Below are 115343 nucleotides of genomic sequence, written 5' to 3' on the forward strand. Positions count from 1 at the left end.
TCGCCAAGGGCATTACCCCCTCGGCCCGTGGCGAGCTGGAGATCACCGACGTCAACAACGCTTACCTGAAACGGGGTGACTTGCGCGTAGAACGCTTCGGGCGTGGCTTTGCCTGGCTCGATACCGGTACCCACGACAGCCTGCTGGAAGCCTCGCAATACGTGCAGACCATTGAGCACCGCCAGGGTCTGAAAGTGGCCTGCCTGGAAGAGATCGCCTTCCAACAGGGCTGGATCGACGAGGCGCACCTGCTTGAACGTGCCAACGCTTTTGGCAAGACCGGCTACGGCCAGTACCTCTACAGCCTGACCCGAGAGAACCGATGGAAGTAATCACCACTGACCTGCCCGAGGTACTGATCCTGGAGCCGAAGGTGTTCGGCGATGCCCGCGGTTTTTTCTACGAAAGCTTCAATGCCCGGGCCTTCGAAGCGCAGACAGGGGTCACGACAACCTTCGTTCAGGACAACCATTCCCGTTCACAGCGCGGCGTACTGCGCGGCCTGCATTACCAACTGGAAAACCCCCAGGGCAAACTGGTGCGGGTCGTACAGGGCGAGGTGCTCGATGTGTGCGTGGATATCCGCCGCAGTTCGCCAGCCTTTGGCCGTTGGGTCGCGGTGCATTTGTCTGCCGAAAACAAACGTCAGATGTGGATACCGGAAGGCTTCGCCCACGGTTTCGTGGTGTTGAGCGACAGTGCGGAGTTCCTCTACAAGACCACCGATTATTACAACCCGGCCGCCGAACGCTGCATCCGCTGGGACGACCCGGACCTGGCAATCGACTGGCAACTGCAACAGGAACCACTGTTGTCGGCCAAGGACCAGGCCGGTAAATCGCTGAAAGAGGCAGAACTGTTTCCATGACCGCAGCGCCATTGAACACGCTGATCATCGGCCAACACGGTCAGGTGGCGCGCGAACTGCAACTGCAGCTGGCCCCGCTCGGCACCCTGCACGTGCTGGGTCGCGATGCGCTCGACCTGGCGCATCCGGAGCAGATCCGTCAGCAGGTGCGCACCTTGGCACCGGACCTGATCATCAACGCCGCCGCCCACACCGCAGTCGATCAGGCGGAAGTCGAGCAGGCCCTGGCCTTTGCGGTCAACGCCCACGCCCCCGGGGTACTCGCTGAAGAGGCCGCGCGGCTGGGCATCCCGTTGATTCACTACTCCACCGACTACGTCTTCGATGGCCGCAAGGCCACGCCCTACAACGAAGACGATACGCCCAACCCGCTGAGCGTCTACGGCCGCAGCAAGCTGGCTGGCGAGCAGGCAATCCGCGACGTCGCTGGCCAGCACCTGATCCTGCGCACCAGTTGGGTGTACTCGCTGCACGGGCGCAATTTCCTGCTGACCATGCAGCGGTTGCTGCAGGAAAAACCCGAGCTGCGCGTGGTTGCCGATCAGATCGGTGCACCGACCTGGGCGGCTACCATCGCCCGCAGCACCCGCGCCCTGATCGAGCATTGGCAGGCGGGCCAGGCGGGTGCCTGGGGCACCTATCACCTGACCGCGCAAGGCGAGACATCCTGGTTCGGTTTTGCCCAGGCCATCGCCGCGCACCTCCAGGCCCAAGGCAAGCACTGTGCCCGGCTAGTGCCCATCCCAACCTGCGAGTACCCGACACCGGCCCAGCGCCCACTCAACTCGCGCCTGGACTGCAGTCGCCTGCAAAAGCAATGGCAGGTCAGCCAGCCAGACTGGCAGCAAGCACTGATCGACTGCCTGAAGTAGCGCATAATGCGCCAGACTCCACCGGCGCATTTGCAATGACCATGACCCCGACCGTTCCCCGTCGTCCACGCTGGCGCAGCCTGGCCATCGTCGCCTTGTTCCTCGCCCCACTGCTCTTGCCGCTGCAACACCTGGCCGAGCGTTACTATCAGGACGAGCTGGCCGGGCAAAATCGCCAGACCCTCGACCTGTACGTGGCAAACCTGCTGGGTACCCTGCACCGTTATGAAACCCTGCCGCAGATCCTCGGTGACCTACCAGCCCTGCGTGCGGTGCTCAAGGACCCGATGCGCCTGGAAACCCTGACCAACGCCAACCGTCTGCTCAAGGACATCAGCACCCAGACCGGTGCCGAAGTGATGTACCTGATGGACACCAACGGCAACACCCTGGCAGCGTCCAACTGGGACAAGCGCGACACCTTCGTTGGCCGTAACTTTGCTTTCCGCCCGTATTTCAGCGATGCCCTTACCGGGCGCCTGGGGCGCTTTTTCGGCCAAGGCACCACCTCGGCCAAACGCGGTTACTTCTTTGCAGGTGCCGTGCGCGATGGCGAGCACGTGATCGGCGCACTGGTGGTCAAGGTCGACCTGGACCACACCGAAACGCTCTGGGGCAAAACCCCGGAACAACTGCTGCTGACCGACCAGAACGGCGTGGTTATTCTGACCTCCCGTCCGGACTGGCGCTTCCGTGCCACCCGGCCACTGACCGATACCGAGCGCGCCGCCATTGCCGCGATCCAGCCCTACCCGACGCTGACGCCCCAACCGCTGAACCTCGACCCCAAAGCCTGGCTGATCCAGACCCGAACCATCGAGGAAACCGGCTGGCAGGTGAGCATCCTTGCCCCACGCACCCTGATCGACCGTTCGGTACGCACGGTGCTGGCCATCGGCGGCGCCACGCTGCTGGTGTTGATGCTGCTGCTTGGGCTGATCATGCAGCGGCGGCGGCACTACATGGACCGAATCGCCTTCGAGGCCCGCGCCCGCCAGGAACTGGAACAACGGGTCATTGAGCGAACCGCCGACCTTGAAGGCCTGAACAGCCGCCTGAAAAACGAAGTGCTGGAGCGCGAGCAGGCGCAACAGGAACTGGTCCGTGCGCAGGATGAACTGGTTCAGGCCGGCAAGTTGTCGGTGCTCGGCACGATGTCGGCGAGCATCAGCCATGAGCTCAATCAACCGCTGGCGGCCATCCGCAGTTATGCCGAAAACGCCGAGATCCTGCTCGACCATCAGCGCACCGAAGAAGCCCGCAGCAACCTCAAGCTGATCGCTGAACTGACCGGGCGCATGGCCTCGATCATCGCCCACCTGCGCGCCTTTGCCCGGCGCGACCGGCACGCCCCCGAGAGCGTGGCCCTGCAACCGGCGCTGGACGATGCCCTGGCCCTGCTGGCCAAACGGCGCCGGGCAATGGCCGTGGAGCTGGTGCGTGACCTGCCAGAGGCCACCCTGTGGGTACAGGCCGGTGAAACCCGCTTGCGCCAGGTGCTCGGCAACCTGCTGGCCAACGCCCTCGACGCGCTGACCGAGAAGGCCAACCCGCGCAAGCTGTGGCTAAGTGCCGAACGCAAGGACGACAACGTCTACCTGTACATTCGCGACAACGGCCCGGGGTTCAGCAGCGAAGCCATGGCCCGTGCCCGTGAACCGTTCTTCACCACCAAGACCCGTACCCAGGGCCTTGGCCTGGGGCTGGCGATCTGCGATACCTTGATGCGTGCGCTGGGTGGCGAACTGCTGCTGGCCAACCACCCGGAGGGTGGCGCATTGCTGACCCTGAAACTGCGCGTAGCCAAACCCGGCGCCAACCTGCAAACCTCGGAGGATCCATCGGCATGACGACCGAGCCGCTCATCGATAGCCGCACACAGGTGATTCTGGTCGATGACGACCCGCACTTGCGTCAGGCGCTGAGCCAGACCCTCGACCTCGCCGGCCTCAAGGTCATGTCCCTGAGCGATGCCCAAGGCTTGGCCCAACGTATCGAAGCCGATTGGCCGGGGGTAGTCGTAAGCGATATTCGCATGCCAGGCATCGACGGCCTGCAACTGCTCGAACAGTTGCATGGGCAGGACCCGGAGTTACCCGTGCTGCTGATTACCGGCCACGGCGACGTACCGTTGGCCGTCCAGGCCATGCGTGCCGGCGCCTACGATTTTCTTGAAAAACCCTTCGCCAGCGATGCCCTGCTCGACAGCGTGCGCCGGGCCTTGGCCCTGCGCCGCCTGATACTGGACAACCGCAGCCTGCGCCTGGCCCTCAGCGATCGCCAGGCATTGAGCGCCCGGCTGGTCGGGCAATCGGCACCGATGCTGCGCCTGCGTGAGCAGATTGGCGCACTGGCCCCGACCCGCGCCGACGTATTGATCCTCGGCGAAACCGGCGCAGGCAAGGAAGTCGTCGCCCGTGCCCTGCACGACCTGTCGAGCCGCCGCGACGGCCCGTTCGTGGCGATCAATGCCGGCGCGCTGGCGGAGTCGGTGGTCGAGAGCGAGCTGTTTGGCCATGAATCCGGCGCCTTCACCGGGGCGCAGAAACGCCGGATTGGCAAATTCGAGTTCGCCAACGGCGGCACACTGTTCCTCGACGAAATCGAGAGCATGAGCCTGGATGTTCAGGTCAAGCTGCTGCGCCTGCTGCAAGAACGTGTGGTCGAGCGCCTCGGCGGCAACCAGCAGATCCCGCTGGATATCCGGGTCATCGCTGCCACCAAGGAAGACCTGCGCCAGGCCGCCGATCAGGGCCGCTTCCGGGCCGACCTGTACTACCGCCTGAACGTCGCGCCGCTGCGTATTCCACCGCTGCGCGAACGCGGCGAAGACATTTTGCTGCTGTTCCAGCATTTTGCCGATGCGGCCAGCCAGCGCCACGGCCTGCCCGGCCATGCCCTGCAACCGGCGCAGCGCGCCCTGCTCATGCGCCATGCCTGGCCAGGCAACGTGCGCGAACTGCAGAACGCGGCGGAACGTTTCGCCCTCGGCCTTGAGCTGGCCCTGGACGGCGACACCCCCAGCGAGCCGCTGGCTGCCAACCCGGTGCTGGGCAGCGGCAACTTGAGCGAGCAGGTCGAACACTTCGAACGCTCGCTGATCGCCGCCGAGCTGGCCCGTTCGCACAGCTCACTGCGCAGCCTGGCCGAGGCCCTGGGTATCCCACGCAAAACCCTGCACGACAAGTTGCGCAAGCATGGCCTGAATTTCGCCGACAGCCACAGCAGCGGCACTGATGATCTTGAGGAGAACCGCCCGTGACCACCGACAGCCAGTACCTGGAAACCCTCCTGCATAACGACATTCCCCTTACCCGGGAAATGGGCTTGCAGGTAGTTGATTGGCAACAACAGCGCCTGCGCCTGCAGTTGCCGCTGGCTGCCAACGTCAATCACAAGAGCACCATGTTTGGCGGCAGCCTTTACTGCGCCGCCGTACTGGTTGGTTGGGGCTGGTTGCACATGCGCTTGCGCGAGGCCGGCATCGACGACGGCCATATTGTCATTCAGGAAGGGCAGATCAACTATCCAGTGCCCGTCACCGGTGCAGCCATCGCTCAATGCGAGGCGCCTGATGAGAAGGTCTGGAATAAGTTCATCGCCACTTACCAGCGCTATGGCCGGGCCCGCCTGAACCTGAACACCCAGGTTCGCAACGCCGGCAGCGAAGAGGATGCCGTGCGTTTCAGCGGGCAGTATGTGTTACATCGCTGAGGCGAGCTTGAGCAGGTCGTTGCGCCACGCCGCAGCGGCCGGCAACGCCAGGAAGAACGCATTGAGTAACGATTCACGCGGCGGGTAGCTGAAGACCTGGCCATCAAGGCCCAATACTTCACCACCAGCGCCCTCCAGCACACCTTGAGCTGCTGCCGTATCCCACTGCGAGGTCGGCGCCAGGCGCGGGTAACAATCCGCGCTGCCTTCAGCCAGCAGGCAGAACTTCAACGAACTGCCGATATTGGCCAGTTGCAACTCGCCGAGCGTGCCGCTGAGCCCTGCCAACAAGTGTTCCTGCTGTGGGCTGGTATGACGGCGACTGGCGACCACGGTAAAGCTTTCACCCGCTGGTGGCGCCAGACGAACCTGAATCGGCTGCGCCTCGCCCCCGCGGTCGGAGCGCCAGGCGCCGAGCGCTTTACCACCGAAATAGCAGCGGCCACTGGTCGGCATGGCGACAACACCGAACAGCACTTGCCCCTGTTCAATCAGTGCGATGTTGACGGTGAATTCTTCGCTGCCTGCGATGAACTCCTTGGTGCCGTCCAGCGGGTCGACCAACCACCAGCGCTGCCAGGTCTGCCGCTCGCTCAAGGGAATCTCGCAATCCTCTTCGGACAACACCGGAATCGCCGGAGCCAGGGCTTGCAAGCCGCTGGCAATCACTTGATGCGCGGCCATATCCGCCGCCGTCACCGGCGAAGCATCGGCCTTGGCGGTGACCGCCACATCAGCCCGCCAGAACGGCAGAATGGCATCCCCTGCCAGACGGGCCAGATCGACGACCTCAGCCATCATCGCGTTCAGGTTCAATTCGCTCATGGGACAAATACCCCACGCTGGGTCAGCAGGTCGCGCGCCAGGTACAACGCCGCCAGCGCTCGCCCTTCGGAAAACTGCGGATGCTGTGCCAGCGAGGCCAGATCACGCAGGTTGACCTTATCAACCCGCATCGGCTCCGGCTCATCGCCCTCAAGGCGCTCTTCATAGAGGTCGCTGGCCAGCACCACCTGGATTTTCTGGCTCATGTAGCCCGGCGACAACGACAGTTCGGTCAGGTGCTCCAGTTGCCGGGCACCGAAGCCGGCCTCTTCCTTGAGCTCACGGTCGGCCGCAGCCAACACGTCTTCGCCCGGTTCGATCAGGCCCTTGGGCAACGACAGTTCGTACTCGTCGGTGCCGCCGCAGTACTCCTCAACCAACACCGCGTGTTCGGCATCGAGCATCGCCACGATCATCACCGCACCATACCCGTTGCCGCGCCCGACTAATCGCTCATAGGTGCGCTCGGCACCGTTGGCAAAGCGCAGTTGCACCGCTTCGACACGAAATAGACGGCTGCTGGCGACAATCTCGCGAGCAAGGACTGTGGGTTTCTGGCGCATGGGTGGCGGCTCCTTGGCGTGAACGCGGTACTATACCGTGGCTTGCCCGGCCACTGCGCCCGACTGACCGAGAATCTTTCATGCCTGCCCTGAACTGGCGCGACATCGATACTGTTCTACTCGATATGGACGGCACCCTGCTCGACCTGCATTACGACAACCACTTCTGGCTCGAACACCTGCCGCAGCGCTATGCCGAACTGCATGGGGTGAGCCGGGCCATGGCCGAACTGGAACTGCAGCCGTTGTTTGAAAAGAACGCCGGCTCGCTGAACTGGTACTGCCTGGATTTCTGGAGTGCAGAGCTGAACCTGCCGATTCGCGAACTGAAGCTGGAAACCGCGAACCTGATCGCCCTGCGCCCGGATGCCGACGTGTTCCTCGCGGCCATCCGCGATGCCGGCAAGCGGGTGGTACTGATCACCAACGCCCACCGCGATTCGCTCTCGGTGAAACTGGAACGGGTGGCACTGGCGCCGTATTTCGAGCGCCTGATCAGCTCCCATGACTACGGTTTTCCCAAGGAAGACCCACAGTTCTGGAGTGCCCTGCAGGCCGACATCAACTTCGACCCGGCGCGCAGCCTGTTCATCGACGACACTCTGGCGATCCTGCGCAGCGCCCAGTCTTTTGGTGTTGCACACCTGCTTGCGGTGCGTCAGCCCGACAGCCGCAAAGGCCCACGGGACACCCAGGAGTTCGCGGCACTGGACGACTATCGGACGTTGCTCGAAGGGCTCGGTTAGAATGCCTCGCCTGCCCTGTGCCGTGGAGCGCCGATGGACATCAAACAACTGAAATTCCTGATCGCCCTGGATGAAACCCGCCACTTCGGCCAAGCGGCCGCGTTGTGCCATGTAACCCAGCCAACCCTGTCGATGCGCCTGCGCAACCTGGAGCAGGAACTGGGTTTGGCCCTGGTCAATCGTGGTCAGCGCTTCGAGGGGTTCACCGCCCAGGGTGAACGGGTGCTGGCCTGGGCCCGTTCGGTACTGGCCGCCTACGATGGCTTGTACGCCGAAGCGGCTGCCTGCCGTGGGCATCTGGTCGGCACCCTGCGCCTGGGCATGGTGCCGCTGTCGAGCTTCGACCCGCTGCCACTGCTGCAGCGCCTGCACAGCCAGCATCCTCAACTGTGCTTTGAACTGAGCGCACTCAGCTCCGAGCAGATTCTGGAGCAGTTGGCGAGTAACCGGCTTGACCTCGGCGTGTCGTACCTCGAACGGCTGGATAACGAACGTTTCGAGTCCCTGGCGCTGGGCGACACACGCATGGGCCTGCTGTATGACCCGGCGTACTTCAATTTCGACGATAAGCCCCTCAGTTGGCAGGCATTGACCGAACTGCCTTTGGGCCTGCTCACCGCCGGCATGCACTTTCGTCAGTCAATCGACCACAACTTCCACAGCCGTGGCCTGAACCCGCAACCGCTGCTGCAGACCGATGCCGTGCATCAACTGGTACAAGCGGTGAACGGTGGCCTGTGTTGCGCAATCATGCCGCTGGCCACCGGCCTGGAAGCCTTGACCGAGCGTCTGCGCCTGCAGCCCATCGAGCAAGCCAGCACCCTGGCACCGCTGGGCCTGATCATGCGCCGCAGCGCACCGCGTTCGGCCTTGGCCGAGGCTTGCTTCAACGAGTACCGCCACATGCAGGACGAGGTTTGATCGACCCGCTCTATCACGGCATCAGTATTAGCGATTAGACGATACCTGAGCGCAGGCCTAGGCTTAAGACTGATCAGCCGCCGGTACCTGTGCCATGACCCTAAAACGCCCCACTTGCGCGGCGACCACTGAGCTGGTGACGCCAGCGGCCAGCAACGACTACGCGTTCCACTACCTCGAAGACAGCACGCCGACCTACACCGCACTGGCCGAGGAAGTGGCCCTGGCGATTGCCTATAACGGCATCAGCCAGGCGGTCATGCTGGTCAGCCCCACCGACCTTGAAGACTTCATCGTTGGCTTCAGCATCGGTAGCGGCATCGCCGAGGCCAGTGAGATTTATGACATCACGCTCAGCGGCAGCGGCTCAGCCCTGCACGCGGAGGTTGAGATCGCCAGCCGGGCGTTCTGGAACCTCAAGAACCAACGTCGGCAACTGGCCGGTACCAGCGGTTGCGGCCTGTGCGGGGTCGAGGCATTGGAGCAGGCGCTGCCCGAGCTCAAGGTATTGCCCGGCGCACCCTTGCCACCGGCCGCCTGGCTGGTCGACCTGCGCCAGCGCATCAGTGCCTTCCAGCCGCTGGGCCAACACTGTGGCGCGGTGCATGCCGCGCTGTTCATGGACGCCAACGGCGAACTGCTGTTGGGCCGCGAAGATATCGGTCGGCACAACGCCCTCGACAAACTGATCGGGGCCCTTGTACGCCAACGCATCGCCACCAAGGGTGGCCTGGCCATTGTCACCAGCCGCTGCAGCCTGGAGCTGATCCAGAAGGTGCTGCGCGCCGGCATCCAGACGCTGGTCAGCCTGTCTGCTCCGACCGGCTTGGCCCTGCAATGGGCCCGCCAACACAACCTCAACCTTATTCACCTGCCACAACGTAGTGCGCCGCGGGTCTACAGCCCTGCGCGGGAGAACCGAACGTGAACCTGCCCCATCAAGTCGACCAGAAACCTGTTCCACGCTACAAGCCTTACCGCGGCGCCGCGGGTGGCTGGGGCGCACTGCGCAGCGTGGCACAAGCCTGGATTGGCAGTGACAACGCGCTGAAAAACATCCGTGCGTTGCTCAAGACCAACCAGAATGGCGGCCTCGACTGCCCAGGCTGCGCCTGGGGTGACTCGCCGGAAAGCGGCATGGTCAAGTTCTGCGAGAACGGCGCCAAGGCAGTGAACTGGGAAGCGACCAAACGCCGGGTCGATGCTGCATTCTTCGCCCGCCACAGCGTCACCTCACTGCTGCAGCAAAGCGATTACTGGCTTGAGTACCAGGGCCGGCTCACCGAACCGATGAGCTACAACCCCACAACCGACCGCTACCAGCCCATCAGCTGGGAGGCCGCCTTCGCCCTGATCGCCCGACACCTGCAGAACCTGGCAAGCCCGGATCAGGCCGAGTTCTACACCTCGGGCCGCGCCAGCAACGAAGCGGCATTTCTCTACCAGCTGTTCGTTCGTGCCTACGGCACCAACAACTTTCCAGACTGCTCGAACATGTGCCACGAAGCCAGCGGTGTGGCGTTGGGGCAAAGTGTCGGCGTCGGCAAAGGCACGGTGACCTTCGACGATTTCGAGCATGCCGAGGCGATCTTCGTCTGGGGCCAGAACCCAGGCACTAACCACCCCCGGATGCTTGAGCCGCTGCGCGAAGCGGTCAAGCGGGGCGCTCAGGTCGTCTGCATCAACCCGCTCAAGGAACGCGGCCTGGAGCGCTTCCAGCACCCGCAGCACCCCTTGGAGATGCTCACCAACGGTGACCGTCCAACCAACACGGCGTACTTCCGTCCGGCCCTGGGCGGCGACATGGCAGTACTGCGCGGCATGGCCAAGTACCTGTTGCAGTGGGAACGCGAAGCCCAGGCCAGCGGTGCACCAGCGGTGTTCGACCACGCCTTCATCGCGCAACACAGCGCCGGTGTCGACGACTACCTGGCAACGGTCGAGGCCACGCCCTGGGAACAGATCGAGGCACAGTCGGGCCTGAGCCTTGCCGAGATCGAACAGGCGGCGCAGATGTACCGCAAGGCTGGCAGGGTCATCATGTGCTGGGCCATGGGCATCACACAGCACCGACATTCAGTGGCAACCATTCAGGAAATCGCCAACCTGATGCTGCTGCGCGGCAACCTTGGCGTACCGGGCGCTGGCCTGTGCCCGGTCCGTGGCCACAGCAACGTGCAGGGCGACCGCACCATGGGCATCAACGAGCGCCCACCGGTGGCGTTGCTCGACGCACTGGAAAAGCGCTTCGGTTTCAAGGTGCCTCGGCACAACGGCCACAACACTGTCGAAGCCATTGGCGCAATGCTCGCCGGTCAGGCCAAGGTGTTCATCGGTTTGGGCGGCAACTTCGCCCAAGCCACGCCAGACACCGAGCGCACCGCCCAGGCCCTGCGCAACTGCGCACTGACCGTGCAGATCAGCACCAAGCTCAACCGCAGCCATCTGATCCACGGCAAGGACGCGCTGATCCTGCCATGCCTGGGACGCACTGACATCGACCTGCAGGCCGAAGGCGCCCAAGCGGTCACGGTAGAAGATTCGTTCAGCATGGTGCATGCCTCCAATGGTCAACTGCAGCCGTTGTCGCGGCAGATGCGCTCGGAGCCTGCAGTCATCGCCGGCATCGCTGCGGCCACCCTCGGCGCGCAGCCGGTGGACTGGCACTGGCTGGTGGCCGATTACGCACGCATCCGCGAGCTGATCAGCCAGACCATCCCGGGGTTCGAGGATTTCAACCAGCGCCTGGCGCGCCCCGGCGGTTTCTACCTGGGCAACAGCGCCAGCCAACGCCAATGGAACACCGCCAGTGGCAAGGCCAATTTCAAGGCCAACGCCCTGCCCGATGACTTGTTGCATGAATGTGTTCGCGCCAGTGGCCAGGTACCGGACCTGATCATGCAGTCGATGCGCTCGCACGATCAGTACAACACCACGATCTATGGCCTGGACGACCGCTACCGTGGCGTGAAAGGCCAACGCGATGTGTTGTTCGCCAACGAGGCCGACATCATTCGCCTGGGCTTCCGTCCGGGGCAGAAGGTGGATATCGTGTCGCTCTGGAGCGATGAGCGTGAGCGTCGGGTCAAAGGCTTCACCCTGCTCGCCTTCGACATCCCCGCCGGGCAGGCGGCAGCCTATTACCCCGAGGTGAACCCACTGGTGCCGCTGGAAAGCGTCGGCGATGACAGCCACACGCCCACCTCGAAATTCATCGCGATCAAGCTGCTCGCAGCCAGCGAGACGGCACGCATCATCTGACTGGTTTACGCCCACGAAAAAGGCCCTGACAACACTGCCAGGGCCTTTCCCGAAGTAGCTCAGACACGCGAAATTCGAGAAAGTTTCAGCTAAAAAACAGTAACTTATCGATTTGTGCACAAGTCGTGTTACTCGTCGGATTTCCGTTGCCAGCCCCATCCCAGAGCCTCAGGATCGCCTCGTCATCCCTCTGAGGCTCTCTTGATGAAGAAGTACTCCTCGATTCTCTTGTTGTCCCTCGGCCTGCTCAGTGGCGTTGCCTCGGCAGGCGGCACCACCGAAGCCGGTATTGGCGGCGCATTGGGTGGGGTATTGGGTTCGGTCGTCGGCCAGTCGATTGGCGGCAGCACCGGCTCTGCGATCGGTGCGGGCCTCGGTGGTGCAGCCGGTGGTGCTGTTGGCGCGAACAAACACAGCCGCGGCGAAGCCGCCATCGGGGGCGCACTGGGCGCTGCCGGCGGTAACGTGGTGGGTCGCAGCATGGGCGGCACCACAGGCAGCCTGATCGGTGCAGCCGCCGGTGGCGGTGCCGGTGGCGCGCTGGGTAACTACATGGGCAGAGAAGCCGACGAAGAAGACCGTGACTACCGCAGACGTGGTTACCGCGGGCGCGACTACGACGACCGTCGTTACTACCATGACCGTGGCCATCACTACGGCCAGCGCAAGCACCGTCACTGGCGCCACGACGACTGATAGCCGCCGCGACAACGGCCTAAAGGCACACCGCTATCACGTCACTGGCTTAAGCCAAATACCTAACGGTTCGCTTCCCTGGCGATCCGTCGGCATCGACCCGGAGCTCACGCTCCGGGTGCGTTGCAGAACACCCGCCAAGCGGCCGGAACGCCCCAACCCACCGCATACCCCTCTAGCCCGACCTTGCCCGATACCAACGGCTTAAGGGGAGTCCTGATATGGGCAAACAGGGCTGGGCGCTATCATCCAACGTCCTCAGATCAGGCAGGACGCAAGGAATGCGGATAGGTAATGACGCTGAAAGCCGAACGCTTGTCGCCACTAAAGGGTTGGCAAACTTCAAACCGGCGTTACCCGACCCTACCGAGTTCCAGCAGTTGCAGACACTCGTGCATCAAAGCTGCGGCGTCGTCATCACCGACGACAAGCGCGCACTGATCGCCGCCCGCCTGAATCAGCGCCTGCGCCACCACCGCCTGGACACCTACCGCGACTACCTTCAGTTACTCGAACAGCCTCATTATCAGGCTGAGCGCAGCCTGGCCATCGACCTGCTGGTTGCCAAGGAAACCTACTTCTTTCGCGAGCACCGTCACTTCGAGTACCTCGGCCAATGGTTAGCGAAACACCAAGGCCCAGTGCGCCTCTGGAGCGCCGCCTGCTCGTCCGGAGAAGAGGCCTACAGCCTGGCCATGGTCGCCAGCGAACATGCCGCCACCGATCACTGGGAAGTACTGGCCAGCGATGTCAGTACACGCATGCTGTCGCTTGCCCAAGCAGGTATCTACGATATTGCCCAGGCCCGCTATTTTCCTGAAGGCTGGCTAGAGCGTCATAGCCTGTGTGGCATTGGTCAGATGGTCGGGCGCCTGCGCATGAGTGCATGCTTGCGCCAACGGCTAACCCTCAAGACCATCAACCTGATCCACCCGTTGCCCGACGACCTGGGCCATTTCCACGCCATCTTTCTGCGCAACCTGTTGATATACGTCGACAGCGAGCACAAGCCGAGCCTGCTCAAGGACATAGTGGCTCGCCTGCACCCTGGTGGCCTGCTGTTTATCGGACACGCTGAAAGCATCCACGAACTGGCGCTTCCCCTTCGCCCGATACTACCTTCCGTATTCGAACGCTTATGACTGCACACTCACGGCAGGCCACCCAGGCGCGACACCGACACTGATGGCGCAGCACCGCGACAGCGCTCACACGGACCGAGCAAACCTGTCGCTCCTCATCCCTTGCGAAACAGGCTCGAACCCATGCTTTGCCGAATACTCCTTGTCGATGACTCGCCCCTCTTCAGAGCAGGTCTGAGGGCATTGCTCGAACAAAAAAAAGACTATGTCATCGTTGGGGAGGCTGGCGACGGCCTGAAGGCCATCACGTTGGCTGAACAACTGAAGCCGAACATCATCGTGCTGGACATGCTCCAGCACGCACTCGACAGCGAGGAGGTTCTGGGTGAATTGCAACTGCGCGTACCGTCGAGCCGTGTACTGATCCTGTCGTCCCGCTCAGAGCTGGAGTTCGTGATGAAATGCCTGCAACACGGCGCCCACGGCTTCCTGCTCAAGAGCGCAACCGTGCCGGAACTTGAGTCGGCACTGCATGCCCTAAGAAGCGGCAGTCAGTACCTGTCCGCCACCGTACTGCCGCTGGTGATCGAACAGGCGGTAAAACACAGCCGCAAGCGCCCGACGATAGGCACCACGACACAACTGACCACCCGCCAGCTGGAAATCCTTCGGCTGATTGCCCGTGGTGAGTCGACCCGCTCGATTGCCGAAGGCCTGGGCCTGAGCATAAAGACCATCGAGGCCCATCGCTCGCAGATCATGCACCGCCTGCAGATCCACGACGTGCCGGGCCTGGTACTGTTCGCTGTGCGCGAAGGCATCATTCGCCTGAACGACTGAGCCTACTGGAGCGCCTGCAAGGCCGCCTGCAAGCGCTCCGGCAGGCTTGCCGGGCGACCTGTAGCACGCTCAACGAACACCTGTACCACGCGCCCTACCGCGCAGGATTGCGAGTCATTGGCCTTGAACAATGCCACCGTGTATTCGACGCTACTACCGGCCAGGCGGCTAACCCGCACGCCAACCGCCAACGCCTCGGGGAACGCTGCCGAAGCGAAGAAATCGCAGGACGAACTCACGACAAAACCCACCACTTCGCCGTCTTGTGGGTCCAGTTCGGCACGTTCGATCAAGTACGCCTGTAGCGCACTGTCGAAGAACGCATAAACCATTGCACCGGCGATATGACCCTGTGCATCAGTGTCCTGCCAGCGCGTCTGAACAGGGTGAAAATGAGGGTAATGATCACGCTGAACCGTCTCGGACATACGATCCCTCCTGATGATGGCATCGACAAAGTGTCAGAGAGTGCGCGGTGCCCGCATCGTTGGCAAGCCAACTCCCACAGGGGTCCGCGCAGAACGCCGCATTTCCTGTAGGAACAAGCTTGCCTGCAATGGCATCAACTCGGTGCCAGCAAGTACGCGGCGCCTGCATCGTTGGCAAGCCAACTCCCACAGGGGGCCGCGCAGTAGACTGCTTTTCTGTGGGATGCAGGCTTGCCTGCGATGGTATCGGCGCAGTGTCCGTGGGTACGCAGCGCCTGCATCGTTGACAAGCCAACTCCCACAGGGGGCCGCGCAGTACACTGCTTTTCTGTGGGAGCTGGCTTGCCTGCGATGGTATCGGCGCGGTGTCAGTGGGTACGCAGTGCCTGCATCATTGGCAAGCCAACACACACAGAGATCAACGCCAGAATGTTTTAGGCTTAAAAAACAAACCCCCGCTAAAAAGCGGGGGTTCGTCAGTACGCTGGCGACAACTTACAGTTGTGGGCCGGCGTTCTTGATGGCATCGGAAACGTCGAACTTCTTGAAGTTCTCGATGAACAGCTTGGCCAGGCCTTTGGCTGCTTCATCGTACGCTGCCTTGTCAGCCCAGGTGTTACGTGGGTTGAGCAGAACGGTTTCAACGCCTTCAACGGCCTTCGGCACGTCCAGGTTGATGATGTCCAGGTGTTCGGTTTCAGCACCGATCAGCGCACCGCTCTGGATCGCTGCGATCACCGCACGGGTGGTCGGGATGTTGAAACGCTTGCCAACGCCGTAGCCACCACCGGTCCAGCCAGTGTTGACCAGGTAGACCTTGGAGTTGAAGCCACGGATACGCTTGATCAGCAGCTCAGCGTATTCACCGGCAGGACGCGGGAAGAACGGAGCGCCGAAGCAGGTGGAGAAGGTCGACTTGATGCCGGAACCCGAACCCATTTCGGTGGAGCCAACCAGTGCGGTGTAACCCGACAGGAAGTGGTAGGCCGCCTGCTCTTCGCTGAGGATCGACACTGGCGGCAGTACGCCGGTCAGGTCGCAGGTCAGGAAGATGACCGCGTTTGGCTCGCCGCCGAGGTTTTTCGGTGCACGCTTCTCGATCAGTTCGCGCGGGTAGGCCGCACGGCTGTTCTGGGTCAGGCTGTCGTCCGCGTAGTCGGCTTTCTTGGTGACCGGGTCAATGACCACGTTCTCCAGAACAGCACCGTGCTGGATCGCTTTCCAGATGACCGGCTCGTTCTTCTCGGACAGGTCGATGCACTTGGCATAGCAACCGCCTTCGATGTTGAACACCACGCCTTCGCCCCAGCCGTGCTCGTCGTCACCGATCAGGTAACGGCTTTCGTCAGCCGACAGGGTGGTTTTACCAGTGCCGGACAGGCCGAAGAACAGGGTCACGTCGCCCTCTTCGCCCATGTTGGCAGCGCAGTGCATTGGCAGCACGTCGGCCGCTGGCAGCAGGAAGTTCTGTACCGAGAACATCGCTTTCTTCATCTCGCCGGCGTAACGCATGCCTGCGATCAGCACCTTTTTGGCGGCGAAGTTGATGATCACGGTGCCGTCGGAGTTGGTGCCATCACGCTCAGGTTCGCAGACAAAGTTCGGCGCGTTGATGATCTGCCATTCCTGCTTGGCGCCCGGATTGTAGGTTTCCGGGTTGATGAACAGGCAACGGCCAAACAGGTTGTGCCAAGCCGTCTCGGTGGTCATCTTGACCGCCAGGTAGTGGGCTTCGTCGGAACCGACATGCACGTGGGAAACGAAATGCTCGCGCTCGTTGACGTAGGCCTCGACGCGGTTCCACAGGGCATCGAACTTGTCGGCCGGGAACTTGCGGTTGATCGGGCCCCAGGCAATGGCGTCCTGAGTGGTTGGTTCTTCTACGATGAAACGGTCAACCGGCGAACGACCGGTGCGATGACCGGTTTTCACGACGAGGGCGCCAGTATCGGCCAGCTCACCTTCACCGCGGTTCAGGGCTTCTTGTACCAGCTCGTCGACACTCAGATCGGTGTACACGGCGTTGTTGGCTTGCGTCATGAGATTCCCCATCCGGCCTGAGGCCGAGTGCTCCAAACGTTTTGTAGTAGAACTTTTTAAACTACTACAGCGAAAAAAGTGGCCGGATTATGCCAGAAACGCCCAAAAAAAGTAGAGCCCTCCTGTCAGAACGGCGCTTTTCCGCCATTCGACAGGAGATTTACCTGAGCTTAAACGTTTCAGTGACGAGTATCTGACGGCGCCTCAACACCCGCACCTACGAACAATTGCGCCACATCAGAAGCATCGAACCGGTAGCGTTCGTTGCAGAACTGGCAATCGATCTCGATATGACCGCCATGCTCGGCCAGCAGTTGCTGCGCATCTTCCTGACCCAGGCTGACCAGTGCATTGCCCGAACGTTCGCGCGAGCAACTGCAACGGAAGCGCAGCGGCTGGATGTCGAACAGGCGCACAGCCTCTTCGTGGTACAGGCGGTGAAGGATGGTTTCGTTGTTCAGGCCAAGCAGTTCTTCATCACTCAGGGTGCTGGCCAGGGCAGTGACGTGCTGCCAGCTGGCGGCGCGATCGTCTTCATCTTTCTGGCGATCGGCAGGCAGTTGTTGAAGCAACATGCCACGGGCGTTTTTGCCATCGGCCTTGAGCCAGAAGCGCGTGCCAACCTGCTGGGACATGACGAAGTAGTTGGTGAAGCACTGCGACAGGTCCTCCCCGTCCAGGTCTACCAGGCCCTGGTAACGCTGGCCGTTGGTAGGGTCGACGGTCAGTGCGAGTACGCCGTCCGGCATCAATTCGCTCAGGGTCGCCGTATCGCCTATCTGGTCTGCATCGTAACGCGCCAGCCCGCGGATTTCGCGCTCGCTGGAGCACTCAACCATCAACAATGGAACCGGGCCTTCAGAGCGTGCCTGAAGAATCAGCAGGCCATCAAATTTCAGCGTGCCAACCAGCAGCGCCGCTGCCGCCATCAGCTCCCCGAGCAGTTGCGCGACGGGCTCCGGATAGGTGTGCTTGGCCAGCACTTCGGCGTAACTACGCTCGAGCGCAACCAGCTCACCGCGAACATCGCTTTCGTCGAAGATGAAGCGTTGGGTGTAGTCGGTATCGGGCAAATCGTGCATGAGTTCTGGCTTTCTAAGAGGTGACAAAATAAATGGGCTGGCCATCAAGGGCCGCGTCAGGGCACCTGCGGGTACCACGGTGTGCTGCTTGAACCGGGTATTTTATGGGCAATCGGCCACTGATCCAAGCGAAGCAAGGCGGGTTCACACAGACACACTGCAACCCCACCTACTCTGTTTCCGGTCATGGCCTTTTGACCAGTGCCTCTGCCGGCGTTTCGACGAATGGCAATGCCGGCCACACAAATGCTTAATGGCCGGTGTCGTGGAACTGGTGAAGCTGACGCCGTTGCTTCTTGGTCGGCCGCCCATCGGTGGTCACACCCAGAGCGCCCGCTTTGCGCAGGGCCGCCGCCTGTTCGCGGCGGGCAATACTCTGAGCTGTTTCCTCGTACAAGGCCTGGGCTTCGGGGGCACCACGGCGCACCACCGACAATGCCTTGACCACGACAGTGCGTTCGTCGAAACCGGTGCGCAAGACGAACTCATCGCCTATCCGTGGCTCCTTGCCCGGCTTGCAGCGCTCACCTCGGCAATGCACCTTGCCACTCTCGATGGCCGCCTTGGCCAACGCTCGGGTCTTGTAGAAACGTGCCGCCCACAACCATTTGTCCAGGCGAACCTTGTCGTCTTCTTCGGGCTTTTGTGCCATCTCATGTCCTCGATCGCAATCTGCAATCGAACTGTACTACCGTAACTGGCGGATGCAAAAAGTACGCGGCGTGCTTACAGTTCACCGATCATTTGAGCAGGTTTAGCAATTTGAAGACTTTTGACCATTTAACCGTGATCGGTCTACGCGAGTGGGTGGCGCTACCCGACCTCGGGGTAGCCGGCCTGCGTGCGAAAATCGACACCGGTGCCAGCACTTCAAGCCTGCATGCTACCGAGATCGAACCGTTCGAACGCGACGGCCAGCGCTGGGTTCGTTTCAACGCCCACCTGGGTTCGGTGGTGCAGTTGCGCCATCGACGCTGTGAAGCGCCATTGGTGGCGATGAAAACCATTAAAAGCTCCAACGGTCAGGCCCAGATCCGCTATGTGATCCGCACAACCCTGGCACTCGGCGACCGAGTCTGGGCGGTGGAGTTCACCCTGGCGTGCCGCAAGGCGATGCGCTATCGCCTGCTGCTGGGTTCCAAGGCCCTGGTTGACGGCCAATTGGTGGTCAATCCCGGGCTCAAGTATGTTCAGGACAAGCCGGCCTTTCCGGCCTCCCCCACCCCTTCCACAGGTGTTGCATGAAGATCGCTGTGCTGTCGCGAAACCCGCGTCTGTATTCCACTCGTCGTCTGGTCGAAGCCGGTACCCAACGCGGCCATGAGATGGTCGTGATCGACACGCTGCGCGCCTACATGAATATCGCCAGCCACAAACCGCAGATCCACTACCGTGGCAAACCACTTGAAGGCTTCGATGCGGTCATTCCACGCATCGGGGCCTCGGTGACCTTCTACGGCTGCGCGGTGCTGCGTCAGTTTGAAATGATGGGCGTGTTTCCGCTCAATGAGTCGGTGGCCATCGCCCGCTCGCGGGACAAGCTGCGCTCGCTACAGTTGCTGTCGCGGCGTGGTGTCGGCCTGCCCATCACCGGTTTCGCCCACTCGCCGGATGACATTCCCGACCTGATCCAGATGGTCAATGGCGCGCCACTGGTGATCAAGGTCCTCGAGGGCACCCAAGGCATTGGCGTGGTGTTGTGCGAAACCACCAAGGCCGCCGAATCGGTGATCGAGGCCTTCATGGGCCTGAAGCAGAACATCATGGTCCAGGAGTACATCAAGGAGGCCGGCGGTGCCGACATCCGTTGCTTCGTGGTCGGCGACAAGGTCATCGCCTCGATGAAACGCCAGGCCAAGCCGGGGGAGTTCCGCTCGAACCTGCATCGCGGAGGTACCGCCAGCCTGATCAAGATCACCCCGGAAGAACGCATGACCGCCATCCGTGCCGCCAAGGTGATGGGCCTGTCGGTAGCCGGTGTGGATATCCTGCGTTCCAACCATGGCCCGCTGGTGATGGAGGTGAACTCCTCGCCCGGCCTGGAAGGCATTGAGGTCACCACCGGCAAGGACGTTGCCGGGATGATCATCGAACACCTGGAGAAGAATGGCGGGCCGCACCTGACCCGCACCAAGGGTAAGGGCTAAACCGCGTCCCTGGGCAGCAACAAGCCCAGGGGCAGACGCACCCGTGCTTCCAGGCCGCCACCGGAACGGTTGCGCAGCTCGACATTGCCACCGTGCTGGGCCGCGATGCGCTTGACGATCGCCAGGCCCAGCCCGGTGCCTTTGCCACTGCGGGCACGGTCGCCGCGAATGAACGGGTTGAAGATGCCCTCCAGCTCGCTTGGATCAATACCCGTACCACGGTCCAGCACGCTCAGCACCACATAGGGCGCACTGCTGTCACCCGAGACATAGGCAGCCACTTCGACGCCCTTGCCGGCGTGATACAGCGCGTTGCCAATCAGGTTGTTCAACATGCGCTTGAGCGAAACCCGACGCAGCGGGAACGGCGGAATCGGCTCCAGGCACAAGCGCACCCGCTCTTCCGGCTGATTGAAGGGTGCCACCACCTCACGCACCAGATCGCTGAGGTCGACCTCCTCCACGGGCTCGTCACGGCCATCACGGATAAAGGCCAGGAACTGGTCGAGAATGGCGTCCATGTCCTCGATGTCGCGCACCATGCCGTCAGTCAGCTCACTGTCATTGCTCATCAACGACAGTGACAGGCGCAGCCGGGTCAAGGGCGTACGCAAGTCATGGGAAACACCGGCCAGCATCAACTCACGCTCGCGCCCGGCCTGCTCGACATCCTCGGCCATCTGGTTGAACGCCCGATACACTTCGGTCATCTCGCTGGGCGTATCGCTGATCGGCAAACGCACGCTACGCCCCTGCCCCAACTGCCGGGCCGCGAACACCAGACGTTTGAGCGGCTGATTGAGCTGGCGCACGAAGATCCAGGCCGAGGCCGTGGACAGCAAGCCAATGGCCAGGAACCACCCCAGCACGCTCCAGATTTTCTGGCCGCGCAGCGGGTGCGGGTACAGCGGCACTTTCAGCCAGCCATCGCCCAGGCTCGGTGCGCGCACCCACAGGGCCGGAGGGGCATGGATACGCAAGCGAACCTCGGTGTCGGCGCCCAGTTCGGCCTGCATCTGCCGCTGATAAATCTCACTGTAGGGCCAATGCTGCTCACCCTCAGGCACACCGGTACCGACCACCCGGATCAGGCCAGCGGCTTCGGCGATTTTTTCACGGTCCGCCTCGTCGGCGGCCCAATAGGCGCGCAAGGTCAAGGCCACGCCATGGCTGTACTGGCGATCGACAAGCACATCTTCGTTCATCAGCAGGTAAACCAAGGTCAGCGCCTTGGAAAACAGCACAACGATCAGCACCAGCCAAAGGGTGCGGGCGAAGAAGCTTTGCGGGAACCACAGCGGCGTTTTCATGGACAACAGCTACACACCTTGCAGGAGCGAGCATGGCTCGCAGGCTTTGCGGACCTCGACACAAGCAAAAAGCAGGGCACCGTTAAGGTAGCCCCGCTTCCTGTGACGCACGTCTACAACCGAAACGTTACTTGCCGGCGTTGCCGTCCGGTACGAACACATAACCAACACCCCAAACGGTCTGGATGTAGCGCGGTTTGGACGGGTCGGGCTCGATCATGCGCCGCAGACGCGAAATCTGTACGTCGATGGAGCGCTCCAGCGCATCCCATTCACGCCCTCGGGCCAGGTTCATCAGCTTGTCACGGGTGAGCGGCTCACGGGCGTGCATGACCAGTGCCTTGAGTACGGCGAATTCACCGGTGGTGAGCATGTGTACTTCGTCGCCACGCTTGAGCTCGCGGGTGGCCAGCGACAGTTCGTAGTCGCCAAAAGTGACGGTCTCGTCTTCAGTGCCCGGCGCACCTGGCACCGAAGGCGCCTGGCGGCGCAGCACGGCCTTGACCCGTGCCACCAGTTCGTCGGGGTTGAACGGCTTGGCCAGGTAATCGTCGGCGCCCAGTTCCAGGCCCTTGATCCGGCTCAGCTCGTCACCCTTGGCGGTCAGCATGATGATCGGGACCTGGTTGTTCGCCGCCCGCAGACGGCGACAGGCCGAGAGGCCATCCTCGCCCGGCAGCATCAGATCAAGCACGACCAGATTGAAGACTTCACGGGCCAGCAGGCGGTCCATCTGTTCGACATTCGGTACAGCGCGGGCACGGAAGCCCTTGCTGGTGAAAAAACGCTCCAGCAGGCTGCTCAGCCCCGGATCGTCATCGACGATGAGGATTTTCTCGCCTTCAGCGGTTTGTGCAGTGCTGCTCATAGGTCGCTCCTTTAATCTCGGCAAGCATTATGGCCTAGCCGCCACGGGCCGTGACGTGTGCATTGTTAGCAGATTTTTCCCCCGATGCCAGTCGGACCCGGCGCCAGGCTGGCCTGCTGCTATCACCGCAAGCCGGATGTGGCGGGTATAATGCGCGCCTTTGATCCACTGCCGCCCGCGCCCCGCGTTGGCCTGCGGCCCCCGCATTCACAATTTGTCAGGTGGTTTTATGGACAGCATCAACAGCCGCATTGCCGAAGAACTCGGCGTCCGCCCGCAGCAGGTCGAGGCGGCCGTGACCCTGCTTGATGAAGGCTCCACGGTGCCTTTTATCGCCCGTTACCGCAAGGAAGTCACCGGTAGCCTGGACGACACCCAACTGCGTCACCTGGAAGAGCGCCTGCGCTACCTGCGCGAACTCGACGAACGGCGCGTGAGCATCCTGGCGAGCATCGAGGAACAAGGCAAGCTGACACCCGAACTGGCCCGCGAGATCAAGCTGGCCGACACCAAGACCCGCCTTGAAGACCTTTACCTGCCTTATAAGCAGAAGCGCCGTACCAAGGGCCAGATCGCCCTGGAAGCCGGCTTGGGCGAGCTGGCCGACGGCCTGCTGAACGACCCGCAACTGAACCCGGAAACCGAAGCCGCGCGCTTCGTCGACGCCGAGAAAGGTGTTGCCGACGTCAAGGCGGCACTGGAAGGCGCCAAGTACATCCTGATGGAACGCTTCGCCGAAGACGCCAGCCTGCTCGCCAAGCTGCGCAGTTTCCTCAAGCAGGAAGCCGTGCTCAGCGCCCGCCTGGTGGCGGGCAAGGAAGAAGAAGGGGCCAAGTTCCGCGACTATTTCGAACACGATGAACTGCTCAAGAGCGTGCCATCGCACCGCGCATTGGCCATTTTCCGCGGCCGCAACGAAGGCGTGCTGGCCGCCTCGCTGAAAATTGGCGAAGAACTGCCGGGCACCCTGCACCCATGCGAGCTGATGATCGGTGAGCACTTCGGCCTGCGTAACCAGAACCGTCCTGCCGACAAGTGGCTGGGCGAGGTGGTGCGCTGGACCTGGAAGGTCAAGCTCTACACCCACCTGGAAACCGACCTGTTCGGTGAGCTGCGCGACAATGCCGAAAGCGAGGCCATCAACGTCTTCGCCCACAACCTGCATGACCTGCTGCTGGCCGCGCCGGCCGGCCCGCGCGCGACCCTGGGCCTCGACCCGGGCCTGCGCACCGGCTGCAAGGTAGCGGTGGTCGATGCCACCGGCAAGCTGCTCGACACCGCCACGGTGTACCCGCATGTACCCAAAAACCAGTGGGACCAGACCATCGCCGTGCTGGCCGCGCTGTGCGCCAAGCACTCGGTTGAACTGATCGCCATCGGCAACGGTACTGCCAGCCGCGAAACCGACAAACTGGCCGCCGAACTGATCAAGAAATATCCCGCCCTGAAAATGACCAAGATCATGGTCTCCGAAGCCGGCGCGTCGGTGTACTCGGCTTCGGAACTGGCTGCCCGCGAGTTCCCCGAGCTGGACGTATCCCTGCGCGGTGCGGTGTCCATTGCCCGTCGCCTGCAGGACCCGCTGGCCGAACTGGTGAAGATCGATCCGAAGTCCATCGGGGTCGGCCAGTACCAGCATGACGTGTCGCAGCTCAAGCTGGCACGTGGCCTGGATGCCGTGGTCGAGGACTGCGTGAACGCCGTCGGCGTTGACGTCAACACCGCGTCGGTAGCACTGCTGTCGCGCATTTCCGGCCTGAACAGCACCCTGGCACAGAACATTGTCGCGCACCGCGATGCCAACGGTGCCTTCAAGACCCGCGCCGCGCTGAAGAAAGTCAGCCGCCTGGGCGAGAAGACCTTCGAGCAAGCGGCAGGCTTCCTGCGCGTCATGAACGGCGACAACCCGCTGGACGCCTCGGCTGTTCACCCGGAAGCCTACCCGCTGGTACAGCGTATCGCCGCCGAGACCGATCGCGACATTCGCTCACTGATTGGTGACAGTGGCTTCCTCAAGCGCCTGGACCCGAAAAAGTTCACCGACGAAACCTTTGGCCTGCCAACCGTCACCGACATCCTCCAGGAACTGGACAAACCAGGCCGTGACCCGCGTCCGGAATTCAAGACTGCCGAGTTCCAGGAAGGCGTCGAAGACCTCAAGGACCTGCAACCCGGCATGATTCTCGAAGGCGTCGTGACCAACGTCACCAACTTCGGTGCCTTCGTCGACATCGGCGTGCATCAGGACGGCCTGGTGCATATTTCCGCGCTGTCGGAGAAGTTCATCAAAGACCCGCGTGAAGCCGTCAAGGCCGGTGACGTGGTCAAGGTCAAGGTCATGGAAGTGGACATCCCGCGCAAACGCGTTGGCCTGTCCATGCGCATGGGTGACACACCCGGCGAGAAAGTCGACGGCGCCCGTGGCAGCCGCCCAGGCTCGGCACCTCGCCAACAGAGCGCGCCGGCACGGGCCAAGGAAACCGCCGCCCCGGCGAACAACGCCATGGCCTCGCTGTTCGCCAACGCCAAACAGCTGAAGAAACGTTGATGGAAGCACCTGAAGGTATCGTCCAGAGCGCATTCAGCCAATTGCTTGGCTGCCGCCTGCAACGCCTGGACAACGGCGTTGCAGAGGTTGCCCTGTCGCTGCAGGAGCACCTGCGCAACCGTGGCGGCAAACTGCATGGCGGCGCGCTGTTCAGCCTGGTCGACATCGCCATGGGCCTGGCCTGTTCCAGTGCCCACGGTTTCGACCAGCAAAGCGTTACCCTGGAATGCAAGATCAACTACCTGCGTGCTGTCAGCGAAGGCGACGTGCTGTGTATCGCTCGTGTACTGCATGCCGGGCGACGCACGCTGGTGGTCGACGCCGACGTGCTTCAGGGCGACAAATTGGTCGCCAAGGCCCAGGGGACCTTTTCGGTCCTCTAGCCGACGCTTGCTGTTTCAGGCTATTTTCGCCAGTGCGCAGGTACTGCCGAAACCGTCTTTTGTGCCCCGAGAATCGGGGCATGAACCTGCAGGCCCGGCCTGCGATAACCAGGCGACAACGCCAGTTCCTCTCTTCACCCTTGTAGACCGTCATCTCTACCCCCATATTGGGGCGACTGACCGTGAAGGAATCCATCTTGAGCGAACTTCTCAACCGCCGCCTGAGCCTGCTCGGCCAGCGTGACAACCTCTCCCTGCTCGAGCAGTGCCTGCATGGTATTGAGCGCGAATGCCTGCGCGTGACCGAGGACGGTCGCCTGGCACAGACCCCGCACCCCGAGGCGCTGGGCTCGGCCCTGACCCATGAACAGATCACAACGGACTATTCGGAGTCGCTGCTGGAGTTCATTACCCCAGCCCTGACCGACCCGGCAAAAACCCTGGAGAGCCTGGAGAATATCCACCGTTTCACCTACGCCAAACTGGGCGACGAATACCTGTGGAGCCCGTCGATGCCCTGCCCGCTGCCCGCCGAGGAGGACATCCCGATTGCCTGGTATGGCACCTCCAACATCGGTCAGCTCAAGTACGTCTACCGCAAGGGCCTGGCCCTGCGCTATGGCCGCACCATGCAGTGCATCGCCGGTATTCATTACAATTTCTCGCTGCCGGAAAAACTCTGGCCACTGCTGATGCAGGCCGAAGGTGCCGAAGGCAGCGAGCGCGATTATCAGTCCGCCGCCTATATCGCCCTGATCCGTAACTTCAGGCGCTACAGCTGGCTGCTGATGTACCTGTTCGGTGCCTCGCCAGCGCTGGATGCGGGCTTCCTGCGTGGCCGCCCCCATCAGCTGGAAAGCTTTGACGCCAGCACCTTGTACCTGCCCTACGCCACCAGCCTGCGCATGAGTGACCTGGGCTACCAGAGCAATGCACAAGCCGGCCTGACGCCCTGCTACAACGACCTGAACAGCTATACCGACAGCTTGCGCAAAGCGGTGGGTACGCCTTACCCGCCATATGTCGAAATCGGTACGCACAAGGATGGTGAGTGGGTTCAGCTCAACACCAACATCCTGCAGATCGAAAACGAGTACTACTCCAACATTCGACCCAAGCGGGTGACCTACACCGGCGAGCGGCCGATCCAGGCATTGATGGCGCGTGGCGTGCAGTACGTCGAAGCGCGTTGCCTGGATATCAACCCCTTCCTGCCAACGGGCATCGACCTGGCTGAAGCGCGTTTCCTCGACGCCTTCCTGCTGTACTGCGCGCTGGAAGAAAGCCCGTTGCTGGAAAATGGCGAATGCGGCCAATGCACCAGCAACTTCCTTACCGTCGTCAAGGAAGGGCGCCGCCCAGGCCTGGCGCTGCAACGCCAAGGGCAACCGGTGACGCTCACGCAGTGGGCCGAGGAACTGCTGGAGCGCATTGCGCCGCTGGCGCAATTGCTTGACCAGAGCCAGGGTGGGCATGAGCACGTCAGCGCGCTGGCCCAGCAAAAGGCCAAGGTCGACGACCCTGAATTGACGCCTTCGGCCCAGGTGCTGGCGAGCATGACCGAGAACCGCGAAAGCTTCAGTGAGTTCTCCTTGCGCCAGAGCAAGGTTCACGCCGAATACTTGCGCAGCCAGGCATTGCCTGCCGAGGAACTGCAGCGTTTCGAGGCTATGGCCCGCACGTCACTCGCCGCTCAGGCTGAACTTGAGCGCCAGGAAGTGGGGGATTTCGACCTGTTCGTCAGCGCCTACCAGGCCAGCATCCTGGCGATCAGCAACTGACATGACCCGTACCACCACTCCACGTAAACCTCGCGCCCGTAGCCAGGCCCGCATCGACTCCATTCTCGATGCGGCCCGTACGCTACTGGCCAGCGAGGGTGTGGCCAGCCTGTCGATCTACAGCGTGGCCGAGCGGGCGCAGATTCCGCCGTCGTCGGTGTATCACTTCTTCGCCAGTGTTCCGGCACTGCTTGAGGCCCTCACTGCCGATGTTCACCGTGCGTTCCGGGCCTGCCTGCAGGCCCCCATCGAGCCGACGCGGCTGAACACCTGGCATGACCTGTCACGGCTGGTGGAACAGCGCATGCTGAGCATCTACAACGACGATGCAGCTGCCCGCCAGTTGATCCTCGCCCAGCATGGCCTGAGCGAAGTGACCCAGGCTGATCGCCAGCACGACATCGAACTGGGCGACTTGATGCACAAGCTGTTCGAGCAGCACTTCCAGTTGCCGGTACTGCCGAATGACGTGGATGTGTTTGCACTGGCCATGGAGCTGGGCGACCGGGTCTACGCCCGCTCGATACAGCTTTACGGGCAGATTACCCCGCGCATGGCGGAAGAAGGCATGCGCGTATTCGACGCCTACCTGGGCCTCTACCTGCCACCGTTCCTGCCTCGTCGGTAGTACGCCAACCCCCAGCAATATCTCCAGCAATATGTAGTGCCTCCACCACACGCGATGCGTGTGAACTGAAAGGAGCGGCAAACACGGCGCCGCTCAACTTAGTCACGGAGGGCACCCATGCCAGATTTTTTTGAAATCACATTCCCTGAGCCTACCGACCTGGAGGAGACCGTTAGCGGTACCCGCTCCGGTACAGGTAACTCGCTCCACCAGGCCAGCATGGCCCTCAACCAGATCATCCCGGCGTTGCAAGCGCTGATGGCGCAATCCCCTGGCCTGCAGCAATCCATTGCCAGCATGCTCTCCCAGCAGTGGAACATTGATCCACGCCTGTGCGGTGTGCAACACGACACGACCCAGGTGAGCCTGTTGGACATGTCGGCCTACCTGCTCGCCAACCCGGCGTTTTCCAATCTGTTTACAGAAGACTGGACCACCTATGGGGTGGATAACAACGCCAGTGCAGCCCAAATGAGCGGTGCCGACTGGGTCCGTCGAATCAACGCCCTGACACCAGGCCGGTTGGTAGCACAGGTCTACAGCACATACTGGGCGCAACGCATGCCCGGGCATGCACACGCTCGCCTGGCGCACGGGGAAAGCCTGCTGCAACAGCATTTCACCCACAGCATCGACCTGGCTTACGGCCTCGGGAACATTGACGAACACGCCTGGTACCAAGGGCATGCGGCCAGCACCTGGGCGGCGGTTTACTGGGAACACTCGGACAAAATGCGTGAGCTGGCGCAGGCCACGCTAGTGGTTCAGCCACTGGCCGAGCAGGCCCCATGGCTGCTGTATCGCCCCGGCGATACGACAACCCTTCGCGCATACGCTGATCGTGCAGCCCTGGAGAGTGGCTTGAACGAACTGCGCGCCACCTTATGGCCAGACCTGCCAGCCACCGAGGATGACGACAATACGTCCGGGGCACCGGTCATCAGCCCGCTTGAAGAAAGCGCTTTCGGCTTTGTACTGAAGCAACTGCTGCTCGACCATGAAGAGCGCGCACTGCCGTTACTCGAGCAGGCCTGCCTGAACCAGACGAAGGACCAGAACCAGGAGCCCGGCAACCTCGACTGGCAGTCGATCACCGACTGGGAGCAACGCAGCAGCCTGCGCCTCGTGGCACCTCTGGCCGATGAAACCTCGACCCTGATCCGCAACACCCTGCAACACGAACAGCAGCTGGCTGAAGAACAACTGCATTTCGATGCACTCAGCCCTGTGCTGCCGCTGCTCTGGCGAACCTCGCGCATCGCGGCCTATCAAGCAGCCCTTGAGCGCTACGTGGGCGACGATACGGCAGTCACTGCGCCAGCCATGGTTACCTTGCGCGCCCTTGAAGAAGCGCTGGAGCAACACCAGGAAAAAACCTCCAGGCACCTGGAACAGTTGCCCGACCCCCTCTCCCCTGCCGACTGGCAAGAACACGTCGAGGGCACCTCTCGCTTCGACTTCATCAGCCACCGCCTGGCTCAAGCACTGCTCGCCGAAGCGCGTCTGCAGCAGACGCTGGGTGAATTGAACGACGCGCAATTCGCGCTCATCGACGCCGTCGTGGCACAACCGGAATACACCCCAGAGCACACGGTCGAGGTTGCCAGGCTGACACTGGTCATAGGCAATCAACAGTGGCCACTGCACGGCTTTCTGACCTTTCGGCCCGCCGCAGAAACAACGACGCAGGAAAATGACGTACTGCTCTATCGGTCTGGACGCGATGGCGGGCTGAAGGCGTTTGCTGACGAAACGCTACTGACACAAGCGCTGCTCGAAAGCCTGTCCGGGCTGTGGGCCAATACCCTGATCGACAGTGTCGGGCCGACAGCGTCCCAAGCGCTGTTGACCGCGCTGGCCAGCAGCCAGGAACCGGCGCGCCTGGAAAGCACCCCGCTGATTACCCACTGCTTTGATCACTGCGTGCAGACGATCATTGACGCCATACAACCAGAAGACGCCGAACAGGTCGAGCCCAGCACTGAAGCTCACGCCTGGTTGAGCACGCTGTTGTCGATTCCCAGAAACGAAGCCCGAACGCAAGCCTTCAACGCGATTGCCGAACAGAACAGAACCGAAAACATCGTCAAGCAGTTTGACACCCGGCTAAAACGCCTGTCGGCTGAAGAGAGAAACGCCCTGACTGCCGGCTTCCAGCAGTACAGTCAGGCGATGGTAGCCTCCATCGTCTGCCTGGAACAGAGCCTGCCCGAACGCACCCAGTTCGCACGGGACAAGCTGGCGCAACAATTGCGCAAAGATCTCGGGCTTACGACCGTCCCAACGATCACGGTAAACCTGCCGGACCAGGTCGACATGTACCAAGAGCCGATTGCCGGCTCGGGCCAAGCGCATGCGACCAGGACGGTCTTCGTACCGAGTGAAGCGCGCAGCGATATTCCCCTGGAGAACCTGCTCCTGGGGGCTATGGATGAGAACGTTCTGCAACGCATGAACTACATGCGTTTTGCCTTCGATCCTCCCGAAAGCAGCACACGCCTGAGCAATGCCTTGACCAGCGCCTACCTGGCTCGCCTCGACAAGACGCTCGATCTGGCGGGGGCTTATGAAAGTGCCATCCTCGAAGCCTTCAATGGCTCGGAAGGCGACACGGAAATGGCAAAAGAGTGGCGTGACGAAGTACTCCGTCGGCCGTTTGCACTCAGCCTGGAACTCTTTGCCCTGAGCAAACCTGCAGATCTGGACGACCAAGGGCAGGCCCTGCTGCGCGATGCGGCAGCCGGTACGATTGAATGGACACCCTTGAACCTCAACCCCGGTGTTGCCGCTGACGGTTCCAGCCATGAGGTCGCGCTGTCCGGCGTGTTCCTGCTGCAAAACGCCAGCCACGACACCGTCATCCTTTATCTACCAGAAGCACCCAACGGTCGTATTGTCAGCCAGCACCCAGACGCAACAGCGGCCTGCCAGGCGTTGGAGCAAATGGCGTTGAACAGCACCATGCTCGACTGGCTGGCAACGCGTCCCGTAGCAGGCGACCCGGAACGGCATCGCAGCTACATCAATCAGGCGCTGCTGAAGAGCTTCACAGGCTTTATTGCCCCCGGCACACGCCAAACCCTTTCGCTGGCCACGCACCTGAGCCGGCTGCAAATGGGCCGGTTGATCACTCAGCATCGAAAAACAGCCCGCAGCCAACGCGAGCTGTATCTGGAAGAAGCGGCGATCCGCCACAACCGGGTATACGACTATATCCATCTATGCCTGTCATTCGTGCCGGGTGTCGGTGTCGCGGTGGGGCTCTACGATGGCTGGAACGCCTCCACCGCTGCAGTCGAAGCCTTTATGCGCGGGCAACACAGCCAAGGCGTCGACCACTTGAATTCGGTCGTACTGTCGATCATTGATGCATTACTCGACATTGCCCCAGGTCTGGGTGCCGCGCCAAGCGCACGCGTGGCCAGCGCACGCGCGTACACTCGGTTGCGACAAACCCAAGCGCAGCGGACAACCCTGGGCAAGACCGTGCGCACGGTCTCACCCGACCCATTCAAAGGCTACGAAACAGAGATGCCGACACACACGGTGCGGTTGGACAGCGCAGGCTATACACGCAATACGCTCGCGCTGGACGGCAAGCGCTACATCAGCCGCCACGGCCGTTACTACGAAGTGCAATGGGACGCGACCTACAACACCTGGCGCTTGAAAGGCAACGCACTCAAGCACTACAAGCAACCCATAAGGCTCAGCGAAGATGGCGTCTGGGAAACCCATGGGCACCTGAGCGGCCTGCTGGTCGAGAGTGGCCTGCAGGGTGGAGGGCAGGCCTTCGGTCGGCTGTACAACAATGGCTGGGAAACCCTGCACGGCTACCTTCGCCGCCTGCGCGGCAACGCCATCGAGCAACCGATGGATGAGCTGGCACGAATGAATCGTGAAACCGATCAGCACAAGATTGCGCTCGCGGCTGCGATCCGACGCTTCAACGAGGTCCGAGCGGTGGGGCCCAACGGCCCGGTCGGAGAGCGTGGATCCCCCGCCCAAATCCGCAGTGCACAGCAAGAGGCGATCAAGGCGATCAAACGCTTTGTCGAATACCATGAAGGCTGCCTTCAGACCCTAAGCCGCCTGAAACCCAGTATTGGCCGCCGGCAATACACCAGCTTTCTGACAGAGTACCTGCACAATACTGCCGAACAGAACCTGAAGCTGATCCAGTTACGCAGCCTGGAACTGAGCGAATTGCTAATCGCTGTAGAACGTCTCAACCAAGAACTATTAACGCTCATCGACAACCTGCCCAATGACCTGAGTCAGGCCAGTGCGCTGATACGCCATAAACGGGCAACAATCGATAGCAACAACAAACAGTTGGTGGCGCAACTGCAAGGGCTTGAACGAGACACCCAACGTAATCTGGACCTGCGCAACAAATTGCGCGGCGACATGCTGACCCAACACGACATCAAAGCCTCGCGCCTCATCTCGCTCTCAATCGAGCCCCAGGCCTACCGATTTGCGCGCCTGCATGTGACGTATTCAATGCTTGCCAATTTTGACCACATACATGACGTCGATTTCTACCTGTTCTTCAATCAAGTCAATACACAGAGCAGAGCGCTTATCCGCACGCTACACAGCCACTTCCAGTCACAACAGGCCAGTCTGAGCCGAACCCAGTATGGGGAAGCCCTACGAGCGTTCAAGAATCAGTACATCACCTTCATCGCTCACATTGACTCGTGGTCAGTTAATTTCCAGAACTTCGTCGACGCGACAGCTGCCACCAGCTTACGTGCCGACCTAACGCAACTGGTCGCAGAAATAGACCGAACCCTGGTCAATTATCAACCGCCGAGACGAGGCACTGGCCGACCAAGCACAGCCCGCATCTTCCAAACCGATGAGCAGCAACTGCTGATAGGCCGTCAGGAACACATTGAGGGTGAACAGCGCATGGTGGTAGTCGACGCCATGAACGACGGCCGAACCGAAAGCTTTCGTCGAGTCGACGGGGATCGCTGGCAGAGCACGGCACCGGTCATACGCCGAACGATTAACCCACGCCGTATTAACGAACTGCAAACCCGGGCCCGCGAGCAACTGGCCGGCATCGCGGAGCAAAAAAACCGCTGGCAAGGCTATATGGCTACTGACATGGCGCCAGCCAGCCTGCAAAACATCGCCGAGCACTACGCGACCAACCTGCGCGAACGGGCACGCTATCTCGAGGATGCCCTGGGGGATCAGGCCACCGACGACCAGCGTCAGTTGATGCAACGCCTGAAGGATGCAGCCAGGAATCTGGACCGGCATGGCAAGGAGCTGCGCATCTCTAAAATCAAGACCACCCAACAACCGAACATCGGTCAGTTGCAGTTTCTTCACGAGCAGAATGCCGTCGAGGCGCGGTGGGGACGCATCCTGGAACCGAAAAAAGACAGCAAAGGTCGGCCGATCGAGTACCTGGAAGAGTATGAAGTGATAGATCTGGCGGCCAACACCGTGCTTTGGTACGCCCACTTCCACTTTCCACAGCGCCCCGGCAGCGGTTTCCGCAAATTAAGTGCGGGCCATTTGAAGGTGCGCAGTGAGCGCAATGTATCAAACGCCTGGCACGGACCTATCAACGAGGAAGAGGCGATGAAACTGTTTGGCGGGCTACGCCCGGCAGCCGAGTAAACCGGCGCAACCACGCCCCGGCGGGTCAAGGCTGGCCCGTCGGGGTGTTGTGTCGCACCCTGCTCACAGCTTGGCGATCGACACCTCGGTGGATTTAACGAAGGCAATCACTTCACTACCAATGGTCAGCTCCAGCTCCTTGACCGAACGGGTGGTGATCACCGAGGTGACGATACCCGAGGCGGTCTGTACATCGATTTCCGACAGTACCGGGCCTTCGAGGATTTCCTTCACGGTGCCTTTGAACTGGTTACGTACGTTGATCGCTTTAATAGTCATCTGCTTGATTCCTTATGGGACGAGAGGTCAATGCGCCCAACGCAGTTGCGTGGGCAAAGGGGCTACAGGTTCCGGCTCGGGCGCAATGCCCGGCACCGACAGAACACGGTTCAGTACTTCACTTTCCAGGGTTGCCAGGCGATGTGAACCACGCGCCCTTGGCCGTGGCAGGTCAACCAGCAGGTCGAGGCCAATCTCGCCGTCCTCGATCAGAATCACCCGATCCGCGACCGCAACGGCTTCGCTGACATCGTGGGTGACCAACAACACGGTGAAACCGTGCTGGCGCCAAAGCGTTTCAATCAGTTGCTGCATCTCGATACGGGTCAGGGCATCCAATGCACCCAGCGGCTCGTCAAGCAACAGCAAGCGCGGTTGATGGATCAGTGCTCGCGCCAACGCCACCCGTTGCTTCTGCCCACCCGACAGCGCTGCCGGCCATTCATTGGCCCTCTCAGCCAGGCCAACTGCCGCCAGGGCCTCCAGCGCGCGAGGGCGCCAGTCACCGGAAAGCCCCAGGCCTACGTTGTCGATCACCGTTTTCCAGGGCAGCAAACGTGCTTCCTGGAACATCAGCCGGGTGTCTTCACGGGCTTCGCTCAACGCTGCCGGGCCGGCCAGCAACTCACCCGCGCTGGGCTGGTCGAGGCCCGCCAGCAAGCGCAACAGCGTGCTCTTGCCACAGCCACTGCGACCGACGATGGCGACGAACTGCCCCGCCGGGATATGCAGGTCGATGTTGCGCAACACCTGGCGCTCGCCGAAGGTTTTCTGCAGGTTGCGCGCAGCCAGCGGAATACCGCGCAACAGCCGTGCGGGTGACGCGTTCAACAGGCTCATGGGCGATCTCCCTTGGCAACTTGATACGCCGGGTGCCAACGCAACCAGACCCGTTCAAGTGCACGCGCAGCAAGGTCTGCGAGCTTGCCCAGCACGGCGTACAAGACAATGGCCAGAACCACCACGTCGGTCTGCAGGAACTCCCGGGCGTTCATCGCCAGGTAGCCGATACCGGCGTTGGCCGAGATGGTTTCAGCCACGATCAGCGTCAACCACATAAAGCCCAGGGCAAAGCGCACACCGACCAGAATCGAAGGCAAAGCACCCGGCAAGATCACCTGACGGAACAGCGCAAAACCGGACAGGCCGTAGCTGCGCGCCATTTCCACCAAGGCCGGGTCGACATTGCGAATACCGTGGTACGTGTTCAGGTAGATCGGGAACAAGGTGCCCAGGGCCACGAGGAAAATCTTTGCCGACTCATCAATACCAAACCAGAGAATCACCAGCGGAATCAGCGCCAGGTGCGGCACGTTGCGGATCATCTGCACCGAACTGTCGAGCAGACGCTCACCCCAACGTGACAACCCGGTGATGAAGCCCAGTGCCAGGCCAAGGCTGCCGCCGATGACAAAACCGACACCGGCGCGCCAGCCACTGATCGCCAGGTGCTTCCAGATATCACCGCTGCGCACCAGTTCGACACCGGCGCTGATGACCGCACTCGGTGCCGGCAGGATTCGCGTCGACAGCCAACCGGCACTTACCGCCAGTTGCCAGACAGCCAGCAACAGCAGCGGCAAGGCCCAAGGGGCAAGCCTGTGTGACAAGGGCGCGTTAGCACGACTCATGGCCCGGTCCTCAGCGCTGCGCTGCAGATTTTGGCAAGATGTCGTTAGCGACCATTTCGCCGAACGGGCTGACATAGCCCGCGCTTTTTGGCGGTTCAGGACGCTGCACATCCAGGTGCGGGAACAGCAGTTCGGCTACCCGATACGACTCTTCCAGGTGCGGGTAACCGGAGAAGATAAAGGTGTCGATGCCCAGTGCCGCATACTCCTTGACCCGCTCGGCCACGGTTGGCCCATCACCAACCAGCGCCGTGCCGGCACCGCCGCGCACCAGGCCAGCCCCGGCCCAGAGGTTCGGGCTGACTTCGAGGTTGTCGCGCTTGCCGCCATGCAGTGCAGCCATGCGCTGCTGACCGACCGAATCGAAGCGCGCCAGGGATGCCTGGGCACGGGCAATCGTGTCGTCGTCCAGGTGCGAGATCAGTCGCTCGGCGGCCTGCCAGGATTCGGCGTTGGTTTCACGCACGATCACATGCAGGCGAATGCCGAAGCGCACCGTGCGCCCCTGTTTCGCCGCCTTGGCCCGCACCTGCTCGATTTTCTCGGCAACGGCAGCCGGCGGCTCGCCCCAGGTCAGGTACAGTTCAACCTGCTCGGCGGCCAGGTCCTGGGCTGCCTCGGACGAGCCACCAAAGTACAGCGGCGGACGTGGCTGCTGGATCGGCGGGTAAAGCAACTTGGCGCCTTTGACCTGAATATGCTGGCCGTCGTAATCGACCGTCTCGCCTTCGAGCACGCGACGCCAGATGCGAGTGAACTCCACCGAGGCCCGATAACGTTCTTCATGACTGAGGAACAGGCCGTCCCCGGACAACTCTTCCGGGTCGCCACCGGTGACCAGGTTGAACAGCGCGCGGCCACCCGAGAGCCGATCAAGGGTTGCGGCCTGACGTGCAGCGACCGTTGGCGAGATGATTCCGGGGCGCAGAGCCACCAGGAACTTCAGGCGCTGGGTTACCGGGATCAGTGAAGCGGCGACCAGCCAGGAGTCCTCGCAGGAGCGCCCGGTGGGGATCAGCACGCCGCCAAAACCGAGGCGATCCGCCGCTTGGGCGATCTGTTGCAGGTAACCGTGATCGACTGCTCGCGCGCCATCGGCGGTGCCAAGGTAATGACCGTCGCCATGGGTAGGCAGAAACCAGAAAACATTAAGGCTCATTGGAGTTGTCTCCTAAGGGTGGCTCAGACCGGGGCGACGCCCCGGCGCAGGCAATACTTCAAGGCGCGCTGGCGACCTTGGCCGGGGGTGTCCAGATCACATCCTTGATGCTCAAGGGCTTGGGAATCAGCTTCAGCGCCTGGAAGGTGTCGGCGATCTTTTGCTGCGCGGCGACCACCTCTGGCGTCAGGAATGTCGCACCGTAGCCTTGGCGTTTAACCGAAGTCAGGGTGATGTCGGCGGGCAGGCCGAGCAGCGGTGCCACCTGATCGGTCACCTCCTGCGGATTGGCCTTGGACCACTCACCTACCGCGCGTACCTCGTCCACCAAGGCGCTGATCACCTCAGGGTGTTTCTGTGCGTAAGGCTTGGTCGCCAGGTAGAACTGATGGTTGTCGACGATGCCTTTGCCATCGCGCAGGGTGCGCGCTTGCAGTTGTTTCTCGGCCGCCGCCTGGTAAGGGTCCCAGATCACCCAGGCATCGACACTGCCACGCTCGAAGGCGGCACGGGCATCGGCGGGCGGCAGGAACACCGGCTGAATGTCGCTGTATTTCAGGCCGGCATCTTCCAGGGCCCGAACCAGCAGGTAGTGAACGTTGGAGCCCTTGTTCAGGGCAACCTTCTTGCCCTTGAGCGCCTTCACCGAGTCGATTGGCGAATCCTTGGGTACCAGGATCGCTTCGCTGTGCGGTGCCGGTGGCTCATAGGCGACGTACAACAGATCCGCGCCAGCAGCCTGGGCAAATACCGGCGGGGTCTCGCCGGTGACACCGAAGTCGATTGAGCCGACGTTCAGCCCTTCAAGCAGTTGCGGGCCACCTGGGAACTCCGTCCACTGGACCTGCACGCCCTGCGCCGCCAGGCGCTTCTCCAGCGTACCCTTGGCCTTGAGCAGCACCAGGGTGCCGTACTTTTGATAACCGATACGCAGGCTTTCTGCCTGGGCTTGAGTAATGGCGCCGAAGGACACAGCCGCAGCAAACAGAGCGACCAGACCACGACGCAAAATGACAGTGCGCATAGCGCTCTCCTTTTGCGATTAGGGTTCAGGCTGCACCTGCTTGCCCGTTGGCGGGCGAGTAAGGTGGGACGTGCGAGTAATGCGTTACGTGTTGCGTGTTGCGGCTCAGATGCTCCAGCGAGCACTGAGCAAACGTTCGTTCAACAGCCCCGGTGCAACGGGTTTTGGCCGACGGGCCAGGGCAGTGTGAAACTGTTCCAGCGATTCGTTCAGGCGCTGCTCCAACGCAGGAAGCAACTGCGCGGCAGCACTGCCTTCGCCATAAGCGATCTGGCTGTCGTCAGCGAAGATCCCTTGCAGGGTCTCTTGCGCCTTGAGTGCCGACAGCACCGGCTTGAGCGCGTAATCAACCGCCAGCATGTGGGCGATACTGCCGCCGGTAGCGATAGGCAATACCACCTTGTGGCTCAGCGCTCGCTCAGGCAGCAGATCCAGCAGGGTCTTCAGCGCACCGGAGAACGACGCCTTGTACACCGGTGTCGCGACGATCAGGCCATCGGCCTGTTCGACCAGTTGCAGGAAGTGCTGAACCTTAGGGCTGTCGAAGCGCGCATGCAGCAGATCGTCTGCCGGGAAATCGCGCACCTGGAATGTCACCACTTCCACGCCCTGGCCTTGCAACCAGTGCCGGGCGCGTTCGAGCAACACACCAGAGCGTGAACGCACGCTGGGACTGCCACCGAGAGAGACAACCAACATTGAAGCGTATCCTTTAGCGGTTTCGAGACGGGTGCGAGCAGCAGATCTCGCGTTGATGGAGTGACCTTAACAGCTGTTTTATATATCTATAAATCATATTTTTTCATTTGGTTATTCAATAAACGAATATCGAATAACCCGTACGCCTCGCAAAAAAAAGGGCCGTCGAAACGGCCCGAAAATCCCTGCTGTGGCTAAAGCAATGCATCACACACTCAACGGTTTGGCTGCGGGGTCAGGCGCAGGTAGGGCTTGACCGCCCGGTAACCTTTGGGAAAGCGTCGTTTGATTTCGTCCTCATCCTTGAGTGACGGCACGATCACTACCTCGTCACCGTCCTGCCAGTTGGCCGGGGTGGCGACCTTGTGGTTGTCGGTCAGTTGCAGTGAGTCGATCACCCGCAGAATCTCGTGGAAATTGCGCCCGGTGCTGGCGGGGTAAGTGATGGTCAGGCGGATTTTCTTGTTCGGGTCGATCACGAACAAGGAACGCACGGTCAGGGTGTCGCTGGCATTGGGGTGGATCAGGTCATAGAGGTCAGACACCTTGCGATCGGCGTCGGCCAGGATCGGAAAGTTGACGACGGTGTTCTGGGTTTCGTTGATGTCTTCGATCCAGCGCAGATGAGACTCCACCGGGTCGACCGAAAGGGCAATGGCCTTGACGCCGCGTTCGGCGAACTGCTCCTTGAGCTTGGCAGTGAACCCCAGTTCGGTGGTGCAGACTGGCGTAAAATCCGCCGGGTGCGAAAACAGCACACCCCAGCTGTCGCCCAGCCACTCATGGAAACGAATCGTGCCGGCGCTGGAATCCTGTTCGAAATCGGGGGCGATATCGCCGAGTCTGAGGCTCATGGTGGGGCTCCTTGAAGTACGTTCTGGTGGAGCCACTGTGCATTGACCTGAAGCAAATTAAAAAGAATAAATAATGATTTATTTATAACTTTACGAGCTATTAATTTCAGGTCGAAAAAAAGCCCCGCACCAAGGCGAGGCTTTCTCTAATGACACTTACATGAAGGTGTAGGTGTAGTTGAAGATCAGGCGGGTTTGATCCTGATCGGCAGCGCTTTCGCCGCTGCCACGGTACACACCGTGACGCAGGGTAGCGCCGAGTCCTTTGAGGGTACCTTCCTGGATCACGTAGTCGATACGTGCATCACGCTCCCACTCGTTGAAGGTGCCGTGGCCGCTTTTGTTGATGGCATCTTCACCGCGCAGGTAGGAAACCGATGCCTTCAAACCAGGCACACCCAAACGAACGAAGTCATAGGAGTACTGACCAAACGTGGTGTTTTCACCCGCGCGAACAAACGAGTTGACCATACTATCGGTGAACAGATAGAAGCTGGAGCCACCAGCGCCTTCAGGCCTGCCGTTTCCGTCTGTGACGCTGCCTTGGTTCAGCCAGACGAAACCACCGTCATCGCTGACCTGTTGGTGACCGAGCATGAGCGAGTGTCCGCCCAGGGTGTAGGTGAACATGGCGCTCCAGGTCTTGTTGTCGACCTCGCCCGCGTTCTTGGCATAGCCCTTGTTGTTGTCAAAGGCATAACCGGTTTGGCCGTTCTTGCCATCCGAGCTGCTGTCGAAGTAGCGCAGGTCAGTCTTGAACGACTGGTCGTTCGCAATCGGGTAGACATGGACCAAGCCCAGGAAGTGCTGCTTGTAGAAGTCTTCCAGATTCGAGTAGTAGTACTGCAGGGTCAGGTCTTTGGTGACCTTCCAGTCGGCGCCGCCAAACTGGAACTTGTTGCTGTCCTGCGTCGCACCAGAAACCGACAGGCCGGTTTTGTTGCTTGAAGCACGGCCCATGGCGTGCTCAATCTGACCTGCGGTCAGGGTGACGTTGTCGATTTCCTTGGAGGTGACAATGCCACCTTCAAAGGTTTGCGGCAGCAGACGGCTGTCGTTGGCTACGAGGATTGGAAGGTTTGGTGCCAGTGCACCACCGAGGTGGGCTTCGGTCTTGGAGAAGCGCGCCTTGGCGTTGCCGCCGATGCGCGCCCACTGATCTACAGCAGAACCATCGGAGTCGCTTGGGAAAAAGCTGCTGTTATCCGGGTGGTGACCTTTGCCGCCATCCAGGTGAATACCCCAAACGGCTTGAGCGTCAAAACCGAAACCTACCGTACCCTCGGTAAAACCCGACTGATAGTCGAGCTTGAAGCCCTGGCCTGATTCGCGCTGGTCTTTATTGTGCTCTTCACGGTTGTCGTTATCGAAATACATGGTGCGCGAGCTGACAGACAGTTTGCTGTCTTCAACGAATCCGGCAGCACCTGCTTGCTGAGCCAGAACCCCAAGGGCCACGGCAAGTGCCAAGGTGGACTTGTACATATTTTTGCTCCTTTCATTTCTAATTCTTGTGATTCTCCGTCGGCGGGGTCTTTTGCCTCGCTCGACGTCGATAGCCGATTAGCACCAAAGGGTGTGGTTCGAGTCAATCGTAACCATTCATTTCAAGACTTTGGTCTAATGCGTCCGGTTTGCGCCGAAGAATAATGACTATCCTATAAATCTAAAAAGAATTATTTATGACGTTTTAAGATTTTTCTGACATAAAAATAGAATTTTTCTCTCCCTGCCTTTCCGTGCAGCCATTTCAATCCTCTCCCACCCGTGCATGGCGAGGTTGACCGTGGTCACCCCATCGCCAAAGCAACGCCCCCTCCCCCAGCCACGCAAACGCCTTACAGCAATTGGCTCCTAAGCTAATTCCTAAAAGTTATTTATTTTAATTTTCTTAGATCATTTAGCCTTCTTCTCAATCGCCCATCACCCTCCGCCTGAGAAGGAGTTGTCCATGACCCTGCATACGCCGCTGCGCCTGTTCGCCGCACTGACCCTGGCCGGTGCCAGCTGGTTCACCCAGGCGGCCGACCTGACCGTGGCCTACCAGACCACCGTTGACCCGGCGAAAGTCGCCCAGGTTGACGGCGATTATGAAAAAGCCAGCAAGGCCAGCATTGACTGGCGCAAGTTCGACAGCGGGGCCGACGTGATCACCGCCGTAGCCTCGGGTGATGTGCAGATCGGCTACCTGGGCTCAAGCCCTCTGGCGGCGGCCGCGACCCGTAAGCTGCCGGTGGAAACCTTCCTGATCGCCACCCAGATTGGCGCCGCCGAAGCACTGGTCGCTCGCGACGGTGCGGGGATCCATTCGCCGCAAGACCTGGTCGGCAAGAAAATCGCCGTGCCGTTCGTCTCCACCGGGCACTACAGCCTGTTGGCCGCGCTGAAGCAGTGGAACATCGACCCGGCCAAGGTACAGATCCTCAACCTGGCGCCGCCCGCCATCATTGCTGCCTGGAAACGTGGTGACATCGACGCCACCTACGTCTGGGACCCGGCACTGGGTGTGGCCAAGGAAAACGGCAAGGTGCTGATCACCTCCGGCGAACTGGCCAAGACCGGTGCACCCACCTTCGACGCCTGGATCGTGCGCAAGGACTTTGCCGCCAAACACCCAGAAATCGTCAAAGCCTTCGCCAAGGTCACCCTGGACGCCTACGCCGAGTACCGCAAAGACCCACAAGCCTGGCTTGCCGACCAAAGCAACGTCGACAAGCTGGTGAAACTGTCCGGGGCCAAGGCTACCGATATCCCGGCGCTGCTTCAGGGCAACGTTTTCCCGCTGGCCAATGACCAGATCGCAGCCCTCGGCGCACCGACCACCCAGGCCATCACCGACACCGCCACCTTCCTCAAGGCGCAAGGCAAGGTCGAGGCGGTACTGCCGGACTACTCGCCCTACGTCAGCGCCAAATTCATCGCCAACTGATCGGAGCCTGTCATGGCATTGCTTGAGCTGGAGCGCATCAGCGCACAGTACCCCGGTGCGGCCGAGCCGGTACTGGCCGACATCTCCCTGAGCCTGGGCCCACAGCAGTTGCTGGTGGCCCTGGGCCCTTCCGGCAGCGGCAAGACCTCGCTGCTGAACCTGATCGCCGGCTTTGTTGCGCCCAGTGCCGGGCGCATCACTCTCGACGGCAAGCCGGTGCAAGGCCCCGGCGCCGAGCGTGGTGTGGTGTTCCAGGACGACGCGCTACTGCCTTGGCAGGACGTGCTGAGCAACGTTGCCTTCGGCCTGGAGCTGGCCGGTGTGCCACGTGCGCAACGGGAACAGAAGGCCCGCGAAATGCTCGCCCTGGTTGACCTTGCCGGGTTTGGCAGCCGGCGTATCTGGCAGCTGTCCGGTGGGCAGAAGCAGCGTGTGGGCCTGGCCCGTGCGCTGGCCGCAGACCCGCGGGTGCTGCTGATGGATGAACCCTTCGGCGCACTGGATGCCTTCACCCGCGAGCAGATGCAGGAGTTGCTGCTGCAGGTGTGGCAGCGTACCGCCAAGCCGGTGTTCCTGATTACCCACGACATTGAGGAAGCGGTGTTCCTGGCCACCGAGCTCGTGCTGCTGGCCCCCCATCCGGGGCGGATTGTCGAGCGCCTGCCGCTGGACTTCGGACGACGTTACGCCGCCGGTGAATCGGCCCGGGCGATCAAATCCGACCCACGCTTTATCGAAACCCGCGAGCATGTGCTGGCGCGGGTGTTCTCACAACGCAGCGCCGCCACGCGGCAGGAGTCCGCATGAGCAGCCTGGACGTTCCGTTGGCAGCAAAAGCCGCCAAACCCTTGGCCCGCACAACGGCAGCACGCCGCAGCCTGAGCACCCGCTGGATCAGCGGCCTGACCCTGATCAGCCTGCTGGCCGTCTGGTGGGCCGTCACGGCAGCCGAGTGGATCGAACCGCTGTTCCTGCCCTCGCCTGCCGCGGTGTTGTCCAAAGCCTGGTTACTGCTGACCCAGGGCTACATGGAGTCGACCCTCTGGCAACATTTGGGCGCCAGCCTCGGACGTATCGGCCTGGCCCTGGGTGCCGCGATTGTCAGCGCCATTCCGATCGGCATCGCCATCGGCCACAACCGGATTGCACGGGGCATTCTCGACCCACTGATCGAGTTCTACCGGCCCATTCCTCCGCTGGCCTATTTGCCCCTGATTGTGATCTGGTGCGGTATCGGCGAGCTGTCGAAAGTGCTGCTGATCTACCTGGCGATCTTCGCCCCGATTGCCATCGCTACCGCCACTGGCGTGCGCACGGTCGACCCGGCCAAGTTGCGCGCTGCGCAGTCGCTGGGTGCCACACGGGCACAGCTGATTCGCCATGTGATTCTGCCCAGCGCACTGCCGGACATTCTTACCGGTGTGCGTATTGGCCTGGGTGTCGGCTGGTCGACCCTGGTTGCCGCCGAACTGATCGCCGCCACCAGCGGCCTGGGCTTCATGGTGCAATCGGCAGCACAGTTTCTGGTCACCGATGTGGTGGTACTGGGCATTCTGGTTATCGCCCTGATCGCCTTCGCCCTGGAGATGAGCCTGCGTGCACTGCAACGCAAACTGGTGCCTTGGCACGGCCAGAGCCATTGATCGCGCACCGACACTGACCACGCCGACAGCTCGGCGCCGAACCGAACGAGACCCCTATGAGCCTGACCATTACCCCATTGAGCCCGGCACTGGGCGCACAGATCAGCGGCATTGACCTGAGTGTTGAGATCAATGCCGAGCAACGCGATGCCATCGAGCAGGCGTTGCTCAAGCACCAGGTACTGTTCTTCCGTGATCAACCGCTGACGCCTGCCCAGCAAGCACGCTTCGCTGCGCACTTTGGCGACCTGCACATTCACCCGATCTACCCTAACGTCCCTGAGACACCAGAGGTGCTGGTGCTCGACACGGCGGTCACCGACGTGCGCGACAACGCCGTCTGGCACACCGACGTAACCTTCCTGGCAACCCCGGCGATGGGCGCAGTGCTCAGTGCCAAGCAGTTGCCGGCTTATGGGGGAGACACCCTGTGGGCCAGCGGCATCGCCGCCTTTGAGGCCCTTTCGGCACCCCTGCGGCAGATGCTCGACGGCCTCACTGCGACCCATGACTTCACCCAGTCGTTTCCGTTGGAACGTTTTGGCACGACCGCCGAAGACCGCGAACGCTGGGAGGCGACCCGCCGCGCTAACCCGCCGCTTTCACATCCGGTGGTCAGAACCCATCCGGTTAGCGGGCGCAAGGCACTGTTTGTCAGCGAAGGTTTCACGACCCGCATCAACGAGCTCAGCGAGGCAGAGAGCAAGGCGCTGCTCGCCCTGTTGTTTGCCCACGCCACCCGCCCCGAATTCACCATTCGCTGGCGTTGGCAGGAAAACGACGTGGCATTCTGGGACAACCGCGTCACCCAGCATTACGCGGTAGACGATTACCGTCCGCAGCGACGCGTGATGCACCGGGCGACGATTCTGGGCGACGCACCGTTCTGAACCTCGCGGCAGCCACCTCCCGGTAAAAGGGCAAGATGGCTGCCACCTGTCCAGCAGGTTGCAGGCAGTGGGCTCAGCGCACCAAGTGCAGGTACTGCAGGTGCCGTTCGTACTGGTCGAGGATGTCGTTGATGATCTGCTCCTTGTTGTAACCCGTCAGGTCATAATCCTGGCTGCCTTCACTCAGGTGCACTTCCGCACGGTAGTAGCGACGGTTCTTCAACTCTTGCGTACCCAGCCCTGCCAACGCGAAGGACGGTGTGAAATAGCCGCGCATCTGCACCTGGTAGATAAACGGCTGCTCTTCACCATGGCCGATCTTCAGGCTGACATTGTCGTGGCTCGGATCTTCCTGGGAAATCACCGCCAGGCCTTTCTCGGCAAACACTTCGGTGACCTCGGCAATCGCCGGGCGCACCACGTCATCCATGAACCGGTAGACCTCATCCCGCGACGGGAAGTGAATGGCCTGGCTCAAACGTTGACGCCAGCCACCGCGACCACGGCGTGAAGTGGCGAATGGGGCCAGGGAGTGCAGTTGGGCAATCTGCCGCTGCGACTCCAGGTAAAACGCCTTGTGCAGCCCCCACATCATTGCCAGCAGAATCACCGAGAAGGGCAACGAGGTCAGTACCACTGCTGACTTGAGCGAGTCGATACTGCCCGCGAACAGCAGGCCAATGGTGATCAGCCCGGTCATGGCGCCCCAGAACACCCGCAGCCAGTTCGGCCCATCTTCATCGGCGTTTCCATCACGGGCGGACAAGGTCGACAGCACCACGGTGCCGGAGTCGGCCGAAGTGACGAAGAAGACAAAGCTGATGAACACCGTGATAGCGATCACCGCCTTGCTCCACGGGTAGGTTTCCAGCAGCAGGTAAAGGGTCATCGACGGGTTGTCGAGGGCCGACTGGGCCAGGCTGGTCATGCCATGATCAAGCACCTGGGTCAGGGCGCTATTGCCGAAGATCGACATCCAGGCCAGGGTGAAGCCCAGTGGAATCAGCAGCACACCAAAGACGAATTCACGGATCGTCCTGCCCCGGGAGATCCGTGCGATGAACAGGCCGACAAAGGGCGCCCAGGCAATCCACCAGGCCCAGTAGAACACCGTCCAGTTACCCAGCCAGTCGTTGGCCTGAGTGTAGGCATAGACATCGAAACTCTTGCGCGGCAAGGCACCGAGGTAATCACCCAGGTTCTGGATCAGCGTGTTGAACAGGTGCTGTGTCGGGCCGGCGAACAGCACGAACAGCAGCAACCCACAGGCCAGGAGCATGTTGATGTCGGACATCACCCGCACGCCCTTGTCCACACCGGCCACGGCAACAGCCACTGCGGCGCCCATCATCAGCGTGATCAGCGCAACTTGCACCCAATGGCTATGGGAAATACCGAACAGGTAATCCAGGCCGGCGTTCAGGTGCAGGACACCAAAGCCCATGTCGGCCCCCAGGCCGAACACCGTGGCGATGATGCCGAAGCCATCCACTGCATAGCCTATCGGCCCGTTGATACGCTTGCCGATCAGCGGGTACAGCGCCGAACGCAGGGCCAATGGCAGGTTGTGCCGGTAGGCGAAATACGCCAGGGCCATACCGACAAAGGCAAAAACACCCCAGCCATGCAGGCCCCAATGCAGGAACAGCAACTGCATGGCCTGGCGCCCGGCCTCGACCGTACCGGCCTCGCCTTGAGGCGGCTGAAGCAAGTGGGTGAGCGGTTCGGAGACGCAGAAGAAGAACAGGGTAATGCTGATACCGGCGGCGAACAGCATGCCGGCCCATGACAGGTAACTGAACTCGGGCTCGTCGTGGTCGGCACCGAGCTTGATCTTGCCGTAGCCAGACAAGGCGGTGACCACCACGAAGACCAGGTACAGCGTCATCGCCAACATGTAGTACCAGCCGACCGTATTGGCAGCCCAGTTTTGCGCGGCCAACAGCCACTCACCGGCGGCCGTGGGGTTGGTGATCACCACCAGGCCAAACAACAGAATGAAGCTTGCCGCGAAGTAGAACACCGGCGGGTTCATGCGGATCTTGCTGGTCGGGACAGGCGTGGATGCACTCATAGGCAGTGCACCTCACGACGCGTGGAAAGGGTTGGATTGAACGGGTTCAGCAAAGGGTTTCCTCCTGTTGAACACCGGCAGCGGACCACCGTTTAACTTGAACGAGCGTTCAAGTTAAACATGGATGGCGCTCAGATGCGACCCAACCGGTCTAAGCCCGCCTACTTCTGCGTCCCGTCATCATGCTGCAGATTGGCCTGGGTCAAGTTGCTGCCCGGTGCCACGCTGCGGGTCAACCAGACGTTGCCGCCAATGGTCGAGCCCTTGCCGATGGTGATTCGGCCAAGGATGGTGGCGCCGGCATAGATCACCACATCGTCCTCGACGATCGGATGGCGCGGGTGGCCCTTTTGCAATTGGCCAGACTCGTCGGCCGGGAAGCGTTTGGCACCAAGGGTCACGGCCTGATAGATCCGTACCCGCTCACCGATGATTGCGGTTTCACCGATGACCACACCGGTACCGTGATCGATGAAGAAGCTCGGGCCGATCTGCGCGCCGGGGTGGATGTCGATACCCGTGGCCGAGTGGGCGATTTCCGAGCTGATCCGCGCCAGCAGCGGCAAGCCTGCACGGTACAGGTGGTGCGCCAGACGGTGATGAATCACTGCAAGGATACCGGGGTAGCACAGCAGGACTTCATCGACACTGCGGGCCGCCGGGTCGCCGTGGTACGCCGCCAACACGTCGGTGTCGAGCAGGCTGCGCAGGCCGGGCAAGGCCGCGGCGAAATCCTGGATCAGACGCAAGGCGGTGGCATCGACCTGTGCCGGGGCCGCCTTGCCCTGACGCGCAACATAGCGCAGCTCCAGACGGGCCTGCGCGAGCAACGCGGTCAGGGCTGTGTCGAGGGTATGCCCCACGTAAAAGTCTTCGCTCTCTTCACGCAGGTCGACCGGGCCCAGGCGCATCGGGAACAACGCGCCACACAACTGCTCAAGGATCTGCCGCATGGCTTCACGCGAGGGTAATTCGCGCCCGCCCTGCTCCCCACTGCTGCGGCCATTGCGGCTGCGCCACTGATCACGGGCAGCACGTAGCTGGCCGACGATACCCTGCAATTGCCATTGCCCTGTTTGCGCGTTCTCGCTCACGGTTGCTCTCCTGCCACGCGGCAGCTGCTGGATTGGAATGCTCGCCTGATAGCTGACCACTTTACGGCAATTGGCGTCGCTGGAAAAAATAACCCTTTATTCCAATCCGCTATACCGGGGGCATAAGCCGAGCTATTCGCCGAACGCCACCGGCTGCCTATACTCGATTTTTTGTCAGGCACAACTTCCCATGACCGAACTCGAACGCCAGCTCACTCGCTTCAACCGCCTTGAACTGCTGAGCGGGCCCACGCCACTGGAAAAACTCGAGCGACTGTCTACGTGGGCAGGCCGCGCCATCTACGTCAAACGCGACGACCTGACGCCGCTGGCATTCGGTGGCAACAAACTGCGCAAGCTTGAATACCTGGCCGCAGATGCCCTGGCGGCACGCCTGGGGCCGGCAAGAAAGTCGGCGTAGGCCTGGGTACCAACTACGAGCAATGGCTCAAGGACAACGTACCGAAAGCCATCATCAAGACCTACGACGACGACCCCACCAAATACCAGGACCTGCGGGTCGGCCGTATCGACGCCATTCTGGTAGACCGCCTGGCCGCATTCGAGCTGGTCGCCAAGGCCAAGGACACCGCCGTCACCGGTGAAGCCTTCTCCCGCCAGGAATCCGGTGTTGCATTGCGCAAAGGTGAGCCGGAGCTGCTTGAGGCGATCAACAAGGCCATCGACACGCTTCGGGCCAATGGCACCCTGGCCAAGCTGTCGCAGAAATGGTTCAACGCTGACGTCACAAAATGATTGCCGACAGCCTCCAGCTGGCGCTGGATTCCGCGCCCTTTCTGCTCAAGGGCGCGTACTTCACCGTAGGCCTGAGCCTGGGCGGCATGTTCTTCGGCTTGCTGCTGGGGTTCGGCCTGGCGCTGATGCGGCTGTCATCGCTGAAAGTGCTTAGCTGGACTGCCCGAGTCTACGTGTCGTTCTTTCACGGCACACCGCTGCTGGTCCAACTGTTCGTGATCTATTACGGCCTGCCGCAACTGGGCCTGGAACTCGACCCACTGCCAGCGGCACTGATCGGCTTGTCGCTGAACATGGCCGCCTATGCCTGCGAAATCCTGCGGGCGGCCATCAGTTCCATCGACCGCGGCCAATGGGAAGCCGCCGCCAGCATCGGCATGACCCGCAGCCAGGCCATGCGTCGGGCGATCCTGCCACAGGCTGCACGCACCGCCTTGCCACCACTGGGCAATAGCTTCATCTCCCTGGTCAAGGACACGGCGCTGGCCGCGACCATCCAGGTGCCGGAGCTGTTTCGTCAGGCGCAGTTGATTACCGCACGCACCTTCGAGGTGTTCACCCTATACCTGGCGGCAGCACTGATCTACTGGGTACTGTCCAGCCTCCTCGCCCACCTGCAGCACCGCCTTGAAGCGCGGGTCAACCGGCACGACCTGGAGTCCTGAGCGCATGATCGTCGTAGAGCACCTGACCAAGCAGTTCAACGGCCAGACCGTACTGGCCGGTATCAACCTTACCGTCAACGCCGGTGAAGTGATTGCCATCATCGGCCCCAGCGGCTCGGGCAAGACCACCTTCCTGCGCTGTCTGAACCTGCTGGAAACCCCCAGCAGCGGTCGCATTCGCGTCGGCAACATCGAGATTGACGGCAACCGTCCGCTGAAACAGCAACAGGGCCTGATCCGCCAACTGCGCCAGCACGTCGGTTTCGTGTTCCAGAACTTCAACCTGTTTCCCCACCGCACGGCGCTGGAAAACGTTATCGAAGGCCCCATCGTGGTCAAGAAAACCCCACGCGATGCGGCCATCACCCTGGGCCGTGCCTTGTTGCAGAAAGTCGGTCTGGGCGACAAGGAAAATGCCTATCCGAGACGCTTGTCCGGCGGCCAGCAACAGCGGGTAGCCATTGCTCGGGCACTGGCCATGGAGCCCGAAGTGATTCTGTTCGACGAGCCGACCTCGGCCCTCGACCCGGAACTGGTTGGTGAAGTGCTGGCCACCATCCGCAGCCTGGCCGAAGAAAAGCGCACGATGATCATCGTCACCCACGAAATGGGCTTTGCCCGCGACGTCGCCAATCGGGTGATTTTTTTCGACAAGGGGGTCATCGTCGAGCAGGGTGAAGCCAAGGCGCTCTTTGCCAATCCCAGGGAAGAACGCACCCGGCAATTCCTTGGCAAGTTCCTCGGTATGCACGCCTCGCAGCCCTGAGCCAGGACGACGACTTTTGCACCCGACGAACACCCTGGTTTCCCCCTCGAAGTAGGACGTCTCCGAAGATCCTGCACCCAGCCCAAGGCGGCGCCCGCATGCCTTGACTCGCTTCCCGTACTCGCCAATAAACCTGAGCAACGTCGTCCTCGACCACTCATTTACTTCGTACGGGAACATCACCATGCACTGTGCAGCCAAAGGATCTGAACTGCCCCCTCCTGCCCTCCCCGACGTTGCCCATGAGGGCATTGGCCTGGCCGCTGCCAGCAACCTGCGTGCCTGCATCCACACCAATGCGGCCATGCAAACGGGTGACGTGCTGGAACTGTTCTGGGGCAGTTGCTTCGTTGCCGCACACCAGCTTTCGGCCAACGACCTCGACCAGCACATCAGTTTCCAGGTACCCCGCACGCTGCTGCGCCCAGGCGCGAACCGCGTGCACTATCGCCTGCTCAAGCCCGGGTGCCGGCCTGTAAAGTCACAGTCACTGCAGGTGCTCATCAAGCTGGCCTGCCCTGGCGGTGAGACCCTGTGCGAGACCACCGAAAACCCGGCACTTGCCCCGCTGAGCCTGGCCCCTGCGGTTGTTCGCCATGGTCTCGACCTGCAGCGCCTGGGGCCGACGCTGCCCTTTCGCATCGCCCCTTACCTGAACATGGCCGAAGGCGATGAAATCACCCTTCGCTGGGGTGACGTGCGCCTCGACCTGCCTGCACTCGGCGCTGACGCTATCGGCCTCGCCGTGCATGGCGAAATCCCCAGGGCGCTGGTCATCGAAGCCGGAGCGGACGACTTTCTCGACATCAGTTACTGCGTCCTTGACCGCGTGGGTAACAGCTCGCAATGGGCGGCTCCCCTGCAGGTGAAGGTTTACAACAGCCGCCCCTGACCTCCCTTCTATGTATATTCCCAAAAGTTCGTTCATTTAATTTTTACAAACAATTAAGGTATATAAACCGGACCACCGGACCCACGCTTGTTCCGTCGCCGCACCCGCGGCGACTTTCCCATCAGTGAGGTAGGTATGGTCAGGAACACAATCACCCCAGTGCGTAACGCCAGGGCATTGAGTGCAGCCAAGGAGCGGTACTGAAATGTCCAGTCTGGCAATCACCACAGTCCACAGCGATCTGGACAGCGCCCCATTACTCTTGCCGGCCAAGGTTCTGCGCAATGACGCCGAAGCCTTGCAGGCAGCTCACGAACTGGCCGCAGTCGCCCGCACCCAGGCAGCCAAACGCGATCAGCAACGCAAGCTGCCCTGGAGTGAAATCGAACTTTTCACCCACAGCGGCCTGGGCAGTATCACGATCCCCCGGGCCTATGGTGGCCCGCAGGTCTCGTTTCAGTCCCTGGCCGAGGTGTTTCGCATTATCAGCGCCGCCGACCCTGCGCTCGGGCAGATCCCGCAAAATCAGGTCGGCATCCTGCAACTGCTGCAAGGCGCAGCAACCGAGCCGCAGAAAGCCCTGCTGTTCACCAGCGTGCTGAACGGCTGGCGCATCGGCAATGCCGGCCCGGAGCGCGGCACCAAGAACACCTTGGAGCTCAAGGCGCGCATTACCCGCCAAGGCGACGGTTACGTTATCAGCGGGCAGAAGTTCTACTCGACCGGCGCCCTGTACGCCCATTGGGTCGCGGTCAAAGCGCTGAATGATGAAGGCCGTCAGGTCATGGCGTTTGTACGCCGGGGCAGCCCGGGGCTGCGCATTGTCGATGACTGGTCTGGCTTCGGCCAACGTACCACCGCCAGCGGCACCGTCCTGCTGGACAAGGTTCCGGTCGACGCGGAACTGGTCGTCGATAACTGGCGGATCGGTGAAAGCCCGAATATTCAGGGCGCCGTCTCGCAATTGATCCAGGCCGCCATCGATGCCGGGATCGCCGAAGCGGCACTCGCCGACACCATCGCCTTTGTGCGCGAACGTGCTCGCCCATGGATCGATGCCAAGGTCGAACGCGCCAGCGACGACCCGTACGTGATCGCCGACATCGGTCGCCTGCAGCTTGAACTGCACGCGGCCCAGGCGCTGCTGAGCAAAGCTGCGCGCGTGCTGGATGCAGTCAATGCCGCACCAATTGACGCCGAGGCGGCCGCTCGGGCCTCCATCGCCGTGGCCGAGGCCAAGGTGTTGACCACGGAAATTTCCCTGCAGGCCAGCGAGAAACTCTTCGAACTCTCCGGCAGCCGGGCCAGCCTGGCCGAGTTCAACCTCGACCGGCATTGGCGCAATGCCCGTGTGCACACCCTGCATGACCCGGTGCGCTGGAAATACCACGCCGTCGGCGCCTATTACCTCAACGGTACCCTGCCTGCCCGGCATTCCTGGATCTGACCAGACCACTGGAGCCTCTATGAGCCTTTTGTCACTACCGCACGCCAGCGTTGCGGTTATCCACACTGATGCCCAGGCCTTGCAGATCGCCGAGGATATCGCCCAACAATTGCGTCAGGACAGCATCCTGCGCGACCGCGAGCGGCAGTTGCCGCATGCCGAACTGGCGTTGTTCTCGCGCTCTGGCCTATGGGGTATCACGGTCCCGAAAGCCTACGGTGGTGCCGGGGTGTCCAACGTCACCCTGGCCAAGGTTATCAGCCGTATTGCCCAGGCCGACTCATCGCTCGGCCAGATCCCGCAGAACCACTTCTATGCACTGGAAGTGCTGCGCGTCAACGGCAGCCCAGAGCAACAGCAGCGCCTGTATGCCGAAGTACTCGCAGGCCAGCGCTTCGGCAATGCCCTGGCTGAGTTGGGCACCAAAACCGCCCATGACCGCACCACCGCACTGAGCCGTGAAGGCGAGCACTGGCGCATCAATGGCCGCAAGTTCTACGCCACCGGTGCGCTGTATGCTCAACGGATTCCGACCTCGGTGGTCGACGAGCACGGTGAACAGCACCTGGCCTTCGTTCCAGCCAACAGCCCGGGCCTGAATGTCATCGACGACTGGAGTGGTTTCGGCCAACGCACCACCGGCAGTGGTTCGGTGGTGTTCGACAACGTGCAGGTAGCGGCCGACGATATCGTGCCCTTTCAAAGCGCCTTCGAGCGGCCAACACCCGTCGGGCCACTGGCGCAGATTCTCCATGCTGCGATCGACACGGGCATCGCCCGCGCCGCTTATGAAGATGCCCTGCAGTTCGTGCGTACACGCACGCGGCCCTGGATCGACTCGGGTATCGAAAAAGCCACCGACGACCCGTTGAGCCTGAAGGCCTTCGGGCACCTGGCAATTCGTCTGCACGCCGCCGAGGCACTGCTCGAACGCGCAGGTGAATACCTCGACAGGGCGCAAGCCGAGACCAACGCCGACACCGTTGCCGCCGCTTCCATTGCGGTTGCCGAAGCACGGGCCATCAGCACCGAAATCTCGCTGGCCGCCGGCAGCACCTTGTTTGAGCTGGCAGGCAGCCAGGCCACACTGGCCGAACATGGCCTTGACCGGCACTGGCGCAACGCCCGCACCCATACCCTGCACGATCCGGTGCGCTGGAAGTACCACGCCATCGGCAACTACTACCTCAACGATGAAAACCCACCACTGCGGGGGACCATCTGATGGCGAAGAAAAAGATCCTGCTCAATGCCTTCAACATGAACTGCATCGGGCACATCAACCATGGGCTGTGGACACACCCACGGGATACCTCCACCCAGTTCAACACACTGGAGTACTGGACCGACCTGGCCAAACTGCTTGAGCGCGGACTGTTCGACGGGCTATTCATCGCTGACATCGTTGGCGTCTATGACGTGTACCAGCAATCGCTGGACGTCACGCTCAAGGAGGCCATCCAGTTGCCGGTCAATGACCCGCTGCTGCTGGTGTCCGCCATGGCCGCAGTCACCCGTAACCTGGGCTTTGGCCTGACGGCCAACCTGACCTACGAGCCCCCCTATCTGTTTGCTCGACGGCTCTCCACGCTCGACCACCTGAGCCGCGGTCGGGTTGGCTGGAACATTGTCACCGGCTACCTCGACAGCGCGGCAAAAGCCATGGGCCTGGACGCCCAACCGGAGCATGACCGCCGCTACGACCAGGCCGATGAGTACCTGCAGGTGCTCTACAAACTCTGGGAGGGCAGTTGGGAAGACGATGCGGTGGTCAACGATCCACAGCAACGGGTCTATGCCCAGTCAGACAAAGTGCACAAGGTGCAGCACCACGGCGAGTTCTATCGCGTCGAGGGCTATCACCTCTGCGAGCCCTCTCCGCAACGGACCCCGGTGCTGTTCCAGGCCGGTAGTTCCGAACGCGGCCTGAGTTTTGCCGGGCAGCACGCCGAGTGCGTGTTCATCAGCGGCCAGAACAAAGCCGCGACGCGGGCCCAGGTCGACAAGGTGCGGGCCGCAGCAGTGGCCGCCGGGCGCGACCCGCAGTCGATCAAGGTGTTCATGGGCCTGACGGTCATCGTTGCCGAGAGCGAGCAGAAAGCACGGGCCAAACAGGCTGAGTACCTGCGCTACGCCAGCGCCGAAGCCGGGGTTGCGCACTTTGCCAGCTCAACCGGAATCGACTTTGCCAAGTACGACTTGGACGAACCGATCCAGTACGAAAAAAACAACGCCATCCAGTCGGCCACGAAAAACCTGCAGAACAACGACTGGACCCGCCGCAAGCTGCTCGAGCAACACGCCCTCGGCGGGCGCTACATCACCCTGGTCGGCTCACCAACCCAGGTTGCCGATGAGCTGGAAGCCTGGATCGACGAAACCGGCCTGGACGGTTTCAACCTGGCGCGCACGGTCACCCCGGAAAGCTATGTCGACTTCATCGACCTGGTCATACCCGAGCTGCAACGCCGTGGCTCGTACAAAACCGCCTACGAAGACGGCAGCCTGCGGGAAAAACTCTTTGGCGGCAGCGCCCGACTGCCTGACCAGCACACCGGGGCCAGCTACCGCACCCCGTCTGAATCAACCGTCCAACCGATTGGAGCGCTACAGCATGCTTAAGACCGTTCTGGCCCGCCCTGTTGCGGCCATCGCCCTGACCCTTGGCCTGTTTGGTGCGGCACAGGCAAACGAGGCCCCGCTGAAAGTCGGCACTACTGCGGCCTTCGCCCCGCCGTTGGAAGCCGCCGTCAGCGAAGCCAGGAAACAGGGGCTCAAGGTGGAACTGATCGAGTTCAGCGACTGGATCGCACCGAACGTCAGCCTCGCCAACGGTGACATCGACGTGAACTATTACCAACATGTCCCGTTCCTGGAAAACGCCAAGCACGCGGCGGGTTTCGACCTGGTGCCGTATGCACCCGGGATCATCAATAACGTGGGGCTGTACTCGAAGCGCTACAAAAGCCTCGACGAACTGCCTGAAGGTGCCAGCGTCGCGATTGCCAACGACCCGATCAACAGCGGACGCGGCCTGCAGTTGCTGGCCAAGGCAGGCTTGATCACCCTCAAGCCAGGTGTCGGCTACAAGGCGACTGAAGATGACATCGTCGCCAACCCGAAGAAGCTGAAGATTCTTCAGGTCGAAGCGGTGCAACTGGTACGGGCTTACGATGATGCCGACCTGGTGCAGGGTTATCCGCACTACATTCGCCTGGCAAACACCTTCGATGCCAACTCCGCGTTGCTGTTCGACGGCCTGGATCACAAGGAATACGTGATTCAATTCGTGATCAAACCACAGAGCAAAGATGACCCGCGCCTGGCCAGGTTCATTGATATCTACCAGCACTCGCCGGTCGTTCATAGCGCATTGGACAAGGCCTACGGCAAGCTCTATCAGCCTGGCTGGGAGCGTTGAGATGAGTGCCGCCAACGCCCGCCTGGCGCTGGACGCGCAACCGTTCGCGCCACCTCAAAACGCTCAGCAAAGGGCCCTGCACCCGGAGCTGAGCACAGCCCATATCCGTTTCATAGGCCTGAACAAGACCTACCCGGGGCAAGCTGCCCCGGCGCTGTCGAGCATCGACCTGAACATCCAGCGTGGCGAGATCTTCGGCATCATCGGCCGCAGCGGCGCGGGCAAGTCGTCGCTGATCCGCACCATCAATCGCCTGGAACAACCGAGCAGCGGGCGGGTACTGATCGACCAGGTCGACATCGGTGAGTTCGACGAAGACCGTCTGGTGAACCTGCGTCGTCGCATCGGCATGATCTTCCAGCACTTCAACCTGATGTCGGCCAAAACCGTCTGGCAGAATGTCGAGCTGCCGCTGAAGGTAGCCGGTGTGCCAAAGGAGCAACGCCAGCGCAAGGTCGCTGCGTTGCTGGAGCTGGTCGGTTTGCAGGAAAAACACCATGTCTATCCGGCACAGTTGTCCGGTGGGCAAAAGCAGCGCGTCGGCATTGCCCGGGCGCTGGTCCATGACCCCGAAATCCTGCTCTGCGACGAAGCAACCTCGGCACTGGACCCGGAGACCACCGAGTCGATCCTGGGCCTGCTGCGCGATATCAACCAGCGCCTGGGCCTGACCATCGTGCTGATTACCCATGAGATGGCCGTGATCCGCGAGATCTGCCACCGCGTGGTGGTGCTGGAAAAGGGCCATGTCGTCGAGCAGGGCGCGGTTTGGCAAGTGTTTGGCGAGCCACAGCACGACGTCAGCAAGACCTTGCTGGCGCCACTGCAACCGGCCCTCCCCGAACACCTGCAAGCGCGCCTCCAGGCACAAGCGCCCGGCCCTGAGGCGGCGCTGGTACTGCGCTTGCGGGTCAGTGGCCGGGACAAGCATGCACCGCAGTTGTCGACACTGTTCAGTACGCTAGGTGGCCGGGTCAGCCTCTTGCAGGGTGGCATTGAGTCAATTCAGGGAAGGCCCCTGGGCCAGTTGGTGATTTCGGTGGAGCAATCACCGCATAGCCACGACAACGTGATCGAACGCGCCCAAGGCTGGGCAGCACAGGTGGAGGTACTCGGATATGTGGTTTGATCGTCTGCTACAGGGTGTACTCGATACCTTGCTGATGGTGGGCGTGTCTTCGCTGATCGCCCTGCTTGCCGGCATCCCGTTGGCGGTGATTCTGGTCACCAGCGGCAAGGGTGGGATCTTCGAGGCACCGACCGTCAACCGGGTGCTCGGCGCCTTCGTCAACCTGTTCCGCTCGATACCGTTTCTGATTCTGATGGTGGCGTTGATCCCCTTCACCCGCCTGATCGTCGGCACCACCTACGGCGTCTGGGCGGCAGTGGTACCGCTGACCATTGCCGCAACCCCCTTCTTCGCACGGATCGCCGAAGTGAGCCTGCGCGAGGTCGATCATGGTCTGATCGAGGCGGCGCAGGCGATGGGTTGCCGACGCTGGCACATCGTCTGGCATGTACTGTTGCCTGAAGCCCTGCCAGGCATCGTCGGCGGTTTTACCATCACCCTGGTCACCATGATCAACTCCTCGGCGATGGCCGGGGCCATCGGCGCGGGCGGCCTTGGCGACATCGCCTACCGTTACGGCTACCAGCGTTTCGACAGCCAGATCATGCTGACCGTCATCGTCATGCTGGTGGTGCTGGTGGCACTGATCCAGTTGGGCGGCGACCGCCTGGCCAAGGGCCTGAACAAACGCTGACCCCCCCTGTGGGAGCGGGCTTGCCCGCGATACAGACGCCGCGTACTACTGTACCTGCCACACGCGCCGCACCTCCGTACAGTCAAGCGTGTTTCGGCTCCTTGATCTTGAACCAGGCCACATAAAGCGCCGGCAGAAACAGCAACGTCAGCAAGGTTGCGATGATGATCCCGCCGATCATCGCGTAGGCCATCGGCCCCCAGAACACTTCTCGCGCAATCGGGATCATGCCCAGACTCGCCGCGGCGGCCGTCAGCAGGATCGGCCGACGTCGGTGATCGGTCGCCTGCATGACGGCCTCCCACGGGCCATAGCCCTGGGCTTCATACTCATCAATCTGCGTCACCAAAATCACCGAGTTACGGATGATGATACCGATCAACGCCAAGATCCCCAGGATCGCCACGAAGCCCATCGGCGTACCGGTCGGCACCAACGCCAGTACCACGCCAATCAACCCCAACGGTGCGACGCTGACGACCAGGAACAGCTTCTGCACGCTGTGCAGCTGGATCATCAGAAAGGTCGCCATCAGGAACAGCATCAGTGGCACAACCTTGGCAATTGGCGCCTGGGCCTTGGCGCTGGACTCCACCGTACCGCCGGTGGCCACCTGGTAGCCGGCTGGCAACTTGCTGGCGAATTCATCGATCTGCGGTTTGAGCTGCCTGACCAGATCCGTGGGCTGAATCTCACTGCTGACCGCTGCCTTAACGGTAATGGTCGGTTTGCGGTCGCGACGCCAGACCAGTGGCTGCTCCAACTCATAGCGCACAGTCGCGAACGCCAGCAATGGGATCGAAGTGCCATTGGGCCTTTGGATTTGCAGGTTCTGCAGGGTCTGTGGCGAGGCGCGCTCATTGTCATCGGCACGGGAGATCACGTCGATCAGGTAGATGTTGTCACGCACCTGTGTCACCGCCGCACCGCTGACAATACCGTTCATGATGTTGGCCACATCTTCGGAAGACAGCCCCAACTGCCGGGCCTTGTCCTGAGCAATGTCGATACGCATGACCTTGCCCGGTTCGTTCCAGTCGTAAATGATCTCGCCGATGTTCGGGTTGTTATCCAGCAAGGTCGCCAGCCCGATGGCATGCCGCCGCACCTGATCGGTGTCCGAACCACTGACCCGGTACTGGATCGGCCAGCCCACGGGCGGCCCCATTTCCAATGACTGGGTATAGGTATTGATACCGACAAAGTCGGTTTTCAGCCGCTCCCGCAAGCGGGCCATCAACGCTCCGCGCTCCTCGAAGCCCTTGCTGACGATGACAAATTGGGCAAAGTAGGGGTTGACCAGTTGTTGGTCCAGCGGCAAGTAGAAACGGATCGCGCCCTGGCCAATGTAACTGCTCCAACGAACGATATCCGGATCGCCCTTGAGCGTTGCTTCAAAGCGGTCAACCGCCTTTCGGGTTTCTTCGATCGAGGCGTTCTGCGGCAGGTTGAAGTCGATAAGAAACTCCGGGCGGTCCGAGGCCGGAAAGAACTGGTTCTGCACGAACCGCATAGCGAACAACGACAGCGCAAACAGCAGCACCGTGGCAATGATCGTTAGCCAATGATGACGCATGCACCAGAGCAAACCGTTCTGGAACGCCTTGTCAAAGCGCCCTGCTTTCTTGTCGTGGGCCTTCACCTTGGCATTGAGGATATGCACGCCCAGCACCGGGGCAAACAGCACGGCAACCACCCAAGACACCAGCAGGGATATGGCAATGACTGCAAACAACGTGTAGGTGTACTCGCCCGCCGAGCTGGCGTTAAGACCAATGGGCACGAAACCGGCGACGGTCACCAGCGTGCCGGTCAACATCGGGAACGCTGTCGAGGTATAGGCAAAGGTTGCCGCTTGCTCTTTGGTCTCGCCCATTTCCAGGCGGGTGACCATCACCTCGACGGTGATCATGGCATCGTCCACCAACAACCCCAATGCAATGATCAACGCACCGAGAGAGATCCGCTGCATGGTGATACCGCTGTACTCCATGAACACGAAGACCATGGCCAATACCAGCGGGATCGAACATGCCACCACCAGGCCGGCACGGATGCCAAGGCTGATAAAACTCACCACCAGCACGATCACCACAGCCTCGAACAGCGCGCTGGTAAAACCACCAACGGCTTCTTCGACCACCACCGCCTGATCTGAAACGGTATGCACCCCGACGCCCACCGGCAAGTCGGCGACCACTTCCTCCATTTTCTTGTGCAGGGCCTCACCGAATACCTGCATGTTACCGCCGGATTTCATGCCGACGCCCAGGCCAATCGCCGTCTGACCATTGAAGCGGAACATCGGCGTCGGCGGGTCGACGTAACCGCGGCTGATATCGGCAATGTCGGCCAACCGGTAAAAGCGATCGTTGAGACGCAGGCTCACCTGTTCCAGGTCTTTCTCGGAGGCAAACTGGCCTGTGGTACGTACCGAAATCCGCTCTGGTCCGGCCTCGATGATGCCCGCAGGCGTTACTGCGTTCTGCGCTTGCAAGGCTCGTATTGCCTGGTTCCGATCAATGCCCATTGCGGCCATCTTGCGGGTGGAAAAATTCAGGTAAAGCACTTCGTCCTGCGCGCCGATCATCAATACCTTGCCCAGATTCGGTACCGCACGAAGCTCGGCGCGCACTTGCTCGACATAGTCGCGCAACTGCCGCATGGTCAGCCCGTCAGCAGTAAAGGCGTAGATGGAGCCATACACGTCGCCAAACTCGTCGTTGAAACCCGGCCCCTGAACCCCCTTGGGAAAATCAGCCTTGATGTCCTGGATCTTCTTGCGAACCTGGTACCAGATTTCCGGAATGTCCTTGGCGTTGGTGGTTTCAAGCAGGTTGACGTATACCGTCGACTCACCCGGGCGGGTGTAACTTTTCACATAATCGAGAGAGTCCAGTTCTTCGAGCTTCTTTTCGATCCGGTCGGTAATCTGATTGAGGGTCTCATCCTGGGTCGCACCCGGCCAACTGGTCTGGATGACCATGGTCTTGATGGTAAAGGAAGGGTCTTCTTCCCGACCCAGGTTCAGGTAGGAGAACACGCCCATCAACAGGGATACGAACATCAGGTACCAGACGAACGACTGGTGTTTGAGCGCCCATTCGGACAGGTTGAAGCTCCTTTTCATGGGCCCACCTCATCAAGTTTGACCTTTTGCCCCGGCTTCAGGCTGTGTACCCCGGCACTGACCACTCGCTCTCCAACCTCCACCCCCGAGGCCAACGCGACCCGCTCTTCGTTACGTTCAAGTACCTTGACCTCACGGGGCGAGACGGTCTGCTGCTGCTCGTCGACCACCCATACCCGGCTCTGGCCGTCCGCCTCTTGCACAGCGCTGACGGGTAGTTCCACACGTGGCGCCACGGCCGAACTCAGGGAGACACTGATTGCCGTCCCCAGGCGGAAGCCGATCGGCGACTCGGCCAGAGTCAAACGGGCACGACGGGTACGGGTCGCCGCGTCGGCCTGCGGCTCAAGCTCACGCAGCGAGGCGGATGTATTAGTGCTGGGGTCAAGCTGCGCCTCAACATAAAAACGCAAGCCCTTGGGCAACTGCTCCGCCAGTGTTGTCGGCAGGTCGATAACCGCCTCCTTGACTTCAGGACGGGCCAACGTGACCACGGGTTGGCCGGCGGTAACGGTCTGTCCGGCTTCGGCTTGCCAAGCCGTCACAACGCCCCCATGGTCGGTGTGCAGCTCGGTGTAGCCGAGCTGGTCACGCGCCTCCCTGAACGCCGCACTGGCCTGGTCCAGGGCAGCCTTGGTGGTCTTCAGGTTGGTCTGGGCAATATCCAATTGGGCCTGCGCGCCAGCCCCCCGCTCGTATAACTGCTGCTGGCGTCGAGCATTGGCCTGGGCGTTGATCAATTGGGCCTGGATTTTGGCGAGGTCACCCTCGGCGACGCGCAGCTGGTTACGCTGATCGGTCGGGTCAAGCGTGGCCAGCAAGGCATCCTTGGCCACCTCGGTGCCAACATCCACATGACGCTGGGCGATTCGCCCACCCACCCGAAAACCCAGGTTGGTTTCATAGCGTGCCTGGATGCTCCCGGCATAACGCCCCAATTGTTGAGCGTCCTGTGTCGTGACCCGCAACGTCAGTACCGGGCGTACGGGTTCCTCGCTGTGTTCCTCGGTGCAGGCAACCAGGCACAGGCAGGAGCTGAGAAGGATCGCAACAGATTTCATGGCGTCACCCCTTCAGCACTGGCCGGAGCCACCTCAACCACTGCACCTGGGTGCAAGGTCTGGCCACCGGCCACGACCACCGTCTCACCGCCCTTCAACCCCTCCGAGATCACCACCTTGCCGGTCAGGTAGCGGCTAACCGTCACCAACTGCAGGTTGACCTTGCCGTCCTTGTCGACCACCCAGACAGCAGGATCATGCAGCGCCTTGGTCAAGGCCGCCCAAGGCAGCTCGACACTTGTTTTACCCGCAGCATTCACGCTGGCACTGACGACGGAGCCCAGCTCCATGCCCTTGGGAGTCGAGTCCAGCCCGACTTTTACCTGCACAGTACCGCTCTGCGCCGAGACGGTCGGGTTCACTTCACGCACCCGCCCCGAGGCCTGCACTTGCGGGTTATCGACCATACGAACAGTCACGCGCCGGTCATTACGTGGGTCAACCGACAGCGACTCATACACGTTGAACACCGCATCGCGCGGGCCATCGACAGCCAGGCTGAAAATGGGCATTGTCGCTTGAACCACCTGCCCGACTTCGGCCTGACGCGCGGTGATGATGCCTGCAGCATCGGCTACAAGGGCGGCATAACTCAACTGCTCACGGGCATTGGCCAATTGCGCCTCGGCAGCCTTCAGCGCGCTACGGCTACTGAGAAGGGCGGCTTCGGCGGTGTCGTATTCGCTCTGGCTGGTGTAGCCCTTGGGCAGCAACTTTTGCTGCCGGGCAAACGCCGTGCTGGCCTGGGTGACACGTGCCTGCTCGGCAAACACTTGTGCAGCGGCTGAATCGACGTCGGTCTGCAGGTCCTTGGGGTCAAGCCTTGCCAGCACCTGCTTGGCCGTCACCCGGTCGCCAACATCGACACTGCGGGAAATGATCTTGCCGCCCACCCGGAACGACAACTCAGTCTGCACGCGTGCCTGGATATCGCCTGTCAGCGTCGCTGCGGCAGCGTAATCATTGGTCTCGGCAACCTGAACCACAACACGCGGGCGTTGCGACTCGATGGTTGTTTTCTCGCCACAGGCCCCTAGTAGCAACGTGAGCCCCAGGCAGACAATCAGGTTTGGACGCGACACCGGCATGCGAGCTCCTTGCGATACCCAGTCGAAGAGAGGATGCGAGTGTTAGCGTAGATCAGGGTTACGAGCGCCGCTTGCGAAGCCAGCGAAGGAATGCAGGAATCGACACTACATTGCGTAGGTCAAAAAGAAATGTTGATTCAGATCAGAGAGACAGAAAAGGCCGCCCGGGTGAGGGGCGACCTTTTCGGCGATACCACCATTGCGTAAGCGCATACGCCAGCTGACGTATGCGCTTGCTTGCACTTACACCGAAACGGCAGCAGGTGCCGGCGCGCGACGCACGTCCGGTTGCTTCCACGAGTCGGCTGCACTTTCCTCGATGGCTTGCTGGATAGCCCGACGACGGCGCTCTTCGGCACGACGGCTGAAGTACCAGACCAGGAAGGTCACCAACGACACCGACAGCAGAATCAAGCTGGCCACCGCGTTGATTTCCGGCTTCACGCCCAGACGCACAGCCGAGAAAACTTCCATCGGCAGGGTGGTCGAGCCCGGGCCGGAGACGAAGCTGGCCAATACCAGGTCGTCCAGCGACAGGGCAAAGGACATCATGCCGCCCGCAGCCAGCGAAGGCGCGATCATCGGGATGGTGATCAGGAAGAACACCTTCCATGGCCGCGCACCCAGGTCCATTGCAGCCTCTTCGATAGACAGGTCCAGCTCGCGCAGGCGTGCCGACACCACCACCGCTACATAGGCAGAGCAAAAGGTGGTGTGCGCAATCCAGATGGTGAGGATGCCACGTTCCTGCGGCCAGCCGATCATCTGTGCCATTGCCACGAACAGCAGCAGCAACGACAGACCGGTAATCACCTCAGGCATGACCAACGGCGCAGTGACCAGGCCACCAAACAGGGTACGGCCCTTGAAGCGGGTTACCCGGGTCAGCACGAAGGCCGCCAGGGTACCGAGGACAACGGCGGCAATCGCGGTGTAGCAGGCGATTTCCAGCGAGCGCGCCACCGAGCCCATCAACTGGCTGTTGTCGAGCAGGCCAACGTACCACTTCACCGACCAGCCGCCCCAGACCGTCACCAGCTTGGAGGCGTTGAACGAGTAGATCACCAGGATCAGCATCGGCAGGTAGATGAACAGCAAGCCCACTACCAGCATCAGCTTGGAGAAACTGAAACGCTTCATGCCCGACCCTCCATCTCTTTGGCCTGACTACGGTTGAAGAGCAGGATCGGTACGATCAGGATCGCCAGCATCACTACCGCCAGTGCCGAAGCCACTGGCCAGTCACGGTTGTTGAAGAACTCTTGCCACAGCACTTTACCGATCATCAGGGTTTCCGGGCCGCCGAGCAGCTCTGGGATAACGAACTCACCTACAACCGGAATGAACACCAGCATGCAACCGGCGATGATCCCGTTCTTGGAGAGCGGCACGGTGATTTTCCAGAAGCTGTTGAAGGTGCTGGAACCCAGGTCGGAAGCGGCTTCAAGCAAGCTTGGGTCGTGCTTCACCAGGTTGGCATACAGCGGCAGGATCATGAACGGCAGGTACGAGTACACCACACCGATGTAAACCGCCAGGTTGGTATTGAGGATCTGCAACGGCTGGTCGATAAAGCCCATGGTCATCAAGAAGCCATTAAGCAGGCCGTTGTTGCTGAGGATGCCCATCCAGGCATAGACCCGAATCAGGATCGCGGTCCAGGTCGGCATCATGATCAACAGCAGCAGGACCGTCTGGGTTTCCTTGCGCGCATTGGCGATGGCGTAAGCCATCGGAAAGCCAATCAACAAGCACAGCAGCGTGCTGATGAAGGCCATCTTCAACGAGCCCAGGTACGCCGACAGGTACAGCTCGTCGTCGGTCAACATGGCGTAGTTGCCGAGGTTCAGCACCAGTTCGAGTTTCTGCTCGACGAAGGTATAGATCTCGGTGTACGGCGGAATAGCGACGTCCGCTTCGGCAAAGCTGATCTTCAGAACGATGAAGAACGGCAGCATGAAGAACAGGAACAGCCACAGGAATGGCGCACCAATGACCAGGTGACGCCCCTCGGGAACCAGGCGCTGGAAAGCGCGCTTCAGTTTTCGAATTTTCATGAGCGCAGTACCACACCGGAGTCATCTTCCCAGCACACATAGACCTGGTCACCCCAGGTTGGCCGGGTTCCCTGGCGTTCGGCGTTGGCAACGAACGACTGCACCACCTTGCCGCTCGGCAACTCGACGTAGAACACCGAATGGCCACCCAGGTAGGCAATATCGTGAACCTTGCCGCGCGACCAGTTGTGCTCGCATGACGGTTGCTCGGTGGTTACCAGCAGCTTCTCTGGGCGCAGCGCATAGGTGATGTGCTTGTCTTCCACCGAGGTAGTGACGCCGTGGCCAACATAGATGCCGCGCTCAAGCTCGGGGCTGGAGATCAGCGCATAGCTTTCGGCGTCGTCCACCACTTCGCCTTCGAACAGGTTGACGTTGCCGATGAACTCACAGACCAGGCGGCTGGTCGGGGTCTCGTAGACGTCGATCGGGCTACCGATCTGGGCGATCCAGCCCAGGTGCATGATCGCAATGCGCTCGGCCATGGTCATGGCCTCTTCCTGGTCGTGGGTCACCATCACGCAGGTCACCCCCACGCGCTCGATGATCTGCACCAGTTCCAGTTGCATCTGCGAACGCAACTTCTTGTCCAGTGCGCCCATTGGCTCGTCGAGCAACAGCAGTTTTGGCCGTTTGGCCAAGGAGCGGGCCAGGGCCACACGCTGACGCTGACCGCCGGAAAGCTGGTGCGGCTTGCGCTTGGCATACTGGGTCATGTGCACCAGCTTGAGCATCTCGGCCACACGGGCGTCGATCTCGGCAGCCGGCATGCGGTCCTGCTTCAGGCCGAACGCGATGTTCTGCGCAACGGTCATGTGCGGGAACAACGCATAGGACTGGAACATCATGTTGATCGGCCGTTCATAAGGCGGCATATCGGTGATGTCGACACCATCAAGGAAGATGCGGCCTTCGGTCGGACGCTCGAAACCGGCCAACATCCGCAGCAATGTGGATTTACCCGAGCCGGAGCCACCCAGCAGAGCGAAGATCTCGCCCTTGCGGATTTCCAGGGACACATCGTCCACGGCGACCGTTTCGTCGAACTTTTTTGTAACCCGATCGATCTTCACCAGCACCTGTTTAGGTTGCTGGCCGCCATCGAGGGCTTTTTTATAGGCACCGGAGGCAACAGCCATGTGTGAAACTCCCAACAAGAATTTTTGCAGCCCGCCCCTGCCGTGACGGGCCCTGGATACTCATTTGCCCGACTTGACCTTGGTCCAGCTACGGGTCATCAAACGTTGCACCTTGGGTGGCAACTCAGCATTGACGTACAACTTGTCCAGCACCTCTTGCGGTGGATAAACCGCTGCGTCGGTTCTAACGCTCTGGTCCATCAGATCGCCAGCCTTTGGATTCGGGTTGGCATAACCGACGTAATCGCTGACCTGGGCAATAACCTCAGGCTTGAGCAAATAGTTGATGAAAGCGTGCGCCTCTTTGAGATTGCCGGCGTCCTTGGGAATCGCCAGCATGTCGAACCAGAGGTTGCCGCCCTCCTTGGGAATTGCATACGCCACCTGCACGCCCTTGCCCGCCTCTTCAGCGCGGGACTTGGCCTGGAATACATCGCCGGAGAAGCCAGCGGCCACACAAATGTCGCCGTTGGCCAGGTCCGAGATGTACTTGGACGAGTGGAAATAGGTCACGTAAGGGCGTACCGCCATCAGCTTGGCCTCGGCCTTTTTATAGTCGGCCGGGTTGGTACTGTTGGGGTCCAGGCCCATGTAATTGAGCACTGCCGGGAGCATCTCGTCCGGGGAGTCGAGGAACGCGACACCGCACGCGGACAGCTTCTTGATGTTTTCCGGCTCGAACAGCATGGCCCACGAGTCGATCTTGTCGGTACCCAGCACGGCCTTGACCTTGTCGACGTTGTAACCAATGCCGTTGGTGCCCCACAGGTAAGGCACCGCGTACTGGTTGCCCGGGTCGTTCTTGTTCAGGCGCTTGAGCAGCGCAGGATCGAGGTTCTGCCAGTTCGGCAGCAGCGATTTGTCGAGCTTCTGGAACGCACCCGCCTTGATCTGCTTGCCGAGGAAATGGTTGGACGGCACGACCACGTCATAGCCGGAACGACCGGCCAGTAGTTTGCCTTCCAGGGTTTCATTGGAATCAAACACGTCATACAACGGCTTGATGCCGGTTTCTTTCTCAAAATCTGCCAGTGTGGTCTGACCGATATAGTCCGACCAGTTGTAAATGTGCACCGTGGGCGCCGCTTGGACGCTGATCGCCAGCGCCAGACCCGCTCCAGCCATCAAGGCCTTGCGAAATACAGAAATAGACAAGTGGAAGGTCCTCTCAATAGTGCCCGAGCTAAACGACAGAATGCTCTGCCGGATAACCAAACCGGCGCGCAACTTACCTTCGATACACCCAACCGGCAAAAAATATTTGCCCTCACCTCCCGCAAAAGCGCTGCCCTAGAGCTTCCGGGCAGCGCTCAGCGGGTCAACCCAGGCTTATTTGCCCGACTTGATCTTGGTCCAGCTGCGCGTCAGGATCCGCTGGGTAGCCGGCGGCAAGTCGCTGATTGCATACAGCTTGGCCTTCACTTCATCCGACGGGTAAATGCTCGGATCGCCAGAGATGTCCTTGTCCACCAGCGGCGTTGCCGCTTTGTTGCCGTTCGGGAAGCGGACGGCGTTGGTGATCTCGGCCATGATTTCCGGCTGCATCAGGAAGTTCATGAACTGATAGGCTGCGTCGAGGTTCTCGGCATCCTTTGGAATCGCGACCATGTCATAGAAGCTGCCCGCGCCTTCTTTCGGAATGGCGTAGCTGAGCTTGACCTTGTCGCCAGCCTCATGAGCACGCGCCTTGGACTGCTCCAGGTCGCCCGAGTAACCCACGGCGACGCAGATGTTGCCGTTGGCCAAGTCCGAGATGTACTTGGAGGAGTGGAAGTAAGCGATCGAAGGACGGATTTTCAGGAACAGCGCTTCGGCCTCAGCCAACTGCTTCTTGTCCTGGGAATCGGTCGGGTAGCCGAGGTAGTGCAGCGCCACCGGAATCATCTCGGTCGGCGAATCGAGGAAGCTCACGCCGCAGCTCTTGAGCTTGGCGATGTTCTCCGGCTTGAGCACCACGTCCCAGGAATCGATCTTGTCGACGCCCAGCGCAGCCTTGACCTTCTCCGGGTTGTAGCCGATGCCGATCGTGCCCCACATGTAAGGGAAGGCGTGCACGTTGCCCTTGTCGCTGGCATTGCCAACGGCGTTGAGCAGGTCGGTATCGAGGTTTTTCCAGTTCGGCAGCTTGGACTTGTCCAGCTCCTGGTAAACCCCGGCCTTGATCTGCTTGGCCAGGAAGTTGTTCGAAGGTACGACCACGTCGTAACCGGATTTACCGGCCAGCAACTTGGCTTCCAGCGTTTCGTTACTGTCGAAAACGTCGTAGACCACCTTGATGCCCGACTGCTTTTCGAACTTGGCGATGGTGTCTGCTGCAATGTAGTCAGACCAGTTGTACACGTGCAGCGTCTTGTCTTCTGCCTGAACAGCACTGGCCATTGCCCCCATCAGGGACATTGCCAACAGCGTCTTGCCCAATTTCTTCATGCGTAATGCTCCAGAATTTTTATTGACCATCTGTTCAGCAACCGGGACCTTCGGCGCAGGCACTAGGCGACTGAAACAGCCGCTAGTCTGGCAAGGTACAAGGCGCTCTTTCAAGGAAAGAGCAACCCTGAGCCCCCTTAATGTCACAACGCTAGCCTAGCAGCAGGCTTACTGGATCGCCTCATAGGTCAGGTCCAGACATTTACGTGCCTTTTCCACCAGCTCATCGATCTCTTCACGCGTGATCACCAACGGCGGCGCAATGATCATGGTGTCGCCTACAGCGCGCATGATCAGCCCGTTGTCGAAGCAGAACTGCCGGCAGATCATGCCCACGCCTTTGCCTTCATAGCGCGCACGGGTCGTTTTGTCCTTGACCAGTTCGATCGCACCCAGCATCCCCAAGCCACGAACTTCGCCCACCAGCGGGTGATCGTTTAGCTCGCGTAGACGCTTCTGCAAATACGGTGCCGTTTCCTCATGAACATGCGTGATGACCTTCTCGTCACGCAGGATGCGCAGGTTTTCCAGGCCTACTGCAGCCGCCACCGGGTGGCCTGAGTAGGTGAAGCCGTGGTTGAAGTCACCGCCTTCAGTGACCACGCGGGCAACTTCGTCACGCACGATAACGCCGCCCATGGGGATGTAACCGGAGGTCAGGCCCTTGGCGATGGTCATCAGATCGGGTTTGAGGTCGTAATAATCGGAACCGAACCACTCACCGGTGCGACCAAAGCCACAGATCACTTCGTCGGCAACGAAAAGAATCTCGTACTTGGCGAGGATTTCCTTGACCTTGGGCCAGTAGGTTTCTGGCGGAATGATCACACCACCGGCCCCTTGAATCGGCTCGGCAATGAAGGCCGCAACGTTGTCCTCACCCACTTCGAGAATCTTTTTCTCCAACTGCTCGGCCGCCCAGACGCCAAACTCGTCCGGGGTCATGTCGCCGCCCTCACCGAACCAGTAAGGTTGCGGAATGTGCACGATGCCCGGAATCGGCAGGTCGCCCTGTTCGTGCATGAAGGCCATGCCACCCAGGCTGGCGCCCGCGACAGTCGAACCGTGGTAGCCGTTTACGCGGCCGATGATCACCTTCTTCTGCGGCTTGCCTTTGAGCGCCCAGTAATGGCGCACCATACGCAGTACGGTGTCGTTACCCTCGGAGCCGGAACCGGTGAAGAACACATGGCTCATACCCTTCGGAGCAACCGCGGAAATGGCTTTGGCCAACTCCAGTGCCGGTGGGTGAGCAGTCTGGAAGAACAGGTTGTAGTAAGGCAGCTCACGCATCTGGTCGCTGGCCGCTTTCACCAGCTCTTCACGACCGTAGCCAACCGCCACACACCAAAGCCCGGCCATGCCATCGAGGATCTTGTTGCCCTCGCTGTCCCACAAGTACACACCCTTGGCCTTGGTAATAATGCGCGGGCCTTTCTCCTTCAGCTGTTTATAGTCGCTGAAAGGGGCCAAGTGGTGCTCGCCGCTCAAGGCTTGCCATTCACGGGTTTGCGGGTTCTTGACGCTCATGTGCTTCTCCAATTGCTGGCGGCCGCGCTCCTGCGGCCCCGGGTTGATCAGACCGCGAACAGCAGGAACTCTCGTTCCCAAGAGCTGATTACGCGTTTGAAGTTTTCATGCTCGGCGCGCTTGGTCGCCACGTAGCCTGTGATGAATTTCTTGCCCAGGTACTTCTCCAGGGCCTTACAGTTTTCCATCCGCTCCAACGCATCCTCGATGGTCAAAGGCAGGCGCAGGTTGCGTCGCTCATAGCCGCGCCCCTGCACCGGCGCACTGGCGTTGATGCGTTCCACCATGCCGATGTAGCCACACAGCAGGCTGGCAGCGATTGCCAGGTACGGGTTGGCGTCGGCGCCCGGCAGACGGTTCTCGACGCGGCGATGCTGCGGGCTGGCATCTGGAACCCGCAAACCGACAGTACGGTTTTCCTCGCCCCATTCGACGTTCACCGGTGCCGAGGTATCAGGCAGGAAACGCCGGAACGAGTTGACGTTGGGCGCGAACAGCGGCAACAGCTCGGGAATGAACTTCTGCAGACCGCCGATGTGGTAGAGGAACAGGTCGCTCATGCTGCCGTCGTCATTGGAGAAGATGTTCTTCCCGGTCTGCACGTCCACCACACTCTGGTGCAGGTGCATCGCGCTGCCTGGCTCGCCCGTCATCGGCTTGGCCATGAACGTTGCGGCGACGTTATGCTTGAGCGCAGCTTCACGCATGGTGCGTTTGAACACCAGGATCTGGTCGGCCAGGGACAGCGCGTCACCATGACGGAAGTTGATCTCCATCTGTGCCGTGCCGTCCTCGTGGATCAGCGTATCGAGGTCCAGGTTCTGCAGTTCGCACCAGTCGTAGACGTCCTCGAACAGCGGGTCGAATTCGTTGGCTGCTTCGATGGAAAACGACTGGCGACCGGTTTCCGGGCGACCGGAGCGACCGACCGGTGGCTGCAACGGGAAGTCCGGGTCTTCGCAACGCTTGGTCAGGTAGAACTCCATCTCTGGCGCGACGATCGGCTGCCAACCTTTGTCGGCATACAGCTTGAGCACTTTCTTCAGGACGTTACGCGGTGACAGTTCGACCGGGCTGCCAAACTTGTCATAGGTGTCGTGAATCACCTGTGCAGTAGGCTCGATGGCCCACGGGACAAGAAACACCGCGTTCTCGTCGGGGCGGCAGATCATGTCGATGTCGGCAGGGTCGAGCAGTTCGTAATAGATGTCGTCATCGACGTAATCGCCAGTGACCGTCTGCAGCAGGACACTCTCGGGCAAGCGCATGCCTTTCTCGGCAATGAACTTGTTGGTAGGCGAGATCTTGCCGCGGGTAATCCCGGTGAGATCGCTGATCAAACACTCGACTTCAGTGATCTTGTGCTCTTTCAACCAATCGGTGAGCTGATCGAGATTGGTACTCATAAACACCTCTGAAGGTAACCTGCTTCTATTAAGGTGGCGTCAGGCGCGATGCGATGAATTGGCATCACGCTGACTGGCCCGCTTTCGGCAGGCATCGCCAAACGCCTGGAAAATGGCCAGATAGTCCGGATTGGACATCACGTGCCATTCGGGGTGCCATTGCACCCCCAAAGCAAAAGCCGTGCTACCTTCAATTGATACAGCTTCAATCAAACCGTCTGGGGCCACTGCCTCGATACGCAGGCCCGGTGCCAAACGCGCGATGCCCTGACCATGGATAGAGTTGACCTGAATTTCGGATGCCAGGCCCAGACCGGCCAGCACGCCGCCAGGTTGAACCCACAGGGTATGGCTTGGGGCATACTGGACTTCGACCGGTTCGTTTGAAGGCTCACGGTGATCCATGAAGGTTCCGGTTTCATGAACCTTCTGGTGCAGGCTGCCACCGAACGCCACATTCAGTTCCTGGAAGCCACGGCAGATGCCCAGTACGGGTACGCCAGCAGCAACCGCAGCACGCAACAACGGCAGCGTGGTGTGATCACGCTGAGGATCGTGAGGGGTGCCCGGGCCATCGGCCGGCCCTTGGTAGTGATGAGGTTCTATATTTGAGGGGGAGCCGGTAAAAAGCAGCCCGTCCAGGCCGTCAATTATTTCAGCCGGGTCGAGCAGTTCCGCCAGCGACGGCAGAATCAATGGCAAGCCTTTGGCTGCCAGCGCAACTGCGCGCACGTACTTGTCGCCACTGATGTGGAAAGCATGCAGACCGATCTGCTTGGTGCAGGCGGTCACGCCGATTATCGGCATGCGAGACATGTAACCCCCGGTATTATTGCTGTTATGGGTTACGTTCGAGCTTAGCCTTGTTCATTTTTTTACACAACACCCCCGTAAAAAATAGAACACGGCCTGCTCAGCATCACCCATGTTTACCCGATGGACGGGCTATCGGCGCCCTCAATTGCAGCAAAAGTGCCGCTGAGGCGCCGTTTTAGGGCATCATTGGGTCAGCTTGACTTAAGGGTGGCTTTCGGATTGACTGGAGCTGCAAGCCCCCATTGATTGATATATTTAACAACAAAGGTGTTGCATCATGTCGGTACCCCCGCGTGCCGTTCAGCTTAACGAAGCGAACGCGTTCCTTAAGGAACATCCTGAGGTTCTGTACGTTGACCTTCTGATTGCGGATATGAATGGTGTGGTGCGTGGCAAACGCATCGAACGCACCAGCCTCCACAAGGTTTACGAGAAAGGCATCAACCTGCCGGCCTCACTCTTTGCCCTGGACATCAACGGCTCGACGGTGGAAAGCACCGGCCTGGGCCTGGATATCGGCGACGCCGACCGGATTTGCTATCCGATCCCGGGCTCTCTCTCCAACGAACCCTGGCAAAAGCGCCCTACCGCGCAGCTGCTGATGACCATGCACGAGCTGGAAGGTGAGCCGTTCTTCGCCGACCCTCGGGAAGTCCTGCGTCAGGTCGTGACCAAATTCGATGAACTGGGCCTGACCATCTGCGCCGCCTTCGAGCTTGAGTTCTACCTGATCGACCAGGAGAACGTGAACGGCCGTCCACAACCGCCGCGCTCGCCAATCTCCGGCAAGCGTCCGATTTCGACTCAGGTTTACCTGATCGACGACCTCGACGAGTATGTCGACTGCCTTCAGGACATCCTCGAAGGGGCCAAGGAACAGGGCATCCCTGCCGACGCCATCGTCAAGGAAAGCGCCCCGGCACAGTTCGAAGTGAACCTGCACCACGTCCCAGACCCGCTCAAGGCCTGTGACTATGCGGTACTGCTCAAGCGACTGATCAAGAACATCGCCTACGACCATGAGATGGACACCACCTTCATGGCCAAGCCTTACCCAGGCCAGGCGGGTAACGGTCTGCACGTCCATATTTCCGTACTGGATAAAGATGGTAAAAACATCTTCGCCAGTGAGGATCCCGAGCAGAACGCCGCACTGCGTCACGCGATCGGCGGTGTGCTCGAGACCCTACCCGCGTCGATGGCGTTCCTCTGCCCGAACGTCAACTCGTACCGCCGTTTCGGTGCACAGTTCTACGTACCGAACTCGCCGAGCTGGGGCCTGGACAACCGTACCGTGGCGCTGCGCGTACCAACCGGCAGCTCCGACGCGGTGCGCCTCGAACACCGCGTTGCCGGTGCCGATGCCAACCCGTACCTGCTGATGGCGGCCGTCCTGGCGGGTGTACACCATGGCCTGACCAACAAGGTCGAGCCCGGTGCGCCGGTGGAAGGCAACTCCTACGAGCAGAACGAGCAGAGCCTGCCGAACAACCTGCGCGATGCCCTGCGCGAGCTGGACGACAGCGAGATCATGGCCAAGTACATCGATCCGAAGTACATCGACATCTTTGTCGCGTGCAAGGAAAGTGAGCTGGAAGAGTTCGAGCACTCGATCTCCGACCTTGAGTACAACTGGTACCTGCACACCGTGTAAACGGTGTGCGCTGCACTGAAAAACGCCGTCGGCCCGCTGGGTCGACGGCGTTTTTTTATGCGCCCGCTGTCTCGTTATCGCCGGCTCTACCGGCGATAGCCTCAGAGGGCTTTCTCGAAGATCTTCGAATTACGCTGGAAGTTGTACAGTGACGCCCGCGCCGCTGGCAGGCGTTCGACGCCACTTGGGGAGAACCCACGCTCACGGAACCAGTGCGCAGTACGGGTCGTCAATACGAACAGGGTCTTCAGGCCCATTGCCCGCGCGCGCGTCTCGATGCGCTCGAGCAGTTCATCACCGCGCCCCCCATGGCGGTACTCGGGGTTGACCGCCAGGCACGCCAGTTCACCCGCATCGGAATCGGCAATTGGGTAAAGCGCAGCACAGGCGATGATCATGCCCTCGCGTTCAACCACACTGAATTGCTCGATCTCACGCTCCAGCACCTCACGCGAACGACGCACCAGAATCCCCTGCTCCTCCAGCGGGCTGATCAGCTCCAGCAAGCCACCGACATCCTCGATGGCCGCCTCGCGGACCTTCTCGAACTGCTCCTGGGCAACCAGCGTACCGCCACCGTCACGGGTGAACAGCTCCGTCAGCAAGGCACCGTCTTCGGCATAACTGACGATATGGCTGCGCGCTACGCCACCACGGCATGCCTCGGCAGCCGCATCCAGCAACTCGCCCTGATAATCGCTGCCCAGCCGTTGCAGATGCGCCGGTACCTGCTGCGGGCGAAGCTCACGCACCAGGTTGCCATTCTCGTCGATCAAGCCACGCTCGGCACCGAACAACAGCAGCTTATCGGCACCCAGGTCTATGGCGGCGCGAGTCGCCACGTCTTCGCAGGCCAGATTGAAAATTTCGCCGGTGGGCGAGTAACCCAGTGGTGAAAGCAACACGATCGAACGTTCGTCGAGCAGCCGGTTGATACCTTTGCGGTCAACCCGGCGCACTTCGCCAGTGTGGTGATAGTCGATGCCTTCAACTACTCCAATCGGCCTTGCAGTCACCAGGTTGCCGGCCGCCACCCGCAGGCGCGAGCCCTGCATCGGCGAGGCTGCCATGTCCATCGACAGCCGCGCTTCGATGGCAATCCGCAGGTGGCCGACGGCATCAATCACGCATTCCAGGGTCGCGGCATCGGTGATGCGCATGCCACGGTGGTAATGCGGCGTGAGGCCGCGTGCCGCCAGGCGGCTCTCGATCTGTGGGCGCGAGCCATGCACCAGTACCAGGCGCACACCCAGGCTGTGCAGTAGCACCAGGTCGTGGACAATGTTGCCAAAATTAGGGTGTTCAACCCCGTCGCCAGGGAGCATGACAACAAACGTGCAGTCCCGGTGGGCGTTGATGTAAGGCGAAGCGTGACGCAGCCAGTTGACGTAATCGTGCATAACCAGAGCCTGTAAAAAATTGAACAAAGGCGGAACAACACACAGCGCTCGAAGGGTTATCGTCGGAACAGGCTTGGCGTCACGCGTACTCTCCTTGAAAAAATACAGTCGAACTCAGCGGGCAATAGCCGGGCTGAGGCAATAATGTTCGATCAACTCACGCAATAGACGCACGGTAGGCTGCAAGCGTGACATTTCGAGGTACTCACCCGGCTGATGCGCACAGGCGATGTCGCCTGGGCCAAGCACCAGGGTCTCGCACCCCAGGCGCTGAAGATAAGGCGCTTCGGTGCCAAAGGCTACTGCTTCAGCACTATGCCCGGTAAGACGTTCGGCCAGACGCACCAGTTCGGCGTCAGCCGCCTGCTCAAACGGCGGCACCTCGGGAAACAATGGCGCATAGTCGATACGCACCTGATGACGCTCGGCCAATGGCTGAAGCTTGCCACGAATGGCGGCACGCAACGCTTCCGGGTCCATGCCGGGCAACGGCCGCAGGTCGAACTCCAGAGCACATTGGCCACAGATGCGATTGGGGTTGTCGCCACCATGAATGCAACCAAAGTTCAGGGTCGGCTGGGGGACGCTGAACTGCGCATTGTTGAACTCGCGCTGCCATTGCCGACGCAGCACCATCAATTCGCCCATCGCCTCATGCATCGCCTCCAGAGCACTATGGCCCAGGCGCGGATCCGACGAATGGCCACTGCGCCCGAGAATATCAATGCGCTCCATCATCACGCCTTTGTGCAGGCGGATCGGCCGCAGCCCGGTGGGCTCACCGATCACCGCCGCGCGCCCCAATGGCCGCCCCGCCGCCGCCAACGCCCGGGCCCCCGCCATCGAGCTTTCCTCGTCGCAGGTCGCGAGAATCAGCAGGGGTTGCTTGAACGGTTGATCGAGCAGGGTGCGCACCGCTTCGATGATCAATGCAAAGAAGCCTTTCATGTCACAGCTACCCAGGCCCACCCAGCGCCCGTCCACCTCGGTCAGCTTCAGCGGGTCGGTCTGCCACAGTTGCGGGTCGAACGGCACGGTGTCGCTGTGCCCGGCCAGCACCAACCCGCCCGGGCCGCTGCCATAGCTGGCCAGCAGGTTGAATTTGCCGGGGTTCACCTGCTGGATCTCGCAGGCGAAACCGAGGTCGCCCAGCCAACCGGCGAGCAAGTCGATCACCGCACGGTTGGATTGATCCAGCGCGGCTTGAGTACAACTGACCGAGGGTGCGGCAATCAGCGCGGCAAACTGGTCTTTGAGCGGCGGCAACGGCATGCGGATTCTCCTCGGGTCGGACCTCATCATAGGGCCATCGGGCATCTGGAATAAACCGTCTGCGGCCGACTCCTGTACACTGCACGGCCAAGACGCCCCCTGTCATCCGACGCCGGATTGCCCAGCAATGCATAAAGAAACCGAAATCAAACTGCGGGTCAGCCGCGACACCCTCGCGGCCCTGCGCGAACACCCATTGCTGAAGAAGCGCAACAAGTCCGGCTGGCAGCAGCGCGAGCTGCTCAACCAGTACTTCGACACGCCTGAGCGCGACCTGGCTGCGGCCAAGGTCGCCCTGCGTTTGCGCCGCGATGGCGAGGTCATCATCCAGACCCTCAAGACCCGTGGTCAAAGCGTTGCCGGCCTGTCCGAGCGCCATGAATACGAATGGCACCTGGAAAAAACCAAGCTGGACCTGAAGAAACTCGACGCACAGTGCTGGCCAGAACAACTGGCCGAGGTCGACAAGAAAACCATCAAGCCGCTGTTCAGCACCGACTTCACCCGCGAATACGCGGAAATTGCCTGGGGCCGCGGCAAGGCCAAGGTCGTGATCGAAGCGGCCCTGGACCTGGGCAAAGTCATCGTCGGCAAGCAGCACGAAGAGATCTGCGAACTGGAGCTGGAACTGCGTGAAGGCCCCGCCGAAGCCCTGCTGGAGCTGGCCGCCGAACTCGCCGCCAGCCTGCCGATGATGCCCTGTGATATCAGCAAGGCCGAGCGTGGCTACCGCCTGCTCGACCCGGCCAGCTATGACCTGAGCCTGCCTGCGGCGGAACTGAACGCCGAAATGACCCTGGACGACGCCTTCGCCGCACTGGGCTGGCAGTTGCTGGGCAGCAGCCAGCGACTGGCCGAGCAGTACCGCTTCAATGGCCACTGGCGCCTGCTGCAGGACTGGGTCGAGAACCTGACCGAGCTGCGCGCCCTGGCCAGCAGCCTGGGCCAGGCTGCGCCGCGCGCCAGCACCCGTGAGCTGCGCAACAGCCTCGACGCCCTGCTGGAAGACTGGAAGCCGCTGGTACAGGCCGGCCTGGAAGACGAAGACGTCCGCCGTGCCGCCCCGGAACAGTTCGCTGAAGAGCTGCTGGAAACCCGCTGGGGCCAGTTCTCCCTGGACACCTCGCGCTGGCTGCTGGCCCGTGCCTGGACAGTCGAGCGCAACAACCGTGGCAATCGCCAGGGCGCTGCGCAACTGGGTAACTGGCTGACCCACCTGCTGGCCGAGGAAGCCCAGGCCCTGCAACTGCCGCGCTACCAGCAGCAGCCTGAAGACCTGGCCGAGCAACTGCCGCGCATCGAACGCCTGTTGGCCTGGCTGCATCACGCCCGCAACGTGCTTGAGGTACCGGAAGTCGACCGCCTGTACGGCGAGCTGAACAAGCTGCAACACCTGGCCCATCAGCCCATCAACGACGAAGCTCTGGACGCCCGGGTACAACAGGCCATTGCCGTGTTCCAAAGCCGTGCCTGGAAATACCTGCTGCGCAAGTAAGCCTCAGAGCACCGGCAGACTCGTCGTGGACTTGATTTCAGACAAGGCCACGATCGAGTTGACCTCCTGGATCCCCGGCACCATCGACAGCTTTTCGAAGAAGAACCGTTCGTAGGCTTCGATGTCCGGGGTGACAATGCGCAAGAGAAAATCCACAGCCCCCATCAGCACGTAACATTCCAGAACTTCAGGGAAGCCGCGAATCTGCTCGGTGAACTCGGTGAAGTTTGAACGCCCGTGGGCGTTGAGTTTGACCTCGGCAAAGATCTGAGTGTTCAGGCCGATTTTCTTGCGGTCGAGCAAGGTCACCTGCCCGCGAATGATCCCTTCCTCCTTCATACGCTGTATACGCCGCCAGCAGGGCGACTGTGACAACCCCACACGCTCGGCAATCTGCGCGCTGGACAGCGAAGCATCCTCCTGCAGCAGGGCCAGGATGCGTCGGTCATAGGCATCTAACTCGCTCTGCATAATTTTTTCTCCATACGACTTATTCAAGAATTAATCAATTCAATTGATGGTAATAACTGCGGATCATAGAGAAAAAATACCCCGCGCATCATGCAAAAATCTTCTCATCAACTTCGGAGAATTCCATGAGCGCACTCGAACGGCTGGACCACCCTGTCACTGCGCTGCGCACCGATGCGTGGGCCACCAATGCAGCGCACGCACACGTTCAGTACCGATTGCAGGCTGAAGCCGAGCCGGACAGCCTGTGCCGTATTCTCAATCTGTTCGCATTACAGTTCCTCGTGCCTCAACAGCTACAGATGAAACAAGAAGATGAGCTGATGCACATTGAGGTACAGATCGGCGGTCTGAGCTGGCATCGCGCCGAGCTCATTGCGCAAAAAATGCGCAACCTGATCAGTGTTGTCGAGGTACACCTTGAGCCCTGCCTGCCACCGGTCAGGGCCTTCGAATCACGACCCGCACGCTGAGCCACGACATACCCGGAAAACCTTGCGCCCGACCGTCGAGAACGGCAGCAACTAGCCTTGGCAGGCCATAACCGACCTGCAAGGAAGCCCCATGCCCGCGCTCGCAGAGGATCGCCCACTCGACCTTGTCACCCTGCTGGATGCACTGGTTGCACAACACGTGATCCACGCCGAAGACGCCCAACGTGTTGTGCCAACCGCCGACGACCCGGACCATCCGCTGGAGGTCATCGCCCGCCGCAGGCTGCCCGACGCGCGCCAGCCTGGCCAGGTGCTGGAGCTGGAAGGGCTGTGCCAATGGCTGGCCGCCGATGCTGGCCAACCCTACCTGTGCATCGACCCGATGCGCATTGATGCAGCCCACGTCACCGCCCTGATGTCTGCCGCGTTTGCCCAGCGCCACGGCATACTTGCAGTCGAGGTGGATGCCGACAGCGTGACGGTGGCCAGTGCGCAACCGTTTGTACGCGGCTGGGAGAGCGACCTGGCCCACGTCCTCAAACGGCAGATCAAGCGGGTAATCGCCAGCCCTGAACGCATTCGCAACCTGAGCCGGGAGTTTTTCAATGTCGCCCGTTCGGTCAACAGCGCCTGCCAACTGGAAATCGCCCGGCCCGCTGCCAGCATCGAGCACCTGCTCGACCTTGGCACCGCACACCAGGAAGCGGACGCCAACGACACGCACATTGTGAGCATCGTCGATTGGCTGCTGCAGTACGCCTTCGAGCAGCGCGCCAGCGATATCCATATCGAACCTCGCCGCGAGCAGGGTGGCGTACGCTTTCGTATCGACGGCGTGCTGCATGAGGCCTACCGGTTCCCACCGTGGGTGACGCTGGCGGCGGTAAGCCGGCTGAAAAGCCTGGGACGGATGAATGTCGCAGAAAAACGCCGCCCACAGGACGGTCGGCTGAAGACTCGCACACCCGCCGGCAGCGAGGTGGAAATACGCCTGTCCACCTTGCCGACCACCTTCGGTGAAAAGCTGGTGCTACGGATTTTCGACCCTGAGCTGCTGCAACGGGATTTCCAGCAGTTGGGCCTGGTCGGCGATGAGCTGGCATGCTGGCAACGCATGCTGAGACACAACCACGGGATCGTCCTGGTCACCGGGCCGACCGGCTCCGGCAAGACCAGCACCTTGTATGCCAGCCTCAAGCAACTGGCAACGCCTGAGGTCAACCTCTGCACCCTCGAAGACCCGATCGAAATGGTCGAACCCGCGTTCAATCAGATGCAGGTCGACCCGGCCATCGACCTGTGTTTCGCCAATGGTGTACGCGCACTGCTGCGCCAGGACCCGGACATCATCATGATCGGGGAGATACGCGACCTGGAGACTGCACAGATGGCCATCCAGGCGGCGCTGACCGGTCACTTGGTGCTGTCCACCCTGCACACCAACGATGCCTGCACTGCCATTGGCCGTTTGCTGGAGCTGGGCATCCCGCACTACCTGATCCGTGCAACGTTGATCGGGGTAATGGCCCAACGTCTGATCCGCACCCTCTGCCCGGCCTGCAAAGTGCCCGCAACCCTGTCCGACCAGGATTGGCACACCCTGGTCCAGCCCCAGCAGTGGCCGTTACCCACTGAGGCGAAGCAGGCCGCGGGCTGCCCAGCCTGCCGACACACCGGCTACCGAGGGCGTACTGGCATCCATGAACTGCTGCCCTTGAGCGAGTCGCTCAAGCCATTGATCTGTGCCGACGGCGACGCTCAGGCGTTACGTCACCAGGCGCTCGCCGAAGGGATGCGAAGCCTGCGCTTGAACGGCGCGCAAAAGGTCGCCGCGGGCCTTACCAGCGTGGCGGAAATTATCAGGGTCGCACCATGATCAACGTACGTTCATCGGCCCGTTGAGGGCCAGGGAACTTGCCGAGGGGTGACAAGATCAAACCCGCTAGATCACCCCCCAATGTTGGAGTCACCCACCATGCGCTTCAAGCGTGCTGTAGCAACACTTGCATTACTGTCCCTGCCCTTCGGCGCTGCCATGGCCGACACCTTCTGGCGCGACGTTATTTCCTCGGGTGCAACCACCGCCTCTACCTACCTGACGTTCAGGGATCACAAGTTGATCGTTGCGGCTCAAGACGACGCGGGCAGCTTCGTCGCAAGCGAAGGCAGCATTCGCGGACCGTACCTTGAAGCGGCCATCCAGAAAGTGCGCGCCGACAACCCAGGGCTGAAAGCCAGCGACATGGAGCTGGCCAACGCCATCCTGGCGAAAAACGCCGGCGCCAACGAATAAGCCGCACAGAAACCTCGCGGGCAAGCCTCCCACAAACCCTGTAGGAACGGGCTTGCCCGCGATCAAGGCGCCGCGACCAGCCCTTCAGCGGTAGTCCTCTACCGGTACACACGCGCAGAACAGGTTGCGGTCGCCATACACGTTGTCGACCCGGTTCACCGCAGGCCAGTACTTGTGCAGCCGGGCATGCGTGCTGGGCGTCACTGCCTGCGCAATGCTGTATGGCCGCTCCCATACACCGATAACGTCTGCCAGAGTATGCGGCGCGCCTTTAAGTGGGTTGTCTTCTGCTGGCCAGTTACCGTTCTGCACTTCGGCAATTTCTGCGCGGATACTCAGCATCGCTTCGATAAACCGGTCCAGTTCCGCCTTTGACTCACTCTCCGTAGGCTCGACCATCAGCGTGCCAGGCACCGGAAAGGACATGGTCGGGGCATGGAATCCGTAATCCATCAGGCGCTTGGCGACATCCTCCTCGGTAATGCCGGTCAGGGCCTTCAACGGCCGCAAATCGAGAATACACTCATGCGCCACCCGCGCATTGCGACCGCGGTAGAGCACCGGAAACGCGCCGCCCAATTGCTGCGCCAGGTAGTTGGCACACAGGATCGCCACCTCACTGGCGTCCGCCAATTGCGGCCCCATCATTGCGATGTACATCCAGCTGATCGGCAGGATACTCGCGCTGCCCCAGGGCGCGGCGCTGATTGCCGTGTTCTTCGGGTCAGGCCCCGGCACCGGCACCACCGGGTGGCTGGCGACAAAGGGCGCCAAGTGGGCCCGAACACCAATCGGCCCCATACCCGGGCCACCGCCACCATGGGGAATGCAGAAAGTCTTGTGCAGGTTCATGTGCGACACATCTGCACCGATATCGGCCGGCCGGGTCAGGCCGACCTGAGCATTGAGATTGGCCCCGTCCATGTACACCTGACCACCATGGCTGTGGATAACCTCGCAGATTTCGACAATCCCCTCTTCATACACACCGTGGGTCGAGGGGTAGGTCGCCATCAGGCAGGACAGGCGCTGACCTGCCGCCTTGGCTTTGGCCTTGAGGTCGGTCAGGTCGACGTTGCCGTCCTTGTCACAGTCAACGATGACCACCTGCATACCGGCCATTTGTGCAGACGCCGGGTTGGTCCCATGAGCTGAGGCGGGGATCAGGCAGATATCGCGCTGGCCCTGCTGGCGGCTGCGATGGTACTTGGCAATCGCCATCAACCCGGCATATTCACCTTGGGCTCCGGAGTTGGGCTGCATGCAGACTGCGTCGAAACCGGTGATCGCGCAGAGCCAATTCTCCAGTTCGTCGATCATGGCCTTGTAGCCCTGCACCTGCGCGGCGGGGGCGAACGGATGCAGCTGGGCAAAACCTGGCCAGGTAATGGGGATCATCTCGCTGCTGGCATTGAGCTTCATGGTGCAAGAGCCCAGTGGAATCATCGACTGGTTCAGCGCCAGATCCTTGTTCTCCAACTGCTTGAGGTAGCGCAGCATCTCGGTTTCGCTGTGGTGCAGATTGAATACCGGGTGCGTCAGGTAGGCCGAGCGGCGCACCAACGCTGCAGGTATCCCCTCAGGCAGGGCATGGGTATCGAGGGTTGCGATGTCCAGGCCGTGGTCGGCGCCCAGGAAGATATCGAACAGGCGCAGCACCGTGCCTTCGTTGCAGGTTTCATCGAGGCTGACACCCAATTGGCCGCGCCCCAGAATCCGCAGGTTGATCTGCGCCGCCTCGGCGCTCTGGATGATCGCAGTCTGGCTGCCGCCTACTTCCAGGGTCAGGGTATCGAAGAAATGCTCATTGAGCCGCTTGATACCCTTGCTCTCCAGCCCGGCCGCCAGGATGAAGGTCAATCGGTGTACCCGCTGAGCAATCCGTTTCAGGCCTTCCGGCCCATGGTAGACCGCATAAAATCCGGCGATATTGGCCAGCAGCACTTGCGCCGTGCAGATGTTCGAGTTGGCCTTCTCCCGACGAATATGCTGCTCACGGGTCTGCAGTGCCATGCGCAGCGCGAGGTTGCCACGGGCGTCCTTGGACACGCCGATGATCCGCCCCGGCATCGCCCGCTTGAACTCGTCACGACAAGCGAAATAAGCCGCATGCGGCCCGCCATAGCCCATCGGCACACCAAAGCGCTGGGTAGAACCCAGCACCACGTCGGCCCCCAGCTCGCCCGGTGGCGCCAACAGCACCAGGCTCAGCAGGTCGGCGGCGACACACGCCAGTGCCTGCTGCGTATGCAGCTGTTCGATAAACGGCCTCAGGTCGCGCACCTCGCCATGGGTGTCGGGGTACTGCAACAAGGCACCGAACACAGCGTATTTGGCGAGGTTATCCACAGCGTCGATGACCAGTTCAAAACCAAAACCGTCGGCGCGGGTCTGCAATACCGAGAGGGTTTGTGGATGGCAGTGCTCATCGGCAAAAAACACGTTGCTCTTCGACTTGGCAACGCGGCGGGCCAAGGCCATCGCTTCGGCGGCGGCCGTGGCTTCATCAAGGAGCGAGGCGTTCGCCAGGTCCAGCCCACTGAGGTCAATGATCATCTGCTGAAAGTTCAGCAAAGCTTCCAGTCGCCCTTGGGCAATTTCGGGCTGATACGGCGTATAGGCCGTGTACCAACCGGGATTTTCCAGGACGTTACGCAGGATCACCGTTGGCGTGAGGGTACCGTGGTAGCCCATGCCGATAAGGCTGGTCCAGATCTGGTTTTGCTCGGCGTAACCACGCAGCTTCGCCAGCGCGGCCTCTTCATCGAGGGCGGGCGGCAAGTCGAGGGCGCGGTTCAGGCGAATGCCGGGTGGGACGGTCTGTTCGATAAGCTCGACACGACTGCCCAGGCCAAGGGCTTCGAGCATGGCCTGCTGCTCGCTGGGGTCAGGCCCCAGGTGGCGACGCAGGAAAGGATTGGCGTCGTACAGTTGGCTCAGGGACGGCGACTGGGACATAGCGGCTCTCTCTTCCTAGACCAAACCTCGACCAGCCGAGGCATATTGAGTCTAGGAAGAGATTGCCGCTTGTGTCGGAAAACTATTCGCCGATGAGCGCTTTGTAGCCTGCCGCGTCGAGCAGCTTGTCCAGTTCAGCCGGATCGGCGGGCTTCAGCTTGAAGATCCAGGCGCCATACGGATCGCTGTTCAGCGACTCAGGGCTGTCGCTCAGATCCTCGTTGACCGCAATGACTTCGCCGCTGATCGGGGCGTAGATGTCCGAAGCGGCCTTGACCGACTCGACCACACCGGCGGTATCGCCAGCGGCAAACACCATGCCCACTTCTGTCAGCTCAACGAACACCACATCGCCCAAGGCTTCCTGTGCGTGGTCGCTGATGCCGACCGTGACACTACCGTCAGCCTCCAGACGGGCCCACTCATGGCTATCGGCAAAACGCAGTTCGGCAGGGATATCGCTCATATTGTTGTCCTCGATAAGGTCAGCGGTCGGCCCGCCAGAAAAAATTCAGATCAGAATCTTGCCATGCCGCACGAACGTTGGCTTGACCACTCGCACCGGGTACCAGCGACCACGGATCTCGACTTCAGCGCGATCGGCAGTCGCCATTGGCACCCGTGCCAGAGCAATCGATTTGCTCAGCGTAGGGGAGAAACTACCACTGGTGATCTCTCCTTCGCCAATTTCACTGATACGCACGACCTGGTGCGCCCGCAACACCCCGCGCTCCTCCAGCACCAGGCCCACCAGTTTAAGCTTCGGCCCGGCATCACGCTCGGCCTCAAGCGCGGCACGACCGATGAAGTCTCGCGTCGCCGGCTCCCAGGCAATGCTCCAAGCCAGGTTCGAGGTCAGCGGGGAATGCGCTTCGTCGATATCCTGGCCATAGAGGTTCATACCCGCCTCAAGACGCAAGGTATCGCGTGCGCCCAGTCCACTCGGGGCAATACCGGCACCGACCAGGTCGTTGAAGAACCCGGGCGCCTGAACTGCTGGCAGCATGATTTCCAAACCATCTTCGCCGGTATAACCGGTACGGGCGATAAACCAGTCACCGTCGACCAGGCCCTCGAACGGCTTGAGTTCGCGAATCAATGCCGCACGTGCGGCAGTCACCAGATCTGCGACCTTTTCGCGGGCATGAGGCCCTTGGACCGCCAGGATCGCCAAATCCGTGCGCTCCTGGATACTCACGTCAAAACCAACCCGGCACGCTTGCAGCCAGGCCAGGTCCTTGTCGCGAGTCGCAGCGTTGACCACCAGACGATAACCGTCATCACAGCGGTAGACGATCATGTCGTCGATCACCCCGCCTTGCTCATTGAGCAGGGTGCTGTACAGGGCTTTGCCTGTGGCACTCAGGCGCTCGATATCGTTGGCCAGCACATACTGCAGCCACGCCGCTGCCTGAGCGCCGCCGATATCAATCACGGTCATGTGAGATACATCGAAAACCCCGCAGTCGCGACGCACCTGATGGTGCTCCTCGACTTGCGAGCCGTAATGCAGGGGCATGTCCCAACCGCCAAAATCGACCATCTTGGCGCCAAGCGCCAAATGCAGGTCATAAAGAGGCGTACGCAGTCCCATGGGTTTCTCCTTCCGCGCGTGGCGAGGCTACGACCGGCGGCAGTGCAGCCACCGACGTAGCGAATGCCGCGCATTGTAGCTGCAAGGCTGGATGCTTACACCCTCAGTGCGCTTGGCCGGGGTGCCGAGCCGACCGTCGAATCAGCCCGATAACCGGCAACAGGCCGACCAACACCAGGGTTAGCGCAGGCAGCGAAGCACGTGCCCACTCGCCCTCACTGGTCATTTCAAAGACCCGCACCGCTAGCGTGTCCCAGCCAAAGGGCCGCAGTAGCAAGGTAGCAGGCATTTCCTTGAGTACGTCGACAAACACCAACAGCGCCGCGCTCAGCGCACCAGGCACCAATAACGGCAGGTAGACCTTGAAGAACAGGCGCGGCCCCGCAACCCCAAGGCTGCGCGAAGCTTCCGGCAGCGAAGGCCTAACCCGCGCAAGGCTGCTTTCCAAAGGCCCGTAGGCAACAGCCACGAATCGCACCAGGTACGCCAGTATCAATGCACTGAGGCTGCCCAGCAGTAACGGCTTGCCAGCGCCACCCAGCCAGCTGGACAGCGGGATGACCAGTTGCTTGTCCAGGTAACTGAACGCCAACATGATCGACACAGCCAGTACCGATCCCGGCAAGGCGTAACCAAGGTTAGCCAGGCTGACGCCAGCCCGGATACCGCGCGTGGGCGCCTGCCGTCGGGCAAATGCCAGCATCAGTGCCACGCAGACCGTGATCAACGCCGCCATGGCCCCCAGATAGAGGGTGTGCACAATCAGCCCGGCATAGCGCTCGTCGAGGTCGAAACGACCACGCTGCCAGAACCACACCAGCAGTTGCAGCACCGGGATTACGAACGCACAGGCAAAGACCAGCAGGCACCAACCGGTCGCTGCAAACGCCTTGACCCCGCGCAGGTGATACAAGGCCTTGCCCCGTGGCCGCTCACTGCCACTGCGGGTTGCACCACGTGCCCGGCGCTCGCCGTACAGCACCAGCATGACCGCCAGCAATAACAGACTGGCCAGTTGTGCCGCACTGGAAAGGCTGAAGAAGCCGTACCAGGTTTTATAGATGGCCGTGGTGAACGTATCGAAGTTGAACACCGAGACCGCACCGAAGTCCGCCAGGGTTTCCATGAGTGCCAATGCCACGCCCGCGCCAATTGCGGGGCGCGCCATGGGCAGGGCAACCCGCCAGAATGCCTGCAACGGCGAATGCCCCAGTACCCGCGCGGCCTCCATCAAACCCTTGCCTTGAGCAATGAACGCAGTGCGAGCCAGCAGGTAGACGTAGGGGTAGAACACCAGCACCAGCACCGTGATCACGCCACCGGTGGAGCGCACCCGAGGCAGACGCATCGGCCCGAACCACTCGCGCAGCAGGGTTTGCACCGGCCCGGAAAAATCCAGCAAGCCGACAAAGACGAACGCCAGTACATAGGCCGGGATGGCGAAGGGCAGCATCAAGGCCCAATCGAGCCAACGACGCCCGGGAAACTCACAAAGGCTGGTCAACCAGGCCAGGCTGACGCCCAACAGGGTGACACCAATGCCGACACCGGCGACCAGTGTGGCGGTATTGCCCAACAGGCGGGACATCTGGGTTTCGAGCAGGTGCGACCAGATCTGCCGGTCAATCGTCTCCCAGGACAGGAGCAGAACACTGATCGGCAACAGCACCAAGGTGACAACGGCGAAAACCAGGGGATACCAGCGGCGTTGGGCAGGGTGGGCCAAAGGGCGATGCTCTAGGTTTTAATGACTGTCGCCGGCAACACCTGCCCATCAGAGCTGGCCTTGCCGGCGATGAAGCCGCAAAGGGTCGAACAAGCATAAAGCCTGGGGCTTAGTTCCAGCCAGCCCGGTCCATCAAGCGAATCGCTTCAGCCTGACGCTTGCCTGCGACTTCCACCGGGAGGGCGTCAGCCTTGAAGGTTCCCCAGGCGGCGACTTCCTCGGACGGTGCAACCTTCGGGTTGGCCGGGAACTCCTGGTTGATACTCGCGAACATCTTCTGTGCATCCGCACCGGTCATCCACTCGACCAGGGCCTTGGCTGCTTCTGGATGCGGCGCGTACTTGGTCAGGCCGATACCCGAGAGGTTGACGTGAACACCGCGGTCCGCCTGGTTAGGCCAGAACAGCTTGACCGGCAGTTTCGGGTCCTGCTGGTGCAAGCGACCGTAGTAATAGGTGTTAACGATACCGACATCGCACTGACCGGCCTTGATCGCCAGCAGCAAGGCCGTATCGTCAGAGAAGACGTCTGTGGACAGGTTGTTCACCCAGCCCTTGATGATCTGTTCGGTTTTCTCGGCGCCATGGGTCTCGATCAGGGTGGCGGTCAACGACTGGTTGTAGACCTTCTTCGCGGTACGCAGGCACAGGCGGCCTTCCCATTGCTTGTCGGCCAGTGCCTCGTAGGTGCTCAGCTCTTCCGGCTTGACCCGCTCGGTGGAGTAGACAATGGTTCGTGCGCGCAGGCTCAGGCCTGTCCAGTCATGGGACGAGGCACGATATTGAGACGGGATGTTGGCATCGATCACCGACGACTGGATCGGCTGCAGGATGCCCATTTGCTCGGCCTGCCAGAGGTTGCCCGCATCGACGGTGAGCAGCAGGTCGGCGGTGGCATTCTCGCCCTCGGCCTTGATCCGCTGCATCAGCGGTGCTTCCTTGTCGGTAATGAACTTGACCTTCACTCCGGTCTTGGCCGTGTAGGCATCAAATACCGGCTTGATCAGCTCATCAATTCGCGAGGAGTACACCACCACTTCATCCGCTGCCTGGGCGGTGCTACCGAACAGCGTCAATGCCAGAGCGGCCAGTAAATGCTTGCGTGACAACATGGAAGCGGTCCTCGAAAGACAAGAAAGGCAGAAATGGTAGTGAATCCCATTTGCCATCTCAACCTAACTCACAACAGAGCAGTTACCAGATGTTGCAAGCCTCTCAGGGCCGCGCCAACTCGGGCAGATCACCGCTCAAGCCGAGGGCCTGACGCACAAACAGCGCCTTGGCCTCAGGCAATTGCTCGACCCACTTCAGGCCCGTATTACGCAACCAGCGCAGCGGCAACGGATCGGCCTGGAACAGCCGCTCGAAGCCTTCCATTGCCGCCATCAAGGCCAGGTTGTGCGGCATCCGGCGCCGCTCGAAGCGACTCAGTACCCGCAAATCGGCCAGCCGCTCGCCACGGTCCAGAGCGTTTAACAGCTCCTCGGCGAGCACCGCCGCATCGAGGAAGCCCAGGTTGACGCCCTGCCCGGCCAACGGGTGAATGGTATGCGCAGCATCGCCAATCAGCGCCAGGCCCTCGGCCACATAGCGCTTGGCATGGCGCTGGCGCAGCGGCACACACAATCGCGGGTCGGCACTCAGCACTTGGCCCAGACGACCTTCGAAGGCGCGCTCGAGTTCGGCGCAGAACGCCTCATCGGCCAACCCCATCAGGCGCTCGGCCTGCTCCGGCGTGGTCGACCAGACAATCGAGCACCACCCCTGCTCGCCGTCGCGCTGCAGCGGCAGAAACGCCAGCGGGCCATCATCCGTAAAGCGCTGCCAGGCCGTGGCCTGATGAGCCTGGCTGCAGCGCACACTGGTCACGATGGCGTGATGCAAGTAATCCCACTCACGGGTTTCGCACCCCGTCAGGCGGCGCACGGCCGAGTTCGCCCCGTCGGCAGCGATCACCAAGGGTGCACGCAGCGTACGGCCATCGGCCAAGGTCAGCAGCCAGTCCTCTCCAGAACGACGCATCTGCTCCAGGCGCGCATTGGCCAGCAGGCCGATCTCGCTGTCATGCAGGCGCTCCAGCAGCGCATCCTGGACCACTCGATTCTCGACGATATGCCCCAGCACCTCGGCATGCACGCTGGCTGCGGAAAAGTGAATACGACCTGTCCCGCTGCCGTCCCAGACCTCCATCTGCCCATACGGGCAGACGCGTCGGGCGCGGATACCGTCCCAGGCACCGAGCCGTTCAAGGATCCGCTGGCTAGCCACCGACAGGGCGCTGACCCGTGGCTCGAATGCGGCCCCGGCATCAAAGGGTTTGACCGACAGCGGGCTGCCATCGACCAGCAAAATATTCAGGCCGCTGTGCTGTAGCGCCAACGCCAGGGCGCTGCCGACCATACCGGCACCGACAATCAACAGATCCGCGCGCATTTCCATGCCTTAAGCCTGTATTGCTTGCGGCCGGGGCCGCAGATAAAGGGAAAGTGGTATATGGCCCTTGCGCATGCTCAACCCTGCAGGTCCGAACGGGTGCCCAGGCCCATCGCTTGCCGGGCGAACCAGCGTTTGGCCGGTGGCAGCAGGTCGAGCCCAAGCAGGCCCAGGTTACGCCCGGCTGTCACCAGCGGCTGGTTGTTGCCAAACAGCCGGGTGACGCGGTCGGAAAAGCCGATGGTCAAGGTCTGATCAAGGCGTTGACGCTCACAGTAGGCTTGCAACGTCGCCAGGTCACCGGGCGCTTGCGGCCCGGCGAGCAAGGCTTCAGACAAGGCCTGAACGTCACGCAACGACAGGTTGAAGCCCTGCCCGGCAATCGGGTGCAGGCTGTGCGCCGCATTGCCCAGCACCACCAGGTGAGGACGCACCTGTTCCTGCGCCTCGACCAATGACAACGGATACAGGTGGCGAGCACCCACCTGACACAAGGCGCCCAATCGGTAGCCGAACACGCCCTGCAATTCGTCGAGGAAGCTGCGCTCATCCAGCTCGGCCAGCCGCTTGGCGTCCATCCCCTTACGGGTCCAGACCAGCGCGCAGCGGTTTTCCGGCAGCGGCAACAGCGCCATGGGCCCTTCGTCGGTGAAGCGCTCAAACGCTTGCCCGCAGTGCGCTTCACTAGGCGTGATGTTGGCGATCAACGCACTCTGGTTGTAAGGCCGCGTCGTGACATGAATGCCCAACTGCTCGCGCAGGCCAGAACGGCCACCGTCGGCCAGCACCGCCAGATCGCAGTCAAGGGTCGTGTCGTCGTTGAGCGACAAGCGATAACCGTCTTCCAGCGCCTGCAAGGCCGTCACTTCGGCCGGGCAGCGCCAACTGACCACCTCAGGATCCAGTCCTTTCCAAAGGCACTGCCCTAGCCAGGCGTTTTCCACCACATAGCCGAGGGCCGGTACGCCCTCTTCCATTGCGTTCAGACGGGCCGCGCCGAAACGCCCCCGATCAGACACCTGGATCTGCCGGATCGGCTCGGCACGGCGACTGATCGCCTGCCACAGCCCCAGCCGTTCATAGATCTGTCGGGTGCCGAAGGACAACGCCGACGAGCGTGCATCGTAGCTGGGCTGATAGCTGTCACCCGGCGCAAACGGCTCGATCAACAGGATCGTCCAGCCCCGAGCCTTGGCACCGGCCTGCAGCGCCAAGGCCAGGCTGGCCCCCACCAGGCCGCCGCCAATAATTGCCAGATTGAACCGGTTCATGCCGCCTGGCTTCGTGCAGCAGCCATCAAGGCTTCGATTTCAGCGACTGTTTTCGGCACACCCGCCGTCAGAACTTCACACCCATGCTTGGTTACCACTACGTCGTCCTCGATGCGTATGCCGATACCACGCCATTTTTTCGCCACGTGCATATTGTCCGCCGAGATGTAGATCCCTGGCTCGACCGTCAGTGTCATGCCCGGCTCAAGTACCCGCCACTGGCCGCCAACCTTGTAGTCCCCGACATCGTGTACATCCATGCCCAGCCAGTGCCCGGCACGGTGCATGTAGAAGGCCTTGTAAGCCTCGGACTCGATCAGATCCGGCACTTCGCCTGCGAGCAGGCCCAACGCCACCAGCCCTTCGGTAATCACCTGCACGGTCGCTTCGTGCGCGTGGTTCCAATGCTTGCCCGGCGCAATCTCCTCGAAAGCCGCCATCTGCGCCTTGATTACCAGTTCGTAGATTGCTTTCTGCTCCGGCGAAAAGGTGCCACTGACCGGAAACGTCCGAGTGATATCGCTGGCGTAGCAGTCAATCTCGCAACCCGCGTCGATCAGCACCAGATCACCGTTCTTCAGCGGCGCATCGTTTTCCTGGTAATGCAGGATGCAGCTGTTGCGTCCAGCCGCGACAATCGAGCCGTAAGCCGGCATCTTCGCCCCGCCCTTGCGAAACTCGTAATCCAGCTCGGCTTCAAGGCTGTACTCGTGCAAGCCGGCCCGGCAGGCTTGCATCGCCCGCACATGAGCACGCGCCGAAATGGCCGCGGCTTCGCGCATCACCTTCACTTCCGCTGCCGATTTATACAGACGCATGTCATGCAGCAGATGATCCAGGGCAACGAATTCGTTGGGCGGCTGCGCACCGAGGCGCGCCTTGGAACGAATCACGTTGATCCACTCCATCAAATGGCGGTCGAACTCGGCATTGCTGCCCATCGCCGAGTACACGCGGTCGCGTCCCTCGATCAACCCCGGCAGAATTTCGTCGATATCGGTGATCGGGAAGGCATCATCGGCGCCAAAATCGCGAATGGCACCCTCCTGCCCGGCGCGCAAGCCATCCCATAACTCACGCTCAGGATTGCGCTCACGGCAAAACAACACATATTCACCGTGCTCACGCCCGGGTATCAGCGCAATCACCGCTTCGGGCTCGGGAAAGCCGCTCAGGTACTGGAAATCGCTGTCCTGGCGATACACGTGCTCGACATCGCGGTTGCGTATGGCGACCGCAGCCGCCGGCAGGATGGCGATACTGTTGGGCTCCATCTGCGCCATCAGCGCCTTTCGCCGGCGGGCGTATTCCGACTTGGGGATGTGGGTCATGGGCAGATGGCGTCCAGGCAAAAATCAGTGCAGGGAAGGTTTCGCAGCGGCTGGGGCAGGCTTGGCCAGCTCCGTGTAAAGCAGCAACGGCGCGACGCGCAGGTATTCCATGACTTCCATGTAGTCGCTCTCGCCGTCCTCGGATTCCTCCAGAGCATCCTGAACCTGGGAAATGGCGGCCAGGTCCTGCAGCACTTCCTTGGCTTCAGTGCTCAATGTCAGGCCACCCGAGTTCAGGCCGAAACCGTCGAGGAAGCCCCGGCACCACTGGCCCAGCGCAACGGCACGCTCGGTCAGCGGCGCGTCATCGCCCGGCAGCAGCAAGACGATGGTGATGTCTTCACCGGTGAGTTCGGCCTTGACCATTTCCTGCAAGCCAATCAGGGCATTGCGAACATTGTCGGCCGGCTCGGTATCAAGCAGGGGGGCTGCGTCGGCCAACCAGCTGTCGGCATCGAAGCCGACACCTGTGCAGCTACGCCCGAGCAACAGCCCGTGCAGTTCGGCAGGAGAAACTGGATGACCGCCGCTGCTCAGCAGGGCGGCGAATGCGGTGTACGGCGAGTTGGTATTGGGCATGGGCAACTAGGCGCCAGACGGCGCAATGACTAGAATGAAGACCTTGTATCCTAGCACCGGCAGGCGCGCCAAGACCATCGACGCGGCCAACTCGGGGCTGGCAGGGCATAATCGCCGGGAACTCAGGCACACCCAATCGAGTGGCATTTCATGCAAGAGACCGAGCTGCAAGCGCTGATGGGCCGACTCGAACTGTTGATTGAACGGGTCGAGCAACTAAAACGGCAAAACGCACTCTTATTAGCTCAGGAAAAATCCTGGCGTGAGGAACGTGCCCACCTCATCGAAAAAAATGAAATCGCCCGGCGTAAGGTCGAATCGATGATTTTGCGACTCAAGGCCCTGGAGCAAGACTCATGAGTTCAAGCAATAGCGTCACCGTTCAGATCCTCGACAAAGAGTACTCGATCATCTGTCCGCCGGAAGAACGCAGCAACCTGATCAGCGCTGCACGCTACCTGGACGGCAAAATGCGCGAGATCCGCAGCAGCGGCAAGGTTATTGGCGCCGACCGTATCGCGGTCATGGCCGCCCTCAACATTACCCACGACCTGCTGCACCGCCAGGAACGCCCAGCCCCTCAAGTCGGCGGCGCCACCCGCGAACAGGTGCGCGACCTGCTGGAACGCGTCGATCAGGCGTTGGCCAACGATGCCGATACACCATCCAATTGAGTTTCAGGTATACTCTCGCTCACTCCCTGGAGTGCTTGCCAGTCGGTCATGTCCCTGAGCCGATACGCACAACCACGGGGGTTGCACGCTGGGGCCGGTGCGCATGTCCGCCTGACGGAAAGCCTTAACGCCCCCTGCAATCTCCACCTTGAACTTTCGGGTTCAAGGGCTACACCGACAGCGGTTCGTCGGGGAGCCTGATTATCCTGCGCCTGCCAACCCTGGCACGCGCACATGCGCTGCCACCCGCCTGGCAGTTGCTCAAGAGACCGCCCGTGCCATGACCGACACCGCGCTGCTCACCCGCCCCCAGCTACGCCGCCTGCTTCGAGATGCCCGTCGTGCGTTGACGCCTGCCGAACAACGCCGGGCCGCGCAGAACCTGTATTGCCAGCTGGCACAGCATCCGTTGTTCCGTCGCGCCAGGCACATTGCCTTGTACCTGCCCAACGACAGCGAAATCGACCCGCGCCTGTTGCTGCGCGAGGCCCAACGCCGTGGCAAGCGTACCTACCTGCCAGTACTGCACGCCTGGCCGAAGACCAAGATGGCCTTTCAACGCATTGAGGCAGGCGAAAAGCTGCGCCCCAACCGCTTCCGCATTCCTGAACCCGTCATTAGTCAGGCACGGCAACGCCCCGTATGGGCGCTGGACCTGGTCCTACTGCCGCTTGTAGGGTTCGATGAAACAGGGGGACGCTTGGGTATGGGCGGTGGTTTCTACGACCGAAGCCTGGGCTACCTTGCCCGACGCAAAACCTGGAGAAAACCACTGCTGCTGGGGCTGGCGCATGAATGCCAGAAGGTCGAGCGACTGACTCAAGCCAGTTGGGATGTACCGCTTCAAGGAACTGTTTCGGACAAGGGCTGGTACCTGGCGAACTAAGCGCAGGCAAGCAGCCGATCAACGCTGTTGCGGGATGACCGACACTTCATAATTGGTGGCGAGGTTGCGCTCCCAGAGGCTTTCCGCATAACCGGTAGTGACCACACCCAAACCGAACAGAAAAACGAGTACCCAGATCATATCCGGTTTGCGATTCATCGATTGCCCCCCTCAGGCAAACTGATCACGATGGCAGCAACGGTTAGCGAGGTAGGCCGTGCAGCAGCGTCATGCTTAAAACCCGCGCATTCTCCGACAACCTGAAGCGACACGCAAACGTTGACGTCAACCGGCTGTCGGTTTCGCGCCACAGGTTGTTTCCAATTTTTTCAGGAGCACCTTCCATGGCCTATTGGCTGATGAAATCCGAGCCCGACGAGCTCTCGATCCAAGACCTGGCCACGCTCGGCGAAACCCGCTGGGACGGCGTGCGCAACTACCAGGCACGCAATTTCATTCGTTCGATGACGGTAGGTGATGCGTTCTTTTTCTACCATTCCAGCTGCCCGGAGCCGGGTATTGCCGGTATTGCCCGGATCACCTCGGACGCTTACCCGGACCCCACCGCGCTCGATCCCGAGAGCCACTACTTCGACGCCAAGGCCACTGCCGAGAAGAACCCGTGGAGCGCCATCAATGTCATCCATGTCGAGACATTCACAAAGGTGCTTGGCCTGGGTTACCTGAAACAGCAAACAGCCCTCGCCGAGCTGCCACTGGTACAGAAAGGCAGCCGCCTTTCGGTCATGCCGGTAACGGCCGAACAATGGGCCGCTGTACTCGCCTTGCGCTGAACAGGGTAGGATTCCTACTCAATTGACGGACATCAACCCAGCTAAACAGGGAACCGTCACACTGACGTCATTGCCGCAGGATGCTTGAACAATGTCGCTTAGCCAACACACACCAAGACTTTTCGCCGTTGCCCTGATTGCTCTGCTCATGGCCGCGGGCGGCTTGGGCTACTGGAAATCATTGCATGATCGCCTGCCCGAAGGCCTGAGCCAAGGCAACGGTCGGCTTGAAGCCACCGAAGTGCAGATCGCCAGCAAGGTTCCCGGGCGCCTGGCCGAAGTGCTGGCCGATGAAGGCGACAGCGTGAAGCAGGGACAATTGCTGGCCCGCATCGACACCCGAACCCTCGAAGCCCAACGTACCCAGGCCGAAGCGGAAGTGCTGCGCGCCAAGGAGAACTACGCCGCGGCCCAGGCCAACGTGCAGTTGCGTCAGAGCGAGTTGCTGCTTGCCAGCCAAGAGCTGCGGCGCAGTCGTGAACTGTTCCAGCGCAAGTACGCCAGCCAGCAACTGCTCGATCAGCAACAGGCACGCTTCGACACCAGCAGCTCGGCGGTGGTCGCCGCTCGTGCACAACTGGCGGCTATCAATGCGGCCATTGGTGCGGCGCAGGCACAGGTCGAACAGTTGACCAGCGAAATTGACGACAGCAGCCTGCGCGCCCCCATCGACGGGGTGATCCAGTTACGCTTGGCCGAGCCCGGCGAGGTGCTGCCGGCGGGCGGACGTGTACTCCTGCTGATCGACCCCAACGATCAGTACATGAACCTCTACCTGCCAGCTTCGACCGCCGGCAAACTGACCATGGGCGATCAGGCACGGATCGTACTCGATGCCCTGCCCGACAAAGCCCTGCCGGCCAAGATCACCTTTGTCGCGGCCAAGGCTCAGTTCACCCCCAAGCAAGTGGAAACCCGTGACGAACGCCAGAAGCTGGTGTTCCGAGTAAAACTGCGACTGACCGACCCTAGCGCCCTGCCTCAAGCCAAACCCGGTATGCCGGGGGCCGGCTATGTACGCACGGCCCCCGTGGACTGGCCGGCCAACCTGCAATGAATGCGCTGGCGCTGCACGCCAAGGGCATCAGCCATCGCTACGGCACCGTAGTGGCCCTGCAGGGCATCGACTTCGAGCTGCCAGCCGGCACCCGTTGCGGCCTGATCGGCCCCGATGGTGCGGGAAAGTCCAGCCTGCTTGGGTTGATTGCCGGGGTGAAAAAGTTGCAGACCGGCACGCTACAGGTGCTCGACGGCTCGATCGACGAGCGTCGCCATCGCCGCAGCCTGTACTCACGCATCGCCTTCATGCCCCAAGGGCTGGGCAACAACCTTTACCCGGACCTGTCGATACGCGAAAACATCAGTTTCTTCGCCACCCTGTTCGGCCTGCCCCGCGCGGAATGCGAGCGACGCATGCACGAGCTGCTGCTGGCCACTGACCTGGTGCGTTTCGCCGACCGTCCCGCCGGCAAGCTCTCAGGCGGCATGAAACAAAAGCTCGGGCTGTGCTGCGCGCTGATCCATGACCCCGACTTGTTGATCCTCGACGAACCGACCACAGGCGTCGACCCGTTGTCCCGGCGGCGCTTTTGGGAACTGGTCGAGCAGGTGCGCCGCGAGCGCCCGCAACTGACCCTGCTGGTCGCTACGGCCTACATGGAAGAAGCCGAGCAGTTCGAGCATTGCCTGATGCTCGACCGCGGACGCCTGATCGCCGCCGGGCCCAGCCGCGAACTGGCCGCCGTGACCCCCAGCGACAAGCTCGACGACGCCTTTACTCACTTTCAGGGTGACAGCAAGCGCAGCGGGCAACCCTTGCACATACCGCCACGGGCCGACAGCAACGCCGAAATCGCCATCGAAGCTCATGAACTGACCCTGCGCTTTGGCGACTTCACCGCGGTCAACAAGGTCAGCTTCGCCATTGGTCGTGGCGAGATCTTCGGCTTTCTTGGCTCCAACGGGTGCGGTAAAACCACCACCATGAAGGTCCTGACCGGCCTGATGCCCGCCAGCGAAGGCAGCGCCAGCCTGCTCGGGCGCCCCGTGGATGCCAGCGACCTGGCCACCCGCAAACGGGTCGGTTTCATGTCGCAGAGCTTTTCCCTGTACGGCGAGCTGAGTGTGCGGCAAAACCTTGAGCTGCACGCACGCCTGTTTGACTTGCCCAACGCCGAAAGTCGTCCGCGCATCGCCGAACTGATCCAGCGTTTCGATCTGAACAACGTGGCCGACCAACAATCCGGCGCGCTTCCCCTGGGGATTCGCCAACGGCTTTCGCTCGCAGTGGCGGTACTGCACCGGCCGGAAGTGCTGATCCTCGACGAACCGACCTCGGGAGTCGATCCCGCCGCCCGTGACGACTTCTGGCGCCTGCTGATCGAGCTGTCACGGGAACAGGGCGTGACCATCTTCCTCTCCACCCATTTCATGAACGAGGCACAACGCTGCGACCGCATTTCGTTGATGCACGCCGGCCAGGTACTGGCCTGCGATACGCCCTCAGCGCTGCAGACACAGTTCGCCGGCGACACCCTGGAAGACGCCTTCGTGCGCTGCCTGGAACAGGCCCAGGGCCCGATGGAGGCGCCTGCCACTGACACCCCGCTGAACACGGCCGCCGCGCCGACGTTACTGCGCCAGCGCCGAGGCTTCAGCCTCAAGCGCCTGTTCGCCCTGGCAAACCGCGAGGGCAAGGAGCTACTGCGGGACAAGGTACGCCTGGCGTTTGCCTTGCTCGGCGCACTGTTCATGATGGTGATCTTTGGTTTCGGGATCTCGCTGGACGTCGAGAACCTCGCCTTTGCGGTCTATGACCAGGACCAAAGCCCGCAAAGCCGCGCCTACCTGGAAGCGTTTCGTGGCTCGCGCTACTTCGATGAGCAAGCACCGATAACCGACCTGGGGCAAATGCACCGGCGCCTGCAGCGTTCCGAGATCAAGCTGGCGCTGGAGATACCGCCGGGCTTTGGTCGCGACCTGTACGCCGGTCGCCAGCCGACCGTAGCCGCCTGGCTCGACGGTGGCATGCCGTTTCGCGCCGAAACCAGCCGGAACTATGTCGAAGCCGTGCATCAGGGCAACCTGGCATTACTGGCGTCCTTGAGCAGTGCCGCTCAGCCGGCACAGCCACTGGTAAACCTGGAAACACGCTTTCGCTACAATCAGGATGTCGTCAGCGTGAACGCCATCGGCCCCGGCGTCATGGCGCTGATTCTGGCCTTCATCCCGGCCATGCTGACCGCGCTGGGTATCGTCCGGGAGAAGGAGCTGGGCTCGATTACCAACTTCTATGCCACACCCCTGACACGCCTGGAATTCCTGCTCGGCAAGCAGGTGCCTTATCTGATCGTCAGCCTGATCAACCTGGCACTGCTGGTGGCGATGAACCGCTGGCTGTTCGGCGTGCCGTTCAAGGGTAGCGCCTTCGCACTGGCGTGCGGTGGCGTGCTCTACCTGCTGGCGACCACCAGCATGGGGATGCTGATCTCCGCGTTCACCCGCACGCAGATCGCCGCGATCCTCGGCACCATGATCATCACCAGCCTGCCCACCATTCAGTTCTCCGGGTTGATCGTGCCACGCTCGTCACTCGAAGGCACAGCAGCGGTGATGGGGCAACTGTTCCCCGCCGGTTACTTCCTCGACATCGCCGTTGGCACCTTCACCAAGGCCCTGAGCCTGCGCGAGCTGTGGCCGCAATGCCTGGCCCTGCTGGGGTTCTTCCTCGCCTTCACGGGCTTGAGCCTGGCCATGTTGAAAAAGCAGGAGGCCTGATGCATCGCCTTGCCCACATTCTGCGCCTGGGGCTCAAAGAGCTCACCAGCCTGCGCCATGACAGCGTGCTGTTGCTGTTCCTCCTCTATGCCTTCAGTGTGGCCATCTACATGCCGGCGGCGGGTTCCGTGATTGGCGTGCACAACGCCAGCGTCGCCGTGGTCGACGAAGACCACAGCCTGATCTCGCGCAAACTCACCCAGGCCCTGCAACCTCCCGAGTTCCAGACAGCCACCGCCCTGTCCTATGACCGGATCGACCAGGTTCTGGACAACGGTCAGTACACGTTCGTGATCAACATTCCGGTGAACTTCCAGACCGACCTGCTCGCGGGGCGCTCACCGGAACTGCAGATCAATGTTGACGCCACCGCCATGAGCCAGGCGTTCATGGGGGCTGGCTACATCGGGCGGATCTTTGAACGCGAGTTGCTCGACTACGCCAACCCCGACTCAAGCGTCGAGCGTGCACCGGCCCTGCTGACCAATCGGGCGTTGTTCAACACCAACCTGGAAGGTGGCTGGTTCCTGGCGGTGATCCAGATCGTCAACAACATCACCATCCTGGCGATCATCCTGACCGGCACGGCGCTGCTTCGTGAGCGCGAGCACGGCACCCTCGACCACCTGCTGGTATTGCCATTGACCGCACTGGAAATCATGCTGGCGAAAATTGGCAGCAACGCGCTGGTGGTGGTGCTGTGCACCTGGGTATCGCTGGAGGTGGTGGTCAAAGGCGCACTGGGTGTACCGCTGGCAGGTTCGCTCGGGCTGTTCCTGGCAGTGACCGCGCTCTATCTGTTCGCCAGTACCGCCTTGGGGATTTTCCTCGCCACGCTGGCCCGTTCGACCCCGCAGTTCGGCTTGTTGGCGATCCCGGTGATTATCCCGATGCTGTTGCTCTCGGGCGGCAGCACACCGCTGGACAGCATGCCGCAGTGGCTGCAGTGGGTCATGCAGGGCTCACCCTCGACCCACTTCGTCAGCCTCGCCGCCGCCATCCTGTTCCGCGATGCCGGCGTCAACGTAGTCTGGCCAGACCTGCTCGCGCTCGGCGCGATCGGCCTGTTGTTCTTCAGCATCGCGTTGGCGCGCTTCAGACGAACCCTGACCTCCTGATTACTGCACGATCAGGTTGTTGAACAGCAGGTCCTCGACGATCGGCTTGCCCTCTTCGTCATTGAGCACCTGCTGGACCTGCTTCAGCGCTTCCTGACGCAGCTTTTCCTTGGACTCGACATTGCTCATGCTCTCCAGGTTCTGCTGGGTAAACAGTGCAACGAGCTGGTTACGGATCAGCGGCTCATGGTGCTTGACCACTGCCGCTGCGGCTTCACCGGTCACCCGCAGGGCGACGTCAGCCTTGTACACGTGCAGTTTCGGCCCACCGTCGAGGGCATAGTTGCCAACAAAGGGTGGCGTCAGAGAGATGTAGGCCACTTTCGGTGCATCTTCCTTGGACTCCTCGGCCATAGCGGCCGCAGGCAGCATCAGGGCAACCAGCATCACGATCCACGCTTTCACGAATTCACTCCTCAAACAGTTGGCGCCAGCATAACCAGCGCTTTTGGCAAACCCAAGCGCGGGCTTATGCCAGCCTATCAAGCCGGGCCATGCTCGTTGACCCCAAACCTGCCCTTCTACACTTATCGGCCAGCACACGCAAAGGAATAGCCCGGCCTTGCGAATGACGCATCCCCCTGACGGCCAACCGAACAAATCCTTGCCAGCGTCGGGATCTTTCCTTGAAACGCGCCCTCCAATCGCCTGACCCGCGTGTCCTAACTGACAAGGAAGACGACCATGACTCGCCCAACCCCACTGCCTGCCCTTGGCCCCAACGACCTGCTCAAGCTGCTTATCGCGCTGCACAGGGCCGTTACCAGCGAAGACCGACACGCATAAAAAAACGCCGACCCAGGCCTCTGCGTCGGCGTTTCAAGTTAGCGGGAGGTCGTGTGAGCAGGCTTGCCTGCGATGGCTTCGGCGCAGTGCCAGTGAGTACGCGGCGCCTGCATCGTTGGCAAGCCAACTCCTACAGCGATCCGCGCAGACCACCGTATTTTCTGTGGGAGCGGGCTTGCCCGCGATGCAAGCACCGCGCAAGAGCAATGCGCCCGGCAGGTGCTGGGCGTATCAGAACGCGGGCAGTACCGCACCCTGGTATTTCTTCTCGATGAACGCTTTCACTTCAGGGCTGGTCAGGGCTTTGGCCAGCTTCTGGATAGCGGCGCTGTCCTTGTTGTCTGGACGGGCGACCAGGAAGTTCACGTAAGGCGAGTCGCTGCCTTCGATGACCAGCGCATCTTTGGCCGGGTTCAGACCGGCTTCCAGCGCATAGTTGGTGTTGATCATGTCCAGATCGACCTGGTCCAGCACACGCGGCAGCATGGCCGACTCAAGCTCGCGGAACTTGAGTTTCTTCGGGTTCTCGGCGATGTCTTTCGGCGTAGCCAGGGCATTCTTCGGATCTTTCAGGGTGATCAGACCCGCCTTCTGCAACAGCAGCAGGGCACGACCGCTGTTGCTACCCTCGTTCGGGATCGCAACGGTTGCACCGTCCTTGAGCTCGGAGAGGCTCTTGACCTTCTTCGAGTAGCCACCGAACGGTTCGACGTGAACGCCGATCACCGTTTCCAGGTGAGTCCCTTTACCTTCGTTGAAGTTCTTCAGGTACGGCAGGGTCTGGAAGTAGTTGGCATCCAGGCGCTTCTGGTCGACCTGAACGTTAGGCTGCACATAGTCGGTGAACACCTTGATCTCCAGGTCCACACCTTCCTTGGCCAGCGTTGGCTTGATCAGCTCAAGGATCTCGGCGTGGGGTACCGGGGTAGCCGCAACGACCAGTTTTTCAGCCGCTTGGGCAAAGCCGGCTACCGACAGCGCCGTCGCCAGAGCAGTGAACAGCAGAACCTTTTTCATGCACAGTCCTTATTCGAATCATGGCCATCAGACGACGGCAAAAAGAAGATGCCCGTCATTGAAGACTGGCGTGAGGTGGACAATACCGAGATTTTTTATTCCAGAACAATACCTTTTATTTAGAGGCTTATTCCATTTCGAGAATCTGCCCTTCAACCCTGCGCCCGAGTATCCGCAACGATGAACGCCGGCAAGCTCAGGTGCTCTGGCAGGATCTCGTCACCGGTGCTGACCAGCAAGGCAAAGTGGATAACGTTCTCCAGCTCACGGGTATTGCCGGGCCAGCAATGCGCCTCCAGTACGCGCTGTGCCGCCTCACTGATCAGCGGAACCGGCACGTTCAGCCGCTGGCTGTAGATACCGACGAAGTACTCGGCCAACGGCAAGATGTCTCCGACCCGCTCGCGCAAGGCCGGCAGGGTCAAATGCCCCTCATGCAGGTAGTGATAGAGCCGCTCATGGAACTTTCCCGCACGCACCGCCAATGCCAGGTCGATGCTTGAGGCCGCCACCAGACGCACGTCCACCGGGTTCGGTTGCTGCGCGCCAACGCGGGTGACTTCTCGCGTCTCCAGCGCGGCCAGTAACTTGACCTGAATCGGCAACGGTAAATCGGCGATCTCATCCAGGTACAAGGTGCCGCCATTGGCCGAGCCGAACCAACCGGCCCGGCTACTGGCGGTCCCACTATGGGCGCCCGCACTGTAGCCAAACAATTCAGCATCGGCGTAGGTCGGGCTGATGGCTGCGCAGTTCACCGAAACGAACAACCCGCTGCGATCACTGGCCCGGTGGATCTGCCGCGCCAACAACTCCTTGCCGGTACCGGTTTCGCCGCGAATCAATACCGGCAGGCCCAGCGGTGCAAGCTGCTCCAGCTCCTCACGTAACTGCCGTGAGCGAGGGTCAACGAACACCAGCGCCTTGGCGCGAATACTGAGCGGGCTCTTGTCCAGTTCAGGAAAGGTCAGCAACGGCTGGCCGTGGGTGTCATGAATGGGCATGGCAAACTCCCGCCCGGCCACCAGGCGACCAGGCGTTTCAGATAGAAGTGGTTAACGCCTTGGGATCAGGCGCGGCGCAAGGCGTCTTGTTCCAACCGGCTCTGCAGGCGATACAGGTAAGCAAACCCTTGTTCCCAGCGACGATGCCCGGACTTCACGTTGATGTGACCGGCGCCGGAGAGAATCCCCGCTTCAGCCCCCCAGGCCCGGGCCAGTTGCATCACCCGTGGAGCGCTGGCCGCCGGGTCGTTGTCGGAGCCGACCACCTGGCAAGGGAATGGCAATACCTGTTGCGTGATCGGTGCGAAGTTGCGCAAGGCCGGCGCACAGGTAGGGCGCTCGACATCCGCCGGCGCCACCAGCAGGGCACCACGCACCCGGCGCAACAGGTTGGCACTGGCCTGCGCCGCCCAATGGGCGACAGTGATGCAGCCCAGGCTGTGGGCAATCAGAATGACCGGCGCTGCATCGGCCGCGATAGCCTGCTCCAGCGCTGCCACCCAGTCTTCACGCCGTGGCGTCAACCAGTCAGCCTGTTCGACCCGGGCACTATTGGGCAGGCTTTGTTGCCAGTAACTCTGCCAGTGATCCTCTGGCGAACCCTGCCAACCCGGCACTATCAGGTAACGAATCGACGTGTTGGACATGGGACGCCTCCTGCAGGCTTGCGTGCTTGAGGACCAGTATAGGGCGAGGGTTATATTCGTAAAGGAATAAGAAGCTATTTGGTAATAACCAAAACCAATAGTTCGCGTGACAATCTGGGCGCTCGGTGAGCACTGGAGCGCAATAAAAAAGGGGCCGCACCCTGCCAAGGAACGGCCCCTGAAACGCTCGCGTACGGTTAGATGTTCGCGACTTTCTGCCAAACCTTCGGCTTGAAGAACAAGGTCTCGCCACGCACCAGCCCGGTCAGGCTGTCGTGATCCTTGACCACTTCGGCTTCAATCAACTCGCTCTGCCCCTCGACCTTGAGGGTGACCCGGGTCGTCGCACCCAAGGGGCGGATGTCCCGCACTTCAGCGACGTGGTGGCCTTCCATCTCATGGCGCGACAACGACACTTCGTGCGGCCGGAACAGCACGTGATGACCTTCGCTCAGGTGCAACCGGTTGGAATCGCCCAGGAAGTGATAAACAAAGTCGCTGGCCGGGTGCTCATAGACATCCCCCGGCGAGCCGATCTGCTCGATCACGCCCTTATTCATCACCACGATACGGTCCGCGACTTCCATGGCCTCTTCCTGGTCGTGGGTCACGAACACCGAGGTCAGGTTGATGTCTTCGTGCAGCCGCGCCAGCCAGCGGCGCAGCTCCTTGCGCACCTTGGCATCCAGGGCGCCGAAGGGCTCGTCGAGCAGCAATACCTTGGGCTCTACTGCCAGGGCGCGAGCCAGGGCAATACGTTGGCGCTGGCCACCGGACAATTGCTCGGGGTAGCGGTCTGCAAGCCAGTCGAGTTGAACCATGTTCAACAGTTCGTGAACTTTCTCGGCGATCTTGCTCTCGCTCGGGCGCTCGGCCTTGGGCTTCATGCGCAGACCGAAGGCGACGTTGTCGAACACGCTCATGTGGCGGAACAGCGCATAGTGCTGGAACACGAAGCCGACGTTACGGTCGCGCACGTCGTGGCCGGAGACGTCCTCGCCATGGAAAACGATGCTGCCCTGATCCGGGGTTTCCAGCCCGGCGATAATGCGCAGCAGCGTAGTCTTGCCGCAGCCGGAGGGGCCAAGCAATGCCACCAGCTCGCCGCTGTGGATATCCAGGTTGATGCTGTCCAGGGCCTGGAAAGCGTTGAAGCGCTTGCTGACGTTACGAACTTCGATCGACATGAATTATTCCTCCGCTGCGTTGTGGCGCAGACGGTTAATGCGGGACTCGCTCCACTGCTTGAGCAGCAGGATGAAGAGCGCCAGGATCAGCAACAGGCTGGCCACGCTGAAGGCCGCGACATGGTTGTACTCGTTGTAGAGGATCTCGACATGCAGCGGCAGGGTGTTGGTCACCCCACGAATGTGCCCCGAGACCACCGACACCGCACCGAACTCGCCCATGGCTCGCGCAGTACACAGCACCACACCGTAAATCAGGCCCCACTTGATGTTCGGCAAGGTCACGTGCCAGAACATCTGCCAGCCGTTGGCGCCCAACAGGCGCGCCGCTTCTTCTTCCTGGGTGCCCTGCTCCTGCATCAGCGGGATCAGCTCACGGGCCACGAAGGGGACGGTGACGAAGATGGTCGCCAGGACAATCCCCGGCAACGCAAAGACGATCTGAATATCGTGCTCCTGCAACCACGGCCCGAACAGGCCCTGGGCACCGAACATCAACACGTAGACCAGGCCGGCGATAACCGGGGACACCGAGAACGGCAGGTCGATCAGCGTCACCAGTATGCTTTTGCCACGGAAGGTGTACTTACTGACACACCAGGCCGCGCTGACACCAAACACCAGGTTCAGCGGCACCGAGATGGCCACGGCAATCAGGGTCAGCTTCAACGCCGAGAGGGCATCGGGCTCGAAGATCGCACTGAAGAACGTACCCAGGCCCATTTTCAGGCCTTGAGACACCACGATGAACAACGGCAACAGCAGGAACACGGCGAAGATCAACCAGCCGAAACCGATCAGTACCCGTCGTGAAACCGCACTGCCACGGCGGGCGGCATTGGCCGAAGCGGCTGCGCCAAGGGAAGACGTAGACATGGACAAAGCCTCCTTCACGGGGTTTCGATGCGCCGCTGCAACAAGTTGATCAGCAGCAGCAGAATGAAGGAAACCACCAGCATCAACACGCCGATAGCGGTAGCACCGGTGTAGTCGTACTGGTCCAGTTTGACCATGATCAACAACGGCAGGATCTCGGTTTTCATCGGCATGTTGCCGGCGATGAAAATCACCGATCCGTATTCACCGACGCCTCGGGCAAAGGCCAGGGCAAAGCCGGTCAGCCAGGCGGGCAGCAGCGCAGGCGCCAATACATAACGGAACACCTGCAAGGGTTTGGCGCCAAGGCAGGCCGCGGCCTCTTCGACTTCCCGCGGGATGTCGGCCAGCACCGGCTGCACCGTACGCACCACAAACGGCAAGGTGACGAAGGTCAGTGCCAGGGTAATACCCAGCGGCGTATAGGCGATCTTGAAGCCCAGGTCGGTGGCGAACTGACCGACCAACCCGGTCGGCGCATACAGTGCGGTCAAGGCAATACCGGCAACGGCCGTTGGCAGGGCAAACGGCAAGTCGATCATTGCATCAATGATCTTGCGCCCCGGAAAGGTGTAGCGCACCAGCACCCAGGCCAGCAGCGTACCGATCAGGCCGTTGATTAGGGCAGCGTACAATGCAGTGCCAAAACTGAGCTTGAGCGCCGCCAGCACGCGCGGAGCACTGACGATGGCCCAGAACTGCTCCCACGTAAGCTGGGAGGCATGGACGAACATCGCCCCAAGCGGTATGAGCACAATCAGGCTGAGGTACACCAAGGTGTAGCCCAGCGTCAGCCCGAAGCCGGGTATGACGGGGGAGATACGACGTGACATAAAGGTCCTTGGTTGAACGCAGTAAGCCCGGAACGAATCCCGGGCCCATGCTGGCTACTGAACGGCTTTCATCCTGGCGGTGACAATTCACTGCGCCGTGTAGATCTGATCGAACACCCCGCCATCGTTGAAGAACTTGGGCTGCGCAGTTTTCCAGCCACCGAAATCTTTGTCGATAGTTACCAGATCCAATTTCGGGAACTGCTTGGCATACTCGGCCGCCACTTTCACATCACGCGGACGATAGAAGTTCTCTGCGGCGATCTTCTGCCCAGCGGGGCTGTACAGGTACTTGAGATACTCCTGGGCAATGGCCTCGTTGCCTTTTTTCTGGGCATTCTTGTCGACCACGGCAACTGGCGGCTCAGCCAGGATCGACAGGGACGGTACGACAATCTCGAACTTGTCGCTGCCGCCATCTTCCTTCAATGCCAGAAACGCCTCGTTCTCCCAGGCCAGCAGCACGTCACCCTGGCCATTGTTGACGAAGGTAATGGTCGAGCCACGGGCACCGGTGTCCAGCACAGGCACATGCTTGAACAACTCCTTCACATACTCCTGCGCCTTGGCTTCACTGCCGCCGGCTTTCAGGCCGTAGGCCCAGGCAGCAAGAAAGTTCCAACGCGCGCCCCCGGAGGTTTTCGGGTTCGGGGTAATCACCGACACGTCTTTCTTGATCAGGTCGCCCCAGTCCTTGATGCCTTTGGGGTTGCCCTTGCGTACCAGGAAAACGATGGTCGAGGTGTAAGGGGTACTGGCGTCCGGCAGGCGGGTCTGCCAGTTCTCCGGCAAGCCTTTGCCGAGCTTGGCGACTTCATCGATGTCGCCCGCCAGGGCCAGGGTGACCACGTCGGCGCGCAGGCCGTCGATGACCGCGCGAGCCTGTTTGCCCGAACCGCCGTGGGACTGCTGGATCTTCACCTTGTCGTCCGGGTGAGCCTGCTGCCAGTGCTTGATGAACTCGGCGTTGTACTGCTGGTACAGCTCACGGGTCGGATCGTAGGACACGTTCAGCAGCTCGTAGTCCTTGGCGATGGCGGAACCGGCAAAAACGGCACTGGCGAGAGCAGCCAGAGCATAACGACGAATGGACATGGTGAAGCTCCTGACGTTGGCTTTTCTTCTAATGTGTTGGCAGGTTGCTACGAGGCTTCAGCTCGCCTTGTTGCTGGCGTTCTGCAACCGGAATTTTTCCTTGCGTTCGATCTGGACGACTTGGGCGTTATGAACAGTGATCTCCACGGCACCGAATCGCAGATCACGCAGCGCGCTCTGGATCTCCCGCAGAATGGTGGCTTCGTCCTGTCCATCAACGCTACGCAACGATGCGCTCATAACCCGTACTCCTGTGGCTAAAGGGTGCCGTGCAGTAGCAGGGGATGTAAGCGACTGCGCTGGCTTGAGGGCAATCTTAGAGAGGGCTGAATATTCTTAAAAATACTATTTAAGAATTTTTATATAACTGTTAGTGCTTATCGCCAACGCGGCTGGCTCCTACGGGTGCTGCAACGCATGCAGGAGCCGGCCTTGCCGGCGATGCACAGGGTTTACCAACGCACTTGCTGCGCCGGAACCGGACGGCCATACCAATAGCCCTGCCCCAGGTCGCACTGCTGCTCCAGCAGACATTGCGACTGCTCGGCATGCTCGATGCCTTCAGCCTGGATCTGCATACCCATGCTTCGAGCCAATGCAATGATTACCCGGACAATCGCCATGTCGTCTTCGTCACTCGGCAAACCGGCCACAAAGCCCTGGTCGATCTTCAGCTTCTGCACCGGCAGGCGCTTGAGGCGCAGCAGCGAGGAATAGCCCGTACCAAAGTCATCGATGGCCAGGCGCAAGCCAAGCTCACGCAAGCGATGCAGTTGCTCAAGCGCCACCTCAGGGTCTTCCATGACCGCACTTTCGGTCACTTCAAGCTCCAGAAAGGCCGGCGCCAGTTGGGTTTCGTGCAGCACCTGGGCGACATACTGGTAGAGGTCACGGTGCACGAACAAACGGCTGGAAACGTTCACCGCAATAAAGTCCAGGGTCTTGCCCTCGCGCTGCCATTGAACCATCTGAAGGCAGGCCTGGCGCATGACCCAGGTGTCGATATCGGAGATCAAACCCGTGCGCTCGGCAATCGGGATGAACTCTCCAGGAGGTACCAGGCCACGTTGCGGATGCTGCCAACGCACCAACGCCTCGACACCAATCATCCGCCCACTGCTCAGGTCGTGCACCGGCTGGTAGTACACCCGCAGCTCTTCCTGCTCCAGCGCCCGGCGCAATTCGGCGGCGGTTTCCACTCGCTGCTGAGCGTGGGCAGTCAGCTCTTCGGTGTACAGCGCATAACCTGCACGACCATTGCCCTTGGCCTTGAACAGGGCCGAGTCGGCATTGCGCAGCAACTGCTCGGCACTGAGTGCATCACTGGGGAACAGGCTTATACCGATACTCACACTGGTGAACAGACGATGATTATCCAGCTCAAAAGGGTCTTTCATGCCATCGATGATGCTCTGCGCCATCACCGCCGCCTGGCCAAGTTGTGAGCAGTTCTCCAGCAACACCGCGAACTCATCGCCCCCCAGACGCGCCAGCGTCACCCCTTCGCCGATCACGCCCTTGAGGCGTTCGCCAACAGACTTGAGCAACTGGTCACCAATGTTGTGCCCCAGGCTGTCGTTGATACTCTGGAAGTGATCGAGGTCGAGCAGCAACAGGGCGCATCCGCGCTTGTTGGCTTGCGCCGCCGCCAGCGCCTGGGCGGTACGGTCATTGAACAGCAGGCGATTGGGCAGGCTGGTCAACGGGTCGTGATGCGCCAGGTAGGCCAGCTCGCGCTCCGTGTGCTTGATTGCGCTAATATCGCTGAAAACAGCGACATAGTGGCTTACAAAACCGCTATCGTCGAGAATCGCGCAAATGGTTTGCCACTGCGGGTAGACCTCGCCGCTTTTACGTCGGTTCCAGATTTCGCCGCTCCACTCGCCCTTTTGCGCGAGGGCCGCGAACATCTCCTGGTAGAACTGCGAACCATGTCGACCCGACTTGAACTTGTTCGGCCGATGACCGATCACTTCCTCTTTCTGGTAGCCCGTGATCCGCATGAACGCGCGGTTTACATGCACGATCAAGCCCTGGCGATTGGTCACCAGTACCCCCTCAAGGGTGCTGTCGAAGACTGCCGCGGCCATTCGCAGGCGCTCCCGGTCTTCGCGACGCAGACGTGCCCCGACGCCGATAAACTTCAGCAGGCGTACACGCGAATAGAAGATCAACAGGGTGCTGCAGAACACCCACACAAGGGCGTTGACCATCTGCCAGTGCAATAACTGGGCAGGATCATCGAAAAGACTGCTTAATATTTGGTCAGACAGCCCAAGCCACAGGACTGATAACACCAGGTAGAGCGCAGCCGTGCGCAGGGCATCTCGTGCAGAAACAGACATAGTGTGTTTGGGCAGCCCAGATCAAAAGTTGGCGCATTATAGGACAGAAACATCCAGCGACCGTCTATCAAAAAGGCCGACTGGTTTTATTTATGTTGCGAAGGATAATGTCACCTGCTGTTTTCTTCGCTTTACGAGGGCCAACCCGGCTATGTGGTACAACGGTTTACTCGATTTATCCGCCTGGCAACTGCTGGCAGTCACGCTGCTGATGACCCACGTGACCATTGTCAGCGTCACGGTTTATCTGCACCGCTATTCCGCTCACCGCGCGCTGGAGCTCAACGCCGGGCTCAAGCATTTCTTCCGTTTCTGGCTGTGGCTGACCACCGCACAGAACACCCGTGAGTGGACCGCCGTCCACCGCAAGCACCACGCCAAGTGCGAAACCGTCGACGACCCGCACAGCCCGGTCGTAAAGGGCCTGTCCACGGTGATGCGCAAAGGGGCCGAACTCTACCGGGAAGAGGCACGCAATCCGGAAACCCTGCGTATCTATGGCAAGAACTGCCCAGAGGACTGGATCGAGCGCAACCTCTACTCGCGCTACAAGCTGGGCGGCATCGCCCTGATGGCAATCATCGACCTGCTGCTGTTCGGCACCATCGGCATCACCATCTGGGCCGTGCAGATGATGTGGATTCCGTTCTGGGCCGCCGGCGTGGTCAACGGCCTTGGCCATGCCGTCGGCTACCGCAACTTCGAGTGCCGCGACGCCGCGACCAACCTGGTGCCGTGGGGCATCATCATTGGTGGCGAAGAACTGCACAACAACCACCACACCTACCCGAATTCGGCCAAGCTCTCGGTCAAACGCTGGGAATTCGACATGGGTTGGGCCTGGATCAAGCTGTTCAGCCTGCTGGGGCTGGCCAAGGTGCAACGTGTCGCGCCCATCGCCCACCGGGTTGCAGGCAAGGGCCAACTGGACATGGACACCGCCATGGCCATCCTCAACAACCGTTTCCAGATCATGGCGCAGTACCGCAAGCTGGTAATTGGTCCGCTGGTCAAACAGGAGCTGGCACGGGTCGACGGCTCGGTGCGTCATCAGTTCCGCCGCGCCAAGCGCTTGCTGTCTCGTGAAACCAGCCTGCTGGAAGACCGCCATCACCTGCACATCCAGAGCATGCTCGAGCACAGCCAGACACTGCGCACCATCTATGAAAAGCGTCTGGCACTGCAACAGATCTGGGCTCGCACCAGCGCCAACGGCCATGACATGCTGGCCGCAATAAAGGACTGGGTACATGAAGCCGAAGCCAGCGGCATCCAGTCGCTACGCGAATTCGCTGCCCAGTTGAAAACCTACTCGCTACGCCCCGCCCTGGCCTGATGCCGTTGATCGGCGCGCCCTTCCCAAGGGCGCGCCGACCGGAACTTCAGCACACTTTCCAGCTCTTACAAGCATATCGTCCGCGTGGCGGGCCGGGTCGTGGCCGCACGCCCTTGCCTTTTGAGAAGCTGCGCGCCAATGGTCAAGCACACGCCCACCTCCATGCCCCAACACCCACCGCCCGAGGCCGCTCAGACCCTGCTGGACCTGATGCATGCTCAAGGTGAAGTGGCTCGCCTGAGCGAACGCGAACAGCTGTTCAGCTCGCTGCTCGACAGCGTCAATGCCGTGCTCTGGGCCTTTGACTGGGAAAGCCGCAAGGTGCTCTACGTCAGCCCGGCGTACGAGCGTATCTTCGGTCGCCCCGCCAACTTGCTGTTGGCCGACTACAACGCGTGGCGCAACAGCGTTTTCCCGGAAGATCTGGAGTACGCCGAACGCAGCCTTGCCGAAGTACTGGTCAAAGGTGCCGTGGAAAACCGCGAGTACCGCATCCTGACAGCCGACGGCCAGCTTCGCTGGCTCAGTGACAAGTGCTTCATCAACCAACAGACTGACGGCGATCAGCGAGTAATCGTGGTCGGTATCGCCGAAGACATCACTGAAAAAAAGCAGCTTGAAGGTGAACTGCAACGCCTGGCGACGACCGACGTGCTGACCCAGAGCAGCAATCGCCGGCACTTCTTCGACTGTGCCCGCAGCGCCTTTGCAAAGGCCCGCCAGGATGACACCGCCCTGTGCTTCCTGCTGCTGGACATTGATGACTTCAAACAGATAAACGATACCTATGGCCACCCGACCGGCGACCAGGTGCTGCTACGTATCGCAGACGGCGGCAAAGCCGTCCTGCGCCGCGGTGATCTGTTCGGACGAATCGGCGGCGAAGAGTTTGCGGCGATATTCCCGGACTGCACGCCGGAAATGGCACAGCACATTGCCGAGCGCTTGCAACGCGAGATCCAACGCCTGAGCTTCAGTCACGAAGATCGAACCTTCGGGGTAACCGTCAGCCAAGGGCTGACCGGCATTGTCGATACCGACAAAACCCTCGACAGCCTGTTCGCCCGTGCCGATGCGGCGATGTACCAGGCCAAGCGACAAGGCAAGAACCAGATTGTTCTAGGCTGAGCGCTGGCGCGCCAGCGCAGCCGACAGCAATCAGGCACTCACCCCTTGCGCAAACGCCTCAACTCGCTTGCGCCAACCTTGAGCAGGCGTGCTGCCTTGCTCTCGACGATGGCGTCCAGCGACGCCTCGGCGGGCAAGTGCACCAGTTGCCCGACCAGGTTCATGACCAAGGCTTCCCGCGAGTAGACCCCACCGCCAAGGTGGTACACCCCCGCGATCAACTCACGCAGTTCCAGCGGCAGGCGCCAGCGTGTACGCAGTGCCGAGCCATAGGCCGCCGCCGATTGAGACAGGGCCAGCTCGACACTGGCTTCGTCCAGCTCACCACCGGCCAGGCGCCATTCCTGCATGCAGCGCAACACCGCCAACTCACCCAGGCAATGGAGCAAACCTGCGCAGTAACAGCGTTCCTCATCCAGCTCAAGGATGCGCGCCAGGGTGCGGGCATACTCTGCCGTATGCAACGACAGCGCCCAGTAACGCTCGGCATAGCCAGACAGCAGTGGATCATCGAGCTTGGCGCTGCGCTTGAGCGCAAGGCCGAGAATCAGGTTCATGCTCTGGGTCGAGCCCCGTTTGTTCAGGGCCTGCAACAAGGACTGTACCTGCCCGTCATGATGCACCGCAGCGCTGTTGGCCGCTGCAATCAACACGGCGGTGATCTGCGGATCGGTGCGGATCTCTTCCTCGAGGACCTTCAGGTTCAAACCCGGTGCCTTCAGGCTGCGCTTGACCGCTTTCTGAACATCGGCCAGCAGCGGGCCACCGTCAGCGGTAGCGCGGCGGTCCTCAAGAAAACGCGTCAATGTCATGCTGGCTGGCAGCGACGGCACAGAACAGGCAACTGGCGCACCGGCCGAAAGCAACAACTGCTCCAGACGCTGACGCAGCGAATCCATGTTCAAGGGTTTGCTCATGTACGCGGTAGGCGCCAGCGGCAAGGCCTCTCGCACACTGGCACTGTCGCTACGGCTGCTCAACAAAATGAACGGCAACGGCGGCTGACGGCGCTTGGCGCGCACCGAGCGCAGCAGGTCAAGACCATCCAGCCCGGGCAATTCACGCGAGGCAATGATCAGGTCAGGCTGGCTGGCCAGCGCAGAGAGCGCCTCATGACCATCAGCGCACACCTGCAGGGACGCATCACAGCGCACATCCAGCAACACCTGAGTCAGCATGTCTCGTACCCATGGGTCGCCTTCGGCGATCAACACACAGGGCTGGCCGGGTGAATCTGCAACAGTCATACGGTTCTCCTGAAAACGTCTGCATGCAATCCACTGCACCCTCCAAGATGTCCATTGCTGGCTACCTTAGTACGCCGCCCATTCCTTTGGCATAAAAAAAACCCGCCGAAGCGGGTTTTTCTTTAGCGCGTCACAGTTTACGCGAGTTCGGCGAAGCACTCTTCAATGATTGCCAAGCCTTTGTCCAACTGTGCGTCTGGCGCGGTCAGCGGAACCAGGATACGCAGGACGTTGCCGTAGGTGCCGCACGACAGCAGGATCAGGCCCTTGTCGCGTGCCTTGGCTACAACCTGAGCAACGGCAGCAGGGTTTGGCGCGTGGGAGTCCTTACCTTCGAAGACTTCAACGGCGATCATCGAGCCCAGGGCACGCACGTCACCGATCACTGGGTACTTGTCCTGAATCTTGCGCAGGCCAGCAACCAGGCGCTCGCCAACAGCGTTGCTGCGCTCCAGCAGTTTCTCTTCTTCGAACACTTCCATCACGGCCAGAGCAGCGGCACATGCGATCGGGCTACCGGCATAGGTGCCGCCCAGGCCGCCTGGGGCGATAGCGTCCATGTATTCGGCCTTGCCGCAAACACCGGCCAGTGGGAAACCACCAGCGATGGATTTGGCGAAGGTGGTCAGGTCTGGGGCAACACCCATCTGCTCCATCGCGAAGAAGGTGCCAGTACGGCCAGCGCCGGTCTGTACTTCGTCAGCGATCATCAGGATGCCGTGCTGGTCGCACAGGGCGCGCAGACGCTTCATGAACTCTTTAGGCGCAACGTAGAAACCACCTTCGCCCTGTACTGGCTCGATGATGATCGCGGCGATGTCTTTTGGCTCAGCGTCGTTCTTGAAGATGCGCTCGATGCTGGCGATCGAATCGTCGACGCTCACACCGTGCAGTGCGCATGGGTACAGTGCGCGGAAGATGCCGCCTGGCATCAGGCCCATACCAGCCGAGTAAGGCACGACTTTACCGGTCAGGCCCAGGGTCATCATGGTACGACCGTGGTACGCGCCGGTGAACGCGATCACGCCGGTACGGCCAGTGGCGGCACGGGCGATCTTCACGGCGTTCTCAACGGCTTCGGAACCGGTGGTGACCAGCAGGGTTTTCTTGGCGAAGTCGCCTGGAACCTTGGCGTTGATCTTCTCGCACACTTCAACGTACGGCTCGTAGGCCAGTACCTGGAAGCAGGTGTGAGTCAGCTTGTGCAGCTGTTTTTCAACAGCGGCGATGACTTTCGGGTGCACGTGACCGGTGTTCAGTACCGCGATACCGCCAGCGAAGTCGATGAACTCGCGACCTTCAACGTCGGTAACAGTGGCGTTCTTCGCGCTGTCAGCGAAGATTGGGTGGATCTGGCCAACACCGCGTGGGACGGCGGCTACACGGCGTTGCATCAAGGATTCGTTGGTCTTGTTGCTCATGAACATGTCCTCATTCGCCACACAGTGGCGTAGTTTCAAGGCTTGGGCGACCGGGGTTCAACTGCCACAGCATGCGCTGATCGACTGCTACAGGATCCGGGGCGCCAGGTATCGGCTTGTGTCTAAAAAGGCCAGCGAGGCGTCACTCTCGCGCCTCGCTGGCAGAGGTAAAACGTTAACCGGCGATCAAACGCTGATGCACAGGTATTTGATTTCCAGGTAGTCCTCGATGCCGTACTTGGAGCCTTCACGGCCCAGGCCCGAAGCCTTGATGCCGCCGAACGGTGCGACTTCGTTGGAGATCAAACCGGTGTTGATACCGACCATGCCGTATTCCAGCGCTTCAGCAACACGGAACACACGGCTCATGTCG

102 protein-coding genes, 1 other RNA gene and 2 pseudogenes (2 of these 105 only partly in view) are annotated in these 115343 nt (G+C 61.0%); 50 read left to right on the top strand and 55 right to left on the bottom strand.

The window, feature by feature from the left end; all coding sequences use genetic code 11:
• The 6 genes in view from rfbA to CS390_RS23300 are tightly spaced (at most 35 nt apart) and all read left to right on the top strand, a layout consistent with a single transcriptional unit that may run on beyond the window.
• On the top strand, nt 1-332 hold the end of the coding sequence (rfbA, locus tag CS390_RS23275) for a glucose-1-phosphate thymidylyltransferase RfbA (RefSeq protein WP_099776200.1). The gene continues 550 nt to the left of window position 1, outside the view; the window shows 332 of its 882 coding nt (coding positions 551-882); its start codon lies beyond the left edge, outside the window; it ends in the stop codon at nt 330-332.
• Nucleotides 323-868, top strand: a complete 546-nt coding sequence (rfbC, locus tag CS390_RS23280) for a dTDP-4-dehydrorhamnose 3,5-epimerase (RefSeq protein WP_099776202.1) — start codon at nt 323-325, stop codon at nt 866-868. Before rfbA ends, rfbC begins: the two co-directional genes overlap by 10 nt.
• The gene (gene rfbD, locus CS390_RS23285; RefSeq protein ID WP_099776204.1) at nt 865-1740 is read left to right on the top strand and encodes a dTDP-4-dehydrorhamnose reductase; all 876 of its coding nucleotides are present in this window, start codon (nt 865-867) and stop codon (nt 1738-1740) included. The genes rfbC and rfbD overlap by 4 nt, the downstream gene beginning before the upstream one ends.
• Before the next feature lie 35 nt (nt 1741-1775).
• Complete coding sequence (locus CS390_RS23290; protein ID WP_065761079.1) at nt 1776-3590, top strand: ATP-binding protein; 1815 nt, start codon at nt 1776-1778, stop codon at nt 3588-3590.
• Nucleotides 3587-5002, top strand: a complete 1416-nt coding sequence (locus tag CS390_RS23295) for a sigma-54 dependent transcriptional regulator (protein ID WP_099776206.1) — start codon at nt 3587-3589, stop codon at nt 5000-5002. Before CS390_RS23290 ends, CS390_RS23295 begins: the two co-directional genes overlap by 4 nt.
• Nucleotides 4999-5454 carry a YiiD C-terminal domain-containing protein gene (locus CS390_RS23300; protein WP_099776208.1) on the top strand — a complete coding sequence of 152 codons (456 nt, stop codon included), beginning with the start codon at nt 4999-5001 and terminating at the stop codon, nt 5452-5454. Before CS390_RS23295 ends, CS390_RS23300 begins: the two co-directional genes overlap by 4 nt.
• Here CS390_RS23300 and cysQ read toward each other — a convergent pair.
• A complete protein-coding gene (gene cysQ, locus CS390_RS23305; protein WP_099776210.1) occupies nt 5443-6279 on the bottom strand; it encodes a 3'(2'),5'-bisphosphate nucleotidase CysQ in 837 nt (278 codons plus the stop codon). The genes CS390_RS23300 and cysQ overlap by 12 nt on opposite strands.
• Complete coding sequence (nudE, locus tag CS390_RS23310; protein WP_065761083.1) at nt 6276-6842, bottom strand: ADP compounds hydrolase NudE; 567 nt, start codon at nt 6840-6842, stop codon at nt 6276-6278. Before nudE ends, cysQ begins: the two co-directional genes overlap by 4 nt.
• 80 nt (nt 6843-6922) lie before the next feature.
• Between nudE and yrfG the strand changes: the two genes are divergently transcribed.
• The 7 genes from yrfG (at nt 6923) to CS390_RS23345 (ending at nt 14388) form a co-directional block, all read left to right on the top strand.
• Entirely contained in the window at nt 6923-7588 is a 666-nt protein-coding gene (gene yrfG, locus CS390_RS23315) for a GMP/IMP nucleotidase (protein WP_065761084.1), read from the top strand.
• Between the two features lie 33 nt (nt 7589-7621).
• A complete protein-coding gene (locus CS390_RS23320) occupies nt 7622-8509 on the top strand; it encodes a LysR family transcriptional regulator (protein WP_065761085.1) in 888 nt (295 codons plus the stop codon).
• A gap of 94 nt (nt 8510-8603) precedes the next feature.
• Nucleotides 8604-9437, top strand: a complete 834-nt coding sequence (gene fdhD, locus CS390_RS23325) for a formate dehydrogenase accessory sulfurtransferase FdhD (RefSeq protein WP_099776211.1) — start codon at nt 8604-8606, stop codon at nt 9435-9437.
• A 2-nt stretch (nt 9438-9439) separates the two neighbouring features.
• On the top strand, nt 9440-11770 hold the full coding sequence (locus CS390_RS23330) for an FdhF/YdeP family oxidoreductase (protein WP_371918275.1): 2331 nt from the start codon (nt 9440-9442) through the stop codon (nt 11768-11770).
• A gap of 204 nt (nt 11771-11974) precedes the next feature.
• Nucleotides 11975-12466 (top strand): glycine zipper domain-containing protein, encoded by a 492-nt coding sequence (locus tag CS390_RS23335; RefSeq protein WP_065761088.1) that lies wholly within the window; start codon nt 11975-11977, stop codon nt 12464-12466.
• A 281-nt stretch (nt 12467-12747) separates the two neighbouring features.
• Entirely contained in the window at nt 12748-13608 is an 861-nt protein-coding gene (locus CS390_RS23340; RefSeq protein WP_099776213.1) for a protein-glutamate O-methyltransferase CheR, read from the top strand.
• 123 nt (nt 13609-13731) lie between these two features.
• Nucleotides 13732-14388: a response regulator transcription factor gene (locus tag CS390_RS23345; protein WP_065761089.1), complete on the top strand. Its 657-nt coding sequence runs from the start codon at nt 13732-13734 to the stop codon at nt 14386-14388.
• Between the two features lie 2 nt (nt 14389-14390).
• Here the strand turns inward: CS390_RS23345 and CS390_RS23350 are convergent, their stop codons facing one another.
• The 4 genes from CS390_RS23350 to CS390_RS23365 form a co-directional block, all read right to left on the bottom strand.
• Entirely contained in the window at nt 14391-14816 is a 426-nt protein-coding gene (locus CS390_RS23350) for a thioesterase family protein (protein ID WP_099776215.1), read from the bottom strand.
• A gap of 495 nt (nt 14817-15311) precedes the next feature.
• On the bottom strand, nt 15312-16856 hold the full coding sequence (locus tag CS390_RS23355) for a phosphoenolpyruvate carboxykinase (RefSeq protein ID WP_065760105.1): 1545 nt from the start codon (nt 16854-16856) through the stop codon (nt 15312-15314).
• A gap of 179 nt (nt 16857-17035) precedes the next feature.
• Nucleotides 17036-17938, bottom strand: coding sequence for an Hsp33 family molecular chaperone HslO (hslO, locus tag CS390_RS23360; protein ID WP_065760104.1), 903 nt, complete (start codon nt 17936-17938; stop codon nt 17036-17038).
• 250 nt (nt 17939-18188) lie between these two features.
• A complete protein-coding gene (locus CS390_RS23365) occupies nt 18189-18590 on the bottom strand; it encodes an RNA-binding S4 domain-containing protein (protein WP_065760103.1) in 402 nt (133 codons plus the stop codon).
• A gap of 110 nt (nt 18591-18700) precedes the next feature.
• Between CS390_RS23365 and CS390_RS23370 the strand changes: the two genes are divergently transcribed.
• Nucleotides 18701-19183, top strand: coding sequence for an ATP-dependent zinc protease (locus tag CS390_RS23370; RefSeq protein WP_065760102.1), 483 nt, complete (start codon nt 18701-18703; stop codon nt 19181-19183).
• Nucleotides 19180-20085: a 30S ribosomal protein S6--L-glutamate ligase gene (gene rimK, locus CS390_RS23375; protein WP_065760101.1), complete on the top strand. Its 906-nt coding sequence runs from the start codon at nt 19180-19182 to the stop codon at nt 20083-20085. Before CS390_RS23370 ends, rimK begins: the two co-directional genes overlap by 4 nt.
• On the opposite strand, the gene CS390_RS23380 is transcribed toward rimK, so the two are convergent.
• Nucleotides 20082-21395 (bottom strand): ATP-binding protein, encoded by a 1314-nt coding sequence (locus CS390_RS23380; protein ID WP_065760100.1) that lies wholly within the window; start codon nt 21393-21395, stop codon nt 20082-20084. The genes rimK and CS390_RS23380 overlap by 4 nt on opposite strands.
• A gap of 127 nt (nt 21396-21522) precedes the next feature.
• The gene (gene ompR, locus CS390_RS23385) at nt 21523-22263 is read right to left on the bottom strand and encodes a two-component system response regulator OmpR (RefSeq protein ID WP_065760099.1); all 741 of its coding nucleotides are present in this window, start codon (nt 22261-22263) and stop codon (nt 21523-21525) included.
• Between the two features lie 229 nt (nt 22264-22492).
• Here ompR and CS390_RS23390 point away from each other — a divergent pair, with 229 nt between their 5' ends.
• From CS390_RS23390 to CS390_RS23410, 5 genes are all read left to right on the top strand, one after another.
• Nucleotides 22493-24811 (top strand): Tex family protein, encoded by a 2319-nt coding sequence (locus CS390_RS23390; protein WP_065760098.1) that lies wholly within the window; start codon nt 22493-22495, stop codon nt 24809-24811.
• On the top strand, nt 24811-25194 hold the full coding sequence (locus CS390_RS23395; RefSeq protein ID WP_099776217.1) for a PaaI family thioesterase: 384 nt from the start codon (nt 24811-24813) through the stop codon (nt 25192-25194). The genes CS390_RS23390 and CS390_RS23395 overlap by 1 nt, the downstream gene beginning before the upstream one ends.
• 197 nt (nt 25195-25391) lie before the next feature.
• Nucleotides 25392-26975 (top strand): glutamate--cysteine ligase, encoded by a 1584-nt coding sequence (gshA, locus tag CS390_RS23400; protein ID WP_099776219.1) that lies wholly within the window; start codon nt 25392-25394, stop codon nt 26973-26975.
• 1 nt (nt 26976) lies between these two features.
• Nucleotides 26977-27603, top strand: coding sequence for a TetR/AcrR family transcriptional regulator (locus CS390_RS23405; RefSeq protein ID WP_065760095.1), 627 nt, complete (start codon nt 26977-26979; stop codon nt 27601-27603).
• A gap of 117 nt (nt 27604-27720) precedes the next feature.
• Nucleotides 27721-33249 (top strand): dermonecrotic toxin domain-containing protein, encoded by a 5529-nt coding sequence (locus tag CS390_RS23410; protein WP_099776221.1) that lies wholly within the window; start codon nt 27721-27723, stop codon nt 33247-33249.
• Nucleotides 33250-33312: 63 nt separating this feature from the next.
• On the opposite strand, the gene CS390_RS23415 is transcribed toward CS390_RS23410, so the two are convergent.
• From CS390_RS23415 to CS390_RS23450, 8 genes are all read right to left on the bottom strand, one after another.
• Nucleotides 33313-33528 carry a molybdopterin-binding protein gene (locus CS390_RS23415; protein ID WP_009400132.1) on the bottom strand — a complete coding sequence of 72 codons (216 nt, stop codon included), beginning with the start codon at nt 33526-33528 and terminating at the stop codon, nt 33313-33315.
• 27 nt (nt 33529-33555) lie between these two features.
• Nucleotides 33556-34368 carry an aliphatic sulfonates ABC transporter ATP-binding protein gene (ssuB, locus tag CS390_RS23420; RefSeq protein ID WP_065760093.1) on the bottom strand — a complete coding sequence of 271 codons (813 nt, stop codon included), beginning with the start codon at nt 34366-34368 and terminating at the stop codon, nt 33556-33558.
• Nucleotides 34365-35159: an aliphatic sulfonate ABC transporter permease SsuC gene (gene ssuC, locus CS390_RS23425; RefSeq protein WP_065760092.1), complete on the bottom strand. Its 795-nt coding sequence runs from the start codon at nt 35157-35159 to the stop codon at nt 34365-34367. The genes ssuB and ssuC overlap by 4 nt, the downstream gene beginning before the upstream one ends.
• Nucleotides 35160-35169: 10 nt before the next feature.
• Complete coding sequence (gene ssuD, locus CS390_RS23430) at nt 35170-36318, bottom strand: FMNH2-dependent alkanesulfonate monooxygenase (RefSeq protein WP_099776223.1); 1149 nt, start codon at nt 36316-36318, stop codon at nt 35170-35172.
• 58 nt (nt 36319-36376) lie between these two features.
• Nucleotides 36377-37342, bottom strand: coding sequence for a sulfonate ABC transporter substrate-binding protein (locus CS390_RS23435; protein ID WP_065760090.1), 966 nt, complete (start codon nt 37340-37342; stop codon nt 36377-36379).
• A gap of 105 nt (nt 37343-37447) precedes the next feature.
• Entirely contained in the window at nt 37448-38041 is a 594-nt protein-coding gene (gene ssuE, locus CS390_RS23440; RefSeq protein WP_065760089.1) for an NADPH-dependent FMN reductase, read from the bottom strand.
• Nucleotides 38042-38256: 215 nt separating this feature from the next.
• A complete protein-coding gene (locus tag CS390_RS23445) occupies nt 38257-38895 on the bottom strand; it encodes a peroxiredoxin (protein WP_099776225.1) in 639 nt (212 codons plus the stop codon).
• Nucleotides 38896-39051: 156 nt separating this feature from the next.
• Nucleotides 39052-40380: an OprD family porin gene (locus CS390_RS23450; protein ID WP_065760087.1), complete on the bottom strand. Its 1329-nt coding sequence runs from the start codon at nt 40378-40380 to the stop codon at nt 39052-39054.
• Between the two features lie 466 nt (nt 40381-40846).
• Between CS390_RS23450 and tauA the strand changes: the two genes are divergently transcribed.
• From tauA to tauD, 4 genes are read left to right on the top strand one after another with little or no spacing between them, the layout of a single operon-like run.
• Nucleotides 40847-41824, top strand: a complete 978-nt coding sequence (gene tauA / locus CS390_RS23455) for a taurine ABC transporter substrate-binding protein (protein WP_099776227.1) — start codon at nt 40847-40849, stop codon at nt 41822-41824.
• 12 nt (nt 41825-41836) lie between these two features.
• Complete coding sequence (tauB, locus tag CS390_RS23460) at nt 41837-42631, top strand: taurine ABC transporter ATP-binding subunit (RefSeq protein ID WP_099776229.1); 795 nt, start codon at nt 41837-41839, stop codon at nt 42629-42631.
• Nucleotides 42628-43467: a taurine ABC transporter permease TauC gene (tauC, locus tag CS390_RS23465; protein WP_099776231.1), complete on the top strand. Its 840-nt coding sequence runs from the start codon at nt 42628-42630 to the stop codon at nt 43465-43467. Before tauB ends, tauC begins: the two co-directional genes overlap by 4 nt.
• A 56-nt stretch (nt 43468-43523) precedes the next feature.
• Complete coding sequence (tauD, locus tag CS390_RS23470; RefSeq protein ID WP_065760083.1) at nt 43524-44357, top strand: taurine dioxygenase; 834 nt, start codon at nt 43524-43526, stop codon at nt 44355-44357.
• 73 nt (nt 44358-44430) lie between these two features.
• On the opposite strand, the gene betT is transcribed toward tauD, so the two are convergent.
• Both betT and epsC read right to left on the bottom strand, forming a co-directional pair.
• A complete protein-coding gene (gene betT, locus CS390_RS23475) occupies nt 44431-46392 on the bottom strand; it encodes a choline transporter BetT (RefSeq protein WP_177442456.1) in 1962 nt (653 codons plus the stop codon).
• Between the two features lie 200 nt (nt 46393-46592).
• On the bottom strand, nt 46593-47525 hold the full coding sequence (epsC, locus tag CS390_RS23480) for a serine O-acetyltransferase EpsC (RefSeq protein ID WP_065760081.1): 933 nt from the start codon (nt 47523-47525) through the stop codon (nt 46593-46595).
• 190 nt (nt 47526-47715) lie between these two features.
• On the opposite strand from epsC, the pseudogene CS390_RS23485 reads away from it, so the two are divergent.
• From CS390_RS23485 to CS390_RS23535, 11 genes and pseudogenes are all read left to right on the top strand, one after another.
• Nucleotides 47716-47913: pseudogene (locus tag CS390_RS23485) on the top strand (pyridoxal-phosphate dependent enzyme); the annotation flags it as partial.
• Between the two features lie 11 nt (nt 47914-47924).
• Nucleotides 47925-48281 (top strand): annotated as a pseudogene (locus tag CS390_RS23490) (transporter substrate-binding domain-containing protein); the annotation flags it as partial.
• On the top strand, nt 48278-48946 hold the full coding sequence (gene tcyL, locus CS390_RS23495; protein ID WP_065760079.1) for a cystine ABC transporter permease: 669 nt from the start codon (nt 48278-48280) through the stop codon (nt 48944-48946). The pseudogene CS390_RS23490 and the gene tcyL, both read left to right, overlap by 4 nt.
• Before the next feature lie 4 nt (nt 48947-48950).
• The gene (gene tcyN / locus CS390_RS23500) at nt 48951-49712 is read left to right on the top strand and encodes an L-cystine ABC transporter ATP-binding protein TcyN (protein WP_099776235.1); all 762 of its coding nucleotides are present in this window, start codon (nt 48951-48953) and stop codon (nt 49710-49712) included.
• Nucleotides 49713-49896: 184 nt separating this feature from the next.
• Nucleotides 49897-50604: a hypothetical protein gene (locus tag CS390_RS23505; protein WP_099776237.1), complete on the top strand. Its 708-nt coding sequence runs from the start codon at nt 49897-49899 to the stop codon at nt 50602-50604.
• Nucleotides 50605-50809: 205 nt separating this feature from the next.
• Nucleotides 50810-52051 (top strand): SfnB family sulfur acquisition oxidoreductase, encoded by a 1242-nt coding sequence (locus tag CS390_RS23510; protein WP_065760077.1) that lies wholly within the window; start codon nt 50810-50812, stop codon nt 52049-52051.
• Nucleotides 52052-52070: 19 nt separating this feature from the next.
• A complete protein-coding gene (locus CS390_RS23515) occupies nt 52071-53276 on the top strand; it encodes an SfnB family sulfur acquisition oxidoreductase (RefSeq protein ID WP_099776239.1) in 1206 nt (401 codons plus the stop codon).
• The gene (locus CS390_RS23520) at nt 53276-54673 is read left to right on the top strand and encodes an LLM class flavin-dependent oxidoreductase (RefSeq protein WP_099776241.1); all 1398 of its coding nucleotides are present in this window, start codon (nt 53276-53278) and stop codon (nt 54671-54673) included. Before CS390_RS23515 ends, CS390_RS23520 begins: the two co-directional genes overlap by 1 nt.
• Nucleotides 54666-55472: a MetQ/NlpA family ABC transporter substrate-binding protein gene (locus CS390_RS23525; RefSeq protein ID WP_099776242.1), complete on the top strand. Its 807-nt coding sequence runs from the start codon at nt 54666-54668 to the stop codon at nt 55470-55472. The genes CS390_RS23520 and CS390_RS23525 overlap by 8 nt, the downstream gene beginning before the upstream one ends.
• 1 nt (nt 55473) lies before the next feature.
• Nucleotides 55474-56601, top strand: coding sequence for a methionine ABC transporter ATP-binding protein (locus tag CS390_RS23530; protein ID WP_099776244.1), 1128 nt, complete (start codon nt 55474-55476; stop codon nt 56599-56601).
• Nucleotides 56591-57235: a methionine ABC transporter permease gene (locus CS390_RS23535; RefSeq protein ID WP_099776246.1), complete on the top strand. Its 645-nt coding sequence runs from the start codon at nt 56591-56593 to the stop codon at nt 57233-57235. The genes CS390_RS23530 and CS390_RS23535 overlap by 11 nt, the downstream gene beginning before the upstream one ends.
• Before the next feature lie 82 nt (nt 57236-57317).
• Here the strand turns inward: CS390_RS23535 and CS390_RS23540 are convergent, their stop codons facing one another.
• From CS390_RS23540 to CS390_RS23590, 11 genes are all read right to left on the bottom strand, one after another.
• Nucleotides 57318-60365, bottom strand: coding sequence for an efflux RND transporter permease subunit (locus CS390_RS23540; RefSeq protein ID WP_099776248.1), 3048 nt, complete (start codon nt 60363-60365; stop codon nt 57318-57320).
• On the bottom strand, nt 60362-61426 hold the full coding sequence (locus CS390_RS23545; protein ID WP_065761694.1) for an efflux RND transporter periplasmic adaptor subunit: 1065 nt from the start codon (nt 61424-61426) through the stop codon (nt 60362-60364). Before CS390_RS23545 ends, CS390_RS23540 begins: the two co-directional genes overlap by 4 nt.
• The gene (locus CS390_RS23550; RefSeq protein ID WP_065761695.1) at nt 61423-62514 is read right to left on the bottom strand and encodes an efflux RND transporter periplasmic adaptor subunit; all 1092 of its coding nucleotides are present in this window, start codon (nt 62512-62514) and stop codon (nt 61423-61425) included. Before CS390_RS23550 ends, CS390_RS23545 begins: the two co-directional genes overlap by 4 nt.
• A 243-nt stretch (nt 62515-62757) precedes the next feature.
• A complete protein-coding gene (locus CS390_RS23555; protein ID WP_099776250.1) occupies nt 62758-63654 on the bottom strand; it encodes an ABC transporter permease subunit in 897 nt (298 codons plus the stop codon).
• Nucleotides 63651-64571 carry an ABC transporter permease subunit gene (locus CS390_RS23560; protein ID WP_065760074.1) on the bottom strand — a complete coding sequence of 307 codons (921 nt, stop codon included), beginning with the start codon at nt 64569-64571 and terminating at the stop codon, nt 63651-63653. The genes CS390_RS23555 and CS390_RS23560 overlap by 4 nt, the downstream gene beginning before the upstream one ends.
• Nucleotides 64568-65710, bottom strand: a complete 1143-nt coding sequence (gene potA / locus CS390_RS23565) for a polyamine ABC transporter ATP-binding protein (protein ID WP_065760073.1) — start codon at nt 65708-65710, stop codon at nt 64568-64570. Before potA ends, CS390_RS23560 begins: the two co-directional genes overlap by 4 nt.
• Before the next feature lie 60 nt (nt 65711-65770).
• Nucleotides 65771-66865, bottom strand: coding sequence for a polyamine ABC transporter substrate-binding protein (locus CS390_RS23570; RefSeq protein ID WP_099776251.1), 1095 nt, complete (start codon nt 66863-66865; stop codon nt 65771-65773).
• 174 nt (nt 66866-67039) lie between these two features.
• On the bottom strand, nt 67040-68137 hold the full coding sequence (locus CS390_RS23575; RefSeq protein ID WP_099776253.1) for a polyamine ABC transporter substrate-binding protein: 1098 nt from the start codon (nt 68135-68137) through the stop codon (nt 67040-67042).
• A gap of 168 nt (nt 68138-68305) precedes the next feature.
• Nucleotides 68306-69667: an aspartate aminotransferase family protein gene (locus CS390_RS23580; RefSeq protein ID WP_065760070.1), complete on the bottom strand. Its 1362-nt coding sequence runs from the start codon at nt 69665-69667 to the stop codon at nt 68306-68308.
• Between the two features lie 47 nt (nt 69668-69714).
• Nucleotides 69715-71073, bottom strand: coding sequence for a glutamine synthetase family protein (locus CS390_RS23585; RefSeq protein ID WP_065760069.1), 1359 nt, complete (start codon nt 71071-71073; stop codon nt 69715-69717).
• A 39-nt stretch (nt 71074-71112) separates the two neighbouring features.
• A complete protein-coding gene (locus CS390_RS23590) occupies nt 71113-71889 on the bottom strand; it encodes a gamma-glutamyl-gamma-aminobutyrate hydrolase family protein (RefSeq protein ID WP_099776255.1) in 777 nt (258 codons plus the stop codon).
• Between the two features lie 277 nt (nt 71890-72166).
• Here CS390_RS23590 and CS390_RS23595 point away from each other — a divergent pair, with 277 nt between their 5' ends.
• On the top strand, nt 72167-73543 hold the full coding sequence (locus CS390_RS23595) for a glutamine synthetase family protein (protein ID WP_065760067.1): 1377 nt from the start codon (nt 72167-72169) through the stop codon (nt 73541-73543).
• Between the two features lie 101 nt (nt 73544-73644).
• Here CS390_RS23595 and argA read toward each other — a convergent pair whose 3' ends face one another.
• On the bottom strand, nt 73645-74943 hold the full coding sequence (gene argA, locus CS390_RS23600) for an amino-acid N-acetyltransferase (RefSeq protein ID WP_065760066.1): 1299 nt from the start codon (nt 74941-74943) through the stop codon (nt 73645-73647).
• A gap of 114 nt (nt 74944-75057) precedes the next feature.
• Nucleotides 75058-76215 (bottom strand): acetylornithine deacetylase, encoded by a 1158-nt coding sequence (gene argE / locus CS390_RS23605; RefSeq protein ID WP_099776256.1) that lies wholly within the window; start codon nt 76213-76215, stop codon nt 75058-75060.
• 127 nt (nt 76216-76342) lie between these two features.
• Here argE and CS390_RS23610 point away from each other — a divergent pair, with 127 nt between their 5' ends.
• Nucleotides 76343-77710, top strand: coding sequence for an inorganic triphosphatase (locus tag CS390_RS23610; protein ID WP_065760064.1), 1368 nt, complete (start codon nt 76343-76345; stop codon nt 77708-77710).
• A 3-nt stretch (nt 77711-77713) separates the two neighbouring features.
• Here CS390_RS23610 and CS390_RS23615 read toward each other — a convergent pair whose 3' ends face one another.
• A complete protein-coding gene (locus tag CS390_RS23615; RefSeq protein WP_065760063.1) occupies nt 77714-78181 on the bottom strand; it encodes an Lrp/AsnC family transcriptional regulator in 468 nt (155 codons plus the stop codon).
• 125 nt (nt 78182-78306) lie between these two features.
• Between CS390_RS23615 and CS390_RS23620 the strand changes: the two genes are divergently transcribed.
• The 3 genes from CS390_RS23620 to CS390_RS23630 all read left to right on the top strand — a co-directional run bounded on the left by CS390_RS23620 (nt 78307) and on the right by CS390_RS23630 (nt 80908).
• The gene (locus tag CS390_RS23620; protein WP_065760062.1) at nt 78307-78654 is read left to right on the top strand and encodes a hypothetical protein; all 348 of its coding nucleotides are present in this window, start codon (nt 78307-78309) and stop codon (nt 78652-78654) included.
• A 91-nt stretch (nt 78655-78745) separates the two neighbouring features.
• On the top strand, nt 78746-80491 hold the full coding sequence (locus tag CS390_RS23625) for a GspE/PulE family protein (RefSeq protein WP_099776258.1): 1746 nt from the start codon (nt 78746-78748) through the stop codon (nt 80489-80491).
• A gap of 99 nt (nt 80492-80590) precedes the next feature.
• On the top strand, nt 80591-80908 hold the full coding sequence (locus tag CS390_RS23630) for a DUF2388 domain-containing protein (RefSeq protein WP_065760060.1): 318 nt from the start codon (nt 80591-80593) through the stop codon (nt 80906-80908).
• Nucleotides 80909-80992: 84 nt separating this feature from the next.
• On the opposite strand, the gene gcvP is transcribed toward CS390_RS23630, so the two are convergent.
• From gcvP to CS390_RS23675, 9 genes are all read right to left on the bottom strand, one after another.
• A complete protein-coding gene (gcvP, locus tag CS390_RS23635) occupies nt 80993-83866 on the bottom strand; it encodes an aminomethyl-transferring glycine dehydrogenase (RefSeq protein WP_065760059.1) in 2874 nt (957 codons plus the stop codon).
• Between the two features lie 82 nt (nt 83867-83948).
• A complete protein-coding gene (gene gcvH / locus CS390_RS23640) occupies nt 83949-84332 on the bottom strand; it encodes a glycine cleavage system protein GcvH (RefSeq protein ID WP_099776260.1) in 384 nt (127 codons plus the stop codon).
• A 45-nt stretch (nt 84333-84377) separates the two neighbouring features.
• Nucleotides 84378-85460, bottom strand: coding sequence for a glycine cleavage system aminomethyltransferase GcvT (gene gcvT, locus CS390_RS23645; protein ID WP_065760057.1), 1083 nt, complete (start codon nt 85458-85460; stop codon nt 84378-84380).
• Between the two features lie 103 nt (nt 85461-85563).
• Nucleotides 85564-87186, bottom strand: a complete 1623-nt coding sequence (locus CS390_RS23650) for an iron ABC transporter permease (protein ID WP_099776263.1) — start codon at nt 87184-87186, stop codon at nt 85564-85566.
• A 109-nt stretch (nt 87187-87295) separates the two neighbouring features.
• Nucleotides 87296-88297, bottom strand: a complete 1002-nt coding sequence (locus CS390_RS23655; protein WP_099776265.1) for an extracellular solute-binding protein — start codon at nt 88295-88297, stop codon at nt 87296-87298.
• Between the two features lie 103 nt (nt 88298-88400).
• Complete coding sequence (locus CS390_RS23660; protein WP_177442457.1) at nt 88401-89618, bottom strand: 2-octaprenyl-3-methyl-6-methoxy-1,4-benzoquinol hydroxylase; 1218 nt, start codon at nt 89616-89618, stop codon at nt 88401-88403.
• Nucleotides 89619-89695: 77 nt separating this feature from the next.
• Complete coding sequence (gene ubiH / locus CS390_RS23665; RefSeq protein ID WP_065760053.1) at nt 89696-90889, bottom strand: 2-octaprenyl-6-methoxyphenyl hydroxylase; 1194 nt, start codon at nt 90887-90889, stop codon at nt 89696-89698.
• The gene (gene pepP / locus CS390_RS23670) at nt 90886-92220 is read right to left on the bottom strand and encodes a Xaa-Pro aminopeptidase (protein ID WP_099776268.1); all 1335 of its coding nucleotides are present in this window, start codon (nt 92218-92220) and stop codon (nt 90886-90888) included. Before pepP ends, ubiH begins: the two co-directional genes overlap by 4 nt.
• A gap of 24 nt (nt 92221-92244) precedes the next feature.
• Nucleotides 92245-92799 carry a YecA family protein gene (locus CS390_RS23675; RefSeq protein ID WP_065760051.1) on the bottom strand — a complete coding sequence of 185 codons (555 nt, stop codon included), beginning with the start codon at nt 92797-92799 and terminating at the stop codon, nt 92245-92247.
• Nucleotides 92800-92949: 150 nt separating this feature from the next.
• Between CS390_RS23675 and CS390_RS23680 the strand changes: the two genes are divergently transcribed.
• The 4 genes from CS390_RS23680 (at nt 92950) to CS390_RS23695 (ending at nt 94359) form a co-directional block, all read left to right on the top strand.
• Entirely contained in the window at nt 92950-93159 is a 210-nt protein-coding gene (locus CS390_RS23680; protein WP_065760050.1) for a TIGR02449 family protein, read from the top strand.
• Nucleotides 93156-93473, top strand: a complete 318-nt coding sequence (locus tag CS390_RS23685; RefSeq protein ID WP_065760049.1) for a cell division protein ZapA — start codon at nt 93156-93158, stop codon at nt 93471-93473. Before CS390_RS23680 ends, CS390_RS23685 begins: the two co-directional genes overlap by 4 nt.
• 20 nt (nt 93474-93493) lie before the next feature.
• A non-coding RNA gene (gene ssrS / locus CS390_RS23690) (6S RNA) lies at nt 93494-93672 on the top strand.
• Between the two features lie 81 nt (nt 93673-93753).
• A complete protein-coding gene (locus CS390_RS23695) occupies nt 93754-94359 on the top strand; it encodes a 5-formyltetrahydrofolate cyclo-ligase (protein ID WP_065760076.1) in 606 nt (201 codons plus the stop codon).
• Nucleotides 94360-94377: 18 nt separating this feature from the next.
• Here CS390_RS23695 and CS390_RS25125 read toward each other — a convergent pair whose 3' ends face one another.
• Nucleotides 94378-94518 carry a hypothetical protein gene (locus tag CS390_RS25125; protein WP_176717426.1) on the bottom strand — a complete coding sequence of 47 codons (141 nt, stop codon included), beginning with the start codon at nt 94516-94518 and terminating at the stop codon, nt 94378-94380.
• A 185-nt stretch (nt 94519-94703) separates the two neighbouring features.
• Between CS390_RS25125 and CS390_RS23700 the strand changes: the two genes are divergently transcribed.
• From CS390_RS23700 to CS390_RS23715, 4 genes are all read left to right on the top strand, one after another.
• Nucleotides 94704-95153 carry an EVE domain-containing protein gene (locus CS390_RS23700; protein WP_065760048.1) on the top strand — a complete coding sequence of 150 codons (450 nt, stop codon included), beginning with the start codon at nt 94704-94706 and terminating at the stop codon, nt 95151-95153.
• A gap of 91 nt (nt 95154-95244) precedes the next feature.
• Nucleotides 95245-96210, top strand: a complete 966-nt coding sequence (locus CS390_RS23705; RefSeq protein WP_065760047.1) for an HlyD family secretion protein — start codon at nt 95245-95247, stop codon at nt 96208-96210.
• Entirely contained in the window at nt 96207-98930 is a 2724-nt protein-coding gene (gene rbbA / locus CS390_RS23710) for a ribosome-associated ATPase/putative transporter RbbA (protein ID WP_099776270.1), read from the top strand. The genes CS390_RS23705 and rbbA overlap by 4 nt, the downstream gene beginning before the upstream one ends.
• Entirely contained in the window at nt 98930-100048 is a 1119-nt protein-coding gene (locus CS390_RS23715; protein ID WP_099776272.1) for an ABC transporter permease, read from the top strand. Before rbbA ends, CS390_RS23715 begins: the two co-directional genes overlap by 1 nt.
• Here CS390_RS23715 and CS390_RS23720 read toward each other — a convergent pair whose 3' ends face one another.
• From CS390_RS23720 to dibA, 10 genes are all read right to left on the bottom strand, one after another.
• Nucleotides 100049-100453 (bottom strand): flagellar basal body-associated protein FliL, encoded by a 405-nt coding sequence (locus CS390_RS23720; RefSeq protein ID WP_099776274.1) that lies wholly within the window; start codon nt 100451-100453, stop codon nt 100049-100051. It abuts the gene before it with no gap.
• 612 nt (nt 100454-101065) lie between these two features.
• Complete coding sequence (locus tag CS390_RS23725; RefSeq protein ID WP_065761648.1) at nt 101066-101851, bottom strand: MetQ/NlpA family ABC transporter substrate-binding protein; 786 nt, start codon at nt 101849-101851, stop codon at nt 101066-101068.
• Between the two features lie 152 nt (nt 101852-102003).
• Nucleotides 102004-102855: a sigma 54-interacting transcriptional regulator gene (locus tag CS390_RS23730; RefSeq protein ID WP_065761647.1), complete on the bottom strand. Its 852-nt coding sequence runs from the start codon at nt 102853-102855 to the stop codon at nt 102004-102006.
• Between the two features lie 65 nt (nt 102856-102920).
• The gene (locus CS390_RS23735; protein ID WP_065761646.1) at nt 102921-103502 is read right to left on the bottom strand and encodes an alpha/beta hydrolase; all 582 of its coding nucleotides are present in this window, start codon (nt 103500-103502) and stop codon (nt 102921-102923) included.
• Nucleotides 103503-103699: 197 nt separating this feature from the next.
• Complete coding sequence (locus CS390_RS23740; RefSeq protein WP_065761645.1) at nt 103700-104689, bottom strand: sulfate/molybdate ABC transporter ATP-binding protein; 990 nt, start codon at nt 104687-104689, stop codon at nt 103700-103702.
• A gap of 3 nt (nt 104690-104692) precedes the next feature.
• Complete coding sequence (gene cysW / locus CS390_RS23745; RefSeq protein WP_099776276.1) at nt 104693-105565, bottom strand: sulfate ABC transporter permease subunit CysW; 873 nt, start codon at nt 105563-105565, stop codon at nt 104693-104695.
• A gap of 14 nt (nt 105566-105579) precedes the next feature.
• Nucleotides 105580-106398 (bottom strand): sulfate ABC transporter permease subunit CysT, encoded by an 819-nt coding sequence (cysT, locus tag CS390_RS23750; RefSeq protein WP_099776278.1) that lies wholly within the window; start codon nt 106396-106398, stop codon nt 105580-105582.
• A gap of 87 nt (nt 106399-106485) precedes the next feature.
• Nucleotides 106486-107493: a sulfate ABC transporter substrate-binding protein gene (locus CS390_RS23755; RefSeq protein WP_099776280.1), complete on the bottom strand. Its 1008-nt coding sequence runs from the start codon at nt 107491-107493 to the stop codon at nt 106486-106488.
• A gap of 57 nt (nt 107494-107550) precedes the next feature.
• The gene (gene oscA / locus CS390_RS23760; RefSeq protein WP_065761641.1) at nt 107551-107733 is read right to left on the bottom strand and encodes a sulfur starvation response protein OscA; all 183 of its coding nucleotides are present in this window, start codon (nt 107731-107733) and stop codon (nt 107551-107553) included.
• 212 nt (nt 107734-107945) lie between these two features.
• Complete coding sequence (dibA, locus tag CS390_RS23765) at nt 107946-109838, bottom strand: phosphodiesterase DibA (RefSeq protein WP_099776282.1); 1893 nt, start codon at nt 109836-109838, stop codon at nt 107946-107948.
• A gap of 151 nt (nt 109839-109989) precedes the next feature.
• Between dibA and desA the strand changes: the two genes are divergently transcribed.
• Entirely contained in the window at nt 109990-111174 is a 1185-nt protein-coding gene (gene desA, locus CS390_RS23770; protein ID WP_099776284.1) for a delta-9 fatty acid desaturase DesA, read from the top strand.
• Between the two features lie 138 nt (nt 111175-111312).
• Entirely contained in the window at nt 111313-112302 is a 990-nt protein-coding gene (locus CS390_RS23775) for a sensor domain-containing diguanylate cyclase (protein ID WP_099776285.1), read from the top strand.
• 38 nt (nt 112303-112340) lie between these two features.
• Here CS390_RS23775 and CS390_RS23780 read toward each other — a convergent pair whose 3' ends face one another.
• The 3 genes from CS390_RS23780 to gabD all read right to left on the bottom strand — a co-directional run.
• Entirely contained in the window at nt 112341-113549 is a 1209-nt protein-coding gene (locus CS390_RS23780; protein WP_099776287.1) for an HDOD domain-containing protein, read from the bottom strand.
• A 137-nt stretch (nt 113550-113686) separates the two neighbouring features.
• A complete protein-coding gene (gene gabT / locus CS390_RS23785) occupies nt 113687-114970 on the bottom strand; it encodes a 4-aminobutyrate--2-oxoglutarate transaminase (protein ID WP_065761379.1) in 1284 nt (427 codons plus the stop codon).
• A 186-nt stretch (nt 114971-115156) separates the two neighbouring features.
• Nucleotides 115157-115343, bottom strand: the final stretch of a protein-coding gene (gene gabD / locus CS390_RS23790; RefSeq protein WP_065761378.1) for an NADP-dependent succinate-semialdehyde dehydrogenase. The gene runs 1256 nt beyond the window's last position; 187 of the gene's 1443 nt are visible here — the last part of the coding sequence; the start codon falls outside the window, past its right edge; the stop codon is at nt 115157-115159.

The organism is Pseudomonas sp. HLS-6 (genome assembly GCF_002753995.1).
In the GTDB taxonomy this organism is placed as follows: domain Bacteria; phylum Pseudomonadota; class Gammaproteobacteria; order Pseudomonadales; family Pseudomonadaceae; genus Aquipseudomonas; species Aquipseudomonas defluvii.

What these genes read in the sequence shown, in the direction of transcription:
- CS390_RS23625 (WP_099776258.1), top strand. Translation starts at nt 78,746, where the DNA reads ATGCCCGCGCTCGCAGAGGATCGCCCACTCGACCTTGTCACCCTGCTG.
- CS390_RS23535 (WP_099776246.1), top strand. Translation starts at nt 56,591, where the DNA reads ATGTGGTTTGATCGTCTGCTACAGGGTGTACTCGATACCTTGCTGATG.
- cysT (WP_099776278.1), bottom strand. Translation starts at nt 106,398, where the DNA reads ATGTCACGTCGTATCTCCCCCGTCATACCCGGCTTCGGGCTGACGCTG.
- CS390_RS23355 (WP_065760105.1), bottom strand. Translation starts at nt 16,856, where the DNA reads ATGACGCAAGCCAACAACGCCGTGTACACCGATCTGAGTGTCGACGAG.
- tauB (WP_099776229.1), top strand. Translation starts at nt 41,837, where the DNA reads ATGGCATTGCTTGAGCTGGAGCGCATCAGCGCACAGTACCCCGGTGCG.
- CS390_RS23560 (WP_065760074.1), bottom strand. Translation starts at nt 64,571, where the DNA reads ATGAAAATTCGAAAACTGAAGCGCGCTTTCCAGCGCCTGGTTCCCGAG.
- CS390_RS23395 (WP_099776217.1), top strand. Translation starts at nt 24,811, where the DNA reads ATGGAAGCACCTGAAGGTATCGTCCAGAGCGCATTCAGCCAATTGCTT.
- CS390_RS23680 (WP_065760050.1), top strand. Translation starts at nt 92,950, where the DNA reads ATGCAAGAGACCGAGCTGCAAGCGCTGATGGGCCGACTCGAACTGTTG.
- CS390_RS23740 (WP_065761645.1), bottom strand. Translation starts at nt 104,689, where the DNA reads ATGTCGATCGAAGTTCGTAACGTCAGCAAGCGCTTCAACGCTTTCCAG.
- CS390_RS23435 (WP_065760090.1), bottom strand. Translation starts at nt 37,342, where the DNA reads ATGCGCACTGTCATTTTGCGTCGTGGTCTGGTCGCTCTGTTTGCTGCG.
- betT (WP_177442456.1), bottom strand. Translation starts at nt 46,392, where the DNA reads ATGAACCCGCCGGTGTTCTACTTCGCGGCAAGCTTCATTCTGTTGTTT.
- CS390_RS25125 (WP_176717426.1), bottom strand. Translation starts at nt 94,518, where the DNA reads ATGAATCGCAAACCGGATATGATCTGGGTACTCGTTTTTCTGTTCGGT.
- CS390_RS23675 (WP_065760051.1), bottom strand. Translation starts at nt 92,799, where the DNA reads ATGCCCAATACCAACTCGCCGTACACCGCATTCGCCGCCCTGCTGAGC.
- fdhD (WP_099776211.1), top strand. Translation starts at nt 8,604, where the DNA reads ATGACCCTAAAACGCCCCACTTGCGCGGCGACCACTGAGCTGGTGACG.
- CS390_RS23550 (WP_065761695.1), bottom strand. Translation starts at nt 62,514, where the DNA reads ATGCCGGTGTCGCGTCCAAACCTGATTGTCTGCCTGGGGCTCACGTTG.
- CS390_RS23405 (WP_065760095.1), top strand. Translation starts at nt 26,977, where the DNA reads ATGACCCGTACCACCACTCCACGTAAACCTCGCGCCCGTAGCCAGGCC.
- CS390_RS23510 (WP_065760077.1), top strand. Translation starts at nt 50,810, where the DNA reads ATGTCCAGTCTGGCAATCACCACAGTCCACAGCGATCTGGACAGCGCC.
- CS390_RS23295 (WP_099776206.1), top strand. Translation starts at nt 3,587, where the DNA reads ATGACGACCGAGCCGCTCATCGATAGCCGCACACAGGTGATTCTGGTC.
- CS390_RS23735 (WP_065761646.1), bottom strand. Translation starts at nt 103,502, where the DNA reads ATGTCCAACACGTCGATTCGTTACCTGATAGTGCCGGGTTGGCAGGGT.
- ubiH (WP_065760053.1), bottom strand. Translation starts at nt 90,889, where the DNA reads ATGAACCGGTTCAATCTGGCAATTATTGGCGGCGGCCTGGTGGGGGCC.
- CS390_RS23755 (WP_099776280.1), bottom strand. Translation starts at nt 107,493, where the DNA reads ATGTCCATTCGTCGTTATGCTCTGGCTGCTCTCGCCAGTGCCGTTTTT.
- CS390_RS23695 (WP_065760076.1), top strand. Translation starts at nt 93,754, where the DNA reads ATGACCGACACCGCGCTGCTCACCCGCCCCCAGCTACGCCGCCTGCTT.
- CS390_RS23540 (WP_099776248.1), bottom strand. Translation starts at nt 60,365, where the DNA reads ATGAAAAGGAGCTTCAACCTGTCCGAATGGGCGCTCAAACACCAGTCG.
- ssuD (WP_099776223.1), bottom strand. Translation starts at nt 36,318, where the DNA reads ATGAGCCTTAATGTTTTCTGGTTTCTGCCTACCCATGGCGACGGTCAT.
- CS390_RS23660 (WP_177442457.1), bottom strand. Translation starts at nt 89,618, where the DNA reads ATGCGCGCGGATCTGTTGATTGTCGGTGCCGGTATGGTCGGCAGCGCC.
- CS390_RS23725 (WP_065761648.1), bottom strand. Translation starts at nt 101,851, where the DNA reads ATGAAAAAGGTTCTGCTGTTCACTGCTCTGGCGACGGCGCTGTCGGTA.
- cysQ (WP_099776210.1), bottom strand. Translation starts at nt 6,279, where the DNA reads ATGAGCGAATTGAACCTGAACGCGATGATGGCTGAGGTCGTCGATCTG.
- CS390_RS23655 (WP_099776265.1), bottom strand. Translation starts at nt 88,297, where the DNA reads ATGTTGTCACGCAAGCATTTACTGGCCGCTCTGGCATTGACGCTGTTC.
- desA (WP_099776284.1), top strand. Translation starts at nt 109,990, where the DNA reads ATGTGGTACAACGGTTTACTCGATTTATCCGCCTGGCAACTGCTGGCA.
- CS390_RS23365 (WP_065760103.1), bottom strand. Translation starts at nt 18,590, where the DNA reads ATGGCACAAAAGCCCGAAGAAGACGACAAGGTTCGCCTGGACAAATGG.
- CS390_RS23520 (WP_099776241.1), top strand. Translation starts at nt 53,276, where the DNA reads ATGGCGAAGAAAAAGATCCTGCTCAATGCCTTCAACATGAACTGCATC.
- CS390_RS23610 (WP_065760064.1), top strand. Translation starts at nt 76,343, where the DNA reads ATGCATAAAGAAACCGAAATCAAACTGCGGGTCAGCCGCGACACCCTC.
- CS390_RS23700 (WP_065760048.1), top strand. Translation starts at nt 94,704, where the DNA reads ATGGCCTATTGGCTGATGAAATCCGAGCCCGACGAGCTCTCGATCCAA.
- CS390_RS23290 (WP_065761079.1), top strand. Translation starts at nt 1,776, where the DNA reads ATGACCATGACCCCGACCGTTCCCCGTCGTCCACGCTGGCGCAGCCTG.
- argE (WP_099776256.1), bottom strand. Translation starts at nt 76,215, where the DNA reads ATGCCGTTGCCGCCGCTCAAAGACCAGTTTGCCGCGCTGATTGCCGCA.
- CS390_RS23505 (WP_099776237.1), top strand. Translation starts at nt 49,897, where the DNA reads ATGCACTGTGCAGCCAAAGGATCTGAACTGCCCCCTCCTGCCCTCCCC.
- cysW (WP_099776276.1), bottom strand. Translation starts at nt 105,565, where the DNA reads ATGTCTACGTCTTCCCTTGGCGCAGCCGCTTCGGCCAATGCCGCCCGC.
- gcvT (WP_065760057.1), bottom strand. Translation starts at nt 85,460, where the DNA reads ATGGGACTGCGTACGCCTCTTTATGACCTGCATTTGGCGCTTGGCGCC.
- CS390_RS23390 (WP_065760098.1), top strand. Translation starts at nt 22,493, where the DNA reads ATGGACAGCATCAACAGCCGCATTGCCGAAGAACTCGGCGTCCGCCCG.
- CS390_RS23555 (WP_099776250.1), bottom strand. Translation starts at nt 63,654, where the DNA reads ATGAAGCGTTTCAGTTTCTCCAAGCTGATGCTGGTAGTGGGCTTGCTG.
- nudE (WP_065761083.1), bottom strand. Translation starts at nt 6,842, where the DNA reads ATGCGCCAGAAACCCACAGTCCTTGCTCGCGAGATTGTCGCCAGCAGC.
- argA (WP_065760066.1), bottom strand. Translation starts at nt 74,943, where the DNA reads ATGCACGATTACGTCAACTGGCTGCGTCACGCTTCGCCTTACATCAAC.
- gcvP (WP_065760059.1), bottom strand. Translation starts at nt 83,866, where the DNA reads ATGTCCCAGTCGCCGTCCCTGAGCCAACTGTACGACGCCAATCCTTTC.
- CS390_RS23630 (WP_065760060.1), top strand. Translation starts at nt 80,591, where the DNA reads ATGCGCTTCAAGCGTGCTGTAGCAACACTTGCATTACTGTCCCTGCCC.
- gcvH (WP_099776260.1), bottom strand. Translation starts at nt 84,332, where the DNA reads ATGAGCGATATCCCTGCCGAACTGCGTTTTGCCGATAGCCATGAGTGG.
- CS390_RS23415 (WP_009400132.1), bottom strand. Translation starts at nt 33,528, where the DNA reads ATGACTATTAAAGCGATCAACGTACGTAACCAGTTCAAAGGCACCGTG.
- CS390_RS23590 (WP_099776255.1), bottom strand. Translation starts at nt 71,889, where the DNA reads ATGTCTCGCATGCCGATAATCGGCGTGACCGCCTGCACCAAGCAGATC.
- CS390_RS23345 (WP_065761089.1), top strand. Translation starts at nt 13,732, where the DNA reads ATGCTTTGCCGAATACTCCTTGTCGATGACTCGCCCCTCTTCAGAGCA.
- CS390_RS23450 (WP_065760087.1), bottom strand. Translation starts at nt 40,380, where the DNA reads ATGTACAAGTCCACCTTGGCACTTGCCGTGGCCCTTGGGGTTCTGGCT.
- CS390_RS23525 (WP_099776242.1), top strand. Translation starts at nt 54,666, where the DNA reads ATGCTTAAGACCGTTCTGGCCCGCCCTGTTGCGGCCATCGCCCTGACC.
- CS390_RS23380 (WP_065760100.1), bottom strand. Translation starts at nt 21,395, where the DNA reads ATGAAAACGCCGCTGTGGTTCCCGCAAAGCTTCTTCGCCCGCACCCTT.
- tauC (WP_099776231.1), top strand. Translation starts at nt 42,628, where the DNA reads ATGAGCAGCCTGGACGTTCCGTTGGCAGCAAAAGCCGCCAAACCCTTG.
- oscA (WP_065761641.1), bottom strand. Translation starts at nt 107,733, where the DNA reads ATGAGCGCATCGTTGCGTAGCGTTGATGGACAGGACGAAGCCACCATT.
- CS390_RS23615 (WP_065760063.1), bottom strand. Translation starts at nt 78,181, where the DNA reads ATGCAGAGCGAGTTAGATGCCTATGACCGACGCATCCTGGCCCTGCTG.
- CS390_RS23530 (WP_099776244.1), top strand. Translation starts at nt 55,474, where the DNA reads ATGAGTGCCGCCAACGCCCGCCTGGCGCTGGACGCGCAACCGTTCGCG.
- CS390_RS23705 (WP_065760047.1), top strand. Translation starts at nt 95,245, where the DNA reads ATGTCGCTTAGCCAACACACACCAAGACTTTTCGCCGTTGCCCTGATT.
- CS390_RS23335 (WP_065761088.1), top strand. Translation starts at nt 11,975, where the DNA reads ATGAAGAAGTACTCCTCGATTCTCTTGTTGTCCCTCGGCCTGCTCAGT.
- CS390_RS23340 (WP_099776213.1), top strand. Translation starts at nt 12,748, where the DNA reads ATGCGGATAGGTAATGACGCTGAAAGCCGAACGCTTGTCGCCACTAAA.
- rbbA (WP_099776270.1), top strand. Translation starts at nt 96,207, where the DNA reads ATGAATGCGCTGGCGCTGCACGCCAAGGGCATCAGCCATCGCTACGGC.
- CS390_RS23580 (WP_065760070.1), bottom strand. Translation starts at nt 69,667, where the DNA reads ATGAGCGTCAAGAACCCGCAAACCCGTGAATGGCAAGCCTTGAGCGGC.
- CS390_RS23620 (WP_065760062.1), top strand. Translation starts at nt 78,307, where the DNA reads ATGAGCGCACTCGAACGGCTGGACCACCCTGTCACTGCGCTGCGCACC.
- CS390_RS23410 (WP_099776221.1), top strand. Translation starts at nt 27,721, where the DNA reads ATGCCAGATTTTTTTGAAATCACATTCCCTGAGCCTACCGACCTGGAG.
- CS390_RS23685 (WP_065760049.1), top strand. Translation starts at nt 93,156, where the DNA reads ATGAGTTCAAGCAATAGCGTCACCGTTCAGATCCTCGACAAAGAGTAC.
- ssuC (WP_065760092.1), bottom strand. Translation starts at nt 35,159, where the DNA reads ATGAGTCGTGCTAACGCGCCCTTGTCACACAGGCTTGCCCCTTGGGCC.
- gabT (WP_065761379.1), bottom strand. Translation starts at nt 114,970, where the DNA reads ATGAGCAACAAGACCAACGAATCCTTGATGCAACGCCGTGTAGCCGCC.
- CS390_RS23545 (WP_065761694.1), bottom strand. Translation starts at nt 61,426, where the DNA reads ATGAAATCTGTTGCGATCCTTCTCAGCTCCTGCCTGTGCCTGGTTGCC.
- ssuB (WP_065760093.1), bottom strand. Translation starts at nt 34,368, where the DNA reads ATGAGCCTGTTGAACGCGTCACCCGCACGGCTGTTGCGCGGTATTCCG.
- rfbC (WP_099776202.1), top strand. Translation starts at nt 323, where the DNA reads ATGGAAGTAATCACCACTGACCTGCCCGAGGTACTGATCCTGGAGCCG.
- hslO (WP_065760104.1), bottom strand. Translation starts at nt 17,938, where the DNA reads ATGCACGATTTGCCCGATACCGACTACACCCAACGCTTCATCTTCGAC.
- dibA (WP_099776282.1), bottom strand. Translation starts at nt 109,838, where the DNA reads ATGTCTGTTTCTGCACGAGATGCCCTGCGCACGGCTGCGCTCTACCTG.
- CS390_RS23575 (WP_099776253.1), bottom strand. Translation starts at nt 68,137, where the DNA reads ATGAAGAAATTGGGCAAGACGCTGTTGGCAATGTCCCTGATGGGGGCA.
- CS390_RS23445 (WP_099776225.1), bottom strand. Translation starts at nt 38,895, where the DNA reads ATGAGCCTCAGACTCGGCGATATCGCCCCCGATTTCGAACAGGATTCC.
- CS390_RS23715 (WP_099776272.1), top strand. Translation starts at nt 98,930, where the DNA reads ATGCATCGCCTTGCCCACATTCTGCGCCTGGGGCTCAAAGAGCTCACC.
- tauA (WP_099776227.1), top strand. Translation starts at nt 40,847, where the DNA reads ATGACCCTGCATACGCCGCTGCGCCTGTTCGCCGCACTGACCCTGGCC.
- yrfG (WP_065761084.1), top strand. Translation starts at nt 6,923, where the DNA reads ATGCCTGCCCTGAACTGGCGCGACATCGATACTGTTCTACTCGATATG.
- tcyN (WP_099776235.1), top strand. Translation starts at nt 48,951, where the DNA reads ATGATCGTCGTAGAGCACCTGACCAAGCAGTTCAACGGCCAGACCGTA.
- CS390_RS23595 (WP_065760067.1), top strand. Translation starts at nt 72,167, where the DNA reads ATGTCGGTACCCCCGCGTGCCGTTCAGCTTAACGAAGCGAACGCGTTC.
- tauD (WP_065760083.1), top strand. Translation starts at nt 43,524, where the DNA reads ATGAGCCTGACCATTACCCCATTGAGCCCGGCACTGGGCGCACAGATC.
- rfbD (WP_099776204.1), top strand. Translation starts at nt 865, where the DNA reads ATGACCGCAGCGCCATTGAACACGCTGATCATCGGCCAACACGGTCAG.
- CS390_RS23585 (WP_065760069.1), bottom strand. Translation starts at nt 71,073, where the DNA reads ATGAGTACCAATCTCGATCAGCTCACCGATTGGTTGAAAGAGCACAAG.
- rimK (WP_065760101.1), top strand. Translation starts at nt 19,180, where the DNA reads ATGAAGATCGCTGTGCTGTCGCGAAACCCGCGTCTGTATTCCACTCGT.
- CS390_RS23350 (WP_099776215.1), bottom strand. Translation starts at nt 14,816, where the DNA reads ATGTCCGAGACGGTTCAGCGTGATCATTACCCTCATTTTCACCCTGTT.
- ompR (WP_065760099.1), bottom strand. Translation starts at nt 22,263, where the DNA reads ATGAGCAGCACTGCACAAACCGCTGAAGGCGAGAAAATCCTCATCGTC.
- CS390_RS23320 (WP_065761085.1), top strand. Translation starts at nt 7,622, where the DNA reads ATGGACATCAAACAACTGAAATTCCTGATCGCCCTGGATGAAACCCGC.
- potA (WP_065760073.1), bottom strand. Translation starts at nt 65,710, where the DNA reads ATGGCTGTTGCCTCCGGTGCCTATAAAAAAGCCCTCGATGGCGGCCAG.
- ssuE (WP_065760089.1), bottom strand. Translation starts at nt 38,041, where the DNA reads ATGTTGGTTGTCTCTCTCGGTGGCAGTCCCAGCGTGCGTTCACGCTCT.
- CS390_RS23780 (WP_099776287.1), bottom strand. Translation starts at nt 113,549, where the DNA reads ATGACTGTTGCAGATTCACCCGGCCAGCCCTGTGTGTTGATCGCCGAA.
- CS390_RS23515 (WP_099776239.1), top strand. Translation starts at nt 52,071, where the DNA reads ATGAGCCTTTTGTCACTACCGCACGCCAGCGTTGCGGTTATCCACACT.
- tcyL (WP_065760079.1), top strand. Translation starts at nt 48,278, where the DNA reads ATGATTGCCGACAGCCTCCAGCTGGCGCTGGATTCCGCGCCCTTTCTG.
- CS390_RS23775 (WP_099776285.1), top strand. Translation starts at nt 111,313, where the DNA reads ATGGTCAAGCACACGCCCACCTCCATGCCCCAACACCCACCGCCCGAG.
- pepP (WP_099776268.1), bottom strand. Translation starts at nt 92,220, where the DNA reads ATGACCCACATCCCCAAGTCGGAATACGCCCGCCGGCGAAAGGCGCTG.
- CS390_RS23730 (WP_065761647.1), bottom strand. Translation starts at nt 102,855, where the DNA reads ATGCCCATTCATGACACCCACGGCCAGCCGTTGCTGACCTTTCCTGAA.